At 71.3% G+C, this 112570-nt stretch carries 104 protein-coding genes, 2 tRNA genes and 1 riboswitch (1 of these 107 running past the window's edge); of the genes, 45 read left to right on the top strand and 61 right to left on the bottom strand.

Annotated elements, in window-relative coordinates:
• Nucleotides 1–2338: the 3' portion of a multifunctional oxoglutarate decarboxylase/oxoglutarate dehydrogenase thiamine pyrophosphate-binding subunit/dihydrolipoyllysine-residue succinyltransferase subunit gene (locus ACH41F_RS26885; protein ID WP_391232850.1), read on the top strand. Its footprint begins 1448 nt before the window's first position; 2338 of the gene's 3786 nt are visible here — the last part of the coding sequence; its start codon lies beyond the left edge, outside the window; it ends in the stop codon at nucleotides 2336–2338.
• Nucleotides 2339–2469: 131 nt separating this feature from the next.
• Here ACH41F_RS26885 and ACH41F_RS26880 read toward each other — a convergent pair whose 3' ends face one another.
• Entirely contained in the window at nucleotides 2470–2649 is a 180-nt protein-coding gene (locus ACH41F_RS26880; RefSeq protein WP_003992906.1) for a DUF6104 family protein, read from the bottom strand.
• Between the two features lie 62 nt (nucleotides 2650–2711).
• Entirely contained in the window at nucleotides 2712–3548 is an 837-nt protein-coding gene (locus tag ACH41F_RS26875) for a hypothetical protein (protein ID WP_391232852.1), read from the bottom strand.
• Between the two features lie 152 nt (nucleotides 3549–3700).
• Here ACH41F_RS26875 and ACH41F_RS26870 point away from each other — a divergent pair, with 152 nt between their 5' ends.
• Nucleotides 3701–4717 (top strand): DUF4097 family beta strand repeat-containing protein, encoded by a 1017-nt coding sequence (locus tag ACH41F_RS26870; protein ID WP_398837839.1) that lies wholly within the window; start codon nucleotides 3701–3703, stop codon nucleotides 4715–4717.
• A gap of 1 nt (nucleotide 4718) precedes the next feature.
• Nucleotides 4719–5789, top strand: coding sequence for a helix-turn-helix transcriptional regulator (locus ACH41F_RS26865; protein ID WP_398837838.1), 1071 nt, complete (start codon nucleotides 4719–4721; stop codon nucleotides 5787–5789).
• A gap of 67 nt (nucleotides 5790–5856) precedes the next feature.
• On the opposite strand, the gene ACH41F_RS26860 is transcribed toward ACH41F_RS26865, so the two are convergent.
• From ACH41F_RS26860 to ACH41F_RS26845, 4 genes are all read right to left on the bottom strand, one after another.
• On the bottom strand, nucleotides 5857–6423 hold the full coding sequence (locus tag ACH41F_RS26860) for a Clp protease N-terminal domain-containing protein (RefSeq protein WP_391232856.1): 567 nt from the start codon (nucleotides 6421–6423) through the stop codon (nucleotides 5857–5859).
• A complete protein-coding gene (locus tag ACH41F_RS26855; RefSeq protein WP_007384656.1) occupies nucleotides 6423–6632 on the bottom strand; it encodes a helix-turn-helix domain-containing protein in 210 nt (69 codons plus the stop codon). The genes ACH41F_RS26860 and ACH41F_RS26855 overlap by 1 nt, the downstream gene beginning before the upstream one ends.
• A 148-nt stretch (nucleotides 6633–6780) precedes the next feature.
• Nucleotides 6781–7746, bottom strand: a complete 966-nt coding sequence (locus ACH41F_RS26850) for a zinc-binding dehydrogenase (RefSeq protein WP_391232857.1) — start codon at nucleotides 7744–7746, stop codon at nucleotides 6781–6783.
• Between the two features lie 374 nt (nucleotides 7747–8120).
• Nucleotides 8121–9341, bottom strand: coding sequence for a malic enzyme-like NAD(P)-binding protein (locus tag ACH41F_RS26845; protein ID WP_391232858.1), 1221 nt, complete (start codon nucleotides 9339–9341; stop codon nucleotides 8121–8123).
• Nucleotides 9342–9950: 609 nt separating this feature from the next.
• Between ACH41F_RS26845 and ACH41F_RS26840 the strand changes: the two genes are divergently transcribed.
• Genes ACH41F_RS26840 through ACH41F_RS26830 form a run of 3 tightly spaced genes read left to right on the top strand, consistent with a single transcriptional unit; the run spans nucleotide 9951 to nucleotide 12664 of the window.
• Nucleotides 9951–10916: a transporter substrate-binding domain-containing protein gene (locus ACH41F_RS26840; RefSeq protein WP_391232859.1), complete on the top strand. Its 966-nt coding sequence runs from the start codon at nucleotides 9951–9953 to the stop codon at nucleotides 10914–10916.
• A 30-nt stretch (nucleotides 10917–10946) separates the two neighbouring features.
• A complete protein-coding gene (locus tag ACH41F_RS26835; protein WP_398837836.1) occupies nucleotides 10947–11906 on the top strand; it encodes an amino acid ABC transporter permease in 960 nt (319 codons plus the stop codon).
• A complete protein-coding gene (locus ACH41F_RS26830) occupies nucleotides 11903–12664 on the top strand; it encodes an ATP-binding cassette domain-containing protein (RefSeq protein ID WP_391232864.1) in 762 nt (253 codons plus the stop codon). Before ACH41F_RS26835 ends, ACH41F_RS26830 begins: the two co-directional genes overlap by 4 nt.
• Nucleotides 12665–12718: 54 nt before the next feature.
• Here ACH41F_RS26830 and ACH41F_RS26825 read toward each other — a convergent pair whose 3' ends face one another.
• Nucleotides 12719–13477 (bottom strand): class I SAM-dependent methyltransferase, encoded by a 759-nt coding sequence (locus ACH41F_RS26825; protein ID WP_398837834.1) that lies wholly within the window; start codon nucleotides 13475–13477, stop codon nucleotides 12719–12721.
• Between the two features lie 98 nt (nucleotides 13478–13575).
• Between ACH41F_RS26825 and ACH41F_RS26820 the strand changes: the two genes are divergently transcribed.
• Complete coding sequence (locus ACH41F_RS26820) at nucleotides 13576–14205, top strand: ABATE domain-containing protein (protein ID WP_391232867.1); 630 nt, start codon at nucleotides 13576–13578, stop codon at nucleotides 14203–14205.
• Here the strand turns inward: ACH41F_RS26820 and sodX are convergent.
• Nucleotides 14109–14543 carry a nickel-type superoxide dismutase maturation protease gene (gene sodX, locus ACH41F_RS26815; protein WP_391232868.1) on the bottom strand — a complete coding sequence of 145 codons (435 nt, stop codon included), beginning with the start codon at nucleotides 14541–14543 and terminating at the stop codon, nucleotides 14109–14111. The two genes, ACH41F_RS26820 and sodX, sit on opposite strands and share 97 nt — an antisense overlap.
• A 145-nt stretch (nucleotides 14544–14688) precedes the next feature.
• On the opposite strand from sodX, the gene sodN reads away from it, so the two are divergent.
• From sodN to ACH41F_RS26795, 4 genes are all read left to right on the top strand, one after another.
• Nucleotides 14689–15084 (top strand): superoxide dismutase, Ni, encoded by a 396-nt coding sequence (gene sodN / locus ACH41F_RS26810; protein WP_020123534.1) that lies wholly within the window; start codon nucleotides 14689–14691, stop codon nucleotides 15082–15084.
• 150 nt (nucleotides 15085–15234) lie between these two features.
• Nucleotides 15235–15627 carry a helix-turn-helix transcriptional regulator gene (locus ACH41F_RS26805; RefSeq protein ID WP_398837832.1) on the top strand — a complete coding sequence of 131 codons (393 nt, stop codon included), beginning with the start codon at nucleotides 15235–15237 and terminating at the stop codon, nucleotides 15625–15627.
• Nucleotides 15628–15654: 27 nt separating this feature from the next.
• Nucleotides 15655–16065, top strand: coding sequence for a VOC family protein (locus ACH41F_RS26800; protein ID WP_353690312.1), 411 nt, complete (start codon nucleotides 15655–15657; stop codon nucleotides 16063–16065).
• 15 nt (nucleotides 16066–16080) lie between these two features.
• On the top strand, nucleotides 16081–16827 hold the full coding sequence (locus tag ACH41F_RS26795; RefSeq protein ID WP_398837830.1) for a VOC family protein: 747 nt from the start codon (nucleotides 16081–16083) through the stop codon (nucleotides 16825–16827).
• Here the strand turns inward: ACH41F_RS26795 and ACH41F_RS26790 are convergent.
• The 6 genes from ACH41F_RS26790 to ACH41F_RS26765 form a co-directional block, all read right to left on the bottom strand.
• Nucleotides 16814–17005: a hypothetical protein gene (locus ACH41F_RS26790; RefSeq protein WP_398837829.1), complete on the bottom strand. Its 192-nt coding sequence runs from the start codon at nucleotides 17003–17005 to the stop codon at nucleotides 16814–16816. The genes ACH41F_RS26795 and ACH41F_RS26790 overlap by 14 nt on opposite strands.
• A 29-nt stretch (nucleotides 17006–17034) precedes the next feature.
• On the bottom strand, nucleotides 17035–17355 hold the full coding sequence (locus tag ACH41F_RS26785) for a DUF952 domain-containing protein (protein WP_391232873.1): 321 nt from the start codon (nucleotides 17353–17355) through the stop codon (nucleotides 17035–17037).
• Between the two features lie 144 nt (nucleotides 17356–17499).
• Nucleotides 17500–17709 (bottom strand): hypothetical protein, encoded by a 210-nt coding sequence (locus ACH41F_RS26780; protein ID WP_398837828.1) that lies wholly within the window; start codon nucleotides 17707–17709, stop codon nucleotides 17500–17502.
• Between the two features lie 146 nt (nucleotides 17710–17855).
• A complete protein-coding gene (locus ACH41F_RS26775; protein ID WP_391232875.1) occupies nucleotides 17856–18461 on the bottom strand; it encodes a GNAT family N-acetyltransferase in 606 nt (201 codons plus the stop codon).
• Nucleotides 18462–18716: 255 nt separating this feature from the next.
• Complete coding sequence (locus ACH41F_RS26770) at nucleotides 18717–19793, bottom strand: family 2 encapsulin nanocompartment cargo protein polyprenyl transferase (RefSeq protein WP_398837827.1); 1077 nt, start codon at nucleotides 19791–19793, stop codon at nucleotides 18717–18719.
• Between the two features lie 113 nt (nucleotides 19794–19906).
• Complete coding sequence (locus ACH41F_RS26765) at nucleotides 19907–21313, bottom strand: family 2B encapsulin nanocompartment shell protein (RefSeq protein WP_391232878.1); 1407 nt, start codon at nucleotides 21311–21313, stop codon at nucleotides 19907–19909.
• A gap of 289 nt (nucleotides 21314–21602) precedes the next feature.
• Here ACH41F_RS26765 and ACH41F_RS26760 point away from each other — a divergent pair, with 289 nt between their 5' ends.
• Together ACH41F_RS26760 and ACH41F_RS26755 are read left to right on the top strand one after the other, a co-directional pair.
• On the top strand, nucleotides 21603–22193 hold the full coding sequence (locus tag ACH41F_RS26760) for an N-acetylmuramoyl-L-alanine amidase (RefSeq protein WP_391232879.1): 591 nt from the start codon (nucleotides 21603–21605) through the stop codon (nucleotides 22191–22193).
• 33 nt (nucleotides 22194–22226) lie between these two features.
• Nucleotides 22227–23129, top strand: a complete 903-nt coding sequence (locus ACH41F_RS26755) for a 1-aminocyclopropane-1-carboxylate deaminase/D-cysteine desulfhydrase (RefSeq protein ID WP_398837826.1) — start codon at nucleotides 22227–22229, stop codon at nucleotides 23127–23129.
• A 176-nt stretch (nucleotides 23130–23305) separates the two neighbouring features.
• On the opposite strand, the gene ACH41F_RS26750 is transcribed toward ACH41F_RS26755, so the two are convergent.
• Nucleotides 23306–24904: a Na+/H+ antiporter gene (locus tag ACH41F_RS26750; RefSeq protein ID WP_398837825.1), complete on the bottom strand. Its 1599-nt coding sequence runs from the start codon at nucleotides 24902–24904 to the stop codon at nucleotides 23306–23308.
• 62 nt (nucleotides 24905–24966) lie between these two features.
• On the opposite strand from ACH41F_RS26750, the gene ACH41F_RS26745 reads away from it, so the two are divergent.
• The 3 genes from ACH41F_RS26745 (at nucleotide 24967) to ACH41F_RS26735 (ending at nucleotide 26992) form a co-directional block, all read left to right on the top strand.
• A complete protein-coding gene (locus ACH41F_RS26745; protein ID WP_391232883.1) occupies nucleotides 24967–25227 on the top strand; it encodes a UBP-type zinc finger domain-containing protein in 261 nt (86 codons plus the stop codon).
• A gap of 257 nt (nucleotides 25228–25484) precedes the next feature.
• On the top strand, nucleotides 25485–25898 hold the full coding sequence (locus ACH41F_RS26740) for an anti-sigma regulatory factor (protein WP_004925829.1): 414 nt from the start codon (nucleotides 25485–25487) through the stop codon (nucleotides 25896–25898).
• Entirely contained in the window at nucleotides 25895–26992 is a 1098-nt protein-coding gene (locus tag ACH41F_RS26735) for a SigB/SigF/SigG family RNA polymerase sigma factor (RefSeq protein WP_391232884.1), read from the top strand. Before ACH41F_RS26740 ends, ACH41F_RS26735 begins: the two co-directional genes overlap by 4 nt.
• 30 nt (nucleotides 26993–27022) lie before the next feature.
• On the opposite strand, the gene ACH41F_RS26730 is transcribed toward ACH41F_RS26735, so the two are convergent.
• Complete coding sequence (locus tag ACH41F_RS26730) at nucleotides 27023–27472, bottom strand: hypothetical protein (protein WP_391232885.1); 450 nt, start codon at nucleotides 27470–27472, stop codon at nucleotides 27023–27025.
• 252 nt (nucleotides 27473–27724) lie between these two features.
• On the opposite strand from ACH41F_RS26730, the gene ACH41F_RS26725 reads away from it, so the two are divergent.
• Both ACH41F_RS26725 and ACH41F_RS26720 read left to right on the top strand, forming a co-directional pair.
• The gene (locus ACH41F_RS26725) at nucleotides 27725–28693 is read left to right on the top strand and encodes a diacylglycerol/lipid kinase family protein (protein WP_398837823.1); all 969 of its coding nucleotides are present in this window, start codon (nucleotides 27725–27727) and stop codon (nucleotides 28691–28693) included.
• Nucleotides 28694–29011: 318 nt separating this feature from the next.
• A complete protein-coding gene (locus ACH41F_RS26720; RefSeq protein ID WP_016639615.1) occupies nucleotides 29012–29269 on the top strand; it encodes a WhiB family transcriptional regulator in 258 nt (85 codons plus the stop codon).
• A 181-nt stretch (nucleotides 29270–29450) separates the two neighbouring features.
• Here the strand turns inward: ACH41F_RS26720 and ACH41F_RS26715 are convergent, their stop codons facing one another.
• Nucleotides 29451–30917: a histidine kinase N-terminal domain-containing protein gene (locus ACH41F_RS26715; protein WP_391233020.1), complete on the bottom strand. Its 1467-nt coding sequence runs from the start codon at nucleotides 30915–30917 to the stop codon at nucleotides 29451–29453.
• Nucleotides 30918–31397: 480 nt separating this feature from the next.
• On the bottom strand, nucleotides 31398–32063 hold the full coding sequence (locus ACH41F_RS26710) for a TetR family transcriptional regulator (RefSeq protein WP_391232889.1): 666 nt from the start codon (nucleotides 32061–32063) through the stop codon (nucleotides 31398–31400).
• Nucleotides 32064–32158: 95 nt separating this feature from the next.
• On the opposite strand from ACH41F_RS26710, the gene ACH41F_RS26705 reads away from it, so the two are divergent.
• Together ACH41F_RS26705 and nagB are read left to right on the top strand one after the other, a co-directional pair.
• Nucleotides 32159–32923: an SDR family oxidoreductase gene (locus ACH41F_RS26705; RefSeq protein ID WP_391232891.1), complete on the top strand. Its 765-nt coding sequence runs from the start codon at nucleotides 32159–32161 to the stop codon at nucleotides 32921–32923.
• Between the two features lie 269 nt (nucleotides 32924–33192).
• A complete protein-coding gene (nagB, locus tag ACH41F_RS26700) occupies nucleotides 33193–33978 on the top strand; it encodes a glucosamine-6-phosphate deaminase (protein ID WP_391232893.1) in 786 nt (261 codons plus the stop codon).
• A gap of 477 nt (nucleotides 33979–34455) precedes the next feature.
• Here nagB and ACH41F_RS26695 read toward each other — a convergent pair whose 3' ends face one another.
• The 4 genes from ACH41F_RS26695 to ACH41F_RS26680 form a co-directional block, all read right to left on the bottom strand.
• Nucleotides 34456–35961: a glycoside hydrolase family 3 protein gene (locus ACH41F_RS26695; protein ID WP_398837821.1), complete on the bottom strand. Its 1506-nt coding sequence runs from the start codon at nucleotides 35959–35961 to the stop codon at nucleotides 34456–34458.
• Between the two features lie 9 nt (nucleotides 35962–35970).
• Nucleotides 35971–36861 carry a carbohydrate ABC transporter permease gene (locus ACH41F_RS26690; RefSeq protein ID WP_398837913.1) on the bottom strand — a complete coding sequence of 297 codons (891 nt, stop codon included), beginning with the start codon at nucleotides 36859–36861 and terminating at the stop codon, nucleotides 35971–35973.
• Nucleotides 36862–36875: 14 nt separating this feature from the next.
• The gene (locus ACH41F_RS26685; protein ID WP_391232897.1) at nucleotides 36876–37862 is read right to left on the bottom strand and encodes an ABC transporter permease subunit; all 987 of its coding nucleotides are present in this window, start codon (nucleotides 37860–37862) and stop codon (nucleotides 36876–36878) included.
• A 76-nt stretch (nucleotides 37863–37938) separates the two neighbouring features.
• Nucleotides 37939–39222 carry an extracellular solute-binding protein gene (locus tag ACH41F_RS26680; RefSeq protein ID WP_398837819.1) on the bottom strand — a complete coding sequence of 428 codons (1284 nt, stop codon included), beginning with the start codon at nucleotides 39220–39222 and terminating at the stop codon, nucleotides 37939–37941.
• A gap of 307 nt (nucleotides 39223–39529) precedes the next feature.
• On the opposite strand from ACH41F_RS26680, the gene ACH41F_RS26675 reads away from it, so the two are divergent.
• From ACH41F_RS26675 to ACH41F_RS26645, 7 genes are all read left to right on the top strand, one after another.
• On the top strand, nucleotides 39530–40294 hold the full coding sequence (locus tag ACH41F_RS26675; RefSeq protein ID WP_391232901.1) for a UTRA domain-containing protein: 765 nt from the start codon (nucleotides 39530–39532) through the stop codon (nucleotides 40292–40294).
• A 199-nt stretch (nucleotides 40295–40493) separates the two neighbouring features.
• Entirely contained in the window at nucleotides 40494–40751 is a 258-nt protein-coding gene (locus ACH41F_RS26670; protein WP_398837818.1) for a DUF3311 domain-containing protein, read from the top strand.
• Nucleotides 40748–42358: a monocarboxylate uptake permease MctP gene (mctP, locus tag ACH41F_RS26665; protein WP_398837817.1), complete on the top strand. Its 1611-nt coding sequence runs from the start codon at nucleotides 40748–40750 to the stop codon at nucleotides 42356–42358. The genes ACH41F_RS26670 and mctP overlap by 4 nt, the downstream gene beginning before the upstream one ends.
• A 140-nt stretch (nucleotides 42359–42498) precedes the next feature.
• Nucleotides 42499–43005, top strand: coding sequence for a GNAT family N-acetyltransferase (locus ACH41F_RS26660; protein WP_391232908.1), 507 nt, complete (start codon nucleotides 42499–42501; stop codon nucleotides 43003–43005).
• A gap of 87 nt (nucleotides 43006–43092) precedes the next feature.
• Nucleotides 43093–43187, top strand: a riboswitch (cobalamin riboswitch).
• A gap of 147 nt (nucleotides 43188–43334) precedes the next feature.
• On the top strand, nucleotides 43335–45695 hold the full coding sequence (locus ACH41F_RS26655; RefSeq protein ID WP_398837816.1) for a ribonucleoside-diphosphate reductase subunit alpha: 2361 nt from the start codon (nucleotides 43335–43337) through the stop codon (nucleotides 45693–45695).
• Nucleotides 45695–46708, top strand: a complete 1014-nt coding sequence (locus ACH41F_RS26650) for a ribonucleotide-diphosphate reductase subunit beta (RefSeq protein ID WP_391232914.1) — start codon at nucleotides 45695–45697, stop codon at nucleotides 46706–46708. The genes ACH41F_RS26655 and ACH41F_RS26650 overlap by 1 nt, the downstream gene beginning before the upstream one ends.
• 128 nt (nucleotides 46709–46836) lie before the next feature.
• Complete coding sequence (locus ACH41F_RS26645; RefSeq protein ID WP_398837815.1) at nucleotides 46837–47247, top strand: hypothetical protein; 411 nt, start codon at nucleotides 46837–46839, stop codon at nucleotides 47245–47247.
• Here ACH41F_RS26645 and ACH41F_RS26640 read toward each other — a convergent pair.
• Nucleotides 47214–47429, bottom strand: a complete 216-nt coding sequence (locus ACH41F_RS26640; protein WP_398837813.1) for a hypothetical protein — start codon at nucleotides 47427–47429, stop codon at nucleotides 47214–47216. The genes ACH41F_RS26645 and ACH41F_RS26640 overlap by 34 nt on opposite strands.
• A 93-nt stretch (nucleotides 47430–47522) precedes the next feature.
• Here ACH41F_RS26640 and ACH41F_RS26635 point away from each other — a divergent pair, with 93 nt between their 5' ends.
• The gene (locus tag ACH41F_RS26635; protein ID WP_391232921.1) at nucleotides 47523–48500 is read left to right on the top strand and encodes a helix-turn-helix domain-containing protein; all 978 of its coding nucleotides are present in this window, start codon (nucleotides 47523–47525) and stop codon (nucleotides 48498–48500) included.
• Nucleotides 48501–48503: 3 nt separating this feature from the next.
• On the opposite strand, the gene ACH41F_RS26630 is transcribed toward ACH41F_RS26635, so the two are convergent.
• The 10 genes from ACH41F_RS26630 to ACH41F_RS26585 all read right to left on the bottom strand — a co-directional run bounded on the left by ACH41F_RS26630 (nucleotide 48504) and on the right by ACH41F_RS26585 (nucleotide 58499).
• A complete protein-coding gene (locus tag ACH41F_RS26630; protein WP_391232924.1) occupies nucleotides 48504–49880 on the bottom strand; it encodes a cytochrome P450 in 1377 nt (458 codons plus the stop codon).
• Nucleotides 49877–50962 (bottom strand): epi-isozizaene synthase, encoded by a 1086-nt coding sequence (gene cyc1 / locus ACH41F_RS26625; RefSeq protein ID WP_391232927.1) that lies wholly within the window; start codon nucleotides 50960–50962, stop codon nucleotides 49877–49879. The genes ACH41F_RS26630 and cyc1 overlap by 4 nt, the downstream gene beginning before the upstream one ends.
• Nucleotides 50963–51252: 290 nt before the next feature.
• Nucleotides 51253–51903, bottom strand: a complete 651-nt coding sequence (gene def, locus ACH41F_RS26620) for a peptide deformylase (protein ID WP_398837810.1) — start codon at nucleotides 51901–51903, stop codon at nucleotides 51253–51255.
• 124 nt (nucleotides 51904–52027) lie between these two features.
• Nucleotides 52028–53008, bottom strand: a complete 981-nt coding sequence (locus ACH41F_RS26615; protein WP_391232931.1) for a tetratricopeptide repeat protein — start codon at nucleotides 53006–53008, stop codon at nucleotides 52028–52030.
• A 105-nt stretch (nucleotides 53009–53113) separates the two neighbouring features.
• Complete coding sequence (locus ACH41F_RS26610; RefSeq protein ID WP_398837808.1) at nucleotides 53114–54346, bottom strand: HD-GYP domain-containing protein; 1233 nt, start codon at nucleotides 54344–54346, stop codon at nucleotides 53114–53116.
• Nucleotides 54343–55632: an HD domain-containing phosphohydrolase gene (locus tag ACH41F_RS26605; protein WP_391232935.1), complete on the bottom strand. Its 1290-nt coding sequence runs from the start codon at nucleotides 55630–55632 to the stop codon at nucleotides 54343–54345. Before ACH41F_RS26605 ends, ACH41F_RS26610 begins: the two co-directional genes overlap by 4 nt.
• A gap of 111 nt (nucleotides 55633–55743) precedes the next feature.
• Complete coding sequence (gene rsrA / locus ACH41F_RS26600; protein ID WP_391232936.1) at nucleotides 55744–56046, bottom strand: mycothiol system anti-sigma-R factor; 303 nt, start codon at nucleotides 56044–56046, stop codon at nucleotides 55744–55746.
• A complete protein-coding gene (gene sigR, locus ACH41F_RS26595; RefSeq protein ID WP_391232937.1) occupies nucleotides 56043–56726 on the bottom strand; it encodes an RNA polymerase sigma factor SigR in 684 nt (227 codons plus the stop codon). The genes rsrA and sigR overlap by 4 nt, the downstream gene beginning before the upstream one ends.
• 311 nt (nucleotides 56727–57037) lie before the next feature.
• Entirely contained in the window at nucleotides 57038–57667 is a 630-nt protein-coding gene (locus ACH41F_RS26590) for an alpha/beta family hydrolase (RefSeq protein WP_391233024.1), read from the bottom strand.
• 10 nt (nucleotides 57668–57677) lie between these two features.
• Nucleotides 57678–58499, bottom strand: a complete 822-nt coding sequence (locus ACH41F_RS26585; protein ID WP_391232938.1) for an SOS response-associated peptidase family protein — start codon at nucleotides 58497–58499, stop codon at nucleotides 57678–57680.
• Nucleotides 58500–58549: 50 nt separating this feature from the next.
• Here ACH41F_RS26585 and ACH41F_RS26580 point away from each other — a divergent pair, with 50 nt between their 5' ends.
• From ACH41F_RS26580 to ACH41F_RS26565, 4 genes are all read left to right on the top strand, one after another.
• Nucleotides 58550–59263, top strand: coding sequence for a M50 family metallopeptidase (locus tag ACH41F_RS26580; RefSeq protein WP_391232940.1), 714 nt, complete (start codon nucleotides 58550–58552; stop codon nucleotides 59261–59263).
• Nucleotides 59264–59381: 118 nt separating this feature from the next.
• On the top strand, nucleotides 59382–60698 hold the full coding sequence (gene aroA, locus ACH41F_RS26575) for a 3-phosphoshikimate 1-carboxyvinyltransferase (protein ID WP_391232941.1): 1317 nt from the start codon (nucleotides 59382–59384) through the stop codon (nucleotides 60696–60698).
• A 13-nt stretch (nucleotides 60699–60711) separates the two neighbouring features.
• Nucleotides 60712–61722 (top strand): ribosome small subunit-dependent GTPase A, encoded by a 1011-nt coding sequence (gene rsgA / locus ACH41F_RS26570; RefSeq protein WP_391232942.1) that lies wholly within the window; start codon nucleotides 60712–60714, stop codon nucleotides 61720–61722.
• 76 nt (nucleotides 61723–61798) lie between these two features.
• Entirely contained in the window at nucleotides 61799–62122 is a 324-nt protein-coding gene (locus ACH41F_RS26565; protein ID WP_391232943.1) for an SMR family transporter, read from the top strand.
• A gap of 21 nt (nucleotides 62123–62143) precedes the next feature.
• On the opposite strand, the gene ACH41F_RS26560 is transcribed toward ACH41F_RS26565, so the two are convergent.
• Complete coding sequence (locus ACH41F_RS26560; protein WP_391232944.1) at nucleotides 62144–62752, bottom strand: TetR family transcriptional regulator; 609 nt, start codon at nucleotides 62750–62752, stop codon at nucleotides 62144–62146.
• A 240-nt stretch (nucleotides 62753–62992) separates the two neighbouring features.
• Between ACH41F_RS26560 and hisN the strand changes: the two genes are divergently transcribed.
• From hisN to ACH41F_RS26545, 3 genes are all read left to right on the top strand, one after another.
• On the top strand, nucleotides 62993–63793 hold the full coding sequence (gene hisN / locus ACH41F_RS26555) for a histidinol-phosphatase (protein WP_398837804.1): 801 nt from the start codon (nucleotides 62993–62995) through the stop codon (nucleotides 63791–63793).
• A 150-nt stretch (nucleotides 63794–63943) separates the two neighbouring features.
• Nucleotides 63944–64342 carry a CBS domain-containing protein gene (locus ACH41F_RS26550; RefSeq protein ID WP_391232947.1) on the top strand — a complete coding sequence of 133 codons (399 nt, stop codon included), beginning with the start codon at nucleotides 63944–63946 and terminating at the stop codon, nucleotides 64340–64342.
• Nucleotides 64343–64523: 181 nt separating this feature from the next.
• The gene (locus ACH41F_RS26545; RefSeq protein ID WP_391232949.1) at nucleotides 64524–64940 is read left to right on the top strand and encodes a transcriptional repressor; all 417 of its coding nucleotides are present in this window, start codon (nucleotides 64524–64526) and stop codon (nucleotides 64938–64940) included.
• A 187-nt stretch (nucleotides 64941–65127) separates the two neighbouring features.
• Here ACH41F_RS26545 and ACH41F_RS26540 read toward each other — a convergent pair.
• The 4 genes from ACH41F_RS26540 to ACH41F_RS26525 form a co-directional block, all read right to left on the bottom strand.
• Nucleotides 65128–65201: transfer RNA gene (locus tag ACH41F_RS26540), tRNA-Met, on the bottom strand.
• Between the two features lie 70 nt (nucleotides 65202–65271).
• Nucleotides 65272–67086: a tetratricopeptide repeat protein gene (locus tag ACH41F_RS26535; RefSeq protein WP_391232951.1), complete on the bottom strand. Its 1815-nt coding sequence runs from the start codon at nucleotides 67084–67086 to the stop codon at nucleotides 65272–65274.
• A 208-nt stretch (nucleotides 67087–67294) separates the two neighbouring features.
• Nucleotides 67295–67368, bottom strand: a tRNA-Met gene (locus ACH41F_RS26530).
• 44 nt (nucleotides 67369–67412) lie between these two features.
• The gene (locus ACH41F_RS26525) at nucleotides 67413–70376 is read right to left on the bottom strand and encodes a UPF0182 family protein (protein WP_391233026.1); all 2964 of its coding nucleotides are present in this window, start codon (nucleotides 70374–70376) and stop codon (nucleotides 67413–67415) included.
• Nucleotides 70377–70539: 163 nt separating this feature from the next.
• On the opposite strand from ACH41F_RS26525, the gene ACH41F_RS26520 reads away from it, so the two are divergent.
• Nucleotides 70540–71082: a PPA1309 family protein gene (locus ACH41F_RS26520; RefSeq protein ID WP_391232952.1), complete on the top strand. Its 543-nt coding sequence runs from the start codon at nucleotides 70540–70542 to the stop codon at nucleotides 71080–71082.
• 79 nt (nucleotides 71083–71161) lie between these two features.
• On the opposite strand, the gene ACH41F_RS26515 is transcribed toward ACH41F_RS26520, so the two are convergent.
• The 4 genes from ACH41F_RS26515 to ACH41F_RS26500 all read right to left on the bottom strand — a co-directional run bounded on the left by ACH41F_RS26515 (nucleotide 71162) and on the right by ACH41F_RS26500 (nucleotide 74401).
• The gene (locus ACH41F_RS26515) at nucleotides 71162–72259 is read right to left on the bottom strand and encodes a PDZ domain-containing protein (RefSeq protein ID WP_391232953.1); all 1098 of its coding nucleotides are present in this window, start codon (nucleotides 72257–72259) and stop codon (nucleotides 71162–71164) included.
• A gap of 112 nt (nucleotides 72260–72371) precedes the next feature.
• Nucleotides 72372–72527, bottom strand: a complete 156-nt coding sequence (locus tag ACH41F_RS26510) for a hypothetical protein (RefSeq protein ID WP_391232955.1) — start codon at nucleotides 72525–72527, stop codon at nucleotides 72372–72374.
• Between the two features lie 148 nt (nucleotides 72528–72675).
• Nucleotides 72676–73137, bottom strand: a complete 462-nt coding sequence (locus tag ACH41F_RS26505; RefSeq protein WP_398837801.1) for a molybdenum cofactor biosynthesis protein MoaE — start codon at nucleotides 73135–73137, stop codon at nucleotides 72676–72678.
• 100 nt (nucleotides 73138–73237) lie between these two features.
• On the bottom strand, nucleotides 73238–74401 hold the full coding sequence (locus tag ACH41F_RS26500) for an NAD-dependent epimerase/dehydratase family protein (RefSeq protein WP_391232957.1): 1164 nt from the start codon (nucleotides 74399–74401) through the stop codon (nucleotides 73238–73240).
• A 193-nt stretch (nucleotides 74402–74594) separates the two neighbouring features.
• On the opposite strand from ACH41F_RS26500, the gene ACH41F_RS26495 reads away from it, so the two are divergent.
• Both ACH41F_RS26495 and ACH41F_RS26490 read left to right on the top strand, forming a co-directional pair.
• Entirely contained in the window at nucleotides 74595–76049 is a 1455-nt protein-coding gene (locus ACH41F_RS26495) for a zinc-dependent metalloprotease (RefSeq protein WP_391232958.1), read from the top strand.
• Nucleotides 76046–76567, top strand: a complete 522-nt coding sequence (locus tag ACH41F_RS26490) for an NUDIX hydrolase (protein WP_398837799.1) — start codon at nucleotides 76046–76048, stop codon at nucleotides 76565–76567. Before ACH41F_RS26495 ends, ACH41F_RS26490 begins: the two co-directional genes overlap by 4 nt.
• 97 nt (nucleotides 76568–76664) lie before the next feature.
• Here the strand turns inward: ACH41F_RS26490 and ACH41F_RS26485 are convergent, their stop codons facing one another.
• The 4 genes from ACH41F_RS26485 to ACH41F_RS26470 all read right to left on the bottom strand — a co-directional run bounded on the left by ACH41F_RS26485 (nucleotide 76665) and on the right by ACH41F_RS26470 (nucleotide 80755).
• A complete protein-coding gene (locus ACH41F_RS26485) occupies nucleotides 76665–77420 on the bottom strand; it encodes an AIM24 family protein (RefSeq protein WP_398837797.1) in 756 nt (251 codons plus the stop codon).
• Nucleotides 77421–77437: 17 nt separating this feature from the next.
• Nucleotides 77438–78118 (bottom strand): AIM24 family protein, encoded by a 681-nt coding sequence (locus ACH41F_RS26480; protein WP_171141547.1) that lies wholly within the window; start codon nucleotides 78116–78118, stop codon nucleotides 77438–77440.
• An 11-nt stretch (nucleotides 78119–78129) separates the two neighbouring features.
• Complete coding sequence (locus tag ACH41F_RS26475; RefSeq protein WP_391232964.1) at nucleotides 78130–79860, bottom strand: TerD family protein; 1731 nt, start codon at nucleotides 79858–79860, stop codon at nucleotides 78130–78132.
• A 298-nt stretch (nucleotides 79861–80158) separates the two neighbouring features.
• Nucleotides 80159–80755, bottom strand: a complete 597-nt coding sequence (locus ACH41F_RS26470; protein WP_391232965.1) for a SprT-like domain-containing protein — start codon at nucleotides 80753–80755, stop codon at nucleotides 80159–80161.
• A 356-nt stretch (nucleotides 80756–81111) separates the two neighbouring features.
• Between ACH41F_RS26470 and ACH41F_RS26465 the strand changes: the two genes are divergently transcribed.
• A complete protein-coding gene (locus tag ACH41F_RS26465; RefSeq protein ID WP_398837911.1) occupies nucleotides 81112–82317 on the top strand; it encodes a TOMM precursor leader peptide-binding protein in 1206 nt (401 codons plus the stop codon).
• Nucleotides 82310–83674, top strand: a complete 1365-nt coding sequence (locus ACH41F_RS26460; RefSeq protein WP_398837795.1) for an ABC1 kinase family protein — start codon at nucleotides 82310–82312, stop codon at nucleotides 83672–83674. Before ACH41F_RS26465 ends, ACH41F_RS26460 begins: the two co-directional genes overlap by 8 nt.
• A gap of 66 nt (nucleotides 83675–83740) precedes the next feature.
• Here ACH41F_RS26460 and ACH41F_RS26455 read toward each other — a convergent pair whose 3' ends face one another.
• From ACH41F_RS26455 to ACH41F_RS26435, 5 genes are all read right to left on the bottom strand, one after another.
• Nucleotides 83741–83950 (bottom strand): hypothetical protein, encoded by a 210-nt coding sequence (locus ACH41F_RS26455; protein WP_391232968.1) that lies wholly within the window; start codon nucleotides 83948–83950, stop codon nucleotides 83741–83743.
• Nucleotides 83951–84088: 138 nt separating this feature from the next.
• The gene (locus ACH41F_RS26450) at nucleotides 84089–84412 is read right to left on the bottom strand and encodes a hypothetical protein (protein ID WP_391232970.1); all 324 of its coding nucleotides are present in this window, start codon (nucleotides 84410–84412) and stop codon (nucleotides 84089–84091) included.
• Nucleotides 84409–84786, bottom strand: a complete 378-nt coding sequence (locus tag ACH41F_RS26445) for a WhiB family transcriptional regulator (RefSeq protein ID WP_391232972.1) — start codon at nucleotides 84784–84786, stop codon at nucleotides 84409–84411. Before ACH41F_RS26445 ends, ACH41F_RS26450 begins: the two co-directional genes overlap by 4 nt.
• 177 nt (nucleotides 84787–84963) lie before the next feature.
• Nucleotides 84964–85248 (bottom strand): hypothetical protein, encoded by a 285-nt coding sequence (locus ACH41F_RS26440; RefSeq protein WP_398837910.1) that lies wholly within the window; start codon nucleotides 85246–85248, stop codon nucleotides 84964–84966.
• 197 nt (nucleotides 85249–85445) lie between these two features.
• Nucleotides 85446–87644: an ATP-dependent DNA helicase UvrD2 gene (locus tag ACH41F_RS26435; protein ID WP_398837793.1), complete on the bottom strand. Its 2199-nt coding sequence runs from the start codon at nucleotides 87642–87644 to the stop codon at nucleotides 85446–85448.
• A 183-nt stretch (nucleotides 87645–87827) separates the two neighbouring features.
• Here ACH41F_RS26435 and ACH41F_RS26430 point away from each other — a divergent pair, with 183 nt between their 5' ends.
• Both ACH41F_RS26430 and ACH41F_RS26425 read left to right on the top strand, forming a co-directional pair.
• Nucleotides 87828–88085: a mycoredoxin gene (locus ACH41F_RS26430; RefSeq protein ID WP_391232974.1), complete on the top strand. Its 258-nt coding sequence runs from the start codon at nucleotides 87828–87830 to the stop codon at nucleotides 88083–88085.
• 141 nt (nucleotides 88086–88226) lie between these two features.
• Nucleotides 88227–89039, top strand: coding sequence for a phosphotransferase (locus ACH41F_RS26425; protein WP_398837791.1), 813 nt, complete (start codon nucleotides 88227–88229; stop codon nucleotides 89037–89039).
• 159 nt (nucleotides 89040–89198) lie between these two features.
• On the opposite strand, the gene nudC is transcribed toward ACH41F_RS26425, so the two are convergent.
• From nudC to ACH41F_RS26400, 5 genes are all read right to left on the bottom strand, one after another.
• Nucleotides 89199–90140 (bottom strand): NAD(+) diphosphatase, encoded by a 942-nt coding sequence (nudC, locus tag ACH41F_RS26420; protein ID WP_391232976.1) that lies wholly within the window; start codon nucleotides 90138–90140, stop codon nucleotides 89199–89201.
• Nucleotides 90141–90206: 66 nt separating this feature from the next.
• Nucleotides 90207–91619, bottom strand: coding sequence for a dipeptidase (locus ACH41F_RS26415; protein WP_391232977.1), 1413 nt, complete (start codon nucleotides 91617–91619; stop codon nucleotides 90207–90209).
• Between the two features lie 10 nt (nucleotides 91620–91629).
• Nucleotides 91630–95145, bottom strand: a complete 3516-nt coding sequence (locus ACH41F_RS26410) for a UvrD-helicase domain-containing protein (RefSeq protein ID WP_398837789.1) — start codon at nucleotides 95143–95145, stop codon at nucleotides 91630–91632.
• A 116-nt stretch (nucleotides 95146–95261) separates the two neighbouring features.
• The gene (locus ACH41F_RS26405) at nucleotides 95262–98831 is read right to left on the bottom strand and encodes a UvrD-helicase domain-containing protein (RefSeq protein ID WP_398837787.1); all 3570 of its coding nucleotides are present in this window, start codon (nucleotides 98829–98831) and stop codon (nucleotides 95262–95264) included.
• Nucleotides 98832–99106: 275 nt separating this feature from the next.
• Nucleotides 99107–99472, bottom strand: a complete 366-nt coding sequence (locus ACH41F_RS26400; RefSeq protein ID WP_398837785.1) for an MGMT family protein — start codon at nucleotides 99470–99472, stop codon at nucleotides 99107–99109.
• Between the two features lie 186 nt (nucleotides 99473–99658).
• Between ACH41F_RS26400 and ACH41F_RS26395 the strand changes: the two genes are divergently transcribed.
• From ACH41F_RS26395 to ACH41F_RS26385, 3 genes are all read left to right on the top strand, one after another.
• Entirely contained in the window at nucleotides 99659–102406 is a 2748-nt protein-coding gene (locus ACH41F_RS26395; RefSeq protein ID WP_398837784.1) for a lysylphosphatidylglycerol synthase domain-containing protein, read from the top strand.
• Between the two features lie 138 nt (nucleotides 102407–102544).
• Complete coding sequence (locus tag ACH41F_RS26390; RefSeq protein WP_391232983.1) at nucleotides 102545–104089, top strand: alpha/beta fold hydrolase; 1545 nt, start codon at nucleotides 102545–102547, stop codon at nucleotides 104087–104089.
• Nucleotides 104090–104421: 332 nt separating this feature from the next.
• The gene (locus ACH41F_RS26385) at nucleotides 104422–105981 is read left to right on the top strand and encodes an alpha/beta fold hydrolase (RefSeq protein WP_391232985.1); all 1560 of its coding nucleotides are present in this window, start codon (nucleotides 104422–104424) and stop codon (nucleotides 105979–105981) included.
• A 56-nt stretch (nucleotides 105982–106037) separates the two neighbouring features.
• Here the strand turns inward: ACH41F_RS26385 and moeZ are convergent, their stop codons facing one another.
• The 5 genes from moeZ to ACH41F_RS26360 form a co-directional block, all read right to left on the bottom strand.
• On the bottom strand, nucleotides 106038–107216 hold the full coding sequence (gene moeZ, locus ACH41F_RS26380) for an adenylyltransferase/sulfurtransferase MoeZ (RefSeq protein WP_391232987.1): 1179 nt from the start codon (nucleotides 107214–107216) through the stop codon (nucleotides 106038–106040).
• A 63-nt stretch (nucleotides 107217–107279) separates the two neighbouring features.
• Nucleotides 107280–108029, bottom strand: a complete 750-nt coding sequence (locus tag ACH41F_RS26375; RefSeq protein ID WP_391232988.1) for a spherulation-specific family 4 protein — start codon at nucleotides 108027–108029, stop codon at nucleotides 107280–107282.
• On the bottom strand, nucleotides 108017–108976 hold the full coding sequence (locus ACH41F_RS26370) for an NAD-dependent epimerase/dehydratase family protein (protein WP_391232989.1): 960 nt from the start codon (nucleotides 108974–108976) through the stop codon (nucleotides 108017–108019). Before ACH41F_RS26370 ends, ACH41F_RS26375 begins: the two co-directional genes overlap by 13 nt.
• Nucleotides 108977–109201: 225 nt before the next feature.
• Nucleotides 109202–110692 (bottom strand): hypothetical protein, encoded by a 1491-nt coding sequence (locus ACH41F_RS26365; protein ID WP_398837781.1) that lies wholly within the window; start codon nucleotides 110690–110692, stop codon nucleotides 109202–109204.
• Complete coding sequence (locus ACH41F_RS26360) at nucleotides 110689–112383, bottom strand: DUF3492 domain-containing protein (protein ID WP_391232992.1); 1695 nt, start codon at nucleotides 112381–112383, stop codon at nucleotides 110689–110691. Before ACH41F_RS26360 ends, ACH41F_RS26365 begins: the two co-directional genes overlap by 4 nt.
• Nucleotides 112384–112570 lie beyond the last annotated feature (187 nt).

Here is a 112570-nt window from a genome sequence, read left to right as displayed (position 1 = left end):
CGACTCGTACTGCCGCACCACCGGCGTCGAGTTCATGCACATCCAGGACCCCAAGCAGCGCAAGTGGATCCAGGACCGCATCGAGCGCGCGCACACCAAGCCGGAGCGCGAGGAGCAGCTGCGCATCCTGCGCCGGCTGAACGCCGCCGAGGCGTTCGAGACGTTCCTCCAGACCAAGTACGTCGGCCAGAAGCGCTTCTCCCTGGAGGGCGGCGAGTCCGTCATCCCGCTGCTGGACGCGGTCATCGACTCCGCCGCCGAGTCCCGCCTGGACGAGGTCGTCATCGGCATGGCCCACCGCGGTCGCCTGAACGTCCTGGCGAACATCGTCGGCAAGTCGTACGCCCAGATCTTCCGCGAGTTCGAGGGCAACCTCGACCCGAAGTCGATGCACGGCTCCGGTGACGTGAAGTACCACCTGGGCGCCGAGGGCACCTTCACCGGCCTGGACGGCGAGCAGATCAAGGTCTCCCTGGTCGCGAACCCCTCGCACCTGGAGGCGGTCGACCCGGTCCTGGAGGGCGTCGCGCGCGCCAAGCAGGACATCATCAACAAGGGCGGCACCGACTTCACGGTCCTGCCGGTGGCCCTGCACGGCGACGCGGCCTTCGCGGGCCAGGGCGTGGTGGCCGAGACCCTCAACATGTCGCAGCTGCGGGGCTACCGCACCGGCGGCACGGTCCACATCGTCATCAACAACCAGGTCGGCTTCACGGCGGCGCCGGAGTCCTCCCGCTCGTCGATGTACGCCACCGACGTGGCGCGCATGATCGAGGCGCCGATCTTCCACGTGAACGGCGACGACCCCGAGGCAGTCGTCCGCGTGGCCCGGCTGGCCTTCGAGTTCCGTCAGGCGTTCAACAAGGACGTCGTGATCGACCTCATCTGCTACCGCCGCCGCGGTCACAACGAGTCGGACAACCCGGCCTTCACCCAGCCGCTGATGTACGACCTGATCGACAAGAAGCGCTCGGTGCGCAAGCTCTACACCGAGTCCCTGATCGGTCGCGGCGACATCACCCTGGAAGAGGCCGAGCAGGCGCTCCAGGACTACCAGGGCCAGCTGGAGAAGGTCTTCACGGAGGTCCGCGAGGCCACCTCCCAGCCGGGTCCCGCGGAGTCCTCGGACCCGCAGGCCGAGTTCCCGGTCGCGGTGAACACCGCGATCACCTCGGAGGTCGTCAAGCGGATCGCCGAGTCCCAGGTCAACGTCCCGGACAACATCACCGTCCACCCGCGTCTGCTGCCGCAGCTCCAGCGCCGGGCGGCGATGGTCGAGGACGGCACGATCGACTGGGGCATGGGCGAGACCCTCGCGGTCGGCTCGCTGCTCCTGGAGGGCGTCCCGGTCCGGCTCGCCGGCCAGGACTCCCAGCGCGGCACGTTCGGCCAGCGGCACGCGGTGATCATCGACCGTGAGACGGGCGACGAGTTCACGCCGCTGATGTACCTCTCCGAGGACCAGGCGCGGCTGAACGTCTACAACTCCCTGCTCTCCGAGTACGCGGCGATGGGCTTCGAGTACGGCTACTCGCTGGCCCGTCCCGAGTCCCTGGTGATGTGGGAGGCGCAGTTCGGCGACTTCGTCAACGGCGCGCAGACGGTCGTGGACGAGTTCATCTCGTCGGCGGAGCAGAAGTGGGGCCAGACCAGCGGTGTCACGCTGCTCCTCCCCCACGGCTACGAGGGCCAGGGCCCGGACCACTCGTCCGCGCGCCCGGAGCGGTTCCTCCAGCTGTGCGCCCAGAACAACATGACGGTCGCCATGCCGACGCTCCCGTCGAACTACTTCCACCTGCTGCGCTGGCAGGTGCACAACCCGCACCACAAGCCGCTCATCGTCTTCACCCCGAAGTCGATGCTGCGTCTGAAGGCGGCGGCCTCCAAGGCGGAGGAGTTCACCACCGGCCAGTTCCGCCCGGTCATCGGTGACTCCACGGTCGACCCGGCCGCGGTGAAGAAGGTCGTCTTCTGCGCCGGCAAGGTCTACTACGACCTGGAGGGCGAGCGGGTCAAGCGCGGTGTCACGGACACGGCGATCATCCGTATCGAGCGCCTGTACCCGCTCCCGGGTGCCGAGCTCCAGGCGGAGATCGCCAAGTACCCGAACGCCGAGAAGTACCTGTGGGCGCAGGAGGAGCCGGCGAACCAGGGCGCGTGGCCCTTCATCGCCCTCAACCTGATCGACCACCTGGACCTGGCGGTCGGCGCGGACGTGCCGCACGGCGAGCGTCTGCGGCGCATCTCGCGCCCGCACGGCTCGTCGCCGGCGGTGGGTTCGGCCAAGCGCCACCAGGCCGAGCAGGAGCAGCTGGTGCGTGAGGTGTTCGAGGCGTAGGTCTCGACGCGTGCAACTGAAGGGCCCGGTCCCCACGGTGTGGGGGCCGGGCCCTTCGGGTTCGGACGGGGAGAAACTCCGTGAGCGCGCGGCACCTACGGAACGTGCCGACCGCCGAACGAACAGACCGGCTACTCGTCGTCCTCGTCGTCCAGCCGCGCCAGCCAGGTCGCCAGCCGCTCCACCGGCACCTCGAAGTCCGGGTTGAGATCGACGAACGTCCGCAGCTGCTCGGCGAGCCACTCGAAGGTGACCTCCTCCTCGCCGCGCCGCTTCTCCAGTTCTTCGATGCCACGGTCGGTGAAGTACAACTCTCGCTCCTGATACGGACGGGACGAACCCTGGGACCTACTCCCTCAGGGTATGCCGTACGTCAGTCACGCGGACGTGCGAGGTCGTACGCCAGTCCCAGCGCCCCGTGGGCCAGCAGCAGGCCGCCCGCGGTGACCCAGCCGCCGCTGCGGGACCGCAGGCCCCAGGCCGCCAGGGGGAGGCCGGCGGCGACCTGGGCCAGCGCCAGGGCGCGCGCCCTGGGGTCGCCGGACCAGGGGAGCCAGGGGCTCAGCCGGCGGCCCGCGACCGTCTCGAGTTCCCCCCGGACCGCCTCGCGCCAGCCCTCCCCCTCGACGACGCGGGCGTCCGGCTGGACGCGGGCGACCTCGCGAAGTCGGTCGGCGGGATCACCGGGGGCGAGACCGGCGGGGAGGGTCAGGCCCGCGCGCGTGAGGACGGCCAGGAGACCGCGCAGGCGGGCGCGGGCGTCGGCCGCGGTGTCCGGTTCGGTGAGCGCGTTCAGGGACTGCACGTCGAGGACCGGGTCGAGGCCGAGGCGGGCGGCGAGGGTGCGCATCGCCTCGTCCTCGCCGGCCGGGGTGCCGTCGGCGAGCCAGACGTAGCCGACCGGCCGGCGGAAGCCGGAGGCGAGGGTGCAACCGCTGCGGTCGGCGTCCCACCACAGGGCGAGGACGGGCCAGGGGGCGCCGACGGCGAGTGCCGTGGCCCAGCCGGTGAGGACGCGGTCGACCGGTTCGCCGCCGTCCCGCCAGGGCTTGCCCTCGGGGACGAGGGCGCTCCACTCCTCGCCCGCGCCCGTGAGCAGCATGCGCTCCCGCAGCAGCTGGGCGGCGGGGGCGGCGGACTCGGGTGCCGCACGGCAGAGCAGGAGGGCGCCCGGGGCGGGGCCGGGGCGAGGGGTTTCCGTCGGCGACATGCTCACACGCTAGGCAGATTCCTACGATTTGGTCATTTCGGAGGCCGGTAAACGTCCCCAGAACGGGCGTCTTGACTTTCCAGGTCCGCGATATATCGTGAATAACCGAAGACGCGATATGGCGTGTGTGGTGTCACGGGGAGGTCTGCAGCATGTCCGAGTGGTCCGTCACAGAGCCGCGAAAGCTCACGTTCGAGGAGCCGGTGAGCCGTCTCCATGTGCGCGTCGTCAATGGAACGGTGAACGTCGTGGGCACCGACGAAGGTTCCGCCCGCCTGGAGGTCTCCGAGCTGGAGGGCCCGCCCCTGACGGTGACCCAGGAGGGCGGCACCCTGACCGTGGCCTACGACGACCTGCCCTGGAAGGGCTTCCTGAAGTGGCTGGACCGCAAGGGCTGGCGGCGCAGCGTTGTCGTCTCGCTTGCCGTGCCGGCCGACACCCGGGTCGAGGTGGGTGTGGTGGGTGCCGCCGCCGTGGTCTCGGGCATCGACGGACAGGCCGAGGTGAAGGGCGTCACCGGCGACACCACACTGGTGCGGCTCACCGGCCCGGTCCGCGCCGACACCGTCTCGGGCAACCTGGAAGCCCAGGCGCTGCGCGGCGACCTCCGGTTCAACTCCGTCTCCGGGGACCTGACCGTGGTCGAGGCGGGCTCCTCGGTCAGGGCGGACTCGGTGAGCGGTTCGATGATCGTCGACCTCGATCCCACCAGCCGCCCGGCCGACATCAGTCTGACCAGCGTCTCCGGCGAGATCGCGATCCGGCTCCCGCACCCGGCGGACGCGCAGGTGGAGGCGAACACCGCCAGCGGAACGGTCTCCAACGCCTTCGAGGACCTGCGCGTCGGCGGCCAGTGGGGCGCCAAGCGGATCACCGGCCGGCTCGGCGCGGGGCGCGGCAGCCTCAAGGCGACCACCGTCTCGGGCTCGATCGCCCTGCTGCGCCGCCCACCGGCGGAGGAGGAGCCATGGGACGTGGACCCCGCGGACCCCGCCGCCCCACAGGACGCGACCCCGCAGGACGCGGCTCCGGCACCCGAGGAGGCCGCCGGCGCGGCGACCCCGGCGGCCGGTGGGCACGGCGACTCGGGGGACAATTCCGTCTCCGGCCCGGGTGACGGCTCAACCGGTACCCCGGCCGACGGCACGACCGACAAGAAGGTGCTCTGACATGCCTCCCGTCTTCGCCCACGGCCGCCTCCGCCTCTACCTGCTGAAGCTGCTCGACGAGGCCCCCCGCCACGGCTACGAGGTGATACGGCTGCTGGAGGAGCGCTTCCAGGGGCTGTACGCACCGTCGGCCGGCACCGTCTACCCCCGCCTCGCCAAGCTGGAGGCCGAGGGACTGGTCACCCACACCACCGAGGGCGGCCGCAAGGTCTACGCCATCACGGACGCGGGCCGCGCCGAACTGGCCGACCGCAGCGGCGAGCTGGCCGACCTGGAGCTGGAGATCCGGGATTCGGTCGCCGAGCTCGCCGCCGAGATCCGGGCCGATGTGCGCGGCGCCGCGGGCGACCTGCGGCGCGAGATGCGGGCGGCCGCCTCGGAGGCCCGCCGCGGCGGTACCGGGAGCGGCGGTGAACAGGACGGCTTCCCCGGGGACTTCGGGGAGTACGGCGACAAGGAGGCGTGGCGCGCGGCGAAGGAGGAGATGCGGCGCGTCAAGCAGGAGTGGAAGGAACAGGCCAGGCGCGCCAAGGACGAGAGCAGGCGGGCCCGCGAGGAGGCCCAGCGGGCCCGGCGCCAGGCCAAGGAGGCGCAGGAACGGGCGCGGGCCCAGGCGCAGGAGGAGGTCCAGCGCATCGCCCGCCGGGTCCAGGAGCAGGTCCAGGACCACTTCGCGCGGGGCGACTGGCCGACGGGGGTGCGCGAGGGGCTGACCGAACTGGCCAAGGAGTTCGGTGAGTTCGGTCGGGAGCACGGCCGCGAGTTCGGCATGGACTTCGGGTTCGGGCACGGAGGTGCCGAGAAGAACGCGGAGAAGTCGTCGGCGCGGGCGCCCGAGTACACGCAGACCCCGCAGGACTTCCCCGCCGACTGCGAACCGGCCTGGGCCCACGAGGACGGCACCGGTGACCCGGCCCGCGACCTGGACCGACTCCTCGACCGCTTCCGCGACGACATCCGCGACACGGCCCGGGACCACGGCGTCACCCCGGACCAGCTCCGCGACACCCGCCGCCACCTGTCGACGGCGGCGGCACACATCGGGGCCCTGCTGCGGACGCCGAAGGGCTGAGAAGGCGGCGGCACCGGCGGCATCGGCGGTGGCGAGGGCGCCGATGCACCGGTGGCCGCCGCTCGGCTCAGCCGGCCTTCGCCTCTCCCCCGCCGTACAGCACGCGGGTCAGGGACTCGTACGTCACGTCGTGGTCGGCGAGCGTCTCGGACGAGGTGCCGGGGCGGACGGTGAGGGCGAGGAGGAGGTGTTCGTCGCCGATGTGCCGGTCGCGGTGGGCCAGGGCGATGCGCAGGGAGCGTTCCAGGACGCCCCTGGCCTCCCGTCCGAAGGAGGGGCGGCCGGACCACCAGCCCTTGCCCTTGCGGTCGCCGGACATCGCGCCGACGCCGTGCACCTCCTCGACGCGGGCCACGATCTGCGCGACGTCGATGCCGAGCCCGGCGAGGGCCTCGGACTCGGCCTGGGAGAGACCGGCCCGGCGGCGTGCCTCGGCGAGGGTCCGCCGTACGGACTCCTTGCGTTCCTCCGTGAGCCCGAGAGCGGCCAGGGCGAAGGAGGCGCGGCTCGCCTCCTGGTCGAGCAGCGTGAGCAGCAGGTGCTCGGCGTCGACGGTGGCCGCGCCCGTCCGTTCGGCCTGCTGCACCGCCGCCTGCACCACGGTGCGGGCGTCCTTCGTGAACCGCTCGAACATCAATGCCTCCCGTACTTCTTGTGCACGGCCTGCCTGCTCACTCCGAGTTCCGCGGCGATCTCCTGCCACGACCAGCCCTGGTTGCGCGCGCTGCGCACCTGTACCGACTCCAGTTGCTCCAGGAGCCGGCGCAGTGCGGCGACGGCGCGCAGGCCGACCCGTGGGTCACGGTCGCCCGCGCGTTCGGCGAGATCCGTTGCTTCGGTCATGCCGTCAACTTACGTTGACATCACCCGCATGTCAACCAGAGTTGACGCCTCCGTCGCCCTCAGGCTCCCGCGGGCGGCCCGGGGGGGCCGGGCCCGGGCACACGAAAAAGGCGGGCCCGGCATCCGGACCCGCCTCACACCCCTCGCGTCAGGAGTTCGTCAACACGATCTTGCCGAACTGCTCACCCGACTCCAGCCGTTCGAAGCCCTCCCGGGCCCGGTCCAGCGGCAGCACCTCGTCGATCACCGGGCGGACCCCCGTGGCGGCGCAGAAGGAGAGCAGGTCCTCCAGCTCGTCCTTGGTGCCCATGGTCGAGCCGACGACCTTGAGCTCCAGGAAGAAGATCCGGGTGAGTTCGGCGTGCGCGGGCCGGTCACCGCTCGTCGCGCCGGAGATGACGAGCGTGCCGCCGGGCTTCAGCGACTTCACCGAGTGCGACCAGGTCGCGGCACCGACGGTCTCGATGACGGCGTCCACCCGCTGCGGCAGCCGCGCCCCCGACTCCAGTGCCTCCACGGCACCCAGTTCGATCGCCCGCTTCCGCTTGGCCTCGTCCCGGCTGGTGGCGAAGACCCGCAGACCGGCGGCCTTGCCGAGCACGATCGCGGCCGTGGCGACCCCGCCGCCGGCGCCCTGCACGAGGACCGAGTCACCGGGACGCACACCGGCGTTGGTGAAGAGCATGCGGTAGGCCGTCAGCCAGGCGGTGGGCAGACAGGCGGCCTCCGCGAAGGAGAGCTCCTTGGGCTTGGGCAGGACGTTCCAGGTCGGCACGGCGACCTGCTCGGCGAAGGTGCCCTGGTAGCGCTCGGTGAGGATCGAGCGGGGCTCCTTGGGCCCGACCCCGTGACCCGACTGACCGATCACGGAGTGCAGGACGACCTCGTTGCCGTCCTCGTCGACACCGGCGGCGTCACAGCCGAGGATCATCGGCAGCTTGTCCTCGGGCAGACCGACGCCCTTCAGGGACCAGAGGTCGTGGTGATTGAGGGAGGCGGCCTTGACGTTGATCACACTCCAGCCGGCCCGGGCCTCGGGAGCCGGACGCTCCCCCAACTCGAGGCCACTGAGCGGCTGGTCACGGTCGATGCGGGCGGCGTAGGCAGCGAACATGATCCCGACGATAGGGTCCGCCACGCCCCGGCGGAACCGGGCCCGCCTGTGAGACATGCCCTCTTGCGCACCGAACACGTTCCGCTCCGAGGACGAGCCTCGCGCATTTCAGCCCGTCCGGCGCGTTCCGGTAAGCACGAGGCCCGTGCTTTTCAGCCCGTCCGGCGTTTGAGGACGAGGCCCCTCAAGGGCCGACGGGGGTCCGGGGGCAGAGCCCCCAGGGCCTGAGCCGGGCCGCAGGGGCGGCAGCCCTTGAAGGATGGGACGGGTAGGGGCGGCGGGGGCGAGAAAACCACTCAAACAGCCGCCCGCAGGGTAAAAAGTGGCCCCGCCCGGACACCCACCCGAGCGAGGCCACCCCACACCCACACACCTCAGCGGCGAGCCACACCCTCCGCCCGAGCCGCAGCGGCAACCGCCGCCGTGACCGCCGGCGCCACCCGCTCGTCGAACGGCGACGGAATCACGTAGTCCGCAGCGAGGTCCTCACCGACGACCGCCGCCAGCGCCTCCGCCGCCGCGATCTTCATGCTCTCGGTGATCCGGGAGGCCCGGACCTGGAGCGCACCGGCGAAGATGCCCGGGAACGCGAGGACGTTGTTGATCTGGTTCGGGAAGTCCGACCGACCGGTCGCCACGACCGCCGCGTACTTGTGCGCGACCTCCGGGTGGACCTCGGGGTTCGGGTTGGCCATGGCGAAGACGAAGGCGCCCTCCGCCATCGAGGCCACCGCCGCCTCCGCCACGGTGCCGCCGGAGACGCCGATGAAGACGTCGGCGCCCGCGAGGGCGTCCTCCAGCGAGCCGCTCAGCCCGGCCTTGTTGGTGAAGCCCGCGAGGTCCCGCTTGACCGGGGTCAGGTCGTCCCGGTCGGCCGACACCACGCCCTTGCGGTCGGCGACGGCGACGTCCCCGATCCCGGCGTCGACGAGGATCTTCGCGATCGCGACACCGGCCGCACCGGCGCCCGAGATGACCGCCCGCAGCTCCCCGAGCCCACGCCCGGTCAGCCGCGCGGCGTTGCGCAGGGCCGCCAGCGTCACCACGGCCGTGCCGTGCTGGTCGTCGTGGAAGATCGGGATGTCGAGCGCGTCCTGGAGGCGCTTCTCGATCTCGAAGCACCGCGGGGCCGAGATGTCCTCCAGGTTCACGCCGCCGAAGGACGGGGCGAGGCGGACCACGGTCTCGACGATCTCGTCGACGTCCGTGCAGGCCAGCGCGATGGGCACCGCGTCGACGCCACCGAACTGCTTGAAGAGGATGGCCTTGCCTTCCATCACCGGAAGGGAGGCCTCGGGCCCGATGTCACCGAGTCCGAGCACCGCCGTGCCGTCGGTGACGACGGCGACGACCGAGGACTTCCACGTGTAGTCGTGGACGAGGTCGGGCTGCTCGGCGATGGCGCTGCACACCTTCGCCACGCCGGGCGTGTACGCGAGGGACAGGTCGTCCTTGTCACGGACCGGCACGGTGGCTTGCACTGCCATCTTGCCGCCGCGGTGCAGCGCGAACGCGGGGTCGAAGGAATCGAGGGGCTCCGCCCCGTCCTGACCCGTATCGCTGTCGCTGCGAGGATTGACGATCTCCGCTGCCACTTTGTTCTACCCCTTAGATATTCATGGTTTGAGGGTGGCCACTCCTGGTTGAGAAGTGGGCGGGCACCGCGCACGGCCCAGATTCGGTGATGCGTACGAGCCATGCGCGACGGGCGCGCCGCACACGCGCCCTGAGCCCCGGATGAGGGGTGTAAAGAACCTTCTTACCGGACGGACGGCACCTGCGACGAGTCCAATACGTGCAAGGTCACATGGCGGACCTCGAAGGCCACGGATCGGTGACATGAATCATGGCCAAATATGCGGACCCGTTCTCGATCGCCTCTTGACACGGACTCGAACGACTGACCGAGACGTCAAGGTGTGGCTCGCATCGTGAGATGCGCCGAAGATCCTCCGGCCGGAAGCTCACATTCCCGCAGAAGGTGCGGTCGTGATGTCCGTCCTGATGCGGTTCGGGGGTCACCCGTTATCCGATTTTGACATGACGGGTCCCCTGAATGGCTCAGTCCGAATGGCAAGATGCCGTAATCACACGAGGTCGCGACACTCGAAGACGTGTGTTCTTGTCGACCCACGACACTGTCGATCCCCTCGGCAGCGTCCCGCCCCATCGGCAACTCCACCCATCCGCCGGAGGAACCCACCATGACCGCAAGCTCCACCCGTCGTACGACCGCCGCGCGTTCCAGGACTGCCGCGGTAGGTGCGATCGCGGTCGCTGGCGCCCTGATTCTCACCGGTTGCGGTGACCAGACGGAGGGCGGCAGCGACAGCGGCTCGAAGGAGACCGCCTCGTCCAGCAGCGCTCCGCTGTTCGACAAGCTGCCCGCCAAGATCCAGAAGGCGGGTGTCATCAAGGTCGGCACGAACGCCGAGTACGCGCCCATGGAGTTCCAGGAGGGCGGCAAGATCGTCGGTGTCGACCCCGACATCGCCGCCGCGCTGGGCAAGCAGCTGGGCGTGGAGTTCACCTTCACCTCGGGCTCCTTCGACGGTCTGATCACCTCGCTGAACTCGGGCCGCTACGACGTCGCCATGTCCTCCATCACGGACACCAAGGCGCGCCAGGAGGGTCTGGACGACAAGGGCAAGAAGCTCGGCCGGGGTGTCGACTTCGTCGACTACTTCACGGCCGGTACCGCCGTGTACGTCCAGAAGGGCAACCCGAAGAAGATCAACTCGATCGCCGACCTCTGCGGCAAGACGGCGGCCGTGCAGCGCGGCACGACGTACGAGCAGGCTCTGAAGGACCAGTCGAAGAAGTGCACGGACGCCGGTGACAAGAAGATCACCATCGAGCCGTTCGAGAACGACACCGAGGCCCAGACCCGTGTGAAGTCGGGCGGCGCGGTCGCCGGCGTCAACGACTACCCGGTCGCCGTGGACCTGGCCCGCAAGGCGGACGGTGGCAACGCCTTCGAGGTCGTCGGCGAGCAGGTCGACGCCGGCCCCTTCGGCATCGCGGTGGACAAGAAGAACAAGGAGCTCACCGAGGCTCTCGAGGCCGCCGTCAACGCGATCATCGAGGACGGCACGTACAAGAAGATCCTGGAGAAGTGGGGCGCCGAGAGCGGTGCCATCGACAAGGCCGCCATCAACGGCGGCAAGTGACCGTCCACGCAGCACTGAAGGGCAGTCACGGTGACTGACAAGTTCGACAAGGAGCCGGCCGACGCGAAGCCGTCGGCCGCCGTCTCCAAGGAGGGCGGGGCCATCCCGCCCGAGGCGATCAAGGCCATTCCGGTACGGCACTACGGCCGCTGGGTCAGCGGTGCCATCGTGGTGGCCCTGCTGGTCCTGCTGGTCAACGCGTTCGCCAACGGCAACATCCAGTGGCAGGCGGTCGGCGACAAGCTGTTCGACTCCACGATCGTCGCCGGCGCCGGCCGCACCCTGCTGATCAGCGTCCTGGCGATGCTCCTCGGCGTGGTCCTGGGCGTCGTGCTGGCCGTCATGCGGCTCTCGAAGAACCCGGTGACGAGCTGGGTGGCCTGGCTGTACATCTGGTTCTTCCGCGGCACGCCGGTCTACGTCCAGCTCCTGCTCTGGTTCAACCTGGCGCTGATCTTCCCAACCCTGAACCTCGGTCCGATCTACAAGGACGAGATGACGGACGTCATGACCCCGTTCATGTGCGCCCTGCTCGGACTGGGCCTGAACGAGGCGGCGTACATGGCGGAGATCTGCCGCGCCGGTCTGATGGCGGTGGACGAGGGTCAGACCGAGGCCTCGCAGGCCCTCGGCATGAGCCACGGCAAGACGCTGCGCCGGATTGTCATCCCGCAGGCGATGCGGGTGATCGTGCCGCCGACCGGCAACGAGTTCATCAACATGCTGAAGACCTCGTCGCTGGTGTACGTGGTGACGTACCCGGAGCTGACCCGGTCGGCCACGTCGATCGGTTCGACCTCGTACGCCGTGATGGAGATGCTGTTCGTGGCGTCCCTCTGGTACCTGTTCATGACCAGCGTGTTCAGCGTCTTTCAGTTCTACCTGGAGCGCCGTTACGCCCGCGGCTCGACCCGTAACCTGCCGGCCACGCCGTGGCAGAAGGTCAAGGCGAACCTGACGTCGCTCGGCCGCGAAAGGGGTGCGGCATGACCGCGATGGTGAAGTCCGAGGGCGTGCACAAGTCCTTCGGTCCGGTGGAGGTCCTCAAGGGCATCGACCTGGAGGTCAAGCAGGGCGAGGTGTTCTGCCTCATCGGCCCCTCCGGCTCCGGCAAGTCGACCTTCCTGCGGTGCATCAACCACCTGGAGAAGATCAACGCCGGTCGGCTGTACGTCGACGGTGAGCTGGTCGGCTACCGCCAGAAGGGCGACAAGCTGTACGAGCTCAAGGACAGCGAGGTCGCGCTCCAGCGCCGGGACATCGGCATGGTGTTCCAGCGGTTCAACCTGTTCCCGCACATGACGGCCCTCGAGAACGTCATGGAGGCCCCGGTCCAGGTCAAGGGCGTCAGCAGGGCCCAGGCCAGGGAGCGGGCGGGCGAGCTGCTGGAGCGCGTGGGGCTCGCCGACAAGGCGAAGAACTACCCCTCGCAGCTCTCCGGCGGCCAGCAGCAGCGCGTCGCCATCGCCCGGGCCCTGGCGATGGACCCCAAGCTGATGCTGTTCGACGAGCCCACCTCGGCCCTCGACCCGGAGCTGGTCGGTGACGTCCTCGACGTCATGCGCGACCTCGCCGAGTCCGGCATGACGATGGTCGTCGTCACCCACGAGATGGGCTTCGCGCGCGAGGTCGGCGACAGTCTGGTCTTCATGGACGGCGGCGTGGTGGTCGAGTCCGGCAACCCGCGCGAGGTCCTGACGAACCCGCAGCACGAGCGGACGCAGGCCTTCCTGTCGAAGGTGCTGTAACCGGACGGGGAAAGGGGCGGTACGGGAATCCCGTACCGCCCCTTTCCCATGCCGTCACCGCACCGCGAGGAGCAGTGTGTCCGAGGGCGAGCACCACACCGGCCGCGCCTCCGCGAAGCCCTTCTCGCGCAGGACGCGCGCGTGCCAGGCCGCCGAGGGCATGTCGCCGTCCGCGTGCTCGCCGTAGATCTCGAAGCGCCGGGCGGTGGGTTCCGCGAGGACCGGGTCCTTGGCGGCGACCTCCCACCACTGGGCCCAGTCGAGGGCGCCGTCCGCCTTGGCCTGATCCATGCGGGCGTGGCGCTGGGCGCGCTCGGCCGCGTTGATCCGGGGCGTGGTCTCGTCGATCATGTGGTCCGCGTTCATGAAGACACCGCCGTCGCGGACCAGCCCCGCGACCTGACCGTAGAGGGCCGCGAGGGGTTCGCTGTGCAGCCAGTGCAGGGCCGTGGCGGTCAGGACGGCGTCGTAGGACGCGTACGGCAGCCGCGCGGGCCAGTCGGGGTCCTTGAGGTCGGCCGTCACGAAGGTGACCCGGTCGTCGTCCGCGAAGGTGCCCTCGGCGATGGCGAGGAGCGCCGGGTCGAGGTCGACGCCGGTGCTGACGGCCTCCGGGAACCGGGCGAGCAGCCGGGCCGTGATAGTTCCCGTGCCGCACGCGAGGTCCAGCACGCGCGGGCGGGGTCCGACGAGGGCCTCGACCATGTCCAGCATGATCCGGAAGCGGTCCTCGCGGTCGGGCATGTACCACTCCTGCTGCCGGTCCCAGCTCTTCTGCCAGGCCTGCCAGTCGGTTCCGGTACCGGTGGTCATGGAGCCCCCTCATCAGACGCGTACGTAATACCCTGGAAGCACGATCAGCTGTTACCCGACCGCACGACGACCATAGAATGCCTCCGTAAGGACTACAAGTGGAACTGGCCTATTACTCGGATTACGCCGTGCGTCTCGTCAACAGCGAGGACCCGGCCCGGGGCAAGGACTCACTGACCTCGGTCGAGGCCGTTCGCGATCTCTTCGGTGCCGGCCAGGACGCGGGCCGGCGCGCCACGGAGGCCGACGTCAGTCGCTTCCGCTCGGTCCGTGGCCGGCTGCGCGCGGTCTTCGAGGCCGCGGACGACGGCGACGAGACCCTGTCGGTGAACCTGCTGAACTCCCTGCTGCTGGAGTTCCCGGTCAGCCCCCAGATCTCCGGGCACGACCTCCGCGACGACGACGGCCGTCCGCTGTGGCACCTGCACCTGGCGGACCACCCGTCCAACGCCACCGCCGGCTACGCGGCCATCGCCGCGATGGGCCTGGCCTTCCACATGACGGAGTACGGCGTGGACCGCCTCGGCCTGTGCGAGGCCTCGCCCTGCCGCAACGCCTATCTGGACACGTCCACGAACCGCTCCCGGCGCTACTGCTCCGACCGCTGCGCCACCCGCGCCAACGTGGCCGCCTACCGCGCCCGCAAGCGCCTGGAGGCCGACCGGTCGGAGAGGACGGGCCGGGCCGAGGACAGCGCCCAGCGCGCGACGGCGAACGGCGAGCGCTGATCCGGCCTGCGCGGCCGGTAGCGCAGGCGCACCCGGCCCAGCACCAGGTCCTCCGGGACGACGCCGTAGTCGGTGCTGTCGCCGCCCGCGTACGCGTTGTCCCCGAGCACCCACCAGCCGCCCTCACGGCGCTCCGCGGCCCGCTTGACGACCAGCAGGTCCTGTTGGAACGGATGGCGCAGGACCACCACGTCGCCCGGCCGGACCCGGGCCCCGTACTGCACGACGAGGCGGTCGCCGTGGTGCAGCGTGGGCACCATCGACGGCCCGGTCACCTCGGCCAGCCCGAAGGGCAGGAGCGCCCCCCTGTGCTCGGTCTCCTGCGACAGTTCCGGCATCCCCGGCACCTCCCCTGTCCGTTCATCCACCAGTCTGAGTCCCACCCCGGACTTTTGTCCTAAGCCCAAGGGGGCACTCGCGAAATCGCCTCTCCCAGGGAGTAATGTCGCACCTGAGAAGACGATCACGAGGAAGGAATGCTCCATGCTTTCCCGCCTGTTTGCCCCCAAGGTCAAGGTCAGCGCACACTGCGACCTGCCCTGCGGTGTGTACGACCCGGCCCAGGCCCGCATCGAGGCGGAGTCGGTGAAGGCCGTCCAGGAAAAGATGGCCGCCAACGACGACCCGCACTTCCAGGCTCGCGCCACGGTCATCAAGGAGCAGCGCGCCGAGCTCGCCAAGCACCACGTCTCGGTGCTCTGGAGCGACTACTTCAAGCCCCCGCACTTCGAGAAGTACCCGGAGCTGCACCAGCTGGTCAACGACGCCCTGAAGGCCCTCTCGGCCGCCAAGGCGTCGACCGACCCGGCCACCGGCCAGAAGGCGCTGGACTACATCGCCCAGATCGACAAGATCTTCTGGGAGACCAAGAAGGCCTGAGCCTCGCCACGTCTCGTCGTACGGCGGCGCGGTGACACCGGTCACCGCGCCGCCGTCGCGTATGCCGACCGACCTCGGCCTCAGCCCCGGCGGAATGCCGTACCAGGAACGCCGTACCGGGAACGCCGGCCTCCGTGCGATGCTGGCGAGGTGAACCGTGAGGATCTGGTGAGGCTGCGCAAGGCACGCGACCGCATGGACCGCGAGTACACCGAGCCCCTCGACGTGACCGCCCTCGCGCGCACCGCCCTGATGTCCCCGGGCCACTTCCAGCGCAGCTTCAAGGAGGCGTACGGCGAGACACCGTACGGCTATCTGATGACCCGCCGCGTCGAGCGGGCGAAGATGCTGCTGCGCCGCGGCGACCTGTCGGTGACCGAGGTCTGCATGGAGGTCGGGTGCACGTCCCTCGGCTCCTTCAGCTCGCGCTTCACCGAACTGATGGGCGAGACGCCGAGCTCCTACCGGGCCCGCACGCACGAGGAGAGCGCGGATATCCCGCCCTGCGTGGTACGGGCGTACACGCGTCCGAGACGGGCATAGGGCCGGTTTTCGCCTTAGGTTGGCCCCATGGACCTGAAACTCCACACCTGCTTCATCGCCGTCGACGACCACGACAAGGCGATCGCCTTCTACTGCGACGTCCTGGGCCTGGAGATCCGCAACGACGTCAAGTACGAGGGCATGCGGTGGACGACCGTCGGCTCGCCGCTCCAGCCGGACGTGTCGATCGTCCTGGAGCCGCCCGCGGCCAACCCCGACCTCTCCCCCGCCGACCGGGAGGCGATGGACCAGCTGCTGGCCAAGGGCGTGCTGCGCGGGGTCAACTTCACCACCGAGGACTGCGACGCCCTCTTCGCCCGGGTCCGGGAGTCCGGGGCCGAGGTGCTCCAGGAGCCCACCGACATGCCGTACGGCGTGCGGGACTGCGCCTTTCGGGACCCGGCCGGGAACATGCTGCGGTTCATGCAGGCCGGCTGACCTACGATCGCCGCCATGAGTATCCGCTGGACGTACGCCTTCGTCGACCGCCCCGCCGAACTCCTCGGCCGGGCCCAGGAGTTCTGGACGGTGGTCACGGACACCCGGTTGTCCGCGCCGCGCGGTCCGAGGGACGAGTTCGTGACCCTGGTGCCGGCCGTCGCCGACCCCTGCGTCAAGATGCAGGGCGTCGAAGCGGGCAACGGTGGCGCCCATCTCGACCTGTGCGTGGACGACGTGCCGGGATTCGTGAAGGGCGCCCTGGACACGGGCGCGACCATGGCCGCCGAGCACGAGGACTGGGCCGTACTGCGCTCCCCCGCCGGGCAGTTGTTCTGCGCGGTGCCCTGGCTCGGGGAGTCGGTCCGCCCGCCCGTGGTGCACGGCAGCCGCCTCGACCAGGTCTGCCTCGACCTCGCCCCTTCGGTCTACGACACCGAAGTCGCCTTCTGGAGTGCCCTGTTGGCCGACTGGGACGCCCAGCCCAGCGCCCTGCCCGAGTTCCACCGGATCGTGCCCCCACCCGGGTTCCCGGTCCGCGTCCTGCTCCAGCGGCTCGACGAGGAACGCGCCGCCTCCGCCCATCTGGACCTGGCCTGCTCGGACATCGAGACGACCCGGATCCGGCACGAGAAGCTGGGCGCCGAGACGGTCAGCCGCGGCACCCAGTGGACGGTGCTGCGCGACCCTGCGGGCGGCACGTACTGCCTGACGGGCCGGGACCCGGAGACCGGCAGCGTGCCCGCGTCTAACGCGTTCTGACGAAGCAAAGGGCGTCCGCCCCCGGTGTGACAGGCCCGCACTGCTCCTCCCAGCCCTCCGGGAGCGAGGGAGTCGGGTCGGCGTTCTCCCAGCGGTACGGGCCGCCGGGCTCCGCCGAGTCCTGGAGCCACCAGGTGAGCCCGCCACCGACGACCACCACGACCGCCCAGACGATCACGACCCACCGCCGTAACCACGACCGCCGGGTCACCGCCACGGCTCCACGGCGACCACGGCGTCCACCGGGAGCGGCCCGTAGATGTGCGGGAACTCCTCAGCGCCCGGCGCCGGGGCCTCGTACCTGAGGGGTACGTCGAGCCGGTCGGGGTCGATGACGAGCACCACGAGGTCCTCCACCCCCGCGAAGAAGCGCGCGGCCGTGCCCGGCAACTGGGAGCGCGTCGAGCAGTGGATGAAACCCTCCTCCTGAAGCGTCCTGCCCAGGGTGGAGATCTCGTACGTCCCCTGGGCGCGGGCGGCGTCCCACAGGGGCCGTCGGGTCAGATGCAGGATGTGGTGGTCGGTCATGCGAGCCACGCTACGACCTGAACCCCGCGAGGCCCCACCCGTCGACCAGTCGCCGGTCTCGGCCAGGTCGTCGTCGAGCGCGCTCATGCAGGCGTACATGGCCTGGGGGCCCTGCTCGCTCCAGGCCGGGGTTCTCGACAGGGGTCAGGGATTGTTCGCGGCGGGTCTTCCGCCGGTCTTCTTCGCGCGCTCGTCCCCGGCCTCGGCGCCCTCCTCAACGTGGGCCTCGCAGGCGGGGTTCCGGCAGGGTCCGGCCACCCAGAGCGGGACCCACGCGCCCAGCGTCTTGTGACGCTTGACGACCGTATCGACGGACTGTCCACAGGCGGGACAGGCGTGTGTGTCGCTGTCCATGCCTTCAGAGTAGGGCGGCAGGGGCGCCGGCGCTCCCTGCCGCCGCAGGCCGTCGCCGACGATCTCGGGGCCGGGCGGGGCCCGACCGGGCCATGGCATCCGACCGACCTCACGAGCCGTGCCGGTCGCGCGGCGCTGCTCCCGGTTCAGTCGCGTGGGTCGCGCCACATCGGCCACATCTGCGGGCCGTCGGGGAGGGTGAGGGCGGGGCCTGCGGTGTGGAAGCCCAGGCGTTCGTAGAGGGCGCGGCTGCGGGCGCTGCTCGCTTCGAGGTAGGCGGCGCGGCCCTCGCGGTCGCAGCGGTCGAGGACGGCGGCGATGAGGGCGGTGCCCAGGCCCTGGCCCTGGTGGTCCGGTGCCACGCCGATCATCCAGAGGTATTCGTGGGCACGGCCGGCGGGGTGGATGTCCGCCGTCAGCCGGCCTATCAGCTCCACGCGCTCGTTGTCGGGGTCGACGTCCGCGCGCAGTGCGGCGGGGCCGTCGGCGTCCGCCCCGTCCTCGCCCGCGTGCTCCCCTTCCGGCACCGGCAGCCACAGCGCGCAGGCCGTGCCGTCCTCGGTGACGTCGACGCGCCCCTCGGCCAGCACGATGTCGGTGAAGGCGGCCATGAGCCGGGGGTGGGTCGTACGTCGGTGCTCGTCCCCCGGGAACACCCAGCGGCTGACCGGGTCGTCCTGGAACGCCGCGTCCAGCAGCCCGACGACCAGCTCCCGGTCCCCCTCGCCCGCCGTCCGGATCGCCACACCCATGTCCCGCCGCCCCTCGCGTCAACCGACCTTGATCGTACGGGCGTTGAGACTATCCGTGCGCAGGGGCCGGTGGGACGGGGTCGGCGCAAGAAGGCGGGGCCCGCACGCCGTGGGGATGTGCGGGACCCGCCTGACCGGAGCCTGCCGGGACCGCGCGGGGTCAGGAACCGCACGCTCCCGGGGGTCCGGGGTCATGGACGCGCACTCGCCCGGCCGTGGGCCGTGGAGTCATACGTCCTTCGTCCGTCACAGCGCTCAACCGCTGCGCCGCGTCACGTACTCCGCCAGTGCCAGCAACCCCTCCGCCTCCTCCGGCTCGGGCAGCGCCTGGGACAGTTCCCGCAGCGCCCGGGCCATCCGGTCGGCCGCCTGGGCCTGCGCCCAGTCGCGTCCGCCGGCCCGTTCGACGGCGCGGGCCGTCCGGTCCAGGTCCTCCGGGGCGTACGGGGCCGCGTAGAGCTCCGCCAGCTCCGCGGCCGCCGGGGTGCCGGAGACCAGCGCGGCGACCACGGGCAGGGACTTCTTGCGGACGGCGAGGTCGGCGCCGGCCGCCTTGCCGGTGCGGGACGGGTCGCCCCATATGCCGATCACGTCGTCGATGAGCTGGAAGGCGAGCCCGGCCTCCCGCCCGAACGCGTCCAGCGCCTCGACGTCGTCCTTGGACACCCCCGCGTACAGGGCGCCCAGCGCACAGGCGCACCCGAGCAGCGCGCCCGTCTTGGCCTCGGCCATGGCCAGCACCTCGTCGAGGCTGACCTCGCCGGGGCCCTGCTTCTCCATGGCCGCGTCCGCCTGCTGCCCCGCGCACAGCTCGATGACGCAGGCCGCAAGCCGGGCCGCGGCGGCCCCGGCCATCGGGTGCGGGTCCTCGGCGAGCAGCCCCAGGGCGAGTGCCTGAAGGGCGTCCCCGGCGAGGATCGCGTCGGCGTCCCCGAACACCGTCCATGCGGTGGGCCGGTGCCGGCGGGTGGTGTCCCGGTCCATCACGTCGTCGTGCAACAGCGTGAAGTTGTGGATCAGTTCCACCGCCGCGGCCGCCCGCATCGCCGCGTCCCGAGCCCGCGCTCCCCCGAGGGCCGCGGCCGCGGTGAGGACGAGCGCGGGCCGTATCGCCTTGCCTGCGTGGCCCGCCGCCGGGGTGCCGTCCGCGTGCTCCCAGCCGAAGTGGTAGAGCGCGATCCGGCGCATGGACCCGGGCAGCGAGTCGATCGCCGCGCGCAGCACCGGGTCGACCGACGCCCGGGTCCGCCGCAGGATGGCGGCCGCCTCGTGCCCGTCGAGCGGGCCGGTCCCGGTGGGTTGCTGTGCCGCCTCCGTCATGGGCTCGGCCATGGGGTTCTCCTCGGAGCGTCCGCGGACGGTGGCGGTTCCGCTGCGACTGGGCGCGTACGACCGGGGTGTACCCGCCCCTGAGGGCGGGGACACGGTCCCCGGCGCGGGGGACGTCACCTCCAGCGGCCGATCTCGACGTTCTCCAGGACGCCGAGCGCGTCCGGCACGAGGACGGCGGCCGAGTAGTAGGCCGTCACCAGGTACTTGATGATGGCCTGTTCGTTGATGCCCATGAACCGCACGGACAGGCTCGGCTCGATCTCGTCCGGGATGCCTGCCTGCTGAAGACCGATCACGCCCTGCTCGGCCTCGCCGGTGCGCATCGCGATGATGGAGGTCGTACGGGCCTCGGTCACCGGGATCTTGTTGCACGGGTAGATGGGCACACCGCGCCAGGTCGGAATGCGGTTGCCGCCCACGTCGATGGTCTCGGGGACCAGTCCGCGCCTGTTGAGCTCACGGCCGATCGCGGAGATCGCGCGCGGATGGGCGAGCAGCAGCTTGGTGCCGCGCCGCCTGCTGAGGAGTTCGTCCAGGTCGTCGGGGCTGGGCACGCCGTCGTGCGGCTGGAGGCGCTGGTCGTACTCGCAGTTGCTGAGCAGCCCGAACTCGCGGTTGTTGACCAGCTCGTGCTCCTGGCGCTCCTTCAACGCCTCTACCGTGAGCCGGAGTTGCTGCTCGGTCTGGTTCATCGGCTGGTTGTAGAGGTCCGCCACGCGCGAGTGGATGCGCAGCACGGTCTGGGCGACGCTCAGTTCGTACTCGCGGGGCCGGGCCTCGTAGTCGACGAAGGTGTGCGGGATGTCGGGCTCGCCGCTGTGACCGGCGGCGACGTCGATCGCCTTCTCACCGTATTTGTTGGTGCTCTGCTCCGGGATCGCACGCTGCTGCTGGAGGTGCTCGCGCAGGGACTCGGCGCGCTCCGCGACCTGCTCGACGTCGTTCCGCGGCAGGACGAGGACCGTGCAGGCGGTGACCGCGCGTGCGGTGTACTCCCAGATGGCGTCCGGGTCGAGCAGCGTCTGGTCGCCGAAGTAGGCACCGTCGGCGAGGACTCCGAGGACCGCGTCGTCGCCGTACGGGCCCGTGCCGATCTGCTCCACCCTGCCGTGCGCCAGCAGGAAGACCTCCTCGGTCCGGCTGCCGAAGGAGGCGATCACCTCGCCCGCGGCGAACTCGCGCTGCTGGCAGCGCCGAGAGAGTTCGGTCAGCACCTCCTCGTCCTCGAACGACCGCAGCGCCGGCAGTTCGCCCAGCTCCTCCGGGATGACCTCGACCCGGTCCCCCGTCTTGACGAAGGTGACCCGGCCGTCCCCCACGGCGTAGGTCAGCCGCCGGTTCACGCGGTACGTACCACCTTGCACGTTCACCCAGGGCAGCATGCGCAGCAGCCAGCGGGAGCTGATCTCCTGCATCTGTGGCGCGGACTTGGTGGTGGTGGCCAGGTTCCGCGCGGCGGCCGTGCCGAGACTCTGCTGCGGCCGACCCTGCTCGGTGCGGACCTCTTCGCCTACCGACATATGAGAATTGCCCTCCCGGTCATGCCCCGGCGCCGGTCTGCACCGGGGCATCGATCTGCGGACCACCCTTCCATCACAGAGCGTGCCGGTGCTATTACACGAAAGAGTTGGAATGGATCTTCGATAACCGGGGAATACCGAGATCTCGCTCGCCGCCTGGGACCGGCCCGCCTGTCCGAAACGGCTCGCACGCCGTACGAACCAGGTAGTCCCGGCCGCCCGCCTCCGGTACAAGCAGCGGTACCAGGCGATCGCGAGACGCGGTCGTCGTGCACGCGAAGGAGGCGGCATGGCCCCACCCATGTCCGCGAGCAGCTTCCTGGACGCCCTTCAGGACGAGGGCGTCACCGTCGTCCAGGTCGGCGACTGGAGACATCACAACCGCAACCACAAGGGCCCCTGGGGCCCGGTGCACGGCGTGATGATCCACCACACCGTGACCAAGGGCAGCGCCCGCACGGTCGAGCTGTGCCGGGAGGGCTACGCGGATCTCCCCGGCCCGCTCTGCCACGGCGTCATCACCAAGGACGGCCGGGTCCACCTCGTCGGCTACGGCCGCGCCAACCATGCCGGTCTCGGCGACGACGACGTCCTGCGCGCGGTGATCGCCGAGAAGGCCCTCCCCCACGACAACGAGGCGAACACCGACGGCAACCGGCATTTCTACGGCTTCGAGTGCGAGAACCTCGGCGACGGCCAGGACCCGTGGCCGGCGGTCCAGCTGGAGGCGATCGAGAGGGTCGCGGCCGCGATCTGCCGCCGCCACGGCTGGACGGAACGGTCGGTCATCGGCCACCTGGAGTGGCAGCCGGGGAAGGTGGACCCGCGCGGGTTCACGATGGCGTCGATGCGGGAGCGGATCAGGGACCGTCTGAAGTGACGGCGTGGCGGTCCCGGGGGCGACAATGAGGGCGTGACCAGCACCGACCTCGCCACCCTGCGCCCCCGGCTCCCGTCGCCGCTCCAGGAGGTCGAGGACGACCGCTTCACCCGCCGGGGCGTCCGCCTCTCGCTGAAGCGGGACGACCTGATCCACCCGGACCTGGTCGGCAACAAGTGGCGCAAACTCGCGCCGAACCTCACGGCTGCGGCCGGCCGCCCGGTCCTCACCTTCGGCGGCGCCTACTCCAACCATCTGCGCGCAACCGCCGCGGCGGGGCGGCTGCTGGGGCTGCCGACGGTCGGCGTGGTCCGCGGCGACGAACTGTCCGACCGTCCGCTGAATCCTTCCCTCACCCGCTGCGCCTCCGACGGCATGCGCCTGCACTTCGTCGACAGATCGACCTACCGCCGCAAGAGCGAGCCGTCGGTCCTCGCGGGCATCCTCGACGCCGCGGGCGCGAGGGACGCGTATGTGGTGCCCGAGGGCGGCAGCAACACCCTCGCGGTACGCGGATGCCGGGCGCTCGGCGAGGAGTTGCGCGGGCGGGCCGACGTGGTCGCGACGGCGTGCGGGACGGGCGGGACCTTCGCGGGGCTGGCCGCGGGGCTGGGGCCGGGTCAGCGGGCGTTGGGGATTCCGGTGCTCAGGGGCGGGTTCCTGGCGGCCGGCATAGAGGGGCTTCAGCGGGAGGCGTTCGGGGGCCGGCGCGGTGCGTGGTCGCTGGACGAGCGGTTCCACTTCGGGGGGTACGCGCGGACGACACCGGGCCTCGACGCCTTCGCGGAGGACTTCGAGCAGCGGCACGGGTTCGCGGTGGAGCGGCTCTATGTCGCCAAGTTGCTGTACGGGCTTGTCGCCTTGGTGGAGGAAGGGGCGTTCGCGACGGGGACCAGGGTGGTCGCCGTGATCACCGGGGCCCCGTTCAGCGGCTGACCCCGGCTTTCGACGGCTGACCACGGCTTTTGACGGCCGACCCCGGCCTTCGACGGCTGACCACGGCTCTCGACGGCTGATCCCGGCTCAGGGGTCGGCCACGCCGCCCCCGGGTCACCCCGCGCCGGCCGCCCGCGCCCATGCCCCCGTCACCGGGACGCGGGAGCGGGAAGCCGTCAGGCCGCCTCCCGGTACGCCGCCGCCTCCTCCAGGTCCAGCCTGCGCAGCAGGGTCCGCAGCATCTCGTCGTCGATGTGGCGCCCGTCCCGCAGCTTCACGAAGACCGCGCGTTCGGCGCTGATCATCTCGCGGGAGAGGCGGCGGTAGGTGTCGTCGACCGTCTCGCCGGTGACCGGGTTGACCGAGCCGAGGCGTTCCCAGACGGCGTTCTGGCGGCGCTCCAGGACCGTGCGCAGGCGGTCGGCGAGGGGCTGCGGGAGGGTATTGCGTTCGTCGGACAGGAGGTCGTCCAGGCGGCGCTCCGCGGCCCGGGACGCCTGCGCCTGGGCGTTGGCCTCGGCGAGGGTCTCGGCCTGGGTGTCGCGGCCGGGGAGCCTGAGCATGCGGATCAGCGGCGGGAGGGTGACGCCCTGGACCACGAGGGTGCCGATGACGGTGGTGAAGGTCAGGAAGAGGATGAGGTTGCGGCCGGGGAAGGGCTCGCCGCCGTGCAGGGTCTCGGGGATCGAGAAGGCGATCGCCAGCGACACCACGCCCCGCATCCCGGCCCAGGCGATGACGAACGGACCCTTCCAGGTGGGGTCGTCCTCGCGTTCCCGGATCCGGGCGGAGAGCAGCCGGGGCAGGTAGGTCGCCGGGTAGACCCAGACGAACCGGGACACCACCACCACGAGGAAGACGGCGACGGCGTACCAGACCGCGCGGCCGCCCTCGTACTGCTCCCCGAGGCCCTTCAGCACGACGCGCAGTTGCAGGCCGATGAGGGCGAAGACCGACGACTCCAGGACGAAGGCGACCATCTTCCACACGGCCTCCTCCTGAAGGCGTGTGGCGAAGTCGACCTCCCACGCGCGGTGCCCCAGGAAGAGCGCGACCACGACCACCGCGAGGACTCCGGAGGCGTGGAACTGCTCGGCGGAGGCGTAGGCGACGAAGGGGATGAGCAGCGAGAGGGTGTTCTGGAGCAGCGGCTCCTTGAGGTGGGTGCGCAGCCAGTGGATCGGGACCATCAGCACCAGGCCGACCGCGACTCCGCCGACCGCCGCGAGTAGGAACTCGCCGATGCCGCCCGCCCAGGACGCGCCCTCGCCGACCGCGGCCGCGAGGGCGACCCGGTAGGCGGTGATCGCGGTGGCGTCGTTCACCAGGGACTCGCCCTGGAGGATCGTGGTGATCCGGGACGGCAGCCCCACCCGGCGGGCGACCGCCGTCGCCGCGACCGCGTCCGGCGGCGCGACCACCGCGCCCAGCACCAGCGCCCCGGTCAGCGACAGGCCCGGCACGATCTGGTAGGCGGCCCAGCCGACGACGATCGTCGCGAAGAGCACGTACCCGACGGACAGCAGTGCCACGGGCCGCAGTTGCGCCCGCAGATCGAGGTAGGAGCTGTCCGTGGCCGCCGTGTGCAGCAGCGGGGGCAGAACGAGGGGCAGAACGATGTCCGGGTCGAGGGTGTACTCCGGGACGCCCGGGACGTACGAGAACATCAGCCCCACGGCGACCAGCAGCAGCGGTGCCGGCACCGGGGTGCGCCGCGCCGCGGCGGCGACCGCGGCGCTCCCCGCCACCAGCAACAGCAGTGGCATCACGTCCATGACCTTCGCCCACCCTCGTTTTTCCGCGCGACCATCCGCACAGCCGTCGTAATCTGGCAATCATGAAACAGTGCACGCACTCCGACGCGCTGCCGCACCCGGAACCCGCGCCGTTGAACGACACCTGCCCGGAGTGTCTGCGCGACGGCCAGCACCCCGTGCAGCTACGGCTCTGCCTCACCTGCGGTCACGTCGGCTGCTGCGACTCCTCGCCGGGGAGACATGCCACCGAGCACCACAAGGATTCCGGCCACCCGATCATGCGCACGTTCGAGCCCGGTGAGAGCTGGCGCTGGTGTTTCGTCGACCACGTCCTCGTGTGACGGCCGACTCCGGTTCCCGACGGTTCGACGGTCTGACGTCTGGGTACGTCAACCCGGCGCGCCTTCTTCCCAATTGGAGCCGCAGACCCCTAGACACGGAGCGTATCCACAGTTTTACTGTGAGTGACGCCCAGGGGTTGGGGTCCTGGGGACAGGAAAGTTGAGAGCGCGATAGCGTCACCGCTGAACCACACGTCGCGTTACCCCGGGGGGCGACCCTCGGCCCCCGAAAAGCTTGTACCACCTTGGAGGTGAGGGTGTCCCAGATCGCAGGCGAGCCCGCGACCCAGGACTTCGTCGAAGTCCGGCTGCCGGCCGCGGGTGCCTACCTGTCGGTGCTGCGTACGGCGACTGCCGGTCTCGCGGCCCGTTTGGACTTCACCCTCGACGAGATCGAGGACCTGCGCATCGCCGTGGACGAGGCCTGCGCGATCCTGCTCCAGCAGGCCGTGCCCGGCTCGGTGCTCAGCTGTGTCTTCCGACTCGTCGACGACTCACTCGAGGTCACCGTCTCGGCGCCGACCACGGACGGTCACGCCCCCTCGCGGGACACCTTCGCCTGGACCGTCCTGTCCGCTCTCGCGGGCAAGGTCTCCTCCGCCGTGGACGAGGACAAAACCGTTTCGATCAGCCTCTACAAACAGCGCGGCGCGGGACCCGGGCCGGCGTGAGGACAGGGGACGGGCCGGTGCGTGACGAAGAGCGCGGCACACGGGAGCTGCCGGCCGAGGGCACAGGCGCATCCCGACGCATGGGGGACACAGTCAACGGCATCCCCGAACAGGCCCGGCCGCACCCGGAGGACGCCTCGCCGGAGGCCGGCTTCCTGGACGACGGGCAGCGGGATCAGGAAGGTGCCGTGCGGAGCGCGCCTCCGGACGGACGGATCGGGGTCTCCCCTGTCCGAGCGGAGACGAAAGCTCGGGGAAGGGCGACGGGCGGGACGATGAGCGAGCACGAGCGAGACGATCAGCAGGGCGCGCAGAGCGGGCAGGCCACGCGGCACGACCCTCAGGACCGCAGCGGAGCACGCGCGATGTTCGTCGAGCTGCGCAAGCTGGCGGACGGCAGCCCGGAGTACGCGGACCTGCGCAACAAGCTGGTCCGTATGCACCTGCCGCTCGTCGAGCACCTCGCGCGCCGCTTCCGCAACCGCGGCGAGCCGCTGGACGACCTGACCCAGGTCGCCACCATCGGTCTGATCAAGTCGGTGGACCGCTTCGACCCGGAGCGCGGCGTCGAGTTCTCGACCTACGCGACCCCGACGGTGGTCGGCGAGATCAAGCGGCACTTCCGGGACAAGGGCTGGGCGGTGCGGGTGCCGCGGCGCCTTCAGGAACTGCGCCTCTCGCTCACCACGGCCACGGCGGAGCTGTCCCAGCAGCACGGCCGCTCCCCCACGGTCCACGAGCTCGCCGAGAAGCTGGCGATCTCGGAGGAGGAGGTCCTGGAGGGCCTGGAGTCGGCGAACGCGTACTCCACCCTCTCCCTGGACGTCCCCGACACCGACGACGAGTCACCGGCGGTGGCGGACACGCTGGGCGCGGAGGACGAGGCGCTGGAGGGCGTCGAGTACCGCGAGTCCCTCAAGCCGCTGCTGGAGGACCTGCCGCCGCGTGAGAAGCGGATCCTGCTCCTGCGGTTCTTCGGGAACATGACGCAGTCGCAGATCGCGCAGGAGGTCGGCATCTCACAGATGCACGTCTCGCGCCTGCTGGCGCGGACGCTGGCCCAGCTGCGGGAGAAGCTCCTGGTGGAGGAGTAGTCGCCGACCGAGGCGGAGCGGGGCCGGGGCCTACTTCTCGGCGCCGCCGGTGTTGCCGGGCCCGCGGATCCCGAGGGCCCGGGTCGTCTCGGGGTTGATCAGCAGCACGAGCGCGGTGACCGCGACGACCGCGAGCGCGATGCCCACCGGGATGGCCACACTGTCGGCCTGGAGCAGGTTGTAGGCCACGGGCAGCGCCAGGATCTGCGTGATGACGGCGGGCCCTCGGCTCCAGCTGCGGCGGGCGAGCAGCCCACGCGCGGCGAGCAGCGGCAGCAGGGCGAGGACGATCACGGTGATTCCGCCGGTGACGGCGGTCTGCCGGTGGTCCGCATCGCCCGTGAACCCCTCCACGAGCATCCAGACACCCCCGACCACCAGCGCGAGCCCCTCCAGCCCGGCCAGCGCGGCGGCATACGTCAACCGCCGCGGCCGCGGACCGACGGTCTCCTCGGATACGGGCATCTGCTCACTGGTCACCCTTGAAGGGTATCCGCCGGCCCACCGCCCCAGGTGCCGGGTTCGAGCGCTTCTACGACGGCCCCGGCCCGTCTCTCGACGACCGACCGCACGCCCCCGTACCGCCCCCGCGGAGCCCGCGGCGCACCCTGCGGATCAAGGGGGGCGCCCGGCGGAATCAGGGGGCGGCCGTGGCGAGGTTCACGTGGGATCTCTTACGTGATCCCTACCTCGACCTGTGCCGGGTACCACCCAGTAGGTACGCTGCAACTCATGCGTGCACTTCTCGTGGTCAATCCGGCAGCTACCACCACAAGCGCACGTACGCGCGATGTGCTGATCCACGCGCTCGCGAGCGAGATGAAGCTCGAGGCGGTCACCACCGAGTACCGAGGCCACGCGCGCGACCTGGGACGGCTGGCGGCGGAGAGCCGGGACGTCGACCTGATCGTCGCCCTCGGCGGCGACGGCACGGTGAACGAGGTCGTCAACGGACTGCTGCACGCCGGCCCCGATCCGGAGCGGCTCCCCCGTCTCGCCGTGGTCCCCGGCGGTTCCACCAACGTCTTCGCCCGCGCACTGGGCCTGCCCAACGACGCCGTCGAGGCGACCGGCGCCCTGCTGGACGCCCTGCGCGAGGGCAGCGAGCGGACCGTCGGCCTCGGTCTGACGTCCGGGACACCGGGCACCGAGGACGAGGCGGTCCCCTCCCGCTGGTTCACCTTCAACGCCGGACTCGGTTTCGACGCCGGTGTCGTCGGCCGGGTGGAGCAGCATCGCGAGCGGGGCAGGAAATCCACCCACGCGCTCTACGTCCGCCAGGCCCTGCGCCAGTTCTTCGGCGAGACGCACCGCCGCCACGGCACCATCACACTGGAACGCTCCGGTGCGGATCCGGTGACGGATCTGGTCCTCTCCATAGTGTCGAACACTTCGCCGTGGACGTTCCTGGGCAATCACCCGATGTACGCGTCGCCTAAGGCCTCGTTCGATAAAGGCCTCGACGTACTCGGTCTCAGCCGTATGACGACGACCGCGGTTGCCCGGTATGGCACCCAGTTGCTCACTTCGTCCCCCGAGCGGGGCCCGCACGGCAAGCACGCCGTCTCCCTGCACGACCTGGACCGGTTCACCTTGCATTCGAAGGTGCCCCTCCCCCTTCAGATGGACGGCGACCACCTAGGGCTGCGTACGAGCGTGACGTTCACAGGCGTACGCCGTGCACTGCGTGTGATTGTGTGAGCAGAAGGGGCTAAAGTCCTTTCACTCGAACGTTTAGGCCAGCATCCACCCCATGGAAGTACGGCTGTGACCTAGTCGACACCGAGGAATCAAAAAAAACTTTCCGGAAGGGGTTGTATCCGCCGCTGAGGTTTGCGAGTCTCTACGTGGCGATCGGGACAGCCCGCAACACCGGCTCCACAGATCACCGGAACCCCTCTACAAAACCAGGACCACGCCAGGGAAGCCTGACGGTCGGCCCTTCACTTGTTGAGGGATTCGTGAAAGCGTTCACATTCACAAGCAACTTGCACGTAATACCAAGGAGAGGTAGCAGCCATGGACTGGCGTCACAACGCCGTTTGCCGCGAGGAAGACCCCGAGCTCTTCTTCCCCATCGGCAACACCGGTCCTGCGCTGCTGCAGATCGAGGAAGCCAAGGCCGTCTGCCGCCGCTGCCCCGTCATGGAGCAGTGTTTGCAGTGGGCGCTCGAGTCCGGCCAGGACTCCGGCGTCTGGGGTGGTCTCAGCGAGGACGAGCGTCGCGCGATGAAGCGCCGTGCCGCCCGCAACCGGGCCCGTCAGGCCTCTGCCTGACACACCCACCCCGCCTGAGCTTGGCGGCGCGTACAGCGAGTACGCATCTCCCGCCCCCGAGCCGCAGCGCGCAGTACCCCCGATGCGCAGCACAAGCTGGCAACGAGCATTCGAGCCCCGGACCCCATCAGGTCCGGGGCTTCTTGCTGTGCCCGGGTACTGAACACCGGCCGTTTCAGACCTACTTGTTCGCACTCACCGGGACGTCCAGGATGACCCGGGTCCCCCGCTCGGGCGCCGGGACCATGTCGAACGTCCCGCCCAACTCGCCCTCCACCAGCGTCCGTACGATCTGCAGTCCGAGGTTGCCCCCGGTGTGCGGGTCGAAGCCCTCGGGCAGGCCGACGCCGTCGTCCTGGACGGTGACGAGCAGGCGGGCCTCCTTCGTGGTGCCGCCGCGGACGGCCGAGACCTCGACCGTGCCGGTCTCACCCTCGCGGAAGCCGTGTTCCAGGGCGTTCTGGAGGATCTCGGTCAGCACCATCGACAGCGGTGTGGCGACCTCGGCGTCGAGGATGCCGAAGCGTCCGGTGCGCCGGCCGGTGACCTTGCCCGGCGAGATCTCGGCGACCATCGCGAGCACCCGGTCGGCGATCTCGTCGAACTCCACGCGCTCGTCCAGGTTCTGAGACAGCGTCTCGTGCACGATCGCGATCGATCCGACCCGGCGCACCGCCTCCTCCAGTGCCTCGCGACCGCGGTCGGACTCGATTCGGCGGGCCTGGAGGCGCAACAGGGCGGCCACCGTCTGGAGGTTGTTCTTCACCCGGTGGTGGATCTCCCGGATGGTGGCGTCCTTGGTGATCAACTCACGCTCGCGACGCCGCAGTTCGGTGACGTCCCGGAGGAGCACCAGCGAACCGATGCGGATGCCCTTGGGCTTGAGCGGAATGGCCCTGAACTGGATGACCCCGTCGCCGGACTCGATCTCGAACTCGCGGGGGGCCCAGCCGCTGGCGACCTTGGCGAGCGCCTCGTCCACCGGACCGCGGGTCGGGGCGAGTTCGGCGGTGGTCCTGCCGAGGTGGTGGCCGACCAGGTCGGAGGCGAGGCCGAGACGGTGGTAGGCGGAGAGCGCGTTCGGGGAGGCGTACTGGACCACGCCGTCGGCGTCGAGGCGGATGAGGCCGTCGCCGACGCGCGGGGCGGCGTCCATGTCCATCTGCTGGTTCGCGAACGGGAAGGATCCGGCCGCGATCATCTGCGCCAGGTCCGACGCGCTCTGGAGATAGGTGAGTTCGAGGCGGCTCGGGGTGCGCACGGTGAGCAGGTTGGTGTTGCGCGCGATGACACCGAGGACCCGGCCCTCCCGTCGTACGGGGATCGACTCGACCCGTACGGGGACCTCCTCGCGCCACTCCGGGTCGCCCTCGCGCACGATCCGGCCCTCGTCGAGCGCGGCGTCCAGCAGGGGGCGGCGGCCGCGTGGGACGAGGTGGCCGACCATGTCGTCCTGGTAGGAGGTGGGTCCGGTGTTGGGCCGCATCTGGGCCACGGAGACATAGCGCGCGCCGTCCCGGGTGGGGACCCACAGGACGAGGTCGGCGAAGGAGAGGTCGGAGAGCAGCTGCCACTCCGAGACCAGCAGATGGAGCCACTCGAGGTCGGAGTCGTCGAGCGCGGTGTGCTGGCGGACCAGTTCGTTCATGGAGGGCACGGGTGCGAGCGTACCTGGCGGTACGGACAGGGTCGGAAATCGGCCGCGTGAGGCCGCGCAGGGGCTTCGGGTCCACCCAGACACTTCCCGAGCCGCTCTCAACGGCTCGAGCCACGGGGTCTGAAAACACCCGCGGGCCGCGGCGCCTGAGAGGGACCCTCAACCCTCTCGGCACCGCAGCCCGGAGCAATATCGGCCGCGGGGTGTGCGGTCCCGGTCGGCCGAGGATGAGGAGCCGGGGCAGTCAGGGCAGAGAGCACCGGTTCCTCGGTCCGCCTTCCTGTGCGGGGAAGACGGAGGTCCGCGTTTTTACTTCTCTGTACGCATTGTGGACTAGACCACTCGATGTGTCCACGCGTTCGAGGCTGTTTGTTGTTGTCAGTTCCCCGAGGGTCCGCGAACCGCCTCGAACCCCGCTGGAGAACTGATCGGACGCCCTGGTATCCACCACGCAGCCTAACCCGTGTGGGTTCATGTGCGCGGCCAGATGGCCATGGCAATTTCCGCGAGGGCTTCCAGTTCCTGCCTGCTCGCCCCGTCCCGCGCCTGCTGGGACATGCCCTGGATCATCGCCCCGGTATGCCGGGCGAGCGCCGCGGCATCGGTGTCCGCGGGCAGCTCCCCCGCCGCGATGCCGGTCCTGATCCGGGTCTCGACGGCGGCGATGTTGGCGTTGCGCCGATCCCGCAGGGACGCCTCCACCTCCGGGCTGGTGCAGTTGGTGGCCGCGTGGACGACGAGACAGCCGTGCGGCCGGCCCGGGGCGGTGTACTCGACGGCCGCCTCCCGCAGCATCCGCTCGACGGCGGATCGGGCAGTGGGTTCCTCGGCGAGCGCGCGGTCGCCGAAGGAGCCGTACCGCGTGCCGTACTCCTGGACGACCTCCGCGAACAGTGCCTGCTTGTCACCGAACGCGGCGTACAGGCTCGGGGCGCCGATGCCCATCACGCGGGTGAGGTCGGAGACGGAGGTGGCCTCGTAGCCGTGCTCCCAGAAGGCGAGGATCGCCTTCTCCAGCGCGGTGGCGCGATCGAAGGAGCGGGGACGGCCACGGGGCCTGGGCGGTGGCCCGGTCCGCTCCCCGGAGAGGGCCGCGACCTCGCCGGCCTGCGCTTTCGTCTTCTCACCGCTCACCATGGAGTGAATTGTAGAGCGGGCGCTAGAAAAAGCGCGATGCCGTGTTGTACGTTCTTTCTGTAGCGACCGCTAGGAAATTACGGAGGGGCGCCGACATGGGCGTGGACACAGGCATGCTTGCGGGCAGGACCGCTCTCGTCACGGGGGCGAGCAGGGGCATCGGACGCGGGATCGCCGAGCGGCTGGCGCGCGAGGGGGCGCGGGTCGCGGTGCACTACGGCCGGAACGAGACGGCGGCGAAGGAGACGGTCGCCGCGATCGAGGAGGCGGGCGGTTCGGCGTTCGCGATCGGGGCGGAGCTGGGACTGCCAGGGGACGTTGAGACCCTGTGGAAGGAGTTCGACCGGCACGCGGACGGACTGGACATCCTGGTGAACAACGCCGGCATCGGCACGACGTCCCCGCTCCAGGAGATCTCCGAGGAGGAGTACGACAAGGTTTTCGCGGTGAACGTGAAGGCACCGCACTTCATCGTCCAGCACGGCCTCGGCCGACTGCGGGACGGCGGCCGGATCATCAACATATCCTCCGGCCTCGCCCGGACCGCGGCGATGCCGCATCTCATGTCGTACGCGATGACGAAGGGCGCCCTCGACGTCTTCAGCCGGGACCTGTCCAAGGTGCTGGGCCCTCGCGGGATCACCGTGAACTCGGTGGCGCCCGGGATCATCGACACCGACAACACCGCGGAACTCCTCCACGGCACCGAGGACGGCTGGGCCCAGGCCGCCTCACTGGCGGCGCTGGGCCGGGTCGGTGAGACCTCGGACGTCGCCGACGTGGTGGCGTTCCTGGCGTCCGACGGGGGACGGTGGGTGACGGGGAGCTGGGTGGACGTGACGGGGGGTTCACTCACCTGAGGGGACGGGCCCACTGGCGGGCCGGGCTGGTGGCGGGGGCTGGCGGCGGGGCTTCCCCCCGTCGCACTCTCCCGGCATCGCGGACCCTTGCGCCGGGGTCCACGGGGGGCGTGGCCCGGCCCGCTCGGCACCTTGTCGACACCTGGTTCTGGCCCTCCCGTGCGGTCCGCTTCACCTGGGCAGGGAAAGCTGATTCTGTTAAATTGGTCTAAACCACACAGACGCAGCTGTCACCCTCATCTACCGCCTTTCAGATCGGCAGGCCCAGCGTGGAAGTTGTCATCGTTCCGGACGCCAAGTCGGGCGGCGAGCTCATCGCCGAGGCCATGGCGCGGCTCCTGCGGCGCAAGCCCGACGCACTGCTGGGGGTGGCCACCGGCTCGACGCCGTTGCCCATCTACCAGGCGCTGACGGCGAAGGTGCGGGCCGGTGCGGTGGACGCCTCACGGGCGCGGATCGCTCAGCTCGACGAGTACGTGGGGCTGCCCGCCGAGCACCCGGAGTCCTACCGGTCGGTGCTGCGCCGGGAGGTGCTGGAGCCGCTGGGTATCGGGATGGACGCCTTCATGGGCCCGGACGGCACCGCCGAGGACGTGCAGGCGGCGTGCGAGGCGTACGACGCGGCGTTGGCGAGTGCCGGGGGCGTGGATCTGCAGTTGCTCGGGATCGGGACCGACGGGCACATCGGGTTCAACGAGCCGTGCTCCTCGCTGGCCTCGCGGACGCGGATCAAGACGCTGACCGAGCAGACCCGGGTGGACAACGCGCGCTTCTTCGACGGGGACATCGCCCAGGTACCGCACCACGTCATCACGCAGGGGATCGGGACGATCCTGGAGGCCCGGCACCTGGTCCTGCTGGCCACGGGTGAGGGCAAGGCGGACGCGGTGGCGGCGACGGTGGAGGGGCCGGTCGCCGCGGTGTGCCCTGCCTCGGCGCTCCAGTTGCATCCGCACGCGACGGTCGTCGTGGACGAGGGAGCCGCGTCCAAGTTGAAGCTGGCGGACTATTTCCGGCACACCTTCGCCAACAAGCCGGAGTGGCAGGGGATCTGAGAGGGACCGGCGGACCGCGCGCCGGCTGCGTCCGGCGCGCGCGGTTCGCCGCGCGCCGTTTAAGGGGCAGAACCGGGCGCCGGGCCCCGCCCGCGGCAGACACGGTCGGGCACGGAAACTCCCTGCGCGGGGACAGACAGAGCGGGGCGCCGATCCGCCCGCCCCTTGAAGGCCGGCCAAGCGCTGGCGACCCCACCCTTCACAGACAGAGGCGGTCGGCGCCGCCTCTCTTGCCGCCGCCGACGGGCAGAGGGAGGCGCCGCCGCCTCTCCCGCCGCCGACAGGCAGAGTCCGGCCCCGATTCCCCGCACCCGCGGTTCCGCGAGCAGGCCGAGGGCGAGGTGCTCGGAGCGGCCCTCGGCGTCACGCCCGACGGACACCTTCCCCCGCCGGCTCCCCCGCGCCCCTGAAAGGCACTGCCGGGCGCCCCTCCCCTCCCAGGAGACCGGCGCCCGGCACGTCGTAGCCCGCTCGGCGCTACTCCCCCGCGATGGTCTCCGCCGCGGCTCTTCCGCAGACCCTCGCCGCGCCGTGTGTCGCGATGTGCAGGGCGCCGCGCGGTGGGGACTGGGGGACGCCCATCTCCACCACGATGGTGTCGGGGCGGGAGCGCAGGAGGCTGTTCAGGGCCGCCGCCATCCACGGGTGGCGGTGTTCGTCGCGGACCACGGCGACGATGCGGCGGGGTCCGGCCGCCGCCAGGGCCGCCATGCCGGCACCGTCGCCGACGAAGCTGCCGGTCTCCGTGCCCGGCAGGAGGCGGGAGAGTTCCGCGGCCACGCCCCAGGGGGTCTCGTCGCCCACCGCGAAGTTGACGACCGGGGTGAAGGAGGCGACGAAGGGCGGGGCGGTGAGGGGGGTGAAGTGCTCGGCGCCGGTCAGGGTGAGGGCGCGGCGGGCCGCACGCAGGCCCACCTCCGGGTCGGCCCCCGACTCGGTGCCGGCCGCCGAGGACGCGGAGGACGCCGAGGCCGTCGCCGTCCAGCGGGCCAGGGACCGTACCCGTTCAGCCGCGTCGGCGAGGCGGTCCTCGGGGAGCTCGCCCGAGCGGACGGCCGAGATCAACGCGTCGCGCAGACGGCGTACCGTCTCGTCGTCCGCGAGGCCGCCGCCCACGCAGATCGCGTCCGCGCCGGCGGCGATCGCGAGGACGCTGCCGCGCTCGATGCCGTAGGTGCCGGCGATGGCCTGCATCTCCATGCCGTCGGTGACGATCAGGCCGTCGTAGCCGAGTTCGCCGCGCAGGAGGTCGGTGAGCACCTTGCGGGACAGGGTCGCCGGGTGGTCGGGGTCCAGGGCCGGGACGAGGATGTGGGCGCTCATCATCGCGCGGGAGCCGGCGGCGATGGCGGCGCGGAACGGGGTGAGCTCGCGTTCCCGCAGGATCGCGGCGTCGGCGTCGATGCGGGGCAGGGCCTGGTGGGAGTCGACGGCGGTGTCGCCGTGGCCCGGGAAGTGCTTGGTGCAGGCGGCGACTCCGGCCGACTGGAGGCCGGTGACGTAGGCGGCCGTGTGCCGGGCGACGAGGTCGGCGGAGGCGCCGAAGGAGCGGACGCCGATCACGGGGTTCGACGGGTTGGAGTTCACGTCGGCCGACGGGGCCCAGTTGAGGTTGACGCCGCAGGCGGCGAGGCGGCGCCCGAGTTCGGAGGCGACCTCGCGGGTCAGCTCCACGTCGTCCACCGCGCCCAGCGCGTGGTTGCCCGGGAAGGAGGAGCCGCTGCGCACCTCCAGGCGGGTCACGTCACCGCCCTCCTCGTCGATGGCGACCAGGACGTCGTCGCGCTCGGCGCGCAACTGGGCGGTGAGGGCGGCCAGTTGGTCGGGGGTGGCGATGTTGCGGCCGAACAGGCCCACCGAGGCCAGGCCCTCCCCGAGGCGGCGCAGCAGCCAGTCGGGGGCGGTGGTGCCGGTGAAGCCGGGTTGGAGGACGGTCAGGGCGTCACGGGTGAGCGTGTCCGTACCGCTGGCGAAAGTCGTCATCGGGTGGCGTTATCCCTTCACGGCGCCGGCGGTCAGCCCCGCGGCCATCTTGCGCTGGACGAGCAGGAACAGGACGACGATCGGCACGGCCATCAGGGTGGAGCCGGCCATCATCGGGGCGTACTCGGTGCCGTGCTTGGTGGTGAAGTTGCCCAGCCACACGGTCGCGGTCTGGTTCTCCTGGCTGAGCAGCATGAGGGCGTAGAGGTACTCGTTCCAGGCCTGGATGAAGCCGTAGACCGAGGTGGCGACCATGCCGGGGGCCAGGAGCGGGAAGACCACGCGGATGAAGGCGGTGGTGCGGCTGCAACCGTCGACCATCGCCGCCTCCTCCAGTTCCTTGGGGATGTTGACGATGAAGCCGCGCAGCGTCCACACCGTGAAGGGGAGGATGAAGGTCAGGTAGGTGAGGACCAGGCCGGACAGCCGGTCGTACTGGCCCAGGTCGTTGAGGAGCAGGAAGACCGGGATGATCATGGCGACCAGCGGGACCATCTGGACCGCCAGGATGCCGACGATCACGATCTTGCGGCCGCGGAAGGCGAACCGGGAGATGGCGAGCGCGGCCAGCAGGCCGATGACGACGCCGATCGCGACCACCGAGACGGAGACGATCAGGCTGCGCCCGACCGGGCCCCAGAAGTCGGCGATGTGCAGCGCCCGGTCGAAGTTGGAGAAGGTGATGCCGGTCGGCAGCAGGCTCGGGTCCGGGTCGATGGCGTCCTTGGCCGGCTTGAAGGCCGTGTTGAGCATCCAGTAGACGGGGAAGCCCGCGGTGACGAAGACGAGGAGCCCGAGGAGGTTCCAGCCGGCCTTGGACTTCCGGTGCTTGGAGCGGCCCTGCGAGCGGCGCCCCGAGTCTCCCGCGACCTTCTCCGAGCCGCGCCCCGCCGTGGCGATCGTGCTCACGCTGGTCATTCGACGTCTCCGATCTTCAGCATCTGGCGCATGTAGACCGCGACCACGCCGAGCAGGAGCAGCACGGTGAGCAGGGCGATCGCCGAGCCCTGGGCGTAGTCGTTGACCACGAAGGCACGGTCGTAGGAGTAGGTGGTGAGGAGCTGGAACTCGGCCTCCGGGTGCCCGTTGCGCATCACGAAGACCTGCGGGAAGACGCCCATGTCCCAGATGACCGACAGGGTCGTGAGCATCACGATGATCGGCTTGAGGATGGGGAGGGTGACGAAACGGAAGACGCCCCAGGCGCCCGCGCCGTCGAGGCGGGCCGCCTCCTCCAGTTCGGCCGGGACCTGGGTGAGCCCGGCGCTGAGGGTGATCACGACGAAGGGGACGGCTCCCCAGACCACCAGCAGCATGATCACGGCCAGGCCCTGCGGTCCGCTCGCGAACCAGTTGTGGCCGACCATCTCGACGCCGGGCAACTTGCTGAGCAGCGCGTTGAGGATGCCGTAGTCCGCGTCGAAGAGCCACTTGAAGACCGTGGTGGCGACGATGATCGGCATGCCCCAGCTGGCCACCAGGGCGATGTTGACGAGGGTCTTCACCCAGCCGGAGACCCGCTGGAGCAGCAGCGCGATCAGCATGCCGGCGACCATGGTGAAGATGACGCAGCCGGCCGCGAAGACGATGGTGCGGGCGACGACCGCCCAGAACTCGCCGTCGCCCAGCACCTTGGTGAAGTTGTCGAGCCCGACCGACTCGGCCGGCTTGAAGCCCCACAGCTGGGACTGCCCGAACTCCTGGAAGGACAGGGTGACCAGGCGGACCAGCGGATAGCCGAGGACGAGGGCCAGGATCAGCAGGCAGGGGGCGAGCAGCAGCCAGGGCGTGCCGGCGCCCGAGCCCCGGCCTCCGGGTGGCTTCCTCGCCGCGGCCGGTGCCGGCGGTGGTGACTGCCGCGTCGGCGGCACTTTGGCAGTGGTCGTGTCTGCGGCACTCATCCGCGCGCTCCTCAGCGGTCCCTCAGGTCGTACGAGAAGCAGGGCCCCGTCGGTCTCGACAGGGCCCCGCCGGTGGTCACTTGGTGTTGATGACCTTGTCGATCGCGGCGTCCGCCTCCTTCGCGGCGTCCTCGACGGACTTCTTGCCGGTGCCGATGGACTGCAGCATGGTCTGCAGGACCTGGGCCTTCTCGACCTGGCCCCAGCCCGGCGCCATGGGCACGAACCAGTTGGACTCGGCCGCGGTGGCCGGGACCGCCGTCGCCGGGTCGTTCTTCAGGGTGGCGAGGTCGGTCTTGTTGTTGGGCAGGTTGCCCTTGGCGATCAGGCCCTTCTGGCCGGTGGAGCCCGTGAGGGCGTTGATCCACTCGGCGGCGACGGCCTGCGCGTCGGACTTCACCGGAATGGCGAGGTCGGAGCCGCCCAGGAAGACGGGGAGGTTCTTGCCGGACGGGCCGGGCATCACGAAGTTCTCGACGTTGCCCTCGAGCTTGCCGGTCTTGTCGTTCTCCTTGGCCGCGGCGGTGGCGCCCTCCCACGCGGGGGCGAAGATCATGCCGGACTTGCCCTGGCCGTAGACGATGTAGCGGTCGGACTCGTCCTTGGTCTTGTCGCCGTGCATGTAGGTGTCGACGACGTTCTGGAACGCCTTCAGGCCCTTGATGGACTCGGGCGAGGACAGGTTGGCCTTCCACTTGCCGCCGGACTCGACGGCGATGGAGCCGCCGGCGTCGTAGACGAAGGACATGGCCGCGTACCAGTCACGGGTGGGCTGGTACCAGGCGCTGAACTTGTCGCCCTGCTTCTTCTGGACCTTGTCCAGGGCGGCAGTGAGCTCGTCGTAGTTCTTCGGCGTGGACTTGACGCCGACCGAGGCGAAGAGGTCCTTGCGCCAGTTGGCGACGCGGCCACCGGCGTAGTAGGGGACGCCGTAGGTCTTGCCCTCGTAGGTCACCGAGGTCTTCAGGCCGTCCAGCCAGGCCCCGGAGTTGTCGAAGTCAGCCGCGTCGACGGGGGCGAAGGCACCCTTGACCATGTAGCCGAGCATCTCGGAGTTGCCCATCTCGACGACGTCGGGGGCCTTGTCGGTGGCGAGGACCGCGTCGAGCTTGGCGTTCTTGTCCGGCCAGCCGTAGTACTCGTGCTTGATCTTGATGCCGGGGTGCTTCTTGGTCACCGCGGCGTCGGCGGCCTTCACCAGGTCGGGCCAGTTGTTCTGCGCGTCCACGGTGAGCCAGACGGTCAGTTCCTTGGCGTCGGCGCCGCTGTTGTCCGAGCTGCCGCCGTCGTCGCCACCACACGCCGCGATGGAGACCATCATGCCCGCGATACCGATCGCGGCTACGAGCTTGCGCTTCACGCCACCCTCCTCAGGGATGCCCACACCCCCCACCCATGGAGCTGGGTTCTGGACCAATGGTGTAGACCAGTACCGGGAGCTTGGCCCAGACCATGGGGCCTGTCAAGGGTGGTCGAATACGCCCTGACCAGCCGTTATGCGACCTACATATGCAGGAACCTTTAAGTAAGAAGCCAGCGAAAAGGGCGCCGCCGGAGTACTCTCTTCCGCTAGACCACTCGCCTCTGTGGACTAGACCAAAAGAGGCGGCGACGGTATACAGAAGGGATCACGAGGTGACCCGCATCCGGAGCCGGGAAGGCAGACCATGAGCACCGACGTCAGCAGTGCTGAGAGCGAGGGCGGGGCGGGCGTCCGCACCGCGCGCGTGCCCAAGTACTACCGTCTGAAGAAGCACCTGCTGGACATGACGGAGACCCAGTCACCCGGCACCCCGGTACCCCCCGAGCGCACGCTCGCCGCCGAGTTCGACACCTCGCGCACCACCGTCCGTCAGGCCCTCCAGGAACTCGTCGTCGAGGGCCGCCTCGAACGCATCCAGGGCAAGGGCACCTTCGTCGCCAAGCCGAAGGTCTCCCAGGCGCTCCAACTCACCTCGTACACCGAGGACATGCGCGCCCAGGGCCTCGAACCCACCTCGCAGCTGCTGGACATCGGCTACATCACCGCCGACGACCGGCTGGCCGAGCTGCTCGACATCACCGCGGGCGTCCGGGTACTGCGCATCGAGCGGCTGCGCATGGCCAACGGTGAGCCGATGGCCATCGAGACGACCCACCTCAGCGCCAAGCGCTTCCCGGCCCTGCGCAGGTCCCTTGCCAAGTACACGTCCCTCTACACGGCGCTGGCCGAGGTCTACGACGTCCATCTCGCCGAGGCCGAGGAGACCATCGAGACCTCGCTGGCCACCCCGCGCGAGGCCGGCCTGCTCGGCACCGACGTCGGCCTGCCGATGCTGATGCTGTCCCGGCACTCCTTCGACAAGGACGGCGAGCCGGTGGAGTGGGTGCGGTCGGTGTACCGCGGGGACCGGTACAAGTTCGTGGCCCGCCTCAAGCGGCCCACGGACTGAGACCCACGCTCTACGGTCCTCCTGTCCCCATAAGGACGGGAGGACCGCGCCGTGTGTACCGCGAACGTCCGAACCATCGCCGTCCGGACCTTCACCGAATCGACATACCGATATGCGGACGAGGTCTTCCACTGCTGTCACACCGTGACCTAGATTGCCTGCGCGTTCACGGTGATCAGTGAGGGATCGGAGCCGCCGCATGTCATCAGAATCGCCCGAGGCCAGACCACCGGTGGTGACACCGGTCCGGGTGGTCATCGCCCTCTGCCTGCTCGCGCCCTTCGTGGCGATGCTCTGGGTGGGGTCGTACGCGAAGGTCGACCCGACCTTCGGCGGCATCCCGTTCTTCTACTGGTACCAGATGGCGTGGGTGCTCATCTCCACGGCGCTGACGATGATCGCGTACAAGCTGTGGCAGCGTGACCAGCGCGCCCGCAAGGGGGGTGGCGCGCAGTGAAGAACGACGTCAACGGCGTGGCACTCACCGTCTTCATCCTCTTCTTCCTGGCCGTCACGGTCATGGGCTTCCTCGCCTCGCGCTGGCGCAAGGCCGAGAACGAGCACACCCTGGACGAATGGGGCCTGGGCGGCCGCTCGTTCGGCACCTGGATCACCTGGTTCCTGCTCGGCGGCGACCTCTACACCGCGTACACCTTCGTCGCCGTCCCCGCGGCGATCTACGCGGCGGGCGCGGCCGGGTTCTTCGCGGTGCCGTACACGATCCTCGTCTACCCGCTGATCTTCACCTTCCTGCCCCGCCTGTGGTCGGTCTCGCACAAGCACGGCTATGTGACGACCTCGGACTTCGTGCGCGGCCGGTGGGGTTCGAAGGGCCTGTCGCTCGCGGTCGCCGTCACCGGCATCCTGGCGACGATGCCGTACATCGCCCTCCAACTCGTCGGCATCCAGGCGGTGCTGGACGTGATGGGCGTCGGCGGCGGCGAGGACACCAACTGGTTCGTCAAGGACCTCCCGCTGCTGATCGCCTTCGGTGTGCTGGCGGCGTACACCTACTCCTCGGGTCTGCGCGCCCCGGCGATGATCGCGTTCGTGAAGGACACGCTGATCTACGTCGTCATCGCGGTGGCGATCATCTACATCCCGATCAAGCTGGGTGGGTTCGACGAGATCTTCGGCGCGGCGAACGAGAAGTACACGGCCGCCAAGGCGGGCGGGCTGGTGCCGCCCGAGGCGGGCCAGTGGACGTACGCCACGCTGGCGTTGGGCTCCGCGCTCGCGCTCTTCATGTACCCGCACTCGATCACCGCGACGCTCTCCTCCAAGAGCCGTGAGGTGATCCGCCGCAACACCACGATCCTGCCGCTGTACTCCCTGATGCTGGGCCTGCTCGCGCTGCTCGGGTTCATGGCGATCGCGGCGAACGTCGACGTCACCAACCCCCAGTTGGCGATCCCGCAGCTCTTCGAGGACATGTTCCCGGACTGGTTCGCGGGTGTGGCGTTCGCGGCGATCGGCATCGGCGCGCTGGTCCCGGCGGCGATCATGTCGATCGCGGCGGCGAACCTCTTCACCCGCAACATCTACAAGGACTTCATCAAGCCGGACGCGACGCCCCAGCAGGAGACCAAGGTCTCCAAGCTGGTCTCACTGCTGGTGAAGGTGGGCGCCCTGGTCTTCGTCCTCACCATGGACAAGACCGTCGCGATCAACTTCCAGCTGCTGGGCGGCATCTGGATCCTCCAGACCTTCCCGGCCCTGGTCGGCGGCCTGTTCACCCGCTGGTTCCACCGCTGGGCGCTGCTCGCGGGCTGGGCGGTCGGCATGGTCTACGGCACGCTCGCCGCGTACGGGGTCGCCTCCCCGACCCAGAAGCACTTCGGCGGCTCGTCGAAGGAGATCCCGGGCATCGGCGAGATCGGCTACATCGGCCTGACGGCCTTCGTCCTCAACGTGGTGGTCACGGTGGTGCTGACGTTCGTCCTGAGGGCCGCGAAGGCCCCCGAGGGCGTTGACGAGACGAGCCCGGCGGACTACACGGCGGACGCGGGCGACCCGGGCGTCGAGGTGGAGCTGCCTCCGGCGACGGCGGGCACCTCGCACTGAGGCCTGCCCCGCACAGAGGCCCAACTCACGCCGAGGCCCAAACGCACTGAGTCCCAACCCGCTCTGAGAACCGCGCTGTTCAACGGGCCGTCGGTACATCCGGCGGCCCGTTGTCGTGCCCGTGGTGCACACTCGCCCTCATGGACATCGAGATCCGGGCAGCGGAACCCGGCGAATACGCCGCCATCGGCGAGATCACGGCCCAGGCCTATCTCCTGGACGGTCTCCTCGTCTTCGGCGGCAGCGACTGGTACCTCGGCGAACTCAGGGATGTCGCCAAGCGTGCCGCCGCGGCGGACGTCCTGGTGGCCACCCTGGGCGGCGATCCCGTCGGCACCGTCACCTACGTTTCCCCGGCCGGCGGGCCCATGGCCGAACGCGCCCGCCCCGAGGAGGCCGAGATCCGGATGCTCGCCGTAGCCCGCGCGGCCCGCGGCAGGGGCGCCGGAGAAGCCCTCGTGCGCGCCTGTGTCGAGCGCGCCAGGGCCACCGAGGGCTGCACCGGCCTGGTCCTGTCGACCCAGCCGGTCATGCACGCCGCCCGCCGCATCTACGAGCGCCTCGGCTTCGTCCGCGCCCCCGAGCGCGACTGGCGCCCGATCGAGGGCGACGACTTCACGCTCGTCACCTATGAGTTGACGTTCTGACACGCTCCGAAGTCGCCGCGACACAACATCTGGGGGTGCCAACCGAACCCGACACAAGATGTATGCTCATGCTCGCTGTCGTCGCAGGGGAATCCGGTGCGAATCCGGAACTGTCCCGCAACGGTGTACTCATGCGTGCAAACACCCCCATGTTCGCGCACATGAGAGTCAGTCCGAGGACCTGTCGACAGTGCGCCCAGGCCGCCGTGGCCCGGGTGCCATGACGTCCGGGCCTCGTGGAGTGGGCCGGTGGACGCGACGCCGCGTGCGCTCGTGTGCTGCCCCCTGCCCTCCGCAAGGCCCCGTGCCGAGCGAGGGAGTGCCCCCACGTGACCATCGCGCCAGCCGACCCGGCTTCAGCGACCAGCATCGCCGCCGCGGACGAGGACGGTCCCGGTACCGCGCTGCTGCGGACCCTGACCGAGCTGACCGCCGACCTTCCCGACGCCGACCCCGGACGCGTCGCCGCCGCCGCGCTGCGCGGCCGGTCGGCCCGGGCCGACGAGGCGGAGCTGCGCGAGCTGGCCACCGAGGCGGCCGCCGGGCTGATCTCCGAGGACCCCGCCTACTCCCGGCTGGCCGCCAGGCTGCTGACGATCGGCATCGCCGCCGAGGCCGCCTCGCAGGGCGTCACGTCCTTCACCGAGTCGGTCGCGGTCGGCCACCGCGAGGGCCTGATCGCCGACCGCACGGCGGAGTTCGTACGGGTGCACGCGGAACGTCTGGACGCGCTGATCGACCCGGACGGCGACGACCGCTTCGGCTACTTCGGCCTGCGCACCCTGCACAGCCGCTACCTCCTGCGGCACCCGATCACCCGCCAGGTCATCGAGACGCCCCAGCACTTCATGCTGCGGGTGGCGTCCGGCCTCGCCGAGGACGACACGGCACGGGCCGTGGACGAGGTCGCCGCGCTCTACCGGCTGATGAGCCGCCTGGACTACCTGCCCTCCTCCCCCACCCTGTTCAACTCCGGTACCCGGCACCCCCAGATGTCGTCCTGCTACCTCCTCGACTCCCCGAAGGACGAGCTGGACTCCCTCTACGACCGCTACCACCAGGTCGCCCGCCTCTCCAAGCACGCCGGCGGCATCGGACTGTCGTACTCCCGCGTCCGCAGCCGCGGTTCGCTGATCCGGGGCACCAACGGGCACTCCAACGGCATCGTCCCGTTCCTGAAGACCCTCGACGCCTCGGTCGCCGCGGTGAACCAGGGCGGCCGGCGCAAGGGTGCCGCCGCGGTCTACCTGGAGACCTGGCACTCCGACATCGAGGAGTTCCTGGAGCTCAGGGACAACACCGGTGAGGACGCCCGGCGTACGCACAACCTGAACCTCGCGCACTGGGTCCCGGACGAGTTCATGCGCCGCGTGAACGCCGACGCCGAGTGGTCCCTGTTCTCCCCGTCCGACGTGCCCGAGCTGGTCGACCTGTGGGGCGAGGAGTTCGACGCGGCGTACCGCAAGGCCGAGGCGAACGGCCTCGCCAGGAAGACCATCCCGGCGCGTGACCTGTACGGCCGCATGATGCGCACCCTCGCGCAGACCGGCAACGGCTGGATGACCTTCAAGGACGCCGCCAACCGCACCGCCAACCAGACCGCCGAGGCGGGCCACGTCGTCCACTCCTCCAACCTGTGCACGGAGATCCTGGAGGTCACCGACGACGGCGAGACGGCGGTCTGCAACCTGGGGTCCGTCAACCTCGGCGCCTTCGTCGTGGGCGACGACATCGACTGGGAGCGGCTGGACGAGACCGTCCGCACCGCGGTGACCTTCCTGGACCGTGTCGTCGACATCAACTTCTACCCGACCGAGCAGGCGGGCCGCTCCAACGCCCGCTGGCGCCCGGTGGGCCTGGGCGCGATGGGCCTCCAGGACGTCTTCTTCAAACTGCGCCTGCCCTTCGACTCCCCGCAGGCCCGCGCCCTGTCCACCCGTATCGCCGAGCGCATCATGCTCGCCGCGTACGAGGCCTCCGCCGACCTCGCCGAGCGCAACGGCCCGCTGCCGGCCTGGGAGAAGACCCGCACGGCCCGCGGTGTCCTGCACCCCGACCACTACGACGTCGACCTGACCTGGCCGGAGCGCTGGGCGGCCCTGCGGGAGCGGATCGCCGCGGTCGGCATGCGCAACAGCCTGCTCCTGGCGATCGCCCCGACGGCCACCATCGCCTCCATCGCGGGCGTGTACGAGTGCATCGAGCCGCAGGTGTCCAACCTGTTCAAGCGCGAGACGCTGTCCGGCGAGTTCCTCCAGGTCAACTCCTACCTGGTGGCCGAGCTGAAGCGGCTCGGCGTCTGGGACGCGCAGACCCGTGAGGCGCTGCGCGAGTCCAACGGCTCGGTGCAGGGCTTCACCTGGGTCCCGCAGGACGTCCGCGACCTGTACCGCACGGCGTGGGAGATCCCGCAGCGCGGCCTGATCGACATGGCGGCGGCCCGCACCCCGTTCCTGGACCAGTCCCAGTCCCTGAACCTCTTCCTGGAGACGCCGACCATCGGCAAGCTCTCCTCGATGTACGCCTACGCCTGGAAGTCCGGGCTGAAGACGACGTACTACCTGCGCTCGCGCCCGGCGACCAGGATCGCCCGCGCCGCACAGGCGACGGTCCCCGTCCCCCAGGCCACCCCTGAGGACGCGGTCGCCTGCTCCCTGGAAAACCCCGAGTCCTGCGAGGCCTGCCAGTAATGACCACCGAAGCCAAGAACCTGCTCGACCCGGGCTTCGAGCTGACCCTCCGCCCGATGCGCTACCCGGACTTCTACGAGCGCTACCGGGACGCGATCAAGAACACCTGGACCGTCGAGGAGGTCGACCTCCACTCGGACGTCACCGACCTGGCGAAGCTCACCCCGGCCGAGCAGCACCTCATCGGCCGTCTCGTGGCCTTCTTCGCGACCGGCGACTCGATCGTCGCGAACAACCTGGTGCTGACGCTGTACAAGCACATCAACTCCCCGGAGGCGCGGCTGTACCTGAGCCGCCAGCTCTTCGAGGAAGCGGTCCACGTCCAGTTCTATCTGACGCTGCTCGACACCTACCTCCCCGACCCGGAGGACCGCACGGCCGCGTTCGCGGCGGTGGAGAACATCCCCTCCATCCGCGAGAAGGCCGAGTTCTGCTTCAAGTGGATGGACTCGGTCGAGAAGCTGGACCGCCTGGAGTCGAAGGCGGACCGCCGACGCTTCCTGCTGAACCTGATCTGCTTCGCGGCCTGCATCGAGGGCCTGTTCTTCTACGGCGCCTTCGCGTACGTCTACTGGTTCCGCAGCCGGGGTCTGCTGCACGGCCTCGCCACCGGCACCAACTGGGTGTTCCGTGACGAGACCATGCACATGTCCTTCGCCTTCGAGGTCGTCGACACCGTCCGCAAGGAGGAGCCGGAGCTCTTCGACGACCAGCTCCAGCAGCAGGTCACGGACATGCTGAGGGAGGCCGTCGAGGCGGAGCTTCAGTTCGGGCGCGACCTGTGCGGTGACGGCCTGCCGGGCATGAACACCGAGTCGATGCGCCAGTACCTCGAGTGCGTCGCCGACCAGCGCCTCACCCGCCTCGGCTTCGCCCCGGTCTACGGCTCCGAGAACCCGTTCTCCTTCATGGAGCTCCAGGGCGTCCAGGAGCTGACCAACTTCTTCGAGCGGCGGCCGTCGGCCTACCAGGTCGCCGTGGAGGGCACGGTCGACCTGGACGAGGACTTCTAGGGTCACGGTGCGGCACGCGGGGCGCGGCAGAGTCCGCCCCCGCCCCCGCCGCCTCCCGGCACGATCCTCCGTACGCCATGGATCCCTCCTCGCCGCTGATACGTCAGAGCGGTGAGGAGGGATGCGTCATGCGCCGTACAGGGAGTCTGGCCGTCGTGGCCCTGCTGCTGGCGGGGTGCGGCACCGGGGCCGGTAACGACAGCGGTGGAGCGGTGTCGCCGTCCGGCTGCCCGCCCGTGCCGGAGCTGCACGCCGCCGACCGCGGCCGTACGGTCTGCCTGCGGGTGGGCGGCACGGTCCGGGTCGGCCTGGACGGGGAGAAGAACCGTCCCTGGAAGCCGGTCACCGTCGAGGGTGCCGGGCTGGAGGCCGCCAACAGCGGCGTCGTCCTGCTGCCCGGCGACGCGAACGCCGCGTTCGAGGCGGTCTCCCGCGGCACGGTCCGGCTCGCGTCGTCCCGGCCCCTGTGCGCCACCGGAACGGGCCGCATCGCGTGCCAGGGAATTCAGGAGTGGTGGGTCACCGTGGTGGTGAGGTAGCCGCGGCGCTCCCGGCGGGCGCGAGGCGCGACGGCCCCCGCGCGGTTCAGCTCCGCCTGCCTGATCTGGCGGTCGATGCGCCGGTCGCGGAGGACGCCGGTGACCGCGGGCGCGACGAGCAGGACGAGGATTCCGAGGACGAACAGCATTCCGATCAGCCCCTCTGTCTGTGCGGTAGTCATGACACCACTCTCGCGCCGGACGCTCCTGTCAAACAGTGGCAGTACTGCCGTACACCCTCGATTTACTGCCACTGCCGAGGCACACTGGACGGCATGCTGAAGAACGTGGCGGCCGTCCTGCTCAACGGTGTGCACCCCTTCGAACTCGGGGTGATCTGCGAGGTGTTCGGCATCGACCGCAGCGACGAGGGGCTGCCGACGTACGACTTCGGGGTCGCCTCGGCCGAGGGCCCCTCGCTCTCCACCCATGTCGGCGGCCTCACCGTCGGCACGCCCTACGGGCTGGAGCGGCTGGAGGAGGCCGACCTGATCGCCGTGCCGGCGGGGGCGGACTACGTCGAGCGGGACTATCCGCCCGAGCTGCTCGACGCGCTCCGCAGGGCCGTGGACCGGGGCGCCCGGGTGCTCAGCGTCTGCTCCGGCGTCTTCGTGCTCGGCGCCGCCGGGCTGCTCGACGGGCGGCGGTGCAGTGTGCACTGGCGGCAGGCGGACGAACTCGCCGTCCGCAATCCCCGGGCGCTCATCGAACCCGACGTCCTGTACGTCGACGAGGACCCGGTGATCACCTCCGCCGGCACCGCGGCCGGCATCGACGCCTGCCTGCACATCGTGCGCAAGGAACAGGGGCCCGAGATCGCCAACAAGATCGCCCGGCGGATGGTGGTGCCGCCGCACCGGGACGGCGGGCAGGCGCAGTACATCGAGCGGCCGCTGCCCAGCTCCTCCTGCGACACCGTGGGCGAGGTGCTGGTGTGGATGGAAGAGCACCTCGACGAGGAGGTCACCGTCGAGCAGCTCGCCGCCCGCGCCCTCATGTCGCCGCGCACCTTCGCCCGCCGCTTCCAGCAGGAGACCGGCACCACGCCGTACCGCTGGATCCTGCGCCAGCGCGTGCTGCTGGCCCAGCACCTGCTGGAGGCCACGGACGAGACGGTGGACGCGGTCGCGGGCCGGACGGGGTTCGGCACCGCGGCCGCACTGCGCCACCAGTTCGTGCGCACCCTGGGCACCACCCCGAACGCCTACCGACGGGCCTTCAGGGGCCCCGAGGCGGGCGGGGAAGCGGCCTGAGCCTCACCTCTCCACGGGCCGCAGCAGCAGTTTGTGCGGACGCAGCGTGATGCCCACCCGGGTGCCGTCGTCGGAGCCCTCCACCTGCTCGAAGCGGTACCTGGCCGAGATCGCCGCCGTGATCAGCGTCAGCTGCGCCATGGAGAAGTGGTCGCTCGGGCACTTGCGGTTGCCCACGCTGAACGGGCTCATGGCGTATTTCGGCACCTCCTTGACCCGGTCCGGGAGCCAGCGGTCGGGGTCGAACTCCAGGTTGCCCGGGTAGGACTTCGCGTCGCGCTGGATCGCGTACGGGCTGTACACGATGTCGGCACCGGCCGGAATGCGGTACCCACCGAGTTCCGTGTCGGCGACCGCCCGGCGCGTCAATATCCATACGGCGGGCCGCAAACGCATGGCCTCGACGACGACATTGTTCGTGTGGGTGAGCGCCCGGACATCCTCGAATGCGACAGGGCGGCCGCCTGTTACGGATTGCACCTCCGCGCACACCCTGTCCGCGTGTTCCGGGTGTTCCGCCAGGACTTGCAGCAACCACATGATCGTGGAGGCCACCGTTTCGCTGCCGGGGGTGAGGATGGCGACCACCTGGTCGTGGATCTCCTGTTCCCCGATGGGGTCGCCATTGTCGTCCTTCGCCTCCAGCAATGCCGTCAGCAAATCGTCCGGCTTTTGACCAGACGCACGGCGTTCGGCGACGATCTCGTCGACGAGGAGATGCAAATCGGCCAAGGCCGCGTTGAATTTGCGGTTGGGCGGCAGGGGCAGGTTGTAGAGCGGCCCGAGGGGGACCACCATCCGCCGGTACATACCGCGGAAGACGGTGGCGAGGGCGACGCACAGCCGCTCGGCGCGCTCGTCCATGAAGTCACCGCGCAGCAGACAGCGGGCCGCGATGCGCACGGCCACCCGGAAGGACTCCGAGGTGCAGTCGATGGTCTCGCCGGGCCGCCAGCGCGTGGTGAGCGCGTGCGCCTCCTCCTCCATGATCGGCCCGTACCCGGGGATCGCGTCGAGCCGGAACGCGGGCTGGATGGTGCGCCGCTGGCGCCGGTGCCGCGGGCCGTTGGCGGTGGCCACGCCCTCCTTGCCCAGCAGGGCCTCCAGGGACTGCCACAGCGGCCCGTCGATGACGTAGTCGGGGTTGAGGGCCAGCGCCCCGGTGAGGGCGGGCGTGGTGACGGCGTAGACCGTCTTGGGGCCGAGCTTGAGCCGTACGACGTCGCCGTGGTCGCGCAGGGCCGACATGAAGGCCAGCGGGTCGCGCAGCAGCCTCAGGCCGTGCCCGAGCAGGGGGACTCCCCCGCCCGCGAGCACCGGCTCACGCAGTCCGGTCGCCGGGGACAGCGGGGCCTCGGGCTTCACAGACTCGACGGTCATTTCTCACCTGCCGCTTCGTTGTTGACGTACGGGGGCGTGGACCGGTCGTCCCAGCTGTCGACCATGTAGCGGCCGGACTCGTGGTGGAACCAGTAGACGGTGCTGAACCAGTTGCGCATATTGCCGACACAGGCCCGCACGGCGGCGCTGAGGTCTTTTCCGCGCACGGTGCCGTCGTCGAGCGAGGCGGCCAGTCGCAGGGCGGACTTCTCGGCCACGAGGAATTCCGTGACGCATTCCTCGACGCGCCGCCGCACGTCCACGACCGCCTGCTCCAGAGTCAGTCCCTCGTGTTTGATGAGACTGATCCCGAGATTGTGCACCTCGTCGCCCGCTATTTCCTTCGGCAGCGAGCAGAGGTCGTTGTACCAGGCGGCGAATTCCTGACTCAGCAGCGCCGCCCGCCGATATGCCGGGTGTTTCCGTACGCGGTCCGGGAGTTCCTGGCCCGCGCTCGGCTCCAGCAGATCGGTCCAGATCCAGTGCGCGAAGGTGAGGCGGCGCAGGGCGAGGTATTCCTCGACGGTCGGCACCGTGCCCTCGGTGCGATTGCGGAATTCCTGGTCGTACGCCTCGATCACCGCGTGGAAATGCCGGGCGAACCGCGCGTTCCAGGTACCGGGCAGGAACGCGTAGAGCCGCACCATGCTGTCGGCGAACGCGGCGACCAGGGGGTCCTGGTGGTGCAGGTGCTCCTCGGGGGAGTCGAGTGCCGCGTGCAGCCGGTATCTGAGCCTGCGCCAGGCCGCGGGGCGGTGGTGGACGATGTCGCGGTCGTGCCGGTCGTCCCAGACGAAGAACCACGCGCTGTAGTCCGCTATCACCTGGAGGACCTCGTCGGGGGCGCCCAGGTAGTAGCCCGCCATCAAGTCCGTGTAGCAAAGACCGTCGGCATATTCCGCCACCTTGTCCGCCGGCATGAGCCGCTTTTCGAGCAGCCAGGTGCGTGTCTTCTCCTGGAGCTGGGGCCAATACGGGTGGAGCTGCCGGGGAAACGCCGCCTCGATCACCGGGAGAGAGAGCGACGGTGGAACCGCGATCACTGCCGGTGTCGATGTGGTGCCGTGTGAGAAAGCGTGCACGAACTAACCCCTCTCAGCCGCCAGTTGCGCACACCCCTCCCGCCGTGCCGGGCGTGCGCCGTTGCGTATCCCCGCACTTCCCATTCAGCACCACAACTGACCGATCTGGGAATGGATTTGCACCATTCACTACCCCACGGTGCCGAGATTCTCCCCTTGTGTGACTGATTCTGGATCATCAAGGGAGCACATGCGATCGAACGTGCGACGGACAGACGAACGGCGCCTGGTCAGGAAGGTGAACCCGAACAGACGCCGTGCGCGAGGGACTTGTGGGACCCCGGTCGGTCTCAGTCGTTGGCGACCACGGGGTAGCGGGGCTCGTTCTCGGCCATCTGCCGCAGCGCGTCCTTGCGTTCACGCTTGGAGAGCCGGTCGATGTAGAGGTACCCGTAGAGGTGATCGGTCTCGTGCTGCAAACACCGGGCGAAGTAGCCGGTGCCGCGGACCCGGATCGGGTTGCCCTTCTCGTCCTGCCCGGTCACCTCGGCGTAGTCGGGCCGGGCGAGCGGCGCGTACGCGGTCGGCACGGACAGGCAGCCTTCGTTGCTGTCGTCCAGCCGACGCTTCTCGGCGGGCAGGTCCACGAGCTTGGGGTTGCAGACCACCCCGACGTGCCGGGTGCCCTCGTCGTCCATGCAGTCGTACACGAAGACCTTCAGGTCGACGCCGATCTGGTTGGCGGCCAGGCCCACGCCCTCGGCGGTGCGCTGCGAGGCGAACATGTCCGCGATCAGCTGGTCCAGCTCCGCGCCGAACTCGGTGACGTCCTTGCACTCCTTGTGCAGCACCGGGTTGCCGACGACGGTGATGGGCCGCGAGGTGCCCCGCTCCCGCCAGCCGTTCTCCCGCTCCTCGGTCTCCTCGGTGTCGATGACGAAGCCCTCGTCGTCCACGGGGAGCACGCCCGCGTGCTGCTGATCGGTGTCCTGCTGCGCCATGACCGACGATGCCTTTCTAAACAATCAGGGGTGAAGTTGCTGATACAGGGTACGTGGACGCGCCCCTTCAGGGGCGCGGGGAACTGCGCGCCCAGCCCCCACCGGCCCGCAGCCGAAAGGCGACCTAACAGACCTCTTCCAGATCCCGCCAGTCCCGGGAATCCGGACTGTCCGCGACCCACCCGTCCAGCAACCCCCGGACCAGCCCAGCCGGCGCAGCCACCCCGCACTCCCGCTCCGGCACCCACAGTTGCCCGTCGGTCCGATGCCCCAGCGGCCCCGGGTGTCCCGGCTCGCTGTGGTCATGCGGATCCAGATGCTCTCCGTCCCCCTCGTCCGAGGGCATCCGGGACTCCGAGCACATCCGGCACAGCAGCCGCACCGACGACGACCAGTCCTCCGCCGCGAACCCGGCGTCGGCCGCGAGCTGCTCCAGCGCGTCCCGGTCCGCCTCGGTGGCCGCCTCCAGGAGGACCACCCACGTCGGCACCGGCGAGGGCGCCCACAGCTCGATCTCGTCGAACACGGGGTACGAGTGCCCGGCGGCGGTGGTCCGCTCCCCGTGCGGCACCCCGTCGTGGAGCACGACCTCGCCCCAGCGCCGCCCGGAGGACGGCAGGGGGATCGACAGCACCTCCATGCGCGCGGGGTCGAGACGGCGGCCCCAGACCACCTCCGCCTCGCCCTCCGGCGACAGCCGTACCGCGGCGCTGCCGAGGTCCATGCCGACCGGCTCGCCGGAGTCCGCGGCGCCGCCCGGCACCCGCAGCCCGTAGGCCTGCCAGGCCCGCCGGGCCAACGGCCAGTCCTGGAGCGCGGTGGCCGCGATGCCGACGTTCCACCAGTCGGGTGCGCCCGCCTCCCTGTCGAGCAGGGCGACGGCCCGCAGACCGGCCGCGCGGGCCTGTTCCCAGTCGTGCCGGAACTTGTGCAGCAGGGCGAGGTTGAACCAGGACTCCGACAGCCAGGGCTCCAGGTCGGCGGCGCGCGTCAGCAGCGCGCCCGCGTCCTCGTACCGACCGTCGCCGATCAGCGTGAACGCGCGGTCTGTGGCCTGCCGCCAGGAGGCGGAGGGCCGGTGCCGTCCCTTGCCGAAGATCCTCACGATTCCCGCCTGCCAGTTCCGTTCAGTGGGCTGGCCACTGCCCCCGGACACCCTCTTCTTCGCATCCAACCATGCGCGGCTGGAAGGGCGCTCATTACCCATGGGTTACCCAGCCGAGGGGAGGGTCAGACAGTCTCGTGCCAGGACCCGTGCCAGGGCCTCGACGACCTCGGGCGCGTGCTCCCCCGCGGTGGCGAGCCGCAGCTCCTCCAGGGCGGTCAGGGGGCCGCCGGGCCCGGCGTCCCGCGCCTTCTCCTCGTAGGCGTTCACCGTCCGCACGATCCGCGCGGCGACCGGCTGCCGCCGGTAGGGGTCGGCCTGCCGCTCCACGACCACGGCGACCGCCCCGGCCACCCCCGTCTGCCGGACGACGGCCCCGCCGAGCAGCGCGATCCGCCGCTGTTCCTCGGCGGGCAGGTCCGCGGTGGCCCCGCGGGGCACCGGGTCGACCAGGCTGAGCTGCCCGATGTCGTGCATCAGGGCGGCGTACTCCAGGACGGTGAGGTCGGGTCCGGACAGCCCCAGGTCCCGTCCGACGGCCTTGCTGAGCTCGGCGACCCGGCGGGCGTGCCCGGCGGGGGTGTACCCGGCGATCTCGGTGGCCCGGGCGAGCGAGGCGATGGTCTGCCGGTAGGTGGCCCGCACGGCGGCGTACCGCCGGAAGGCCAGCTGGGTGAGGAGCAGCGGCAGCGAGAAGACGGGCAGCGCCCACAGCCCGACGACGGCGACCGCGAGGGCCATCACCGCTCCGGTAGCGCAGACGGCGGACCCGATGCCGAGCAGGGCCCGCAGCTCGTGGCGGAGCAGCGGGGCGAACGGCCAGCGGGTGCGGGAGTGGGCGAGCGCGGCGGCGAGCACGGCGTCGCAGAGGGCGGTCAGGGCGAGGAGCGCCAGCAGCGTCAGCGCGTACGCCGGTCCGCCCCACGTGTCGAAGACGCCCCGGTTGTAGAGGGGCTGGAAGCAGACGGCGGCGAAGGCGGTGCTGAGCACGCGCCGCGCGAGGTGGTCGACCATGGGCCCCTGTCCGCGCGCGATGTGGGGCACGCTGCCGAGGAGCGAGGCGGCGAGGACCACGGCGACGACCTGGAGGGCGCCGTGGGACGTGGGCCGTCCGGCGTCGGCGCCGAGCAGCGCGTAGGCCAGTGCCCCGGCGGCCCCGATGGGAGCGGCCTCCCGCACCCGGGCGCCGGTCCAGCGGGCCAGCTCACCGACCGTGATCAGCAGCCCGAAGGCGAGGGCGGCCCCGCGCTCCTCCAGGCCGGTCCAGAGGGTGACGGCGAGCGAGAGCAGGGCGAGGAGACCGGCCGAGCCGTGCACCAGGAGGCGGGGCCATCTCATCGGCGGGCCCCCGGCCGGCTGGGGGCCTCGGGCCGGGGGCGGGGCAGGGTCTCCTCGTCCGCGGTCACGACGGGGTGCCAGCCGTGCCTGCCGAGCGCCCGGACGAGGGCGGTCACCATCCGCGGGTCGAACTGCGTGCCCGCGCACCGCTGAAGCTCCTCCAGGGCGGTGGGGACGGGCCTGGCCCGCCGGTAGGAGCGGGTCGAGGTCATGGCGTCGAAGGCGTCGGCGACCGCCACCACCCGTGCGGATTCCGGGATCTGACTGCCCACCAGCCCGTACGGGTACCCGCTGCCGTCCAGCCGCTCGTGGTGGTGCAGCACGGCGGCCCGCGCCTCGCCGAGGAAGGAGATGCCTCGCACCATCTCGTGCCCGTACTCGGGGTGCAGCTCGATGACGCGCCGCTCCTCGGGTGTCAGGGGGCCGTCCTTGCGCAGCAGCCGGGTCGGCACGCCGAGCTTGCCGACGTCGTGCAGGATCCCGGCGAACCGGAGCACCTCGATGCGGCCCTCGTCCATGCCGAGTTCGCGCGCGATCATCATGGAGGCCTGTCCGACGCGCTCGCTGTGCCCGCGGGTGTACTCGTCCTTGATGTCGACGGCCTGCACGAGCGCGCGGATGGTGGCCTGATGGGCGGCCTGTTCCCGGTGGTACTGCGCGAAGGCCCACCAGGACACGCACATCGGCAGCAGCACCAGCAGCGCGGCGACGGGCCCGTAGGGGCTGCGCCACAGCACGGCCATCATCAGCCCGGCGAGTCCGTGCACGGCGATCGGCGCCAGGGAGCGTACGAACAGGCCCCGCCACGCCAGCCGGGCCGGCACCCGTTCGGCGAGCGCCAGGATGCCGCCGTCCAGCGCGGTCAGCACCAGGCAGAAGACGAGCACGGCCGCCCCGGCGGGGACCAGCGCGTACGGGAAGTCGGAGGCCACGACGGCGTCCCGGCCGCCGAGCCCCCAGTGGACGCGGGACGCCGCCCAGACGGTGACGGCGAGCTGTGCGGCCCGCCAGATCCGCCGGAGCGCGCGCGGCCGCCGCTCCACGCGGGACAGCAGCGCCCCCGGCACCGCGACGAGCGCGGCGGCCGGGGGCGGCAGCAGGAAGGCCCCGGCGAGCAGCACGGGATGGAAGGTGCCGGAGAACCGCTCGCCCACGGCGTACAGGGCGGCGAGCAGGCCCACCACCCACCAGGGGCTGGTCACGGACGGCACCGCGTGCACGCAGTACAGGGCAGCGAGGACGACACAGACCACGTACACACGTGCCCGTGCCGTCAACCCCTCCATGACGCCCCTTTGGATCTCCTGAGCCGACTCAGCTCGGAGCCTAGGGGGGCGTCGGCGGGTCCTGCGGGGCGATTACCCGCGGATTAGCACGTTCGAGTGACGACCGTGCGTTCAGGAGTCCTGCGGGGCGGCCGTGACGTCGTGCTCGGGCACGGCCTGCCCGGAGCGGATCAGGTCGAGCCGCCCGAGGACCTTGGCGCGCAGGTCGGTCGGTACGTCGTCCTGTCCGCAGCACCGCTTGACCAGCTTCTTCACGGCCTCTTCCAGGCCGTACTTCTCCAGGCACGGCGAGCACTCCGTGAAGTGCTGCTTGAACTTGTCGCGGTCGACGTCCGGCATCTCGCTGTCGAGGAACTCGTAGAGATGGTCGAGTACCTCACTGCAGTCCGTCTCGTGCGGGTCTCCGCAGCTCATGAGCCCGAACCTTTCACTTCGTCCGACTCTCCGGCGCCGGCCGGGACGAGCCCGCGCTCACGGGCGTAGTCCTCGAGCATGCCGCGCAGTTGGCGACGGCCCCGGTGCAGCCGGGACATCACCGTACCGATGGGTGTCCCCATGATGTCGGCGATCTCCTTGTACGCAAAGCCTTCTACGTCGGCGAGGTAGACCGCGATGCGGAACTCCTCGGGGATCGCCTGGAGGGCTTCCTTCACGTCCGAGTCGGGCAGGTGGTCCAGCGCCTGCGACTCGGCGGAGCGCAGACCGGTCGACATGTGCGACTCGGCGCGCGCCAGCTGCCAGTCCTCGATCTCCTCGGCCGCGGAGCGCTGGGGTTCACGCTGCTTCTTGCGGTACGAGTTGATGAACGTGTTGGTGAGGATCCGGTACAGCCAGGCCTTCAGGTTGGTGCCCTCGCGGAACTGGTGGAAGGACGCGTACGCCTTGGCGTAGGTCTCCTGCACCAGGTCCTCGGCGTCGGCCGGGTTGCGCGTCATGCGCAGCGCGGCCGAGTACATCTGGTCGAGGAATTCGAGCGCGTCCCGCTCGAAGCGCGCGCTGCGCTCCGCGGTGCTCTCCGTGCTCGTGCCCTGGCCCTCGGGCTGCTCCGCCTGGCCGTGTTCGGTCCCTGCGTCGGTACCGGGAACCGGACCCACCTCCTCAAGATTGCGGGCGGGACCGAAACCGATCCCACCAGAATCGGAGGATAGAACACGATCCGGTCCGCCCGCCGCCCGAATAGGGGCGGTCTTGGCCGCGTGCAGCACCGTCCAGTCCAGGTCAGCGCGGCTGCTGCGGCTCGAATCAGACTCTGCCGGGCGCAGCCCGGCCACGGGATGGTGGCGGGTGACGGACGGGCAGAAGGTCGAACCCATGCGGCGGACTTCCTCTCTACGACGGTCGGTGCTGGTTCCTCAGCACTTCTGTCCGCCACAACAGAGCGCCGCAGCTCGGCATTCCCGGGGCTTCACCCGAGTGACCCGGTCCACTTCACGACCGCGTCCGTGATGACCGTCACGACCTGTTCCGGCGAGATCCCCGCCTTCTTCGGCACGGCGAACCCATGGTCGCCGTACGGCACCTCGACCAGTTCATGATCACCGGCCGGGAACTCCTCCGGCTTCCCGAAGGGGTCGTTGCCGCCCTGGACGACGAGCGTGGGCACCCCGGCGCCGAGCAGTTCCCCGGCGCGGGACTTCTCGGGTCTGCCCGGCGGGTGCAGCGGGAAGCTGAGCGCGAGGACTCCGGCGGCCCCCAGCTCGACGGCGGTGCGGCAGGCCACGCGCGCGCCGGCGCTGCGCCCGCCGGAGATCACGGGCAGCCCTGGAGCGGCCACGGCGGGCCAGATCCCCCGCCACCCCACGTCCAGCGTCTTCGGCGCGGGTGCCACCTTCTTCCCGGCCACCCGCCAGGGCTGCTCGACGAGGGCGACGGTGACACCGTGGTCCGGGAGAGTCCCCGCGAGAGCCTGAAGGTCCCGCGCCTCGATGCCGCCGCCGGCGCCATGGCTCACGGCGAGCACGAGGCGTGCCTTCTGCGCGGGGTGCCAGGTGATGCGGGCGTCGCCGGCATCCGTACCGATGATCTCGGTCGTCACGTGGGTCACATCAGAAGAGTGTGCCCTCCTCAGGCCCCTCCAGCTCGGTCAGCAGCTCCGGTCCGTTGTTGCGGACGTTGCTGACGGCCGTGGAGACCGGGTAGGCGCGCATGAGCCCCTCGGGCGGGGGCGCGAGCAGCGAGCGCAGGTCCTCGACGTCCGTGCGGGAAGGGTCGAGCCAGCTGTCCCAGCGGTCCGGGGTGAGCATGAGGGGCATCCGGGGGTGGATCTCGGACAAGGAGTGCGGGCCTTCCTCGGGCGCCACGGCGAGGGGGCCGGTCTCGGCCTCGGTGGTGATGACCGAGCAGGTCACCCACCAGGCCTGCGGGTGGTCGTCGGGAAGGGTCTTGTCCCGCCAGAACTCGTACAGCCCGGCCATCGCGAACACCGACCCGTCGGCGGGCAGCACGAAGTAGGGCTGCTTGCGCGGCCGCTTCTTCTTCCCCTCGACCTCCAGCTCCCGCTCGGCCTTGGCGGTGACCCACTCGTAGTAGCCGTCGGCGGGGATGATGCAGCGGCGCGAGGAGAAGGCCCGCTTGTACGAGGGCTTCTCGTGGACGGTCTCGGCGCGGGCGTTGATCATCCGGGCCGCGCCCTCGGGGGTCTTCGACCAGCTCGGCACCAGCCCCCACTTGAGTTTGCGGAGCTGCCGAACCGGCCGGGGATCGTCGGCGTCCTTCACGGGACGGTCGAGGACCGCGTAGACCTCCTTGGTCGGGGCCACGTTGTAGTCGGGGGCCAGGGTCTCCTCGGGCTCCCCCTCCCACTTCTCGATCTCAAAGATTCCTGCGAGATCCTCGGGTCCACGACTCGCTGCATACCGTCCGCACATACGTGCCACACTGCCAGACTCCGTACGACGAGAGGGAGCCCCCGCCGAACATGGACACCAGCACAGCGACCTCTCTCTGGGACGAGCTGATCGGCACCCAGCCCGACCCCGACCTGTGGGTGGTCCTGGCCACCCTGGGCGCGGCGCTCGCCATCGTCGTACCGCCCACCCTGTGGCGCGTCTCGCGCAACGCCATCACCATCGCCCACGAGGGCGGCCACGGTCTGGTCGCGCTGCTCACCGGGCGTCAGCTCACCGGCATCCGGCTGCACTCCGACACCAGCGGGCTCACGGTCAGCCGGGGCAAGCCGCACGGCCTCGGCATGATCCTCACGGCCGCGGCCGGGTACACCGCTCCCCCGCTGCTGGGCCTGGGCGGCGCGGCCCTGCTGGCCACCGGCCGCATCACCCTGCTGCTGTGGGTGGCGACGGCCCTGCTGCTGGCGATGCTGGTGATGATCCGCAACGCGTACGGCGCCCTGACGGTGGTCGTCACCGGCGGCACGTTCGTGGTGGTGTCGTGGCTCGCGGGCCCCCAGGTGCAGGCGGCGTTCGCGTACGCGGCGGTGTGGTTCCTGCTCGCGGGTGGCGTGCGTCCCGCTTTCGAGTTGCAGGCGAAGCGGGTGCGGGGCGGGGCGGGTGACTCGGACGCGGACCAGTTGTCGCGGCTGACGCATGTGCCGGCGGGCCTGTGGCTGTTCCTGTTCCACGCGGTGTCGTTGTGCTCGCTGATAGGCGGCGGCCGGTGGTTGCTGGAGGTGTGAGGGGCCCCGAGGAGCCGCGTCACAGGGGTGCCGGGCCGCGGCGATCGGCGGTTCCGCGGGGCGCGACCAGCCACAACGGCGGCGCACCCGGAACACGGCCCCCCACTAGAGTGGACGCATGGCTTTGAACCCCTCAGAAACCGCCCTCTGGCCCGCACCCCACGCGAGCGGAGCCGTCGACGCGACGGTCCACGTCCCGGGGTCGAAGTCCGTCACCAACCGCGCCCTGGTCCTCGCGGCCCTCGCCTCGGAACCGGGCTGGCTCCGTCGCCCCCTCCGCTCCCGCGACACCCTGCTCATGGCGGCCGCGCTCCGTGAGATGGGCGTGGGCATCGAGGAGGGCGTCGGTCCCGACGGCACCGGCGAGTCCTGGCGGGTGCTCCCGGCCGGTCTGCGCGGCCCGGCCACGGTCCACGTCGGCAACGCCGGCACGGTCATGCGCTTCCTGCCCCCCGTGGCCGCCCTCGCCGACGGCCCCATCCGCTTCGACGGCGACCCCCGGTCCTACGAGCGCCCCCTGAACGGGGTGATCGACGCCCTGCGCGTCCTCGGCGCCCGGATCGACGACGACGGCCGGGGTGCGCTGCCGCTGACGGTGCACGGCGGGGGCGCGCTGGACGGCGGCCCGGTGGAGATCGACGCGTCCTCGTCGTCGCAGTTCGTGAGCGCGCTGCTGCTGAGCGGACCGCGGTTCAACCAGGGGGTCGAGGTCCGCCACATCGGCTCCTCGCTGCCCTCCCTGCCGCACATCCGCATGACGGTCGACATGCTGCGCGCGGTCGGCGCCCAGGTCGACACCCCGGAGTCGGGCGGCGAGCCCGACGTCTGGCGGGTGACTCCGGGCGCGCTGCTCGGCCGGGACCTGACGATCGAGCCGGACCTCTCCAACGCCCAGCCCTTCCTCGCGGCGGCCCTGGTCACCGGCGGCAAGGTCGTGATCCCGGACTGGCCGAGCCGCACCACCCAGCCCGGCGACCGGCTGCGGGAGATCTTCACCGAGATGGGCGGTTCCTGCGAACTCACCGAGTACGGACTGGTGTTCACCGGCTCGGGTTCCATCCACGGCATCGACGCCGACCTGAGCGAGGTCGGCGAGCTGACCCCGGGCATCGCGGCGGTGGCGGCGCTCGCGGACTCCCCCTCGACCCTGCGCGGCGTGTCCCATCTGCGGTTGCACGAGACGGACCGGCTGGCCGCGCTCACCAAGGAGATCAACGAACTCGGCGGCGACGTGACCGAGACGGCCGACGGCCTGCACATCCGCCCGCGCCCCCTGCACGGCGGGACCTTCCACACCTACGAGGACCACCGCATGGCGACCGCCGGCGCGATCATCGGCCTGGCGGTCCAGGGCGTGCGGATCGAGAACGTGGCGACGACGGCGAAGACACTGCCGGACTTCCCCGAGCTGTGGACCGGGATGCTCGGGGCGTAGGAGCCGAGAGATCATGCGCCGCTACAGCAAGCACACCGACGAGGACGACATCCGCTCCCGCCCCAACCGCAAGGGCAACCGACCGCGGACCAACATCCGCCCCAAGCACGAGGACGCGGCCTGGGGCATGGTCCTCACCGTCGACCGGGGACGGCTTACCGTGCTCGTCGACGACCGGATCGTGATGGCCATGAAGGCCCGCGAGCTGGGCCGCAAGGCCGCGATCGTCGGCGACCGGGTGGCCCTGGTCGGGGACCTGACCGGCCAGAAGGACACCCTCGCGCGGATCGTCCGCATCGAGGAGCGCACCTCCGTCCTGCGTCGCACGGCGGACGACGACGACCCGTTCGAGCGCGTGGTGGTCGCCAACGCCGACCAGCTCGCCATCGTCACCGCCCTCGCCGACCCCGAGCCCCGCCCCCGCCTGATCGACCGCTGCCTGGTCGCGGCGTACGACGGCGGCCTGGAGCCCCTGCTGGTGATGACCAAGTCGGACCTGGCCCCGCCGGACAAGCTCCTGGAGCTCTACGGCGACCTCGACATCCCCTTCGTCGTCACCAGCCGTGAGGAGCTGGAGAACGGCGACGCGACGGACCGGGTCCGCGAGCAGCTCGACGGCAAGATCACGGCGTTCGTCGGCCACTCCGGCGTGGGCAAGACGACCCTGGTCAACGCACTCGTGCCCGAGGACAGGCGTCGGCTGACGGGCCATGTGAACGCGGTCACCGGACGCGGTCGGCACACCACGACCTCGGCGCTCGCCCTGCCCCTGGCGGGCGAGGGCGGCTGGGTCATCGACACCCCGGGCCTGCGGTCGTTCGGACTGCACCACGTCGATCCGTCCCGTGTGATCCACGCGTTCCCGGACCTGGAACCGGGAACCGAGGGCTGTCCCCGTGCGTGCAGTCATGACGAGCCGGACTGCGCGCTGGACCGATGGGTGGCCGACGGACACGCGGACCCGGCCCGGCTCTACTCGCTGCGCAGGCTGTTGGCGACGAGGGAGCGCAAGGAAGGCGACTGACCTCCGCGTTGTTTGTCTGCGTACAGGTCAGGTAAAGGCATACTCGCACCGAGCCGGACATACGGGAGGACAGCACATGGCGTGGCTGCTGGTGGTGGTGGCCGGGTTGTTGGAGACCGGATTCGCCGTGTGTCTGAAGCTCTCGCACGGGTTCACCCGGCTCTGGCCGACGGTCGCCTTCTGCGTCTTCGCCCTCGGCAGCTTCGGCCTGCTGACGCTGTCGCTGAAGAAGCTCGACGTCGGCCCGGCCTACGCGGTGTGGACCGGCATCGGCGCGGCGGGCACCGCGATCTACGGCATGATCTTCCTCGGCGACCTGGTCTCGACCCTCAAGATCGTCTCGATCAGCCTGGTCATCGTGGGCGTGATCGGCCTCCAGCTGTCGGGCTCGGCGCACTAGCTGGATCGACCCGCGGGGCTCTCACACCGGCTGTCGGTGCAGCGCGCTGCGGACCAGCTCGGACACCCCGCCCTCGCCGGGTGGGGCCGCCACGCAGGACAGCGCGATCCGGATGGTCAGCTCGCAGGAGCGGGCGAGGTCGGTGAGGTCCGTCTTGTGCGCGCCGGGTCCGGCGAGCACGGCCACGGCGCGGTCGCGCACCAGCGCCACGAAGTCGCCGGGCGAGGGCAGCGGGCCGTCCGCGCGGCGCTGGGCCGGCACCGCGGAGGAGGACGGGACCGCGGACAGGGTCGGGGCGGGCAGGCGCTCGCTCCAGCAGCCGGTGAGCATGGCCCGCACCAGCGCGTTGTCCCGGGCGGTGGCGGCGGTCCACTCGGCGGTCGCGGTCAGCCGCTCCCGTGCGTCGCTGTGGGTGGTGAGCGCGCGCTCCACGCCGGCGAGGTAGCCGTCGGCCTCCCTTCTGACAAGGGCCCGGGCCAGACCTTCCTTGCTCCCGAACTCGTTGTACAGGGTCTGCCGTGAGACCCCGGCCGCCGCGGCGACGTCCACCATCCGCACCGCGGACCACGGCCGACGCGCCAGCGCCGTGTACGCGGCGTCCAGCAGGGACTCCCTCGCTGCGGGCATCATCGCCTCCTAGGGGCGAGCGGCTCTGCGCCCCAGATTTGACGCGCGTACGGGCACTGTCAAGGGTTCGCGAGGGCATGGAGGGGCGCCCTTGATCCACCGCACGCCGTCCGCGACGGAACCGCCCACACCGCCGTCCGCGGCGGGCCCGCCCACACCGCCACCCGTACCGCCACCCGCACCGCCGTCCACACCGTGGTCCCGTGTAGCCCCGCGGCGGCGACGGCGGATAGCGTTCGTCCCATGCCGGACTACCTCGACGACCTCCGCTTCGCCCACGTCCTCGCGGACGCGGCGGACGCGGCGACCATGGACCGTTTCAAGGCGCTGGACCTCAAGGTCGAGACGAAACCGGACATGACCCCGGTGAGCGAGGCGGACAAGGCCGCCGAGGACCTGATCCGCACCCACCTCCAGCGCGCCCGCCCGCGGGACGCGATCCTCGGCGAGGAGTTCGGCGTCGAGGGCACCGGCCCCCGCCGCTGGGTGATCGACCCGATCGACGGCACCAAGAACTACGTCCGCGGGGTGCCCGTCTGGGCCACCCTGATCGCCCTGATGGAGGCGGCCGAGGGCGGCTACCAGCCCGTCGTCGGCGTCGTCTCCGCGCCCGCCCTGGGCCGCCGCTGGTGGGCCGCGAAGGGCCACGGCGCCTACACCGGCCGCAGCCTCTCCTCGGCCTCGCGTCTGCGCGTCTCCCAGGTCTCGAAGCTGTCGGACGCCTCCTTCGCGTACTCCTCGCTGAGCGGCTGGGAGGAGCAGGGCCGGCTGAACGGCTTCCTGGACCTGACCCGCGAGGTGTGGCGCACGCGCGCGTACGGCGACTTCTGGCCCTACATGATGGTCGCGGAGGGTTCCGTCGACATGTGCGCCGAACCCGAGCTGTCCCTCTGGGACATGGCCGCCAACGCGATCGTCGTCACGGAGGCCGGCGGCACCTTCACCGGCCTGGACGGCCGCCCCGGTCCGCACAGCGGCAACGCGGCCGCCTCCAACGGCCCGCTCCACGACGAGCTGCTGGGTTATCTCAACCAGCGTCACTGATCGGCACGGACGAGCGCGTGCGCCCTCAATCGGCCGCACGCGCCCTCTTGTTGACCCACGCTTTGCCTGCGACTCTGAGAGCACCCTCGTTTGTGAACTTGTGAACCGCTGAACTATCGGGGCGGTTCCTCTGGAGGTGACTCCGCACCCATGCTCGTCCGTGACGCCATGAGCACAGTGGTCCTCACCATCGGCCCCACCCACACCCTCCGCCAGGCCGCGGCCCTGATGTCCGCGCGCCGCGTCGGCGCCGCCGTGATCCTCGACCCCGATGCCGGCGGGGTCGGCATCCTGACCGAACGGGACGTCCTCAACGCCGTGGGCCTGGGCCAGAACCCGGACACGGAACGCGTCCACGACCACACCCCCACCGACGTCGTCTTCGCGACGCCGTCCTGGACCCTGGAGGAGGCGGCCCGGGCCATGGCCCACGGCGGCTTCCGGCACCTCATCGTCCTGGACCACGACGAGCCGGTCGGCATCGTCTCGGTCCGCGACATCATCCGCTGCTGGGCACCGGCACGGCAGCACGTACCCGCCCCCGCGTGACCACACGGACGGCCGGGCCACCTCGCCAGAGGGGGCCCGGCCGTCCGCGTACGCGCCTCGGGACACCCGCCCACTTGGCGCCGAGCGCGGGCGATCCTACAATGGACTATGTCCAATTTCGGCAAAGATCTAAAATCACACCTCTTCGGGGCCTTGGTCCCCTGCTGTTAAGGTGACCCCTATGAGTGACCTTCTGGATCGACTGCGCGGCCGCGGATGGCGGATGACCGCGCAGCGCCGTGTCGTGGCCGAGGTCCTCGACGGCGATCACGTCCACCTGACGGCCGACGAGGTCCACGCGCGGGCCGTCGCCAAGCTGCCCGAGATCTCCCGGGCGACCGTCTACAACACGCTGGGCGAGCTGGTGTCCCTCGGCGAGGTCCTCGAGGTCGCCACCGACAAGCGCGCCAAGCGGTACGACCCGAACGCGCACCGGCCGCACCACCACCTGGTGTGCGCCCAGTGCGGCGCGATCCGCGACGTCCACCCGAGCGGCGACCCGCTGACCGACCTGCCCGACTCGGAGCGGTTCGGCTTCACGGTCTCCGGCGTCGAGGTGACGTACCGCGGCATCTGCCCGAACTGCGCGGCCGCGTAACCCCGCTTCCGAAGCCCCGGCACCCCCAGGTGCCGGGGCTTCGTGCTGTCCGCGGACGTCCCGGATCGAAGGGAAGCGCCTGGACGTCCCCCGCAAGCTGCCGCCGACACCGGACGCACCCCCGAGCAGGGGTCCGGAAACGCACCGAGGGCCGGAACCCTTTCGGATTCCGGCCCTCGGCCTTCAGTAGCGGGGACAGGATTTGAACCTGCGACCTCTGGGTTATGAGCCCAGCGAGCTACCGAGCTGCTCCACCCCGCGTCGATGAAATGAACACTACGTCAACGGTGCGGACGGAAGCAAATCGCTTTGTTCGCCCTGGCCGGCGCGGTCACGCCGACAGCTCCTGCCGCAGCGCGTCCCGCAGCCGGGCCGCGCGCTCGGACACCTCTCTGGGTCCCAGCGTCACCGCCCGGTCGGCCCAGCGCTGGCCCTCCACCAGCTCGCCACGACGCGCGTAGACCAGGGCCAACCGCAGTGCCGCCCGCCCGTGCCCCGCGTCGGCGGCACGGGTCCACCACACGGCCGCCTCGGGCTCGCTGCCCTCCCGCGCGAGCAGCAGGCCCAGGTTGAAGGCCCCGTTGCGGGACCCGGCCTCCGCGGCCTCCCGGTACCAGCGGGCCGCCTCCACGACGTCACCCCGCGCCGCGGCGAGCATGCCCACCCGGACCTGCGCCCGGCGGTGCCCCTGGGACGCCGCTCGCTCGTACCACTCCTCGCACTCGGACTTGGCGGAGTGCACCGGTTCCCCGAGCTCGTGCGCGGGCGCCGGGGGGCGTCGCGCGTCCAGCACGGTGGCCAGCCGGTACGCGGCCTCCGCGTTGCCGCCCCCCGCCGCGCACCGCAGATGCCGCTCGGCCGTCGCCTCGTCCCCGTCCCGCAGCAGCGCGATGCCCACCTGGAGCGCCGCCTCGGTGTGCCCGGCGGCGGCGGCCCGCTCGTACCAACGCAGCGCCACGGCGTGCTCGCCCCGTCCGGCGAAGAGGATCCCGAGGTTGAAGGCCGCGTCCACGCTTCCGGCCTCGGCGGCCTTGGAGAACCACGGCTCGGCGCCGGTGGTGTCCCCGACCTGGAGCAGCAGGATCGCCAGCGCGTTCGCGGCCTCGCGGTGCCCGGCGTACGCGGCCCGGCGGTACCACTGCTCGGCCTGCGCGGTCCGGCCCTGCTCGGCGCAGAGCAGCCCGAGGTTGTAAGCGCCGTTGACGTCACCGGCGTCCATCGCGGCCCGGTACCAGCGCTCGGCGGTCTGGGTCTCGCCGCGCTCGGCGTGCAGCGCCCCGAGGGCGTTCGCCGCGTTGCCGTCCCCGTCCTGCGCGGCCCGCAGCCACCAGACCGCGGCGCTGTCGACGTCCCCGGCGTCCCGCAGCAGGAACCCGAGCGCGCAGGCGGCCCGTGCCTCGCCGTCCTTGGCGGAGGTCAGGTACCAGCGTCCGGCCTCCTTCAGCTCGCCGCGGTTCTCCAGGATCGTGCCGAGATGGAGGGCGGCCCGCCGGTGTCCGCGCGCGGCCGCCTGGCGGTACCACTGCTCGGCCTCCGCGCAGACACCGTTGTCAGCCCCGGCGTCCCCCTCGGCGGGCGCCTCGCGGTCGAGGGCGCGCGCGAGCCGGTACGCCGCCTCGCGGTGCCCGCGCTCGGCCGCGGCCCGCATCCACTGGCGGGCCGTGGCGTCGCCGCGGTGCTCCAGCAGATCGGCGAGCGCGTACGCGCCGAGGGCGTGGCCCTGCTCGGCGGACTGGCGCAGCCAGTACTCGGCGGCGGGCTCGTCGCCCTTCTCCCGGTGGTGGCGCCCGAGGGCGTGCGCGGCCGCGGCGGACCCGGCGACGGCGGCGATCCGCCACCATCCGGCGGCCTCGTCGGCATATCCGCGCTGGTGCAGCAGGACGCCGAGGTTGTTGGCGGCGGCCCGGTCACCGGCGGCGGTGGCGGCACGCAACTGGGGCTCGGCTCCGTCGAGATCACCGCGGCGCAGCAGCATGGCCCCGAGGACGCTCATGGCCTCGACGTCACCGGCCTCCGCGGCGAGCCGTCGGCGCAACTCCTCGACGGCGTCGTCGGCGACCTCCGTGGCCTCGGTCTCGCCCGGCCCGGAGGGCTGCACAAATCGCCCTGTCTCGAACAGAGTTGCCTTGTCCCCCATAACGTCCATCGTCGCACCACCTGCAACCTGGGTACACCTGGTATACCGCAGCCAGTGAGGTCACTTCAGCGTTTTGTCGACATGCCCACAGAGAGACAAGTCAAACACAGTTCCCCCCAACTCCCCACGGCGGCGCGGCACTCACCCCTTCCGGCACATGCGTTCGCACATCACGAAGGCCCGGATCCTTGATCAGGATCCGGGCCTTCGTTTTCAGTAGCGGGGACAGGATTTGAACCTGCGACCTCTGGGTTATGAGCCCAGCGAGCTACCGAGCTGCTCCACCCCGCGCCGTTGTGTTGCAACCGTACCACGGCGCGGGACGGAGTATTCGATCAGCCGCTGGGACTGCCGCTCGGGCTCGGACTTCCGCTGGGTTTCGGGCTGCCGCTGGGCTTGGGAGTGCTGCCCGGCTTGGGGGTGCTGCCGGTCTTGTCCCCCGTGGCCTGCGCGTCCTCGGCCCGCCGCAGCGCGTCCTCCAGGTCCTTCTGCGCCTTGCCGTACGCCTCCCAGTCGCCCTTCTTCAGGGCTTCCTGGCCGGCGTCGAAGGCCTTCTGGGCGTCGTCCAACGCCTCCTGGACCGTGGGGTTGTCGGACGGCGGTGGCGGAGTGGTGGTGTCCCCGCCGTCGTCCTCCGGTGGCTTCGGGGTCTCGCCCTTCGCCCCGAACACCTTGCTGAGGGCCTCGTCGAGGGTGTCCTCGAAGGCGGTGTTGCCTCCGTAGGTCACCAACACCTTCCGCAGCAGCGGGTACTTCAGTCCACCACCGCGTACGTAGACCGGCTCCACGTACAGCAGTCCTCCGTCGAGCGGCACCGTCAGCAGGTTGCCGTACTCCACCTTGGAGTCGCCTCTGTTGAGGAGGCTGATGGTCTCGGCGATGTCCTGTTCGGAGTTGAACTGGCTCTGCACCTGTTTGGGCCCGTTGACGGTGGTGTTCGTCGGCAGTTTCAGGATTCTGATCTTGCCGTAGTCACCGGTGCCCGCCTCGGCGTCGACCGACATGAACGCACTGAGGTTGTCCCGGCCGTTGGGCGTGAACGTCGTCGTGAGCGAGAACGCCTGTGTCTTCTGGTCGGGCATCTTCATGCTCAGGTAGTACGGCGGCACCGGTTCGCCCGAGGTGTTGGTCGGGTCGTCCGGCACCTGCCAGACCTCGGAGCCGCTGAGGAACGTCGTCGCGTCCTTCACGTGGTAGCGGCTGAGCAGCTCGCGCTGGACCTTGAACAGGTCCTGCGGGTACCGCAGATGGGCCATGAGGGCGCTGGAGATCTCGGTCTTCGCCTTCACCGTGCCCGGGAACGCCTTCATCCAGGTCTTCAGGACCGGGTCCTGGGTGTCCCACTGGTAGAGCTTGACCTGACCGCTGTACGCGTCGACGGTCGCCTTCACAGAGTTGCGGATGTAGTTGACCTGGTTCTGCTGGGCCACCACCGCGCGCGAGTTGTTCGTCGCGGTCAGCGAGTCGGCCGTGGTGTCACCGAGGGTCGTACGGGACGAGTACGGGTAGCCGTTCGTCGTCGTGTACGCGTCGACGATCCACTGGATCTTGCCGTCCACGACCGCCGGGTAGGCGTCGCCGTCGATGGTCAGCCACGGGGCGACCGCCTCGACGCGCTCCTTGGGCGTGCGGTTGTACAGGATCCGCGAACCCTCGCCGATCGCGCCGGAGTAGAGGATCTGCGGCTCGCTGAACGCCACCGCGTACGCGGCCCGGTTGATCGGGTTGGAGAGGTTGACCCCGCTCTTGCCCGTGTAGCTGAAGGTTTTCTCGCCGTTGTCGTCGGAGTAGTCGATCTCCTTCTGGGGACCGCCGACGATCGAGTACTCGGTGGTCTTCTCGCCGTAGTACACGCGCTGCTGGTACGTCCCGAGGTCGCCCTGCGAGGGCAGGTCGGACTCGGTGAAGACCGGGCGGCCCTCGGAGTCGGCGGTGGTGCCCTTGGCGGCGACCACACCGTAGCCGTGGGTGTAGCGGAAGTGGTCGTTGATCCAGTTGTTCTTCGGGATGCCGGCCAGGTTCAGCTCGCGCAGACCGATGACCGTGTCCTGGTCCTTGCCGTCCTTGCTGTACCGGTCGACGTCCAGGTTGGTCGGGAACGCGTAGTAGTTACGCATCTGCTGGAGCTGCTGGAACGTCGGCGAGACGATGTTGGGGTCCAGCACACGGATGCTGGCCGTGTTGTCGACGTCGTCGCGCAGCCTGGTCTTGTCCGTGGCGGTCGACGTGCCCCCGTACTCGGTGACCTGGGCGTCGTCGATGCCGTACGCCTCGCGCGTGGCCTTGAGGTTCTTGGAGACGTAGGGCGCCTCCTTGGCCTGCTCGTTCGGCTGGACCTGGAACTTCTGCACGATCGCCGGGTAGAGACCGCCGATGAGGATCGCCGACAGCACCATCAGGCCGAAGCCGATGACGGGCAGCTGCCAGGTGCGCCGCCACAGGGTGGCGAAGAACAGCAGCGCGCAGATGACGGCGATGCAGAACAGGATCGTCTTGGCGGGCAGATAGGCGTTCGCGTCGACGTACCTCAGGCCGGTCCAGTTGTCGGTGGCCTTGAAGTCGCTGGACTTGACCGCGAGGCCGTACCGGTCGAGCCAGTAGGCCACCGCCTTCAGGGCGACGAAGACGCCCATCAGCACCGACAGATGGCCGGTGGCGGCGGCGGTGGCGCGCGCGCCCGGGCTGGTGATCCTGAGGCCGCCGTACAGGTAGTGGGTCAGCGCGGCGGCGATCAGGGAGAGGATCGCGGCGGCGAAGCCGAAGCCGAGCAGGAACCGGTACCAGGGCAGGTCGAAGGTGAAGAAGGAGATGTCGAGCTTGAACTGCGGGTCCTTCTCACCGAACGACACGCCGTTGACCCACATCAGCCAGGTCCGCCACTGGCTGGAGGCCGAGGCCCCGGCGATCAGCCCGACCAGGGAGGTGATCCCCAGCAGCAGCCACTTCTTGTAGGGCGCGATGCCCATGCGGTAGCGGTCGAGGTTCTGCTGCTCCATCGACATGGCGCTCAGCGGCGGGCGCAGCCGGTGGGCCAGCCAGATGTTGACGCCGACCGCGAGGGCCATCAGCAGACCGAAGACGAAGAACAGCCCGATCTTCGTCCACAGGGTGGTCGTGAACACGGACGAGTAGTTGACCGACCGGTACCAGAGCCAGTCCGTCCAGAACCCGGCGAACATGGTGAACGCCATGCCGAGCACGGCAAGGACGCCCAGTGTCATGAGCAGGGTCCGGACACGCCGGGACGGGCGGCCCACTCTGATCCGTGGCCCCGTCGGGCCTCCGCCGCGGTCCGGCATCTGGAAAGCCAAGGTGCGCACCTCGAAAGTCGCTGTTGGTCCGTCAGACCCGCGTCCCCGCGGGCCGTCCGTGGGCCACGTGATCGTGGGCCCTCACCTATGCAACTTACTCACGCTTTACTCGGTTCCCGATTCCGGCCATGAACGAGGCAGGATTGTGACCATGTCCAACACTCCCATGGCAGCGAGCCCTCTGACCCGGGCCGTACTCGAGATCGACGAGTACGTCTCCGGCCTCGGCTGGGACCAGCCCGCTCGCCTCTTCGCCCTCGTAGACACCGCCCGGCTGCGCGCCCAGGAACCCGGGCTCGCGGCCCAGCTCGGCCTGGAGGACGAGCAGGCGACCACCGCTCTCACCCCGATCGAGCAGGAGGAGATCCCGGCGGGCAGGCCGCTGGACGAGTTCCTCGGCACGATCGCCTGGCCCGACGCCGTGGTCGGCTGCGCGCTGACGGTGGAGCGCCTGATGCTGCCGCCGTCCGCCGAGGCCTCGGTCCCCGAGGGCCTGAACGAGAAGAAGCTCGCCCAGTGGGTCGCCGAGCACCCCGACCGCCAGGAGGTCCGTATGACGGTCGCCGTCCTGCGCGACGGCGCCCGCGACTCGGCGCTGCGCCTGCGGGAGAAGGACTCCCCGACGGAGGTCCTCACGGGCGGCGACCTGGTGCCGGGTCTGGCGGAGGCGCTGTCGGCCACGTTCGCGGACTGACGTCCGCCGTCACACCGGACGAGGGCGTCCCCGGCCTGCGGGGGCGCCCTCGTCCATGTACGCGCGCGTGGGCGCCGTATCAGCCCTTGGTCGTGCAGCTGGGCAGGTCGGCGGTGTCGCCGGAGCGGATGTCCTTGAGGGCGCCGAGGGCGTCGTCGATGGTCTTCACCTTGACCAGGGTGAGCCCGCTCGGGGTGTCCTTGGCGGCGGCGGCGCAGTTCTCGGCGGGCGTCAGGAAGTACTGCGCCCCCTTGCCGCGCGCACCGACGGTCTTCATCTCGATGCCGCCGATCGGGCCGACCTTGCCGTCGTCGTCGATGGTGCCGGTGCCGGCCACGAACGCGCCGCCGGTCAGGGCGCCCGGGGTGAGCTTGTCGTAGATGCCGAGCGCGAACATCAAGCCGGCGCTGGGGCCGCCGACGTCGGCGAGCTTGATGTCGATGGTGAACGGGAAGGTGTGGTCGACGCCGGCGGAGATGCCGACGATGGCCCGCTTCTCGCCGTCGTCGTCGGACTCCTTGGTGGTGATCGTCACGTCCTCGGTCCTGGTCGCCGTCCGCTGCTCCTTCTCGGCGGCGGCCTGCTCCTTGGCGGGCACGATGGTGAAGACGACCTTCTCGCCGGCCTTGTGCTCGGTGACCCGCTCGGCGACGTCGGCGGGCTCCTTCACCGCCTTGCCGTCGACGGCCTTGATGACGTCACCGGCGTGCAGCGCGCCCTCGGCCGGGGAGTCCTTGACGACCGTGGAGACGATCACGAAGGACTTCACCGGGATGTCCAGCGCCTCCAGGGCGGCGACCTTGGCGCTCTCCTGGGACTGGCTGAACTCCTCGGCGTTCTCCTGGGTGGACTGCTCCTCGGTCTTGCCGTCCGGGTAGAGCGTGTCGTGCGGCACGACCTTGTTGTCGTGCGCGAGCCAGCCGTAGACGGCCTCGACGAGGTTCATCCTGTAGTCGGCGCTGGTGACCCGGACGGTGGTCATGTTCAGGTGCCCACTGGTCGCGTAGGTCTTGCGCCCGGAGATCTGGAGCACCGGCTCGCCGCCGTGCTCACCCAAGGTGTTCACCGTCGGCCCCGGGGACATCTCCGCGTACGGCACGGGGATGAAGACTCCCGCGCACAGGAGCGCGATCAGCATCAGGGTGGAGGCGAGCATCGTCGCGGTGCGGCGTGGCATGGCACGACAGTACGGGACGCCTCTGTCAGCGACCCGTCAGGGCGACCTTAGGGTTGCTTCCGCATGGCCTCGGGGCTGCTTTCCCTGGCCGCAGGTCTGCTTCCCCCTGGCTTCAGGGCTGCTTCTCCATGGCCTCGCGGAACCTGGCGTAGCCGTCGAGCTCGGGACCGTCGCCGCGGATCCTGTGGGTCCGGTTGGCCCAACTCCCCCACAGACCGGCACCGATCGCCGCCAACAGCGGAATCAGCAACCAGGCGAGCGCCGCCATGCAGACCTCCCAACCCCGATGAGCGACCGCAACTGACTGATCAGCAGATTAACCATCCGCACGGACAACGCTCACGCCAGGGGTGCGGTTACGCAACCGGAGAGGGGTGAAGGAAGGGTTCGGCAGCGGTCGGGGCGGGGCGCCGGGCTCAGCAGGCGCCGACCCACTCCTCGGTGCCGTCGGAGAACGTCTGGTGCTTCCAGATGGGCACTTCGTGCTTGAGATCGTCGATCAGCTTCCGGCAGGCCTCGAAGGCCTCACCGCGGTGCGGGCACGACACGGCGACGACGACGGCGAGATCCCCGACGCCCAGATCCCCGATCCGGTGCACGGCGGCCAGCGCCCGCACGGGGTACGCGGCGACGACCTTCTCGGCGATCCGGCGCATCTCCGCCTCGGCGCTCGGATGGCACGAGTAGCCGAGCGTGTCGACGTCGGCGCCCCCGTCGTGGTTGCGCACGGTTCCCACGAACAGCGCAGTCCCCCCGGCCGCGTCGTCCCCGACGGCCTGGAAGACCTCGTCCAGGGAGAGCGGGGTCTCACGGATGGCGAGGAGCTTGATCGGCTCGTCGGCGGCCCGCTCACCCGGGTGGTCGTTCGTGGTTGCCATGGGCCCATCGTGCCCCATGCCGCGGACCACGCGGAATAGCGTCATCGACCGGCACACGCGCGTGTGCGTTTGGAGCCTCCTACAGGACCGCGGCCCCGCCTCAGATCCTGCGCCGCGCCTTGCGGGCCCTGCGCACCACCGCCGCCGCGCCCAGCAGCGCCACCGTCGCGCCCGCCGCGCCCGCGGCCGTCGCGTCCTTGCGGCCGAGCCGGCGCCCGGCCACCGTGTGGCGCCCGGAGACCTCCTCCAGCAGCTGCCCGAGCACCTCCTCGTTGGTCCACTGCGGCCGCCACCCCGCGTCGTGCAGCCGGCTCCCGCTCACCACCCAGGGGTACATCGTGTACGCCAGGTCCCCGGCCGGGGACGGCGTGAGCCCGATCCGGTGCAACCGGGCCGCCGCTCCCAGCGCCACGGCCGACGGCAGCTCCATCCGCCGGATCCCGCTGAGCTCCTCGACCTCCTCCTGCTCCAGCCAGCCGTCGCAGCCGACGGCCAGCTCGCCCTCGACCTTCTCCAGGACGGCGTACTCCAGAGCGCTGCACAGGTCCTCGACGTGGCAGAACTGCCAGGCGGGCCGCGAACCGGCCACGACGAGCAGCCGCGGCGACTCGAAGTACCGGGTCAGCGCGGTGTCGGTGCCCCCGACCAGGATCGCGGGCCGCACCACGGTGACGTTCAGCCCGGGGTGCGCCCGGGGGGCGCGCCGCGCGAGCCGCTCGATCTCCAGCAGGTCCCCGACACCGGTCGCCTCCGCGGTGGCGCGCAGCTCCGCGTCCTCGGACAGCGGCAGCTCGTTGTCGTCGAGGGCCCCGTAGACCATGGCGGACGTGCACAGCACGACGCGGTGCACACCGGCGGCGGCCGCGGCGGTCAGGACCGTCTGGGTGCCGCGCACGTTGTACGCCGTACGGGCGGCGCCGTCCGTCTCCAGATCGAGGTCCAGCGCCAGGTGCACGACGACGTCGGCGCCCCGCAGCTTCTCCGCGATGGCCGGATCCCGCACGTCCAGGATGTGCCACTGCGCCGCCGCGCACTCGCCGCGCCGCTCGTCGATGGCGATGACCTGCTTGATCTCCGCCGAGGCGGCGAGCCGCTCGGTGAGCAGCGCGCCGACACCGTCGGCGGCACCGGTCACGGCGACGACGGGCCCGCGCCCGCCCGTCGACGCGCCGGCGCGAAGCGCCGTCGTCGAGGGGTGGTGGTCGGGTGACGGGTGGGTTGACTGGTTTCGCGCTGCGCGAACCTGTGGATCGGGGGAACTCACCGGGCGTCTCCAGCGGTTGTCTTCAGTACGGGCGCGAGTGACGCGTACGTACCAGGTGGCATCCATCCTGCCGCAGGCCGCGAGTCGGCGGAGCACCGAGGCCCGATCCGCCCACGGTGTCTACGCTGGGTGGTGTTATCGGGCAGTCGCGCCGTCGGAGAGACACCGGCGGCCTTACCAGCCGAGGAATCCCGTGAGTGACACCCCATTCGGATTCGGCCTTCCGCCGGAGGAGCCGGAAGACGGCGACGAGGGCAAGAAGAAGGACCAGCAGAGCGGTGGTGGTCAGGGCCCGGCCAACCCGTTCGGTTTCGGCGGGCTGCCCGGAGCCGGTGGCTTCGGTGGCCCGGGTGGTCCGGGCGCGGACAATCCGTTCGCCGCCATGTTCGGCTCCCTGAACCCCAACGACCTGGGCGCCGCCTTCCAGCAGCTCGGCCAGATGCTCTCGTACGAGGGCGGGCCGGTGAACTGGGACATGGCCAAGCAGATCGCCCGCCAGACGGTCTCCCAGGGCACCGCCGACGGCACCAAGGACGCGAGCGTCGGCCCCGGCGAGCGCACCGCCGTCCAGGAGGCCGTCCGCCTGGCCGACCTGTGGCTCGACGACGCGACGTCCCTGCCGTCCGGCGCGGGCTCCGCCGTGGCCTGGTCCCGCGCGGAGTGGGTCGAGGCGACCCTGCCCGCGTGGAAGGAGCTCGTCGACCCGGTCGCCGAGCGCGTCGGCACCGCCATGGGCGACGTGCTGCCGGAGGAGATGCAGGCCATGGCCGGCCCGCTGATCGGCATGATGCGGTCGATGGGCGGCGCGATGTTCGGCACCCAGATCGGACAGGCCGTCGGTGTGCTCGCGGGCGAGGTCGTCGGCTCGACCGACATCGGCCTGCCGCTCGGTCCGGCCGGCAAGGCCGCGCTGCTGCCGGTGAACATCGAGGCGTTCGGCAAGGACCTGGGCGTGCCCAAGGACGAGGTGCGGCTGTATCTCGCCCTGCGCGAGGCCGCCCACCAGCGCCTCTTCACGCATGTGCCCTGGCTGCGCTCGCATCTGTTCGGCGCGGTCGACGGCTACGCGCGCGGGATCAAGGTCGACACCGCCAAGCTGGAGGACGTGGTCGGCCAGTTCGACCCGCAGAATCCCGAGCAGCTCCAGGACGCGCTCCAGCAGGGCATGTTCCAGCCCGAGGACACCCCGGAGCAGAAGGCGGCCCTGGCCCGTCTGGAGACGGCTCTGGCGCTGGTGGAGGGCTGGGTGGACGCGGTGGTCCACACGGCCGCGAAGCCCCGCCTGACGTCGGCGGACGCGCTGCGCGAGACCCTGCGCCGCCGGCGCGCCTCGGGCGGCCCGGCCGAGCAGACCTTCGCCACGCTGATCGGCCTGGAGCTGCGTCCGCGCCGGCTGCGGGACGCCTCCCGGCTGTGGGCCTCGCTGACGGACGCGCGCGGTGTCGACGGCCGGGACGGTCTGTGGGCCCACCCGGACATGCTGCCGACCGCTTCCGACCTGGACGACCCGGACGGCTTCGTCCACCGCGAGCAGCTGGACTTCTCCGAGCTGGACAAGATGCTCGGCGAGGCGGCGCAGAAGCCCGACCTGAAGAAGAAGGACACCGACGCCGACGCCGACGCCGACAAGGACGACGACACCGAGTGAGCCTGTTCGACGACGCGGTCCTCGTACTGAAGGGCTACGAGGACCAGGAAGAGCTGCGCCAGATCTACCTGGACCATCTGGCGACGCACCCGGACGGCATGTGGAAGGCCTGCGGCGACGGGCACATCACGGCGAGCGCGCTGGTGATCGACCCGTCCCGCGGGCAGGTCCTGCTGACCCTCCACCGGAAGTTGCGGATGTGGCTCCAGATGGGCGGGCACTGTGAGCCGGGTGACGTGTCGCTGGAGTCGGCGGCCCTGCGCGAGGCCACGGAGGAGTCGGGCATCACCGGGCTGACGCTGCTCCCGGGCGGCCCGGTGCGGCTGGACCGCCACCCGATCCCGGCGCCCTGCCACTGGCACCTCGACGTCCAGTACGCGGTCGTCGCTCCGCCGGGCGCGGTCCAGGAGATCAGCGACGAGTCCCTGGACCTGCGCTGGTTCCCCTACGTCGAGGTGGCGGACGTCGCGGACGGGTCGGTCGTACGACTGCTGGAAGCGACGCGCGCCCGGCTGTGACGGGCGGACAGGTGTAAGGGGAGGACAGGTGTAAGCGCACAGGTGTAAGGGGCGACCGCCCAGGGTGGTCGCCCCTTACCCATGCCTCTGGGTGCGGCTAGCTCCAGGCGTTGCCCTGGTTCTGGCCCCGGGCCCCCTGCTGCCCCATGCCGTACTGCGCGGCGAGGCCGGAGCCGATCTGGGCGTTCTGCGGAGGCATCAGCTCGCTGGGCTGGACGATGGCGTAGCCGCTGCCCATGAAGCTGAGTTCCCAGCCCTCACCGGTGTTGCCCCGGCGCCGGAACACTCCGGAGGAGTGGGTCTGGGCCTGCATCTGGACGCGCAGCGAGGTCGACCAGGCGACGATCGCGTCGGCGTCGCAGTTGACGTACTTGTCGGGTGTCACCTGCATCATCAGCGGCGCGCCGGAGGTCATGAGGGCGACCTTGCCGCGACCGGTGATGTTGAGCTGGTACTTCCCCGAGCCGGAGATGCCGTAGAGGCTGTCGACGGCGATGACCTCGTGGTGCAGCGAGGAGTCCATGGCGAGGACGTAGGAGCTGTCGACGGTCAGGCCGTCCTGCTCCACGTCGACCAGGTGGACGTGCTGCTTGAGGTTGGCGAGGTAGACCGTGCCCTGCCCGTGGCAGCGCATGAGGTCCAGGCCCTCGCCGGTCCGCGCACGCGCGCGTCCCTGCTGGTTGCTCTGGTACTCGGCGTCGAACTCCATCAGACCCTGGTAGGCGACCATCGTGCCCTTGCGGGCGAGGATGTCGTCGTGGCCCTCCAGGGTGACGCGGAGCATCTGCTTGTTCTGCAGTGCCCAGGGCTCCTGGGTCTGCTGGTCGTTGTAGGCGAAAAGCGGACTCTGCATGACGTTCTGGCTCCCCCTCAGCCCCGGACCCGGAGGCGGTCGGTGCTGTCCTCGCTGGGCTGGACGACGACGATGCCCTGGCCGGAGAAGGCCATCTGGTAGGCCTCACCGCTGCCCCGGCCGATGAGCGACTGCGCCTTGAAGCTGCGCTTGCCCTTGACCTTGAGGTTGGGCGACCAGGCGACGAGCGCGTCGGGGTCGACGTACGTCTCGTCCTCGCCGCCGCCGCAGTCGACGACGATCGGCTTGCCCCGGGAGGTCAGCGCGACCCAGCCCTGCCCGGAGATCTTGGTGTTCCACAGCCCCTGTCCGGCGAACTTGGCCAGGCCCTTGACCCGCTCGACGCCCCAGGTGAGGTGCGCGTCGAAGGCGAGCAGGTTGGTGGCGTTGACGGAGATGCCGTCGCCGTTGAGGTTGATGACGACCACGTTGGCGCCGTAGTCGGCGAGGTAGAGCAGTCCGTCGCCGGAGCACTTCATCAGGGGCGCGCCCTCGCCGGTCATCCAGTCCTTGGCGATCTGGCGCACGGCCGGCGGGTTGGGCTCGTACTGGACGAAGCCCTCGTAGGCGACCATCGAGCCCACGCGCGCGAAGAGGTCGTTCCCGGTCTGCATGGCGATCTTCGCCATGTGGTTGCCGTGGTTCTCCATGCGGGCGGTGACGGGTGCGGGAGCGAAGCCCGCGAGTGGCTGGTTCATGACGGACTCCCTCAGATCTCGTACGGCTGGACGACGATGAAGTTGCCGGGCGCCGCGCGGAACTGGAGGTTCACGCTCTCGCCGGTGTCGCCGGGGTAGGCGTTGCGGCGCATCCGCACCTGGCTGGAGACGACCACCTGCGCGGCGGAGGACCAGGCGACCACGGCGTTGGCGTCGGCGAACGTCGTGGGCGTGACCGGCAGCACCACGGGCGTGCCGTGCGTCTTGAGGACGATCGTGCCGGTGCCCTGGAACATCATCGTGAACAGCGCCCCGCCGGGGATGCCGTGGCCCTCGATACGGCGGACCTCGTACTGGAGGCCCTCGTCGAAGGCGAGGACGTTCTCGGCGGAGACACAGATGCCGTCGCCCTGGAGTTCGATCGGGTGCAGCATCGTGGAGTTCTCGGCGAGGAAGACCTGGCCCTGGCCGGTGCAGCGCATCAGCTGCATCTCCTGGCCGGTCGCGTTGCCGACGACCCGGCCGGCGAACCCGGCGCCCTTGTAGCTGAAGTCGACCTTGCCCTGGTAGAGCACCATGCTGCCCTGCCGGGCCAGCACGGGCTGCCCCCCGATGCCGAGGTCGACACGGACGAGCTTCTTGTTCTGCTGCGTCCAGCGCTGACCGGTGGGGGTCTCCTTGAACTGCGCGAGGGCGCCCGCGACACCGGCGGCCTGGGGCGCGCCGTGCGGCATGCCCTGGGGCGCGCCGTACGGAGCCTGCTGACCGGGGGCCTGCTGACCCGGGGCCTGGCCGTACGGGGGCTGCTGGCCGTAGCCCGGGGGCGGGGTCGGCTGACCGTAGCCGGGCGGCGGGGCGGGGGCGTGGGGTGCGTGCGGGGCCTGGGGCTGGGCGCCGTAGCCGGGGGGCAGCGGAGCCTGCTGACCGGGGGCCTGGCCGTAAGGGGGCTGCTGGCCGTAGCCCGGAGGCGGGGTCGGCTGACCGTAGGGCGCGGCCGGGGCCGGGGGCGGTACCGGGGCACCGCCGGGCGGGGTCATGGGCGCGACGATGGTCGGCTGGGAGTGCACGTTCGGCGCGGGGGCCGGGGGCGGGGTCGCTCCGGGCGGGGGCGCGAAGCCCTGTGCGGCGGGCTGCGGGGCCGGCGCGGGCGCCGGCGGGGCGCCGAACGAGGGGGGCGCGGCGCTCTGGGCGGGCGGGGCGAAGCCCGGGGAGGCGCCGGCCTGCGGCTGCTGCGGTGCCGCGGGCGCCTCCTCCTCGGCGACCTCGCCACCGAAGTTCTTCAGCAGCGCCTCGAGGCCGCCGTCGAAGCCCTGCCCGACCGCGGCGAACCGCCAGACGTCCTTCAGGTAGAAGTCGCCCAGCATCACGGCACGCTCGGTGGTGAACTCCGAGCCGTTGAAGGAGTAGCGGGCCACCTCCTCGCCGCCGGCCACGATCCGGAGGTACCCCGGGGCGACCTGGGACATCTGCCCGGCGCCGTCGATCGTCGCGGTGAAGGACAGCTTCTGGATCTGCGCCGGGATCCGGTCGAGGGTGACGCGGAAGGACTCCGTGTCACCCGCCTGGGCGCCCAGGAGCTGGATGGACTCCTCGGGGGACTTCGGCTGGTTGAAGAAGATGAAGTACCGGTCGTCCGAGAGCCGTTCGTCGGCGTCGAGACCGAAGCAGCTGATGTCGAAGCTCAGTCCGGGGCCGGTGATCTGCACGCCTACGTACAGATCGGTGCCCGCGGTGAGGTCACTGACCTTGGCCTTGTGGCCGCGTTGGAATTCCCTGGCCATGCGTAACGACCGTCCCCCATCCAAATGCGAGTGCGTCGCGCCAGGCTAACGGCAAACTCGGACAACGGAGGAAGTCGGTACAGACCCGGTACACAACTCCGCTGGCGGGAGGGGTGGGGGGAGCGAGGGGACCGAGCCGATGGGGCTCCGCGCGGGGCGGGGGCTGCGGTGGTCACGCTCCGTGTGGGGCGCGGGCGCGGATCGGCATCGCGCGGGCGCGGGGCGCGGATTGGCATCGCGCGGGGTGCAGGTGGGGGGCGCGGGCCCCGGGTGAGTCCTCGGGGACCCTCCGCGCGGGTCAGTCTCCGCGCGCGCCCGGCAGATGGGGCAGGCGGTCGGCGGCCACCACGCCCTCGAGGTAGCCCCGGGCCCGCTCGGTGCGCGGGTATGCCTCCAGCAGCCGCCAGAAACGCGGCCCGTGTCCGGGGACGAGCAGATGGGCGAGCTCGTGGACGAGGACGTAGTCGACGACGTACTCGGGCATGCCCTGGAGCCGGTGCGAGAGCCGGATGCTGCCCTCGGCCGGGGTGCACGACCCCCACCGGGTGTTCTGGTTGGTGACCCAGCGCACCGAGCTGGGCCGGGCGCGTCCGTCGAAGTACTGGGCCGACAGCCGCTCGGCGCGCTCGGACAGCTCCGCGTCACCGAGCACCCTCTTGCTCTCCTGGGCGGCCAGCTTGTCGAGCATGACGCTCACCCAGCGTTGCTCCTCCGCCTCGGACATCCGGGCAGGGATCAGCACGACGGTGCGGTCGCCCTCGCGGTACGCGGAGACCGTCCTGCGTCGGCGGGCGCTCCTGCGCACCTCGATCGCGCTCGCACCCGAGCCGCTGGGCGGCTGGCTCGACGTGCGTCGCTGTGGTGTTCCGGCGCGGTGAAGTGGGTCGGCGGACACGCCCCGACGTTACCCGCTGTGCACGGTGGAAGTCCCGACTCCGGGACGGTTCGGTCCGGATCCCCCACCATGCGTTTGATTTGTACGACGAATACCCACCGCCTGTGGACAACTTTCGGCACCGAACGGCGGGGCCAGGCATGCTGGCATCCGCCGTCGGACACCACGGCCGACCGCCGAACGGTCTTCCGGCGGCGGACGGGGCGTTCCCTCACGGCCGATCCATCACGGTGTGCTTCGGCACGGTGTTCCGTCACGACTGTTCCATCACGGTGTGCTTCGGCACGGCCGCTCCATCACGGCTACGGGGGCCTGTCATGCAGTCTTCACAAGATCCGCCGGTCACGGCGATCCCACTGGTTCCGCTGGTCAAGCCCGCTCTGCGGCGCGGCTGGCGCGACCTCAACACCGTCCAGTTCGGGATGACCCCGGCGCACGCGATGACGCTGGGTCCGATGGACACGGCGACGGGCAGCTTTCTCGACCTGCTCAACGGCACCCGCGGTCCGGGGCTGCTGCGCGAGGAGGGGCGGCGCATGGATCTGCCCGACGGTCATGTCGACCGGCTCCTGGAGGGGCTGGCGCGGTCCGGGCTGCTCGACGACGCGCGCGGGGGCGGCCCGGCCGGTGACGCCCTGCGCAGGAAGAAGCGAGTCCTCGACCGGCTCCGCCCGGACCTGGCCTCGCTGTCGCTGACGACGTCCGAACCGGGCGAGGCGATGGGACTGCTGGCCGGCCGGCGCGCGCTGCGCGTGCAGGTCAGGGGTGCCGGCCGGGTGGGCGCGGTGCTGGCCGCGCTGCTGTCCGGCGCCGGGGTCGGCGAGGTCGACGTGCGGGACGTCGGCGAGGTGGAGCCGTGGGACGTGGCCCCGAACGGGCTGCCCGCCGAGGCGATCGGCGAGCGCCGGGACGAGGCGGCGCGGCGCGCGGTACGCCGATCCGCGCCGGACCGCGCCCCGCGCCGGTCACCCTCCGTGGACGGTGAGCCCGGCTACTCGCTGGTGATCCTCGCCCCGAGGGACGACGTGGCGGTGCACGCCCCGCCGACCGCCGACCTCCTCGTCGAGTCCGGTACGCCCCATCTGTACGCCGGTGTCGTGGAGGCGACCGGAGTCGTCGGTCCGCTGGTCCTGCCCGGAGTGACGGGCTGCGCGGGCTGTCTGCACGAGGGGCGCACCGACCGGGACCCGGTCTGGCCCCGGCTGGTCGCGCAGTGGCGCTCGGGCTCGGGGCGCTCGCGGCACGTGCGCCCGTGCGACCTGGCACTGGCCACCACGGTGGCGGGACTGGCGGCGGCGCATGCCCTCTCCTTCCTGGACGGCCGGACACCGTCGAGCGCCGGCGCCCGCTGGGAGGTCTCCCTGCCCGCCCTGAACTGGCACGCGCGGCCGGTGTGGGCCCATCCCGCATGCCCCTGCGGGGCCGCGGAGAAAGGTAAGGAGGAACACACCGCCACCGAAGGGGAGTCACACGAGACAATGGCGGGGCAAGGGCCGTCGAAGGAGTTGCGCCGCACTGCGGATACGGCACGGCCGGCAGGGACCTGGAGGGCGCATGTCTGATCTTCCCCGAAAGGCGGTCACCCGGACCGCCAAGCTCGCCGCGCTCCCGCTCGGCTTCGCCGGCCGGGCCACGTGGGGGCTCGGCAAGAGAATCGTCGGGGAGTCCGCGGAGATCGTCGGCCGTGAGCTGCAACAGCGCACGGCGGAGCAGTTGTTCAAGGTGCTCGGCGAGCTCAAGGGCGGGGCGATGAAGTTCGGCCAGGCCCTGTCCGTCTTCGAGTCGGCCCTGCCCGAGGAGGTCGCCGGCCCCTACCGCGCCGCGCTGACGAAGCTCCAGGAGGCGGCGCCGCCGATGCCGACGCGCACCGTGCACAAGGTGCTGGCGGAGCGGCTCGGGGAGAACTGGCAGGGGCTGTTCCTGGAGTTCGAGGACAAGCCCTCTGCCGCGGCCTCGATCGGTCAGGTGCACCACGCCGTGTGGGCCGACGGGCGCGAGGTGGCGGTGAAGGTGCAGTACCCCGGGGCCGGCGAGGCCCTGCTGTCCGACCTGAACCAATTGAGCCGTTTCGCCCGACTGTTGGGCCCGCTCATCCCCGGGATGGACATCAAACCGCTCATCACGGAACTCAAGGACCGGGTCTCCGAGGAGCTGGACTACGGCCTGGAGGCACAGGCCCAGCAGGTCCACGCCGAGGAGTTCGAAGGCGACCCGGACGTCGTGGTGCCCGCGGTGGTCCACCAGTGCGACCAGATCCTGATCACCGAGTGGATGGACGGCGTCCCCCTGTCGGAGATCATCGCGGACGGCACCCCCGAGCAGCGTGACCGCGCCGGCCAGCTGCTGGCCCGCTTCCTCTTCTCCGGCCCGACCCGCACCGGCCTGCTCCACGCCGACCCGCACCCCGGCAACTTCCGCCTGCTGCCTGGCGGCCCGGCCGGCGAGGACGACTGGCGTCTGGGCGTCCTGGACTTCGGCACGGTCGACCGCCTCCCGGGCGGCCTGCCGACCCCCATCGGCGAGTCCCTGCGGATGACGCTGGACGGCGAGGCCGAGGCCGTCTACGAACTGCTGTGTCTGGAGGGCTTCGTCAAGGAGTCCATAGAGCTGGACCCCGAGGCCGTCCTCGACTACCTGACGCCGATCATCGAACCGGCCCTGCTCGACGAGTTCACCTTCACCCGCGGCTGGATGCGCAGCCAGGCGGCCCGCATCGGCGACATCCGCTCCCCCGCCTACCAACTGGGCAAGCAGCTCAACCTGCCCCCGGCCTACCTCCTGATCCACCGGGTGACGCTCAGCACCATCGGCGTCCTGTGCCAGCTGGGCGCGACGGTCCGGCTGCGTGAGGAACTGGAGGAGTGGCTGCCGGGGTTCGTGGCGCAGGAGCCGGAGGAGGAGGCAGCGGCCGAGGCGTGAGTTCTCGGCGGACCGGGGCCGCGACCAGGTCGAGCCCCGGTGCGCCGTGCGCCTCGGTGGACCGGGCTACCACCAGGCCGGGTCCAGGCGTCCCTCGATCGCCCTGAGGTTCTCCCTGGAGCAGGTGTCGCAGAGGTACTGACGGACGCCGTGCTCCATGGAGCAGGTCCAGGTGGGCCGGGGCCCGTCGGCCGTGGTGCCGCACCGGGCACATGCGAGGGTCCGGGGCTCGGGGGTGGAGCAGCCGTCGTCACTGCCGCCGGAAGGACTCGTCACGCGGCGACGATATCGCCGCGGCCGCTGGATCGCCGGGCACAACGCACCGCGGGGGCCGGTCCGTTCGGACGGACCGGCCCCCGCGGGGAGCTTTCGCCCTCCCGGCTGCCGGGAGGGCATCGCTTCAGGTGGTGTCGGCTACTGCATGACCGCGAGGGCCAGCGCACGACGCGCGCGCATCGAGGCGCGCTCGGCCCGGCGCTGCATCCGGCGCGCGGCGGCCAGGCTGATGGCCCGGCGCTCCCGCTGCGCCTCATGCAGTCGCTCGTGCATATGCGCACGAGCCAGGGCTTCTGGTTGGAGTTGCATCTCTCGGGTCCTGTTCTGGCGCAAGTCGCTCGCGCCGGTGATCGTGAAGTCTGGAATCGCGGAGCCTGCGGGCTCGGTGGTGGACGGCTTCATCGGGGCCTGCTTCTTGGGGTCGTGCGTGAAGGGGCGGTCGATCGTTCCTGCGGTGTTCATGCTGTGACCGGGTTCTTGCGCGGGCGGCCACGCGGCCGCTTCCGGGCGACGACGACACCCTGGACGAACAGCTCCCCACCCCAGACGCCCCAGGGCTCACGCCGCTCCTTCGCGCCGGCGAGGCAGGCCTCCATCAGCGGGCAGGTGCGGCAGAGGGACTTGGCGTACTCGACGTCGGCCGGCGACTCGGCGAAGAAGACCTCCGGGTCGTAGGAACGGCAGGGGACGGGCACGCCGAGGTTCTCGATGGCGTCGTCGAGCGCGGTGAGCGCGGTGAGGGGGCTGAGCGGGGTCAAGGCGGAGTCCTCCGTGAGGCCGGGCGGGGGGATCGTTTCGGAAGGCGGTACGGACGGGGCGTGCGCTTCGAGTTGCACGGTTGGTCTTCCTCGTCTGGTCGGTCCGGCCCTGTTGGACCGGTGGTCGGCTTGGTACCGGGTCTTTTCTTGTCCCGAGGCCCCTTCGGCTCCGTCATCCCCGTTCGGGGACAAACAGAAGGGCCGCGGATCCCGGATGGGGTTCCGCGGCCCTGAAGGCGCCGGCCTGATCGACGATCAGGCTGGATCACTCCAGGGTTCTGGCCCACGGAAGGCCCACATCAGGTGGTGCTGCGTCGTCTGCTTCCGGCTTGCGGCACCGGCCGCCGTAAAGGCATAGGCGTGCGCCTGTCCCTCTACTGCTTCCAGTGCCTTGGTCGGTCGCTCATTGCGCTCACGAACGGGAAGACCCGCGAGAGACACGGAGGACGCGGACTGGGCGGCACGAATGCCGGACAGACCGGTGCCCTGGTTCGAGACGACGAGCATGCACAGGGAAGCGACGACCGAGCGATCGGTCATTTTCACGATGGAGCCGGTGTTGATCCTGGTCACTGGTCTCGCCTCCTCTCGGCGTCTCGGGGGACTGGTCGGACCAGTCCTACGGGTATGTAAGTAGAGCATGGGAATAGGGCCTTCGAGAAGGCTTCCGTTCCCGTGGCTAAGAACCTATGGGGATCGCTGGGGCATGCGCAAACTATTTTCTCGACGAGTTCGGATCAGTTCTCATCTTCTTCCGCCCCGGGGTCCTGGCCTGCGCAGATCGCCAGCACATCGGCTCCGTACCGGTTGAACTTGCGGACGCCGACGCCGGAGATCCGCGCCAGCTCCCCCTCGTCGTCGGGGACGGCCTCCGCGATCGCCATCAGTGTCTTGTCGGTGAAGACGCAGAACGCGGGCTGTCCGCTGCGCCGCGCCTGCTCCGCCCGCCACTCGCGCAACCGCTCGTAGAGGCCCTCGTCCATGGTCGACGGACAGTCCTCGCACCGCATCAGCTTCATCTCACCGGCGTCGGTGAGGGTGCGGCCGCAGACCCGGCAGCGGGCCGGGGTGCGCTGGGTGCGGCGCGGCCGGGCCCCCGCCGCGCCGCTGCTGAAGCCGTGCTCCACGCCCGGGGAGCCGACTGCGGCGCCGCGGCTGGCCGTGCCGGTCGAACCGGGTCGCAGGCCGTCGAGGAAGCGGCTGGGGCGCCGGGTGGGGCGTCCGCCCGGCGCGCGGGAGAGCGCCCAGGAGACATGCAGGTGCTCGCGGGCGCGGGTGACACCGACATAGAGGAGGCGGCGTTCCTCCTCGATCTGCTCGTCGGTCTTTGCGTAGGTGATCGGCATCATGCCCTCGGCGACCCCGACCAGGAACACGACGTCCCACTCCAGGCCCTTCGCCGAGTGCAGGGAGGCGAGGGTGACGCCCTGGACGGTCGGGGCGTGCTGGGCGCCGGCCCGCTCGTCCAGTTCCGCGACGAGGTCGGCGAGCGTGGCGCCGGTCCTGGCGGCGGCGAAGTCCTGCGCCAGGTTCACCAGGGCGGCCAGCGACTCCCAGCGCTCCCGGACCGCGCCGGAGCCCGCCGGGGGCTCGGAGGTCCAGCCCTCGCCGGAGAGCACGGCACGCACCTGGGAGGGCAGGTCGGGGGCGTCGTCCAGTCGCGAGTCGTTGCCGCCGAAGCGGGCCGCGCCGCGCAGGCTGACGATGGCTCTGCGCACCTCAGGGCGGTCGAAGAACCTCTCCGCGCCCCGCAGCTGATAGGGGACGCCCGCGTCGGCGAGGGCCTGCTCGTAGGTCTCGGACTGGGCGTTCGTACGGAACAGGACGGCGATCTCGGCGGCGGGGACGCCGGCGGCCATCAGCTCGCGGATGCGCCGGGCGGCGCCTTCGGCCTCGGCGGGTTCGTCGGTGTACTCGGTGTAGACCGGCTCGGGCCCAGGGGCGCGCTGGGAGACCAGTTCCAGGCGGTGGTCGGCGGCGCGGCCGCTGGCCTGGGCGAGCAGGCCGTTGGCGAGACGGACGACCTGCGGGGTGGAGCGGTAGTCGCGGACCAGCTTGACGACGGTGGCACCGGGGTGGCGGGTACGGAAGTCGAGCAGGTGGTCGGGGGTTGCGCCCGTGAACGAGTAGATCGTCTGGCTGGCGTCGCCGACCACGCAGAGGCTGTCCCGGTCGCCGAGCCACAACTCCAGCAGGCGCTGCTGGAGCGGGCTGACGTCCTGGTACTCGTCGACGACGAAGTGCTGGTACTGGGCGCGGACCTGGTCGGCGATGTCGTGCCGGTCCTGGAGGACCGCCACCGTCAGCAGCAGGACGTCCTCGAAGTCGATCACTGCGCGCTCGCGCTTGAGGTCCTCGTAGGCGGCGTAGAGCTGGGCGATCTCACCGGGATTGCGGGGGGCGACGCGGCCCGCCTTGGCGGCGGCGGGGGCGTAGTCGGCGGGGACGGTCTGGGTGACCTTGGACCACTCGATCTCGGCGGTGACGTCCCGCAGCTCACCCCGGTCGAGACGGATGCGGCAGGCGGCGGCCGCGTCGGCGACCAGCTGGATCTTGCGGTCGACGAGCCGGGGCATGGAGCCGCCGACCGCCTTCGGCCAGAAGTACTGGAGCTGGCGCAGGGCGGCCGAGTGGAAGGTGCGGGCCTGGACCCCGGCGGCACCGAGCTGGCGGAGCCGGCCGCGCATCTCTCCGGCGGCACGGTTGGTGAAGGTGACGGCCAGCACGCTGGAGGGCTGGAGGATGCCGGCGCGCACTCCGTAGGCGATCCGGTGGGTGATCGCCCGCGTCTTGCCCGTCCCGGCGCCGGCCAGCACGCACACCGGGCCGTGCAGGGCCGTGGCGACCTCGCGCTGCTCGGGGTCGAGCCCTTCGAGCACCGCGTCGGCCGAGTCGGGGACCTGCGGGAAGAGCGAGGAGTGCGTTGCTGCTGTCACACCGCCATGCTGCCAGGTCGGCGGAGACGGCTGTGCCGGTTGTCCACAGGTGGGGGCTCGCGGTCGTACTAATGCGGCAGGCGTCACCCGCCAGGGCGGAGCGGGCCGGGAATGGCGCCCGGGCGGCAGGCGTTCTCCCCCTGGACGACCTCTTCCCCGAGCCAACCGAGGAGCGCGCGAGACATGCAGGGCACTGTGACGATGTACAGCACCACGTGGTGCGGTTACTGCCAGCGGCTGAAGAAGCAGCTGGACCGCGAGGGCATCGCGTACACCGAGATCAACATCGAGCAGGACCCGGCGTCCGCGGCGTTCGTCGAGAAGGCGAACGGCGGCAACCAGACGGTCCCGACCGTCCAGGTGGTTCCCTCCACCGGTGGCGCCGAGGTCGTGATGACGAACCCGAGCCTTGCCCAGGTGAAGCAGGCGCTCGGCGTCTGAGCCGGACGAGGCCCATGAGCACATGAGCACATGAGGCCCATGGACAGATGAGGCCCGAGACCCCCGACCGGCCTGGCGCCGGATCGGGGGTTTTTTGTGTACCCGGCCGGTGCTGGGCGGCTCGGCGATAGCGTGATCGACATGACGACCGAGGACGAGACGGACGGCGAGACGCTGGTCGGAGGCATGGCGAACGCGGGCGCGGTCCGCCGCCGGGGTGCGTGGGTGGAGCGTCCGGCACCGCGTCACGCACACGCCCTGCACGCCCACCTCCTCGCCCTGCAGGAGCACGGCTTCGACGCGGCTCCGACTCCCGTGGGGCTGACCGCTGACGGCCGCGAGCAGCTGACCTTCATCCCGGGCGACGTGCCTCTGCCACCGTTCGCGCCCTGGGTGTTGACGACCACCGCTCTGGAGTCGGTGGGAATCCTGCTGCGCCGCCTGCACGCGGCCGGCGCGGCAATCGCTGTCGACACGGACGTCGAGTGGCCCCAGGACCTCGCCGACCCGGAGGGAGGGACGATGCTGTGCCACAACGACGTGTGCCCGGAGAACGTCGTCTTCCGCGACGGTCGGGCCGCCGCCCTGATCGACTTCGACATGGCTGCTCCGGGCCGCCCTCTCTGGGACGTCGCCATGGCCTCGCGCTACTGGGTACCGATGCTCGATCCGACCTCCGCGGCCGCCCTGCACCCCGGCGGACTGGACGCCTCCGCGCGGCTGCGCGTCCTCGCCGACAGCTACGGTCTCTCGCCGGGCGAGCGTGCCGAACTGCCCGGCGTGATCGAGCAGGCCACGGAGGTCTGCCGGACGTTCGTCTCCCGCCGCGTGGCCGATGGCGATCCCGTCTACCTCCAGGCGCTGGCCGACCGCGGCGGCTGGGAACGCTGGGACCGCCTTCAGACCTGGCTGACCGCCCACCGCGAGACGTTCACCGCCGCGCTGCTGGACTGACGTGCCGTACCTGGACTGACGTGCCGTACGACGCGACAGGGGCCGCTCCCGGTGGGGCGGCGGCCCCGCCCGCGTGTCGTCACACGCTGCGCGTCGGCAGCGGCTTGCCCGTACCGGAGCTACAAGCTGCGCGTCGGCAGCGGGCTTGCGGTACCAGAGCTACACGCTGCGCGTCGGCAGCGGCTTGCCGTACCAGAGCTCGATCAGGCGGGCCGCGATCGAGATGCCGTACGGCGGAAGGACCTCGCCGGAGTCGAAGGCGGCGCCCAGTTCGTCGCGGGAGAACCAGCGGGCCTCGCTGATCTCGTCGCCGTCGACGTTGATCTCGGTGGTGGTGGCGCGGGCCAGGAAGCCGAGCATGAGGCTGGACGGGAACGGCCAGGGCTGGCTGGCGACGTACTCGACCGGGCCAATGGTGACGCCGGCCTCCTCGAAGACCTCGCGGCGCACCGCCTGCTCGATGGACTCCCCGGGCTCGACGAACCCGGCGAGCGTCGAGAAGCGGCCCTCGGGCCAGTGGACCTGGCGGCCGAGCAGGATGCGGTCGTCCTCGTCGGTGACGGCCATGATCACGGCCGGGTCGGTGCGCGGGTAGTGCTCGGCGCCGCAGGCCTGGCAGCGGCGGATGTGGCCCGCGGCGGCGATGACGGTGCGCTCGCCGCAGCGGGAGCAGAAGCGGTGGGTGCGCTGCCAGTTCTCCAGGCCGACCGCGTGCACCATCAGGCCCGCGTCGCGCGGTGACAGCAGCAGTCCGGCCTCGCGCAGGCCCGCCGGGCGCGCCGACTGGTCGATGCGGCCGGGCAGCGTGTCCTTCTGGAGGGCGAAGTAGCGCACGCCGTCCTCGTCGATGCCGAGGAAGTAGCGGTGTGCCTCGGTGAGCGGGGCCTCGAAGGACGGTGTCATGACGAGTTCGGTCCGGCCGTCGGCCGTCTCGTCGATGAGGACCTGACCGCCGGAGACCACGAAGCAGCGCGTCGTGGGGTGGCTCCAGGCCGCCGCGAGCCAGGCCTCGTCGAGCCGGTGGTGGGCGGCCCGGTCGATGCCGCTGGCGGCGGTGAGCGAGATGGGTCGGTCGGCGGTGTGGTCGGTCCAGGTGGTCACGGGTGCTTCCAACTCCCCCGGTGGAACGGATTGTTTCGGCGGGACATGTGACGGGACGCGGGGTGGTCAGGGCGCATGGGACCAGTGCTCCGCGAGGTCTTCCCACAGGTAGGCGGTGGCCTCGACGCCCTTGAGGAGCAGGTCGAGCTCGACCTTTTCGTTCGGCGCGTGCCAACCGTCGGAGGGGACCGAGATGCCGAGGAAGAGCACCGGGGCGCCCAGCACCTCCTGGAGGTCGGCCGCCGGACCCGAGCCGCCCTCGCGGGTGAAACGGACGGGCTGGTCGAAGGCGCGGCCCATGGCGCGGACGACGGACTGGAGGGCCGGGTGGTCCAGCGGGGTCAGACACGGGCGCGTGGCCGCACCGAACGTGATCTCGCAGCGGATGCCGGCGGGCACCTGATCGGCCACCCAGGCGCGGACGGCCTTCTCCACGTGGTCGGGGTCCTGTCCGGCGACCAGCCGGAAGGACAGCTTCACCATCGCGGAGGCCGGGATGATCGTCTTGCTGCCGGGGCCCTGGTAGCCGCCGCCGATGCCGTTGACCTCGGCGGTGGGGCGGGCCCAGACGCGCTCCAGGGTGGTGTGCCCGGCCTCGCCCTGGGTGGCGTGCGACGCGGCCGTGCGCAGCCACCGCTGCTCGTCGAAGGGCAGCTCGGCGAAGAGTTCGCGCTCGCGGTCGGTGAGTTCGACGATGCCGTCGTAGAAGCCGGGGACGGCCACGCGTGCGTGCTCGTCGTGCAGGGCGGCGACCAGGCGGGCCACCGCGGTCGCCGGGTTGGGGACGGCGCCGCCGAAGGAGCCGGAGTGGATGTCCTGGTCGGGGCCGTGGAGCCGGATCTCGCACTCGGCGAGGCCACGCATGCCGGTGCAGACGGTCGGGGTGTCCTCGGCCCACATGCCGGTGTCGGAGACGATCACCGCGTCGGCGGCGAGCCGCTGCGCGCGCTCCTCGACGAGGGCGCGGAAGTGCGGGGAGCCGGACTCCTCCTCACCCTCGATCAGCAGCTTGAGGTGGACCGCGGGGGCGGTACGGCCGGTGGCGGCGAGGTGGGCGCGGACACCGAGTGTGTGGAAGAACACCTGGCCCTTGTCGTCGGCGGCCCCGCGCGCGTAGAGGCGGTTGCCCCGCACGACCGGCTCGAAGGGCTCGCTGTCCCAGCCGTCCTCCCGGGCGGCGGGCTGCACGTCGTGGTGGCCGTAGACGAGGACGGTCGGGGCCCCGGGGTCCTGGGCGGGCCATTCGGCGAAGACGGCGGGGGCGCCCGGTGTCTCCCAGACCTCGGCGGTCGTGAAGCCGGTCTCCCGGAGTGCGGCGGCGAGCCAGTCGGCGCTGCGGCGTACATCGGGCGCGTGGTCGGGCTGGGCCGACACGGAGGGGATGCGCAGCCATTCCGCGAGGTCGTCGAGGAAGGCGGTGCGGTGCTGCTCGATGTACGTACGGACAGCGCTGACGACACTGTCAACGGGATGGCTCATGGTCACGAGCCTATCGGCCCGCACCGACATCCTCGCTGGGCGGTTCCTCACACTGTGCTCGCGCGGAAGGATCCTCCCGCAGCAGCCGCTCCAGCGCGCGCCGGTCCGCGAGATCGCCCGGCCGCACCACCTCTCCGCTGCGGACGTACACGAACGCGGCCGTCACCGACTCCAGGGGCACTCCCTGCTGCTCGGCCCAGGCGACCCGGTACAGGGCGAGCTGGAGCGGGTCGGCGGAGCGGTCCCGGCTGGTCTTCCAGTCCACGATCTCGTACGTCGCCCGCTCCCCGTCGCCCTCCTTGTAGACGGCGTCGATACGGCCCCGCACCACGCGGCCGGCGATGGCGAGCTGGAAGGGCGCCTCGACGCGGTGGGGCGTGCGGTGGGCGAACTCGGTGCGTTCGAAGGCGTCCTTGAGGGCCTCCAGGTCGCGTTCGTCCGCGATCTCGGCGTCGCTGCCGGGCAGCTCCTCGGGCTCCAGCATGGGCAGCGTCAGCGCTTCGAACCGGGATTCCACCCACGCGTGGAACCGGGTGCCTCGGCGCGCGGCGGGTTGTGGAGGGCGTGGCATGGGGCGCGCGAGTTCCTGCGCGAACCCGTCCGGGTCCGCGGCCAGCCGCAGCAGCTGGGAGGCGGTGAGCGAGGCGGGCAGGGGTACGTCGGTGACGGCCTCCCGCGCGCGCAGGAGCTCGCCGGTGAGGGCGTCGAGGTCGCGGTCCCAGGAAGCGAGGGTGCGGGCCTCCTCCGGGGTCAGGCGGGGGCGTGCGGGCTCGGCGTGCTCCCAGGTGTCCGGGTCCGTGGGATGCGCACGCGCGTGCTCGGTCCCGGCCGGGTCGGATGCCGTCGCCTGGTGCGGGACGGTGGGGCGGTCCGTCGGCCAGGTGTCCCAGTCGGCGGAGCCGTCGGGGAAGGGGTCTGGGAAGGGGTCGTCCTCTTCGAAGAGAGGCTCGTCGTCCTGGGGCGGCGGCGGCCAGTCGGGGTCGTCGTAGGTGTCGGGGTCGTGGGCGGCCGCGGGGTGGCCCTCCGCGAGACGGTCAAGGTGGGCGAGGACGGTCTCGGCGGCGGCGCGACGGCGGGCCAGGGCCGCGTCGTCCAGGGGCAGGGGCCAGACCTGGTCGGCGTCGGCCCGGTGCAGGGCAGGGTTCTCCGCGCCCTCGGCGGGCTCGTCCGCCCAGGCCTCGATCTCGCCGTGGCCCGCTTCGCAGTGCTCGTACAGGGCCCGCAGGAAGTCGGAGGGGCCGCGGGGCTTCTTCTGGGCCGGGCCCCACCAGTGGCCGGAGCCGAGGAGGAGGGAGCGGGGGCGGGTGAAGGTGACATAGCCGAGGCGGAGCTCCTCGGTGCGCTGGTGGTCCTTCATGGCCTCCTGGAAGGCCTTCAGGCCGCGTGGGTCCCAGCTCTCGACGTCCGGCAGGGTGGCCGCGTCCCCGCGCAGCTCGTGCGGCAGCACCTTGCCCTGCGCGGTCCACTTCTCGCGCCCCTGCGTGCTGGGGAAGGTGCCGGTGACCAGGCCCGGCACGGCGACGACGTCCCACTCCAGTCCCTTGGACTTGTGCGCGGTGAGCACCTTGACGGTGTTCTCGCCGCCGGGCAGCGCGTTGTCGAGGCCCTTCTCGTACTGCGCGGCGGTGCGCAGGAAACCCAGGAAGGCCAGCAAGGTCGCCTCGCCGTCGCCCGCGGCGAAGGAGGCGGCGATGTCCAGGAAGTTGGACAGGGTCTCGCGGCGGCGGGCGGCCAGGGCGTGCGGTGACGCCGACAGCTCCACCTCCAGACCGGTGACGGCGAGCACGCGGTGCAGGACGTCCATCAGCGGGTCCGAGAGCGAGCGGCGCAGGTCGCGCAGCTCGGTGGCCAGGCGGGCGAACCGCACGCGCGCGTCCGGCGAGAAGGGCAGCCCGTCGTCCTCGTGCTCGATGTCCAGCGGCAGCTCCACGAACGTGTCCAGAGCGTCCGCCAGCGATATCACCTCGGACGGGTCGACCCCCTCGACGGCCTCGGCGAGCCGCCGGTCCCGGTCGTCGCCCGCGTCCACGCGCGCGTGGGCCACGAGCCGCCGGGCCCGGCGCCCGAGCAGGGCGAGGTCGCGCGGGCCGATGCGCCAGCGGGGGCCGGTCAGCAGCCGGACCAGGGAGGCGTTGGCACCGGGGTCCTGGAGGACCTCGCAGACGGCGACCAGGTCGGCGACCTCGGGCAGGTGCAGCAGTCCGGACAGGCCGACCACCTCGACCGGGACGTCCCGGGCCACCAAGGCGCCCTGGATCTCGGCGAAGTCGGTCGCCGTGCGGCACAGGACGGCGATCTCGCCGGGTGCCTTGCCGGTCCGTACGAGATGGGCGATCGAGCCGGCGATCCAGTCGATCTCCTCGGCGTGGGTGGTCAGCAGGGCGCAGCGCACCACACCGTCGCGCTCGGCGCCGGGGGCCGGGCGGAGGGCCTCCACGCCCGCGTGCATGGCGCGCAGGGGCTCGGCGAGGCCGTTGGCGAGGTCGAGGAGGCGACCGCCGCTGCGGCGGTTCTCGCTGAGCGCCTGGCGGGTCGCGGGGCGGCCGTCGGCGTGCGCGAAGTGCTGGGGGAAGTCGTCGAGGTTGGCGACCGAGGCGCCGCGCCAGCCGTAGATCGCCTGGCAGGGGTCGCCGACCGCGGTCACCGGATGTCCGGTGCCGCCGCCGAACAGGCCCGCCAGCAGGATGCGCTGGGCGACCGAGGTGTCCTGGTACTCGTCGAGGAGGACCACGCGGAACTCGTCGCGCAGGATGCGGCCCACCTCGGGGATCTGGGCGAGTTCGGCGGACAGGGCGATCTGGTCGCCGAAGTCGAGCAGGTCGCGCTCGCGCTTGGCCGCGCGGTAGCGGCCCACCAGGTCGGCGAGTTCACGGCGGGCGGCGGCCGCCTCGGGGACCTTGCGCAGGTCGGCGTTGGTGAGTTTCGCGCCCTGGAGGGCGAGCAGCAGCTGCGCGTCGTACGCGCGCAGGGCTTCCGGCCGTACGAGGTGTTCGGAGAGTTCGGCGTCGAGGGCGAGGAGGTCGCCGACGAGGTCGGGGAAGGAACGGGTCAGCGAGGGGTAGGGGCCGGGGGCCTCGCGCAGCACCCGCGCGGCGAGCTGGTAGCGGGTGGCGTCGGCGAGGAGGCGGGAGGTCGGCTCCAGGCCGATGCGCAGGCCGTGGTCGGTCAGCAGGCGGCCGGCGAAGGCGTGGTAGGTGGAGATCACCGGCTCCCCGGGCGGGTTGTCCGGGTCGATGACGTCGGGGTCGGTGATGCCCGCCCTGACGAGCGCCTTGCGGACGCGCTCGGCGAGTTCACCGGCGGCCTTGTTGGTGAAGGTGAGGCCGAGAACCTGCTCGGGGGCCACCTGACCGGTGCCGACCAGCCACAGCACACGCGCCGCCATCACCGTCGTCTTGCCCGAGCCGGCACCGGCGACGATCACCTGCGGGGCGGGCGGCGCGACGATGCACGCCATCTGCTCCGGGGTGAACGGGATGCCGAGGAGCTCCTTGAGCTGTTCGGGATCGGTGATACGGGCGGGCATGGGGCAGAGGCTAGCGGCGCCCACTGACAGTCGAGGACGAATCACCCGCCGGACGGCCTCCGGGGCGCAAGAGGCGCAGGTCAGCACGCGTGGTGCAACCGATCACACCGGTACGCTCACTCGACCACGTGACGCCCTTCGGGCCGCGCGCTGCACGACGCACGGAACGCGCAGTGCGTGCAGTGCTGTCCGGCGCTCGGGGTGAACCGCTCGTCGAGGACCTTGCCGGCCGCCGTGGCGAGCAGGTCACCGACCCACTCCCCCGCCGCACCCTCGAGGCTTTCCTGGGCCTGCACCTTGGGCAGCGTCTCGCCGCCGTCCCGCTTGGCCGCGCCCTGGCGCAGCTGGACGAGTTCGGCGCCGCCCGGCTGCGGTCGTTCGCCGTCGAAGGCCTCGTCGACCGCGCCCTCGCGGACGGCCAGCTGGTAGACCGCGAGCTGCGGGTGGTGCTCGACCTCGCGCGCGGTGGGGGCCTGTTTGCCGGTCTTGAAGTCGACGACGTAGGCGCGGCCCTCGGCATCCGTCTCGACCCGGTCCATCTGGCCGCGGATGCGCACCTCGTAGTCGCCCGCCTCCAGGGTCACGTCGAAGTCGTGCTCGCTGGCGACCGGGGTGCGTCCGGCGCGGTCCATCACGTGCCACTTCAGGAAGCGTTCGAGCGCCACGCGCGCGTTCTCCTTCTCCTGCGCCGACTTCCAGGGCGCGTCGAAGGCGAGCGCGTTCCACACGGAGTCGAGGCGCTCCATGAGGACGGCGAGGTCGGCCGGGGTGTGGCCGGAGGCGACCTCGTCGGCGAGGACGTGGACGACGTTGCCGAAGCCCTGGGCGACGGTGGCGGGCGCGTCGGCCTTCACCTCACGGCCCAGGAACCACTGGAGGGCGCAGGTGTTGGCGAGCTGGTCGAGGGCGCTGCCGGACAGCACGACGGGCTGGTCGCGGTTACGCAGCGGCACCTTGCTCTCGGTCGGCTCGTACATGCCCCACCAGCGGTAGGGGTGGGCGGACGGGACGAGCGGACGGCCGTCCTCGTCGGCGAGCGCGGCGAGCCGGGCCAGCCGGCGGGCCGCGGCCTCCCTGAGGGTGTCGGAGACGCGCGGGTCGACGGTCGTGGCCCGCAGTTCGGCGACGAGCGCGGCGACGGACAGCGGGCGGCGGGGGCGGCCCGTGACGTCCTTGGGTTCGACGCCGAGTTCGGTGAGGAAGCGGGAGGGCTGGTCGCCGTCGTCAGCGGGCGCCTTGACCGCCGTGACCACGAGTCGCTCGCGCGCGCGGGTCGCGGCCACGTAGAACAGGCGACGCTCCTCGGCGAGGAGGGCTCCCGGGGTCAGCGGTTCGGCGAGTCCGTCGCGTCCGATGCGGTCGGCCTCCAGGAGGGAGCCGCGGCGGCGCAGGTCCGGCCAGAGCCCCTCCTGGACGCCCGCGACGACGACCAGGCGCCACTCCAGCCCCTTGGAGCGGTGCGCCGTCATCAGGCGCACGGCGTCGGGGCGTACGGCACGCCGTGTGAGGGTGTCGGCGGCGATGTCCTCGGCGTCGATCTCCGCCAGGAAGTTCAGGGCACCCCGGCCGCCGGTGCGCTCCTCCGCGCGCGCGGCGGTCGCGAACAGCGCGCACACGGCGTCCAGGTCGCGGTCGGCGTTGCGGCCCGCCGCGCCACCGCGCCGCGCGGACCGCTCCAGACGGGTGGGCCACGGTGTGCCCTCCCACAGGTCCCAGAGCGCCTCCTCGGCGCTGCCGCCACCCGCGAGGCGCTCCCGGGCCTTGCGCAGCAGTGCGCCGAGACGCTGGGCGCCGCGCGCGTACACGGGGTCGTGCACCGCCAGCCGCTCCGGCTCGGCCAGCGCCCGCGCGAGCAGTTCGTCCGAGGGCGGCGGCAGCGGGTTCCCGGCGGCCCGTTCCTCGTCGCGCAGGGCACGGCCCAGCCGGCGCAGGTCGGCGGCGTCCATGCCGGCGAGGGGGGAGGCGAGCAGGGCGAGGGCGGTCTCGACGTCGAGCCAGCAGGGGGCGGGGGCGGGGGCGCCACCGGTGGGGCCGTGCTCCGGCTCCTGGGCGGCGGGTTCCACGGAGCTGTGCTCCGGGTCCTCGGCGGCGGGCTCCACGCGGCCGTGCTCCAGCCCCTGGGCGGCGGGCTCCACGCGGCTCTGCTCGGGCTCCTGGGCGGCAGGCTCCACGCGACCATGGTCTGGCCCCTCCGCGGCAGGCTCCACGGAGCTGTGCTCCGGCCCCTCCGCGGCCGACTCCCCGCGGCTGTGCTCCAAGCCACCAGCGAGCGTCTCCTCCGGACGCGCCGACGCCTCCGCGGTCGCCACCGCGCGCAGTGCTGTCAGCAGGGGTGCCACCGCCGGTTCGTGGCGCAGCGGGAGGTCGTCGCCGTCGATGTCGAGGGGCACCCCGGCCGCGGTGAGGGCTCTGCGGACCGTCGGGATCGTGCGCGAGCCGGCGCGCACCAGGACGGCCATCTCGCCCCAGGGGACGCCGTCCTCCAGATGCGCCCGGCGCAGGATGTCGGCGATGTTGTCCAGTTCGGTCCCGGGCGTCGGGTACGTGAAGACCTCGACGCGGCCGCCTTCGAGGACCGGGGCGAGTTCGCGGTGGGCGCGGACCTTCTCGGACGGGAGCCGGGTCAGCGGCATGCGCTGGGTCAGCAGGCGGGTCGCGGCGAGCAGGGTGGCGCCGGAGCGGCGGGAGGTGCGCAGGACCTCGACGGGCGCCGGGCGGCCGTCCGCGCGCGGGAAGGCGTGCGGGAAGTCGAGGATGCCGTTCACGTCGGCGCCCCGGAAGGCGTAGATGGACTGGTCGGGGTCGCCGAAGGCGACGAGGGTGCGGCCGCCGCCGGCCAGCGCGTGCAGCAGCCGTACCTGGGCCGCGTCGGTGTCCTGGTACTCGTCCACGAACACGGCGTCGTACTGCGCGGCGAGCCGCTCGGCGACCTCGTCGCGCTGGGCGAGCAGCACCGCGCGGTGGACCAGTTCGGCGTAGTCCAGGACGCCCTGGAGGTCGAGGACGTCCAGGTATTCGGCGAGGAAGGCGGCCGCGGCCCGCCAGTCGGGTCGGCCGATACGGCGGGCGAAGTCGTCCAGCGCGCCGGGGCCGAGGCCCAGTTCGCGGCTGCGGGCGAGGACCGCGCGGACCTCGTCGGCGAACCCGCGCGTGGTCAGGCAGGCGCGCAGTTCGTCCGGCCAGCGCACATGCGCGAGGCCGAGCCGCTCCAGGTCGGGCTGGCCGGCGAGCAGCTCGCGGACGGCGACGTCCTGCTCGGGCCCGGACAGCAGCCGGAGCGGCTCCACGAACAGGTCGCTGTCCTGGTGGGCGCGGACCAGGGCGTAGCAGAACGAGTGGAAGGTGGTCGCCTGGGGAGCGCGCGCGGCTCCTATGCGCAGGGCCATGCGGTCGCGCAGCTCGACGGCCGCCTTGCGGCTGAACGTCAGCACCAGCACGCGCGCGGGGTCGCCGCCGCGGGCGATCCTGGCGGCCACCGACTCCACGAGGGTGGTGGTCTTCCCGGTGCCCGGGCCCGCGAGGACGAGCAGCGGACCGGCCCTGTGCTCAACCACGGAGCGCTGTGCGGCGTCCAGTCGAGGGGGGTCCACGCGGGTCGGCGGGGTACGCACCAGTCGGTAAGCGCCACGGCTCCCCTGTCGCACCTGGGGGTGCGACAGGCGCCTGGTGGAGGAAGAGGAGCTCACGTGGTTCGCCGGTCCTGGTGGGTGTGCTGGTCGAATGGCCACCGCGCGTGGAGGGCGGTGGGCGCGGGGTGAGGGGGACGTGTGCAGCCGACGCTACGCCGAGGGGCAGATCGGAAGCAGGGCTTCCGCTTCTTCCCTCGCGACCCTCGCGGCACTCACGACACCTGTGTCCCTCGCCCCACGAACGTACGGCATGCCACCGACGTGCCCGCTTTCGCCCGTTTCCCTCGGACGGATCACTTCTCGTCCCTGGACCCGTCCGATGGCGGAAGCTGTCAGATGTGACCCTCCGCGCGTTCGCCGCCGTCCCATCGCGCCCGTCTCATGTCGAGGCGCGGCAGATGGCCCTCGGCGGCCCTGCTCGCCGTCCTCAGCGGTGTGCCCTCGGCCCGGTAGTGGTCGAGCGCCCGCAGTTCGTGGCCGGGGAGCAGCACACCGTCCGAGCGGACCACCCGCCACCACGGCGCCGCTCCCCCGTACAGGGCCATCACCCGGCCGACCTGGCGCGGTCCGCCCTCCTCCAGCCACTCGGCCACGTCGCCGTACGTCATGACGCGCCCGGGCGGGATGAGTTCGGCCACGTCCAGGATCCGCTCGGCGTACTCCGGCAGGGCGTCGCGCGGGAGGCTCTCGTCGCTCATCCGCCCCATCCTGCCCCACCCCACCGACAATGTGACGCGCTGGCGACCGCGGGGGTCCCTCGCCTCGGAGCGGCGCTTCCGGCAGACTGTGCGCCCCCGCGTTTGCACCCTGATGCCCCCGTGTGTCGGTGGAGCATGCCACCATCGTGCGGGCGGTGACCGGTGATACGAGATCAAGAAGAGTCGATGAAGCGACAGGGCGTGCACCCGGAGGGCGCGGAAAGCACCTCTGACGCTTCGTCGCGCCCGGACACCGGCGACAAGGACGAGGCATCGGTGTCGGACACCGGCGGCAGGGACGAGACGCCGACCACGGCGGCGGACTTCGACGACGAGACCCACAGCGACGCGGTCGAGGGCGACGAACCCCTCCTCCCCGCGCGCGTGCACCGCCCGTCGGACCTGATGCGGCTGCTGGTCGGGGTGCTGGCGGTGGTGGTCCTGCTGGCGATCGCCGCGTTCGCGCACGGCACCACCTCGGGCCTGGAACAGGACATCAACAAGGGCACCGGGCAAGCGCCCGACCTGCTTATCAAGATCGCCGGGCTGGCCTCCAGCATCGCCATCCTGCTGGTGCCGGTCGCCTTCGCGATCGAGCGGCTGATCAAGCGGGACGGACTGCGCATCGCCGACGGCGTGCTCGCGGCGGTCCTCGCGCACGGCGTGACCCTGGCCACCGACCTCTGGGTCGCCAAGGCCGCCCCCGACTCCATCCAGGAGGCGCTCACCCAGCCCTCCCCCGGCGACATCCACGCCCTGACCGACCCGGTGCACGGCTATCTCGCGCCGGTCATCGCGTACATGACGGCGGTCGGCATGTCCCGGCGACCACGCTGGCGCGCGGTGCTGTGGATCGTGCTGATGCTCGACGCCTTCTCGATGCTCGTCACCGGGTACACGACACCGTTCTCGATCATCCTGACCGTGCTGATCGGCTGGACCGTCGCCTACGGCACGCTCTACGCGGTCGGCTCGCCCAACGTCCAGCCCACCGGGCGGACGCTGATGGCGGGCCTTCGGCACGTCGGCTTCCACCCGGTGAGCGCGGCCCGTGAGGAGGTTCCGGAGACGCCCGAGACCGGCGACCGCGGGCGGCGCTACTTCGTCACCCTGGAGGACGGCCCGCCGCTGGACGTGACCGTGGTGGACCGGGAGCAGCAGGCGCAGGGTTTCTTCTACCGCGCGTGGCGGAATCTGACCCTGCGCGGCTTCGCCACCCGCAGCAGCCTTCCCTCGCTGCGCCAGGCCCTGGAGCAGGAGGCCCTGCTCGCCTACGCGGCCATCGCGGCCGGCGCCAACGCCCCCAAGCTCATCGCGACCTCCGAGCTCGGCCCCGACGCCGTGATACTCGTCTACGAGCACACCGGCGGCCGCACCCTGGACTCCCTGCCCGACGAGGACATCACCGACGACCTCCTGCGCGACACCTGGCACCAGGTGCGGGCACTTCAGTCCCGGCGGATCGCGCACCGCAGGCTGGTCGGGGACGCCATTCTGGTGGATCGTTCCGGCACGGTGATCCTCACCGATCTGCGGGTCGGCGAGATCGCGGCCGGCGACCTGCTGCTGCGCATGGACATCTCCCAGCTGCTGGTGACCCTCGGGCTGCGCGTGGGCGCCGAGCGCGCGGTGGCCGCCGCGGTGAGCGTGCTCGGTCCCGACGCCGTGGCCGACTGTCTGCCGATGCTCCAGCCCATCGCGCTCAGCCGCTCCACGCGCGCGACGCTGCGCGCACTGGCCCGGGACCGCGCCCAGCGCGAGCGCGACGCGATCCTCGAAGCCTCCCGGCAGGCCAAGCAGGCCAGGCTCGAGGAAGCCCAAGACAACGCTCGACCCGTACTCGAGAAACCCGACAAGAAAGCCGTACGCGCGGAGGCGCGAGCCGAGAAGCGAGCCATCGACGAGGCGCTGGAGGAGGCCCGCGAGGAGGACCTGCTCACCCAGATCCGCCACGAGGTGCTGCTGATCAGGCCGCAGGCCCCCGTCGAGCCGGCCCGCCTGGAACGGGTCCGGCCGCGGACGCTGATCAGCTTCATCGCCGGGGCCATCGGCGCGTACTTCCTGCTGACCCAGCTCACCCACATCGAGTTCGGCCCGCTCATCCAGAACGCCGAGTGGGGCTGGGTCGCCGCGGCCGTGCTGTTCTCGGCGGCCAGTTACTTCGCGGCGGCCATGTCACTGCTGGGGTTCGTGCCCGAGCGGGTGCCGTTCGTACGGACCGTGGGGGCGCAGGTCGCCGGGTCGTTCGTGAAGATCGTCGCGCCGGCCGCGGTGGGCGGCGTCGCGCTCAACACGCGCTTCCTCCAGCGCCAGGGGGTGCGGCCCGGGCTCGCGGTGGCCAGTGTCGGTGCCTCGCAGCTGTTCGGGCTCGGCTGCCACATCCTGATGCTGCTGTCCTTCGGCTATCTGACCGGCACCGAGAAGACGCCGTCGCTGTCGCCGTCCCGGACGGTCATCGCGGGCCTGCTGACGGTCGCGGTGCTCGTGCTCGTCGTCACCTCGGTGCCGTTCCTGCGCAAGTTCGTCGTCACGCGCGTGCGCTCGCTCTTCGCGGGTGTCGTGCCGCGCATGCTCGACGTGCTCCAGCGGCCGCAGAAGCTCCTCACCGGCATCGGCGGCATGCTCCTGCTGACCGCCTGCTTCGTGATGTGCCTGGACGCCTCGATCCGCGCGTTCGGCACCGAGGGCTCCTCGATCAGCATCGCCAGCGTCGCCGTCGTCTTCCTCGCCGGCAACGCGCTCGGCTCGGCGGCCCCGACCCCGGGAGGCGTGGGCGCGGTCGAGGCGACCCTGACGGTCGGTCTGATCGCCGTAGGACTGCCCAGCGAGGTCGCCGCACCGGCCGTCCTGCTGTTCCGGCTGCTGACCCTGTGGATCCCGGTGCTGCCGGGCTGGCTCGCCTTCAATCACCTCACGCGCAAGGGCGCGCTGTAGGAGACCACGCGCGCGGGGTGCTCACGCGCACCGCGTACCCGCCCGGGCACGCGCACCTCTGTCTCGTCCCGCCCGTGCGCGTACCTCGTACGGCCCGTGCCCCGAGCGGCCCGGCATGTCCGACCGCAGGATGGGAGCATGCCGAACCCTTTCCGCCCGCGCGCCGCTGCCCTGACCGTCTCCGCCGTCCTGCTGGCCGCCCTCCTCGCGGGCTGCGGCGACGACTCCGAGAACCAGGACGTGACGGCCCAGAAGCTGAGCTGGAAGGACTGCCCGGCACCGTCAGCGGCCGAGGGCGGCGGTGACGCCCCGTCACCCCTGCCGAACGGCGACACATGGCAGTGCGCCACCCTGAAGGCGCCCCTCGACTGGGACAGACCCAAGGGCGACACGATCGAACTCGCGCTGATCCGCGCGAGGGCCAGCGGCGACGAGAGCAGGCGCATCGGCTCGCTCGTCTTCAACTTCGGCGGCCCCGGCGGTTCGGGCGTCACCACGCTGCCCGCGTTCGGCGAGGACTACGCGAAACTGCGCACCCGCTACGACCTGGTGAGCTTCGACCCGCGCGGCGTGGGCCGCAGCGCGCCCGTGGAGTGCCTCAACGAGCTCCAGCTGGATGCGTACTTCCAGCAGGACGCCACCCCCGACGACGCGGCCGAGCGTGCCAAGCTGCTGGCCGAGACCAAGGAGTTCAACGCCGCCTGCGAGGACAACTCCAAGAAGGTGCTCCCCCATGTGCGCACCACCGACGCGGCCCGCGACATGGACCTGATGCGCCAGGTCCTGGGCGACGAACGACTGCACTACTTCGGCGTCTCCTACGGCACCGAACTCGGCGGCGTCTACGCCCACCTGTTCCCCAAGAAGGTCGGCCGCGCCGTCTTCGACGCGGTCGTCGACCCCACCGAGGACCCCGAGCAGGGCTCGCTCGGCCAGGCCAAGGGCTTCCAGCTCGCACTCGACAACTTCGCCGAGGACTGCGTCTCGCAGACCGAGGACTGCCCCATCGGCGACAGCGCGCGGGACGTCGAGGACCGCATCGCCAAGCTGCTGAAGGACCTCGACAGCGCGCCGCTCCCCGGCATCGGCATGCGCAAGCTGACCCAGACCGCCGCGACCAGCGGCATCGCCCAGTCGCTGTACTCGAAGGACTTCTGGGAGTACCTCACCGAGGGCCTGGAGCAGGCGTACGACGGGGACGGGCGGGTGCTGATGGCGCTCGCCGACTCCATGAACGGCCGCAACGAGGACGGCCAGTACAGCAACCTCACCGCGGCCAACATCGCCATCAACTGCGCCGACGACAAGCCCCGTTACACCGAGGACGACGTGACGCGGAAGCTGCCCGCGTTCCGGTCCGCCTCGCCGGTCTTCGGGGACTACCTGGCCTGGTCCATGGTCAGCTGCACCGACTGGCCGGTCCCGGGCGCCGCCGAGCACCCCGACGTCAGCGCGCCCGGCGCCGCCCCGATCCTCGTCATCGGCAACACCGGCGACCCGGCCACGCCGTACGCGGGGGCACGCAAGATGGTGGACGCCCTCGGCAAGGGCGTCGGCGTGGAGCTGACGTACAAGGGGCAGGGGCACGGCGCCTACGACAGCAAGAACGCGTGCGTACAGAGCGCGGTGAACGGCTATCTGCTGAACGGGAAGGTGCCGGCGGCGGGGACGGTCTGCTCCTGAGCCCGGGACGCCCTGCTCCCGAGAGCCGACCGCCGGACACCTGTCGCCGCCGGACACCTGCCACTTGCAAGACGCCTGTCGCCCGCCGGACGCCTCCCGACCGCCGGACACCTGCCACTCGCCGCCCTCCCGGCCACCGGCCACCGGCCACCAGCCACCAGCCACACCAGCCGTCACCCGCCACCGGTCACCGGTCACCGGCCACCCGCATCACATAAAACGTGCAGGTCAGCGCGTTATCCACAGGCCTGCGCAGCCGTGACGCGGGCCGCCTACCATGGCAGGAACGCCATCCGCTGCACGGTGCGGAGGGCCTGCGAGGGGGGAATGTCATGGCGCGTTTCGCACGGTGGACGGCTCTGGCCGCTGCCGCGGCACTGCTGGTGGGGGGCTGTAGCGGCGGCTCGTCCGACGACGGCAAGGGTGAGGAGGGGACTCAGGCGGCCGACCCGTCGTCAAGTTCCTCCGGGACGGAGAAGACCGACGCGCTGCCGTCCTCCCTGACCTCGCAGAAGCTCGACTGGGCGGGCTGCAAGAGCACGGCGGACTCCCCCGCACCGAGCAGCGACTGGCGGTGCGCGACGCTCAAGGTGCCGCTGGACTGGTCGAAGCCGGAGGGCAGGACGATCGGTCTGGCGCTGATCCGTTCGAAGGCCCGCGGTGACAAGAGCGAGCGCATCGGCTCCCTGCTGTTCAACTTCGGCGGCCCGGGCGGCTCGGGGGTCTCCATGATGCCGATGTACGGCTCGACGGTCTCCTCGCTGCGCGAGAAGTACGACCTGGTGAGCTGGGACCCGCGCGGTGTCGCCGCCAGTGAGGGCATCCGCTGCCGCAACGACAAGGAGATCCAGTCCGCCGAGAGCCTGGACGCCACGCCGGACACCGCGGCCGAGGAGGCCGCGTACTTCCAGGACGCCGCCGACTTCGGCAAGGGCTGTGAGAACTCCGCCGGCGCCCTCATGGCGCATGTGTCGACCACCGACACCGCCCGCGACATGGACCTGATGCGCCAGGTGCTCGGCGACGCGAAGATGCACTACTTCGGCATCTCCTACGGCACCGAGCTGGGCGGTGTCTACGCCCACCTGTTCCCCAAGAACGTGGGGCGGCTGATCCTCGACGCGGTCGTCGACCCGAGCGCCGACACCGTGGGGCACGCCGAGAACCAGACCCGCGGCTTCCAGCGGGCCCTCGACGACTACCTGAAGTCGACCGGCCAGGACCCCGAGCAGGGCACGCGGAAGATCGCCGACCTGCTGAAGGACCTCGACGCCAACCCCCTGCCGACGGGCTCCGACCGCAAGCTCACCCAGACCCTGGCCGTCACCGGCATCGTGCTGCCCCTGTACAGCAAGTCCAGCTGGCCGACGCTGACGAGCGCGCTGGAGGCGGCGGAACAGGGCGACGGCTCGGAGCTGCTGACGCTCGCCGACGGCTACAACGAGCGGGACACCTCGGGGCACTACGGCACGACGACCCACTCGCAGCGGGTCATATCGTGCCTGGACGACAAGCAGCGGCCGACCGCGGCGGAGACGAAGAAGCTGCTGCCGACGTTCGAGAAGCTCTCGCCGGTCTTCGGGGCCTTCCTCGGCTGGGACACGGCCGGCTGGTGCCACGACTGGCCGGTGACCGGGCAGTGGGACACCCCCGAGGTGAGCGCACCCGGCGCCCCGCCGATCCTCGTGGTCGGCAACACCGGCGACCCGGCGACCCCGTACGAGGGTGCCCGGAAGATGGCGGACGAGCTGGGCAAGGACGTCGGTGTGATGCTCACCTGGAAGGGCGAGGGCCACGGCGCCTACGGCAGCGGGAGCGACTGCGTGGACTCCACGGTGAACGCGTACCTGCTCAAGGGCACGGTGCCGAAGGACGGCAAGGTCTGCTCATGACGACGGCGGGGGCCGCTCCGCAGTGGAGCAGCCCCCGCCGTTCGCAGCGGGTGCGATCAGTAGACCGGCTTGTCCGGCTCGATCTGGTTGACCCAGCCGATCACGCCGCCGCCCACATGCACGGCGTCGGAGAAGCCCGCGGACTTCAGGACCGCGAGGACTTCCGCACTGCGGACACCCGTCTTGCAGTGCAAGACGATCTTCTTGTCCTGCGGGAGGCTCTCCAGGGCGGTGCCCATGAGGAACTCGTTCTTCGGGATCAGCTTGGCGCCCGGGATGGAGACGATCTCGTACTCGTTGATCTCCCGGACGTCGATGATCTCGATGTTCTCGCCGTCGTCGATCCACTCCTTGAGCTGCTTGGGAGTGATCGTCGAGCCGGCGGCCGCCTCCTGGGCCTCCTCGGACACGACGCCGCAGAAGGCCTCGTAGTCGATGAGTTCGGTGACGGTCGGGTTCTCGCCGCAGACCGCGCAGTTCGGGTCCTTGCGGACCTTGACCTGGCGGTACTGCATCTCCAGGGCGTCGTAGATCATCAGGCGGCCGACCAGGGGCTCACCGATGCCGGTGAGGACCTTGATGGCCTCGGTGACCTGGATGGAGCCGATGGACGCGCACAGCACGCCGAGCACGCCGCCCTCGGCGCAGGAGGGGACCATGCCCGGCGGCGGGGGCTCCGGGTAGAGGCAGCGGTAGCAGGGGCCGTGCTCGGACCAGAAGACGGAGGCCTGGCCGTCGAAGCGGTAGATCGAGCCCCACACGTACGGCTTGTTGAGCAGCACGCACGCGTCGTTGACCAGGTAGCGGGTCGCGAAGTTGTCGGTGCCGTCGACGATCAGGTCGTACTGGCTGAAGATGTCCATCACGTTGTCGGCCTCGAGCCGCTCCTCGTGAAGGACCACGTTCACGTACGGGTTGATGCCGAGGACGGAGTCGCGCGCGGACGCGGCCTTGGAGCGGCCGATGTCGGCCTGGCTGTGGATGATCTGGCGCTGGAGGTTCGACTCGTCGACCTCGTCGAACTCCACGATGCCGAGCGTGCCGACGCCCGCCGCGGCCAGGTACATCAGCGCCGGCGAGCCCAGGCCGCCGGCGCCCACACACAGCACCTTGGCGTTCTTCAGCCGCTTCTGCCCGTCCATCCCGACGTCGGGGATGATCAGGTGGCGGGAGTACCTGCGGACCTCGTCTACGGTGAGCTCAGATGCGGGCTCGACCAGGGGTGGCAGCGACACGGGGACTCCGTTGGTCGGTCAATCACTACAGTTGTTCTCCCCGTAACACTGCCACGGCCTTCTTCATTCCGAGACACCCGTTCCGATCCGCGAGACGATGTCGTCCCAGTAGCCGGGCATGGTCTCCCAGGGGTCGGTGCGGCCCCCGCGATCCGTGCGGTCGGTGAACCAGATCGTGGCGGCGCCCTGCCAGCGGGCGATACGCAGCGCCTCGTCGAGGTGACCGCGGGGCACGCCGTGGACGAAGTGGCAGAACCGCTCGGGCGGGTAGTCGGCGGTCCATTCCGCCACCTGCGACCAGCGGTAGTCGCTCCAGGGGCCGGAGAAGGTGACCAGCTGGTCGGCGTTCTCGGCGTAGCCGGGGTACGGGTGGGTGCCGTGGCCGAGGACGACGTGGGCGCCGTCGTGGATCGCGCGCAGCGTGGTGACCGTGCGGCGGATCTCGGGGAGCGCGGTGCGCTCGGTGGGACAGCGGTCCACGTAGAAGCCGTCGGTCTTGTACCAGTCGATGTAGCGGTGCGCCTCGGAGATCATCTCGCCGAAGGCACGGGCCCCGTACGTGGCGTCGATGTGGCCGAGGACCCGGACGCCCGCGTTGCGCAGGCGGCCGGCCGCCTCCAGGCAGTGCGGGTCGGGGCGGCTGCCGGGGCCGTCGGCGACGTTGAGGACGACCCAGTGCACGGGGGCGCCGGGGCGGGTGAGTTCGGCCCATTCGGCGGGGGCGACGAGGGGGTGCGCGAGGCCGGGGATGCCGAACCCGGGGTGGATCCCGGTGCCGGGTGCGACGGTTTTGGTGCTGGTCAGATGCGGCATGCCGCCTCCATCCAGATGTCTGCCAGGGACTCTTCGAGGTTGATCCGGGGACGCCAGCCGAGCCGGTCGCGCGCGGTGCGCACGTCGGCCTGCTGCCAGCTGCCGCACCCGTCGGGGTACGGATACGCGACCGGGGCCGCGTGGTCCGGTTCGGAGCGCGGGTGCCCGATGGCGGGGCGCAGGGGGCCGGGAGGCCCGTCGAGTTCGTGGAGGGCGCCGCCGTATCCGGCCACGCGCGCGAGGACGGCGGCGGCGTCCCGCAGGCGGACGGCACGGCCCGAGCCGATGTTGATCACGCCCTGCGCGGCGGAGAGGCTGGCGGCGTGGACGGCACGGGCGACGTCACGGACGTCGACGAAGTCGCGCTGGACGCCGAGGCCGCCGAGCTTGAGCTCACCGTCGCCGGACTGCATGGCGCGCCGCATGGCCTCGGCGAGCCGGCCGAGGGGGGAACCGGCGGGGGTGCCGGGGCCGGCGGGCGAGAAGACGCGCAGGACGACGGCGTCGAGGCCTGAGCCGAGGACGAGTTCCGTGGCGGCCAGTTTGCTGACGCCGTACGGGCCGCCGGGGCGTGGCACGGCGTCCTCCGCCGTCGAGGAGCCGGGCTGGCTCGGGCCGTACTCGGCGCCGCAGCCGATCTGGACGAGTCGTGCCCCGCAGCCGCTGCGGCGCAGTGCCTCGCAGACGGTGGCCACGGCGACCGTGTTGTGGCGGGTGAGTTCGCGGGCGCCGCCGCGGGTCGCTCCGGCGCAGTTGACGACCACGCCGGGGTGGACCGCGTCGAGGAAGCGGGTGAGTGCGCCGGGGCTGCCGGACGCGAGGTCGAAGCGGACGTCGGCGTCGTCGCCGCGGCCGAGGGCGGTGAGCTGGACGGCCGGGTCGGCGAGCAGGCGGTCGGCCACGAAGCGGCCCAGGTAACCGTTGGCTCCGATCAACAGGACCCTCATCGTGCGGCTCCCGTCGCCAGGTCGTCGGGTCGGGAGGTGATCATTGATGCTCTCCTTCAGAGGGGGTTGCCTCCGGCCGCCGACGGTGGGGTGGGATGCGTGCGGCGACCTGTCTGGTGTGGGTGGGGGTGCGCGGAGTGCCTACTCGGGGGTGGTGGGGCGGGGCCGCGCGGGGGGACGGCCCGCCTGGACCGGACGGGGCCGCGCGGGTGGCTCCGCGGGGCCTCACCACGACCGGTCCACGGGTGCGTGGGCCGAGGCCCGTGTCAGCCTGCGCGTCGCGTGAAACAACAGGGCCGCGGCTCCCGCCGCGCAGGCCAGGGCCGGGACGCTGCCGGGACCCCATGCCCCGACCAGGGACTCGACCGGGGCGCCCAGGAAGCCGCAGCCGGGAAGCCGGGCTGCGAAGACCGCGGCGACGGCCGTCAGCTCGGTCGCGGCCGTGGCCGTGAGGACGAGCGCCGGGGCGTGGGTGAAGCCGTGGGTGGTGAGGAGGCGGGACAGGAAGAGAAGGGCGCCGAGTGCGATGGTCCCGGCGTACGGGACCGGCTCGGAGAGAACCGTGCCGCTCACCGCCAGCAGGGCCGTCAGGGCGCACAGGAACAGGGCGAACACGGCGAACAGCAGCGGCAGTACGGAGGCGGTGAAGTCCTCCAGGCCCCGGCTGAGGGCCAGTTTGCGGCGGGCCCGGGTGGCGAAGAGGTGCGCGGTCCAGGCCGCGGGGGCGCAGGACAGGGCGAGGGCCAGGACAGGGGCCGCCACCAACGGCCAGGGACCGTCGGGGGCGCCGGTGGGCAGGGCGTCGGGACCCCCGGTCACGGCCGCTCGCAGGAGACCGTCGCCCAGGAGGGCGTAGAGGACCAGCCAGCACGTCAGGGCGCGGGTGCGGGCCTCGGTGGGGTGCGGGGTGCCCAGGGGGCCGCGTGCCAGTGCCGCGCGCAGGCCGAGCGCTACGGCGAGTGCGCCCGCGGCCGCCGCGATCAGGCGTGGCCGGCCGTCGGTCAGGTGGAGGGCGGCCACGGTCGCCGCGCACAGGGCGCCCGGGAGAAGGGTGCGGAGCAGCCAGGCGGCGCTCGCGCGGGGGGCCTCGGAGGGCGGTGGGGCGGCTGCCGGGGATTCGGTGCCCCTCGGTACGCGCGCGTACATCTCCTCCGCCAGGGAGAACACGTCCCGGTGGCGGAAGCGGCTCGCGGTGCGGTCGGTGACGCCGTGCGCCTCCAGGCCGGCGGCGATCTCCAGTGGGTCGACCGCCCGTTCGCACAGGTCGCGGTGACGGTGCATCAAGGACTTCACGGGGTCGACGGCGGAGGCGCGACGCGGGGCGGGGGGCTGTCTGCGGGCCGGGGGCGCGTCGGATGTGTACCGGGCGGACCCGGCGGCGCGACCGTCGCCCTCGACGGCCACAGCGGGCTCGGCGCCACCGATCACTACGGCGCCACCGTCACCTTCGGCCGCCCCGGGACCATCGACCACGACCGCGTCGCCATCACCGGCCCCACCGACCACGACCGCCCCACCGTCACCCTCACCGGCACCGTCGGACCCGGCCCCGCCGGTCACACTCGCAGCGTCGACATCGCCCGCGCTCCCCCTGCCGCCGCCCTCATCCCCCTCGCCCGCGTCCGCGTCCCCCGCGAGCCACTCCCCCGACCGTGTGTCCCAGGGGCCGGGGCTCGCCGGTGTTCCGGGGCGGTCCAGTTCGCCGAGGTCGCTCATCGGGCTCCCTCCGTGGCGGGCAGCGGGGTGTTGGCGCGTACCGGGGGCCCTGCCGCCCAGCCGGGGCCGCCGCGGGCCACGACCCGGGCGCCGAGGTCCGTCCAGCGGCCGGGCACGTGGGCCTCGGCCGGGACGGCGAACGGGAGCGGTTCCCCGGTGGTGTCGTCGACGACGACCCGGCGGAGCGGATGGCGCGAGACGATCTCCAGGTAAATGCCGTGAAATGCCGTGATGTTCTGTTCGACGGTGAACAGCTCGAGCGCACGCGCGCGTGCCGCGGCGCCCAGCCGGGCACGGCGCTCGGGGTCGCGCAGCAGCGCCACGCACGCCTCCGCGAGCGCCCGCGGGTTGCGCGGCGGTACGACGAGCCCGGTGCCGCCGATGACCTCCACCACGGCGCCGACGTCGGTGGACACGGTCGCGCGGCCGCAGAACATGGCCTCCACCAGGCTGATGGGGAAGCCCTCGACAACGCTGGACAGGACGGTCACGGCACCCGAGGCGTACGCGTCGGCGGGGGTCGGGACCTCCGGGCCGCCGATCTCCTCGAAGGAGACCGGGTTGTCGCCGACGGCGTGCAGCCCGTCCGCCTCGTCGGGGAAGAGCTGCGCAGCCAGCGCCTTGCAGTGACCGAGGTAGGCCGCGCCCTCGGAGCCCACGGGCACGCCGATGATCCTCAGCCGGGTCTTGGGCTCCTCCTTGCGGATCTCCGCGAAAGCGTGCAGGAGGGAGATGAGGTCCTTGGCCGGTTCGACGCGGCCGACCCAGAGCAGCGTGTCGGGGTCCGCGCGCTCCGGGGACTCACCGACCTCCGCGAAGGGCGTGGCGTCCATGCCCGGGTAGACCGTGCGGATCTTGTCGCGGTCGGCGCCGCACCGCTCCTGCCAGCGGCGGGCGTGGGTGTTGCCGGGCGTGACGAGCGCGGCCCGGCCGTAGATCTCGGCGGCGAGCCTGCCGTGGAAGGCGGCGATCAGGGACCGCACCGAGGGCGAGGCGTCCGGCGCGGACAGGTAGTGCGTCCGCAACTGCACGCCGTACTCGGTCACCAGCAGGGGGACGTCGGAGAAGTGCCCGGCGAGCAGTCCGGGGAGGGCTGCGGGGCCGCCGGAGGCCGCGTGGCACAGGTCGACCGAGCCGAGCCCGTCGTCCCCGTACCAGTCGAGGGAGAGCGGGCGCAGCGCGCGCTCCAGGTGTGCGGCGACGGCGAGCAGATCGGGGACGCGGGCCTCGCGGGCCGTGCGGGCGGCGCCCGGCGCACGACAGGCGCGTTCGAGGGCGCGTACGGCGGTCTCGGAGCGCAGCGCCCCGACCAGTCCGCCCTCGTCGCGGGCGAGTTCGGCGAGTCCGTACAGCGCGTTGCCGAAACGGTCCGCCTCAGCGGCCGACGGGTCCTCCGCCGGGCCCGCGCAGAGGACGGCCGCCAACTCGCCGTAGCACTCGGCGAACCGCCGGCGCGCGCGGCGCCCGTACACCACCCCGTCGTCCTCGGCCGACCACAGCGGCGCCGTGCGTACCCGGCTGACCTGCGGCGGAAGCGGGACCCAGCCCTCGTCCTCCTGGCGTTCACTGCGGCTGAGCGCGTAGATGTCGAACTCGTGCTGCCCGAGCCCGCGCACGAGCCGGTCGCACCAGAGCCTGGCGTCACCGCTCACATACGGATAGCCACCCTCCGTAAGCAGTCCGATGCGCACGAACGCACCCCCGATCTCCCGTATGGGGAGCCGCCGTTGGTCCGGCGGCTCGCAGCGGGACGAACGTATGCGGACAAGGCGGTGGCGGGGGGGGGGGGGGGGGGGGGGCGCCCCCCCCCGGGGGGGCCGGGGGGGGGTTTGACAGCGGGGGGGGGGGGGGGCGGGGGCAACGGACAGAAAAAAAAGA

Origin of the sequence: Streptomyces sp. NPDC020489 (assembly GCF_044386545.1) — a bacterium.
In the GTDB taxonomy this organism is placed as follows: domain Bacteria; phylum Actinomycetota; class Actinomycetes; order Streptomycetales; family Streptomycetaceae; genus Streptomyces.
This window is presented reverse-complemented; position numbering and strand designations above follow the sequence as displayed.

Excerpts from the sequence above, each read along its gene's own strand:
- ACH41F_RS26875 (WP_391232852.1), bottom strand. The coding sequence starts at position 3,548 with ATGTCGCCGACGGAAACCCCTCGCCCCGGCCCCGCCCCGGGCGCCCTC.
- ACH41F_RS26870 (WP_398837839.1), top strand. The coding sequence starts at position 3,701 with ATGTCCGAGTGGTCCGTCACAGAGCCGCGAAAGCTCACGTTCGAGGAG.
- ACH41F_RS26865 (WP_398837838.1), top strand. The coding sequence starts at position 4,719 with ATGCCTCCCGTCTTCGCCCACGGCCGCCTCCGCCTCTACCTGCTGAAG.
- ACH41F_RS26860 (WP_391232856.1), bottom strand. The coding sequence starts at position 6,423 with ATGTTCGAGCGGTTCACGAAGGACGCCCGCACCGTGGTGCAGGCGGCG.
- ACH41F_RS26855 (WP_007384656.1), bottom strand. The coding sequence starts at position 6,632 with ATGACCGAAGCAACGGATCTCGCCGAACGCGCGGGCGACCGTGACCCA.
- ACH41F_RS26850 (WP_391232857.1), bottom strand. The coding sequence starts at position 7,746 with ATGTTCGCTGCCTACGCCGCCCGCATCGACCGTGACCAGCCGCTCAGT.
- ACH41F_RS26840 (WP_391232859.1), top strand. The coding sequence starts at position 9,951 with ATGACCGCAAGCTCCACCCGTCGTACGACCGCCGCGCGTTCCAGGACT.
- ACH41F_RS26830 (WP_391232864.1), top strand. The coding sequence starts at position 11,903 with ATGACCGCGATGGTGAAGTCCGAGGGCGTGCACAAGTCCTTCGGTCCG.
- ACH41F_RS26825 (WP_398837834.1), bottom strand. The coding sequence starts at position 13,477 with ATGACCACCGGTACCGGAACCGACTGGCAGGCCTGGCAGAAGAGCTGG.
- sodX (WP_391232868.1), bottom strand. The coding sequence starts at position 14,543 with ATGCCGGAACTGTCGCAGGAGACCGAGCACAGGGGGGCGCTCCTGCCC.
- sodN (WP_020123534.1), top strand. The coding sequence starts at position 14,689 with ATGCTTTCCCGCCTGTTTGCCCCCAAGGTCAAGGTCAGCGCACACTGC.
- ACH41F_RS26800 (WP_353690312.1), top strand. The coding sequence starts at position 15,655 with ATGGACCTGAAACTCCACACCTGCTTCATCGCCGTCGACGACCACGAC.
- ACH41F_RS26795 (WP_398837830.1), top strand. The coding sequence starts at position 16,081 with ATGAGTATCCGCTGGACGTACGCCTTCGTCGACCGCCCCGCCGAACTC.
- ACH41F_RS26785 (WP_391232873.1), bottom strand. The coding sequence starts at position 17,355 with ATGACCGACCACCACATCCTGCATCTGACCCGACGGCCCCTGTGGGAC.
- ACH41F_RS26780 (WP_398837828.1), bottom strand. The coding sequence starts at position 17,709 with ATGGACAGCGACACACACGCCTGTCCCGCCTGTGGACAGTCCGTCGAT.
- ACH41F_RS26775 (WP_391232875.1), bottom strand. The coding sequence starts at position 18,461 with ATGGGTGTGGCGATCCGGACGGCGGGCGAGGGGGACCGGGAGCTGGTC.
- ACH41F_RS26770 (WP_398837827.1), bottom strand. The coding sequence starts at position 19,793 with ATGGCCGAGCCCATGACGGAGGCGGCACAGCAACCCACCGGGACCGGC.
- ACH41F_RS26765 (WP_391232878.1), bottom strand. The coding sequence starts at position 21,313 with ATGTCGGTAGGCGAAGAGGTCCGCACCGAGCAGGGTCGGCCGCAGCAG.
- ACH41F_RS26760 (WP_391232879.1), top strand. The coding sequence starts at position 21,603 with ATGGCCCCACCCATGTCCGCGAGCAGCTTCCTGGACGCCCTTCAGGAC.
- ACH41F_RS26750 (WP_398837825.1), bottom strand. The coding sequence starts at position 24,904 with ATGGACGTGATGCCACTGCTGTTGCTGGTGGCGGGGAGCGCCGCGGTC.
- ACH41F_RS26745 (WP_391232883.1), top strand. The coding sequence starts at position 24,967 with ATGAAACAGTGCACGCACTCCGACGCGCTGCCGCACCCGGAACCCGCG.
- ACH41F_RS26725 (WP_398837823.1), top strand. The coding sequence starts at position 27,725 with ATGCGTGCACTTCTCGTGGTCAATCCGGCAGCTACCACCACAAGCGCA.
- ACH41F_RS26720 (WP_016639615.1), top strand. The coding sequence starts at position 29,012 with ATGGACTGGCGTCACAACGCCGTTTGCCGCGAGGAAGACCCCGAGCTC.
- ACH41F_RS26715 (WP_391233020.1), bottom strand. The coding sequence starts at position 30,917 with ATGAACGAACTGGTCCGCCAGCACACCGCGCTCGACGACTCCGACCTC.
- ACH41F_RS26710 (WP_391232889.1), bottom strand. The coding sequence starts at position 32,063 with ATGGTGAGCGGTGAGAAGACGAAAGCGCAGGCCGGCGAGGTCGCGGCC.
- ACH41F_RS26705 (WP_391232891.1), top strand. The coding sequence starts at position 32,159 with ATGGGCGTGGACACAGGCATGCTTGCGGGCAGGACCGCTCTCGTCACG.
- ACH41F_RS26695 (WP_398837821.1), bottom strand. The coding sequence starts at position 35,961 with ATGACGACTTTCGCCAGCGGTACGGACACGCTCACCCGTGACGCCCTG.
- ACH41F_RS26685 (WP_391232897.1), bottom strand. The coding sequence starts at position 37,862 with ATGAGTGCCGCAGACACGACCACTGCCAAAGTGCCGCCGACGCGGCAG.
- ACH41F_RS26675 (WP_391232901.1), top strand. The coding sequence starts at position 39,530 with ATGAGCACCGACGTCAGCAGTGCTGAGAGCGAGGGCGGGGCGGGCGTC.
- ACH41F_RS26670 (WP_398837818.1), top strand. The coding sequence starts at position 40,494 with ATGTCATCAGAATCGCCCGAGGCCAGACCACCGGTGGTGACACCGGTC.
- ACH41F_RS26660 (WP_391232908.1), top strand. The coding sequence starts at position 42,499 with ATGGACATCGAGATCCGGGCAGCGGAACCCGGCGAATACGCCGCCATC.
- ACH41F_RS26650 (WP_391232914.1), top strand. The coding sequence starts at position 45,695 with ATGACCACCGAAGCCAAGAACCTGCTCGACCCGGGCTTCGAGCTGACC.
- ACH41F_RS26645 (WP_398837815.1), top strand. The coding sequence starts at position 46,837 with ATGCGCCGTACAGGGAGTCTGGCCGTCGTGGCCCTGCTGCTGGCGGGG.
- ACH41F_RS26640 (WP_398837813.1), bottom strand. The coding sequence starts at position 47,429 with ATGACTACCGCACAGACAGAGGGGCTGATCGGAATGCTGTTCGTCCTC.
- ACH41F_RS26635 (WP_391232921.1), top strand. The coding sequence starts at position 47,523 with ATGCTGAAGAACGTGGCGGCCGTCCTGCTCAACGGTGTGCACCCCTTC.
- ACH41F_RS26630 (WP_391232924.1), bottom strand. The coding sequence starts at position 49,880 with ATGACCGTCGAGTCTGTGAAGCCCGAGGCCCCGCTGTCCCCGGCGACC.
- def (WP_398837810.1), bottom strand. The coding sequence starts at position 51,903 with ATGGCGCAGCAGGACACCGATCAGCAGCACGCGGGCGTGCTCCCCGTG.
- ACH41F_RS26610 (WP_398837808.1), bottom strand. The coding sequence starts at position 54,346 with ATGAGATGGCCCCGCCTCCTGGTGCACGGCTCGGCCGGTCTCCTCGCC.
- ACH41F_RS26605 (WP_391232935.1), bottom strand. The coding sequence starts at position 55,632 with ATGGAGGGGTTGACGGCACGGGCACGTGTGTACGTGGTCTGTGTCGTC.
- rsrA (WP_391232936.1), bottom strand. The coding sequence starts at position 56,046 with ATGAGCTGCGGAGACCCGCACGAGACGGACTGCAGTGAGGTACTCGAC.
- ACH41F_RS26585 (WP_391232938.1), bottom strand. The coding sequence starts at position 58,499 with ATGTGCGGACGGTATGCAGCGAGTCGTGGACCCGAGGATCTCGCAGGA.
- ACH41F_RS26580 (WP_391232940.1), top strand. The coding sequence starts at position 58,550 with ATGGACACCAGCACAGCGACCTCTCTCTGGGACGAGCTGATCGGCACC.
- aroA (WP_391232941.1), top strand. The coding sequence starts at position 59,382 with ATGGCTTTGAACCCCTCAGAAACCGCCCTCTGGCCCGCACCCCACGCG.
- rsgA (WP_391232942.1), top strand. The coding sequence starts at position 60,712 with ATGCGCCGCTACAGCAAGCACACCGACGAGGACGACATCCGCTCCCGC.
- ACH41F_RS26565 (WP_391232943.1), top strand. The coding sequence starts at position 61,799 with ATGGCGTGGCTGCTGGTGGTGGTGGCCGGGTTGTTGGAGACCGGATTC.
- ACH41F_RS26560 (WP_391232944.1), bottom strand. The coding sequence starts at position 62,752 with ATGATGCCCGCAGCGAGGGAGTCCCTGCTGGACGCCGCGTACACGGCG.
- hisN (WP_398837804.1), top strand. The coding sequence starts at position 62,993 with ATGCCGGACTACCTCGACGACCTCCGCTTCGCCCACGTCCTCGCGGAC.
- ACH41F_RS26550 (WP_391232947.1), top strand. The coding sequence starts at position 63,944 with ATGCTCGTCCGTGACGCCATGAGCACAGTGGTCCTCACCATCGGCCCC.
- ACH41F_RS26545 (WP_391232949.1), top strand. The coding sequence starts at position 64,524 with ATGAGTGACCTTCTGGATCGACTGCGCGGCCGCGGATGGCGGATGACC.
- ACH41F_RS26535 (WP_391232951.1), bottom strand. The coding sequence starts at position 67,086 with ATGGACGTTATGGGGGACAAGGCAACTCTGTTCGAGACAGGGCGATTT.
- ACH41F_RS26525 (WP_391233026.1), bottom strand. The coding sequence starts at position 70,376 with ATGCCGGACCGCGGCGGAGGCCCGACGGGGCCACGGATCAGAGTGGGC.
- ACH41F_RS26520 (WP_391232952.1), top strand. The coding sequence starts at position 70,540 with ATGTCCAACACTCCCATGGCAGCGAGCCCTCTGACCCGGGCCGTACTC.
- ACH41F_RS26515 (WP_391232953.1), bottom strand. The coding sequence starts at position 72,259 with ATGCCACGCCGCACCGCGACGATGCTCGCCTCCACCCTGATGCTGATC.
- ACH41F_RS26510 (WP_391232955.1), bottom strand. The coding sequence starts at position 72,527 with ATGGCGGCGCTCGCCTGGTTGCTGATTCCGCTGTTGGCGGCGATCGGT.
- ACH41F_RS26505 (WP_398837801.1), bottom strand. The coding sequence starts at position 73,137 with ATGGCAACCACGAACGACCACCCGGGTGAGCGGGCCGCCGACGAGCCG.
- ACH41F_RS26485 (WP_398837797.1), bottom strand. The coding sequence starts at position 77,420 with ATGCAGAGTCCGCTTTTCGCCTACAACGACCAGCAGACCCAGGAGCCC.
- ACH41F_RS26480 (WP_171141547.1), bottom strand. The coding sequence starts at position 78,118 with ATGAACCAGCCACTCGCGGGCTTCGCTCCCGCACCCGTCACCGCCCGC.
- ACH41F_RS26475 (WP_391232964.1), bottom strand. The coding sequence starts at position 79,860 with ATGGCCAGGGAATTCCAACGCGGCCACAAGGCCAAGGTCAGTGACCTC.
- ACH41F_RS26460 (WP_398837795.1), top strand. The coding sequence starts at position 82,310 with ATGTCTGATCTTCCCCGAAAGGCGGTCACCCGGACCGCCAAGCTCGCC.
- ACH41F_RS26450 (WP_391232970.1), bottom strand. The coding sequence starts at position 84,412 with ATGAACACCGCAGGAACGATCGACCGCCCCTTCACGCACGACCCCAAG.
- ACH41F_RS26440 (WP_398837910.1), bottom strand. The coding sequence starts at position 85,248 with ATGACCGATCGCTCGGTCGTCGCTTCCCTGTGCATGCTCGTCGTCTCG.
- ACH41F_RS26430 (WP_391232974.1), top strand. The coding sequence starts at position 87,828 with ATGCAGGGCACTGTGACGATGTACAGCACCACGTGGTGCGGTTACTGC.
- ACH41F_RS26425 (WP_398837791.1), top strand. The coding sequence starts at position 88,227 with ATGACGACCGAGGACGAGACGGACGGCGAGACGCTGGTCGGAGGCATG.
- ACH41F_RS26415 (WP_391232977.1), bottom strand. The coding sequence starts at position 91,619 with ATGAGCCATCCCGTTGACAGTGTCGTCAGCGCTGTCCGTACGTACATC.
- ACH41F_RS26410 (WP_398837789.1), bottom strand. The coding sequence starts at position 95,145 with ATGCCCGCCCGTATCACCGATCCCGAACAGCTCAAGGAGCTCCTCGGC.
- ACH41F_RS26400 (WP_398837785.1), bottom strand. The coding sequence starts at position 99,472 with ATGAGCGACGAGAGCCTCCCGCGCGACGCCCTGCCGGAGTACGCCGAG.
- ACH41F_RS26395 (WP_398837784.1), top strand. The coding sequence starts at position 99,659 with ATGAAGCGACAGGGCGTGCACCCGGAGGGCGCGGAAAGCACCTCTGAC.
- ACH41F_RS26390 (WP_391232983.1), top strand. The coding sequence starts at position 102,545 with ATGCCGAACCCTTTCCGCCCGCGCGCCGCTGCCCTGACCGTCTCCGCC.
- ACH41F_RS26385 (WP_391232985.1), top strand. The coding sequence starts at position 104,422 with ATGGCGCGTTTCGCACGGTGGACGGCTCTGGCCGCTGCCGCGGCACTG.
- ACH41F_RS26375 (WP_391232988.1), bottom strand. The coding sequence starts at position 108,029 with ATGCCGCATCTGACCAGCACCAAAACCGTCGCACCCGGCACCGGGATC.
- ACH41F_RS26370 (WP_391232989.1), bottom strand. The coding sequence starts at position 108,976 with ATGAGGGTCCTGTTGATCGGAGCCAACGGTTACCTGGGCCGCTTCGTG.
- ACH41F_RS26365 (WP_398837781.1), bottom strand. The coding sequence starts at position 110,692 with ATGAGCGACCTCGGCGAACTGGACCGCCCCGGAACACCGGCGAGCCCC.